The sequence below is a fragment of the Mycolicibacterium sp. XJ879 genome (genome assembly GCF_053483935.1).
In genome coordinates, this window is sequence record NZ_JBEFTH010000001.1 from 453687 (window position 1) to 562563 (window position 108877).

A 108877-nucleotide genomic window follows, 5' to 3' on the forward strand; every position below is an offset into this window, starting at 1 on the left:
GAGGTCATACCTGCAGCCGCGTATAGCGCCCGGCGTTCAGGGGAAACCCGCTACCAGGATCCATCGAGGTGGCAAAAATGCACAACCGAACCGCTATCACCGCAGCAGCCGTCCTGATGATCTGCACCGGCTGCTCATCGGGCGCCAATGCGCTCGGCGAGCATCTGCTGCATCTGCGCGTCAACGGAAACGACGTAGGCGCTTACCCCGTTCACTGCTCCCAGGTGCAGTGGCTGTGGCGCCTCGAGACCATGGAGCAGTCGCCCGGCGTGGTCGCGCAGGTGAACACGGAAGACTCCATCGAGGCGCGTTCGGTGCAGATCAACAACTTAGGTGGATTCACAGGTACCTACTGGGAAGGCACCACCGGCGAGGCCGACGCCAGCCTGGTGGACGGCAAGTTCACGATCACCGGCACGGCGGTCGGGTTCTTTCACGACGATCCCGGCGAGCGCACCAGCGCGCCGTTCGAGATCAACACCGAATGCTGAACCGCCGGTAGGTCCTAACGTCCCTTGCCCAGGGCCTCGACGGCCGCGTCAGCCCACTGGCGCCACTGCTCGGCGTTCGCGCGCGCCTCGGCGGCGTCCTTGTCCCGGCCCGCTGCCGCCGCCTTCTCCGCTTGACGCTCGAATTGCTCTGCGCGGACACGGAACTGGTCGGCGCGCGCCTGCGCCTCGGGGTCCACACCGCGCGTCGGCGCATCGCGGACCTTCTTCTCCACCGCGCGCAGTCGACGTTCCAGTTCAGCCGCGCGCTCACGCGGCACCTTGCCGATCGCCTCCCACTTGTCGCCGATCACACGCAACGCGGCCCTGGCCGCGTCGAGGTCGGAGGTGTCGAGCTTCTCCGCCTCGGCCAAAAGCGCCTCCTTGGCTTGCGCGTTGGCGCGGAACTCCGCGTCCCGCTCGGCGCTGGCGGCGTTGCGCGCCGCGAAGAAGACGTCCTGGGCAGCCTTGAACCGCTGCCACAGCGCGTCGTCGACGTCCTTGGCCGCCCGGCCCGCGGCCTTCCACTCGGCGAGCAGCTCACGGAACGCGGCGCTCGTCGGACCCCAGTCGGTGGAGCCCGACAGCGCCTCGGCGCGTTCGCACAGCGCTTCCTTGGCTTGGCGCGCGCCGGCCCGTTCGCGGTCGAGTTCGGCGAAATGCGATCCGCGCCTGCGGTTGAACGTCTCGCGGGCCGCCGAGTAGCGCTTCCACAGCATGTCGTCGGTCTTGCGGTCCAGCCCGGTGATCGTGCGCCATTCGTCGAGGATTTCGCGCAACCTGTCGCCGGCGACCTTCCACTGCGTCGAGTTGGCGGCCAGTTCCTCGGCCTCGGCGGCCAGCGCCTCCTTGCGGGCGGTCTGCGCGGCGCGGTACTCCTCACGCCTGGCCTTCTCGGCCTGGGCGGCCTGGTCTGCGTGGTCGATGATCGCGGTCAACCGGGCGGCCAGCGCGTCCACGTCGCCGAGCACATGAGCGGTCGGCAGTGACTCGGCCAAGGTGGCCGCGGCGGCCTTGATCTTGCGGGCGTCGCCGCTGCCGGACTCCAGCCGCGTCTCCATCAACGCGACCTCGGTGTGCAGGTCATCGAAGCGACGACCGAAATGTTCGAAGGCCGCCTCGGGGTCGCCCGCCTGCCATGAGCCGATCACCCGTTCGCCTGACCCGGTGATCAGCCACACCGTGCCGTCGGGGTCGACGCGGCCGAACCGGTGCGGATCACTGGCCGGTGGTGCGATGACCGCTGGGGCGGGTCGGCCGGGACGCGGAACGGGACGCGGTGCGCCGGGGCGTGGGGTGGGTTTGGGCGGGAGAGCACCCTGTGTGGGTTTGGGCGGGAGAGCACCCTGTGTGGGTTTGGGCGGGAGAGCACCCTGTGCGGGCTTGGGCGAGGGGCTCGGGCCCCCGGGCTGGCTGGTCGTCATGTCCGTTTCCTCGTACCTCCGCGCGTAACCGCGCACCTGCCGCGCAACGCGGCGCCTGTTCGCTGTTCAACGCTATTCAAACAGGTTGCCGCGCCGCATGCGCACGGCTTCGGGATGCACGCTCTAGCCTCTTCTGGACACATACGACAAGGAGGCCGATGGGCGGCGTCAACGAGGCGACAGATCTCGCCGCCCTGCTGGCCATCGGCGCTGCCGTGTTCGTCGCGATCGGCGACGTCATCCACCAGCGGCAAGCACATCAGGTCACCGACGAACCGGTCGGCCACGCCGCGTTGTTCATGCGGTTGCTGCGTGATCGCCGGTGGTGGCTGGGCAGCCTCGTGGCCGCCGCCGGGTTCGGGTTGCAGGCCGCCGCGCTCGGCCTGGGGTCAGTGCTTCTGGTGCAGGCGCTGCTGGTCACGTCGTTGTTGTTCGCGCTGCCGCTCTCCGCGCGGCTGGCGCGCCGCCGGGTGACGCGGTGGGAGTGGACCTGGGCGGTGCTGCTCGCGGTCTCGGTGGCCGTCATCATCACGGTCGGCAATCCGACCGCAGGACAGGCCCGCGGATCGTCGGAGACGTGGATCGCGGTGCTGGCGGTGCTGGTTCCCGCGTTGGCGCTGTGCGTGATCGGGGCCAGGATCCTGACCGGAGCCGCCAGCGCGGTGCTGCTGGCGTTGGCCTCCGGTGCGCTGTGGGGACTGTTCGCGGTGCTGACCAAAGGGGTCGTCGCCCAGCTGGACTTCAGCAGTTGGGCCGGCGTCGCGGCGCTGCTGCGCAGCCCGGAGCTGTACGCGTTGGTGGCGGTGGCGATCGGGGGCACCGTATGGCAGCAGGCGTCGTTTCGCGCCGGGGCGCTGACCGCGTCGCTGCCGACGATGACCGTCGCCGAGCCGGTGGTGGCCTCGGTGCTCAGCGTGGTCGTGCTGGGGGAGGCGTTGCGCCCCGACGACGCCGGTTGGCTGGCGCTGGTGGTCGCCGTGGTCGTCATGGTGGCTGCGACGGGCGCGCTGGCCCGGGGCGAGGCGGCCAGCGCCGGTCAACCCGCAGCATCGCATTAGCGTGGTGGCGTGCTGAGCGCCATTGCCATCGTCCCGTCGGCACCGGTTCTGGTTCCCGAACTCGCCGCCGGCGCCGCCGCGGAGCTGGCGGACCTGCATCAGGCGGTGCGCACCGCGGCCGCCGCGCTGCCCGCACGCTGGATCGCGGTCGGGGTGGAGCGCGCTGACGCCGTCGTCGCACCGGATCGGCTCGGCACCTTCGCCGGCTACGGCGCGGACGTCCGCGTCGCGCTGGCCCCGGGCGTCGACGGCGAACCCACGTGGCTGCCGTTGTGCGCGTTGGTCACCGGCTGGCTGCGCGGTCAGGTCAACCCCGAAGCGCGCGCCGAGGTGCGGGTGTACGCCGACGCCCACGGCGCCGATACCGCGCTGGCCCGCGGCCGGGCGCTGCGCGCCGAGGTCGACGAGGCGGTCGAACCGGTCGGCGTGCTCGTCGTCGCCGACGGTGCGCACACGCTGACCCCGAGCGCGCCCGGCGGCTACGAGCCGGATTCGATCCCCGCTCAGCACGCGCTCGACGACGCGCTGGCCGCCGGTGACGTCGCGGCCCTGGCCCGGCTGGCCGCCGGTGACGTCGCGGCCCTGGCCCGGCTGCCCGCCGGGGCCGTCGGTCGGGTGGGCTATCAGGTACTGGCTGGGCTCACCGAACCCGGGCCCGCAACGGCCACCGAGCTGTACCGCGGAGCGCCCTACGGGGTCGGCTATTTCGTCGGCGTCTGGAAGCCATGACGCGTCCGATCGCGGTCATCGGACCGACGGGCACCGGCAAGTCGGAGCTGGCACTCGGTCTGGCCGAACGCGTCGGCGGTGAGATTGTGAACGCCGACGCCATGCAGCTGTACCGGGGGATGGACATCGGCACCGCTAAGTTGACGGTCCCCGAGCGCCGTGGCATACCGCACCACCAGCTCGACGTGCTCGAGGTGACCGACACCGCCAGCGTGGCGCGCTACCAGCAGGCCGCCGCCGCCGACGTGGAGGCCATCGCGACCCGCGGTGCGGTGCCGATCGTGGTCGGCGGGTCGATGATGTACGTGCAGTCGCTGCTGGACGAGTGGACGTTCCCGGCCACCGACCCGGCGGTACGGGCCAAATGGGAACAGCGGCTCGCCGAGGTCGGTGTGGCCGCGCTGCACGCCGAACTGGCGCGGGCGGACGCCGACGCCGCGTCGTCGATTTTGTCGACCGACGGCCGGCGCATCGTGCGGGCACTGGAGGTGGTCGAGCTGACCGGACAGCCATTCGCCGCGTCGTTCCCCGAGATCGGCGCGCCGCGCTGGGACACCGCCATCATCGGATTAGACTGGGACACAACCGTTCTCGATGTGCGCCTGCGGCAACGCACAGACAAGATGTTCGTCGATGGGTTGGTCGACGAGGTGCTGGTGCTGCTGGGCCGGGGCCTGCGCGAGGGCGTCACCGCGTCGCGCGCGCTGGGATACGCCCAGGTGATCGCCGACCTGGACAGCGGCGGCGACGGTGCCGGGGCCCGCGAGCCGACGTTCGTCGGCACCCGCCGCTACGTGCGCAGGCAGCGGTCGTGGTTTCGCCGCGACCACCGCATCACCTGGCTCGACGGCGCCGGCGCAGACAACGTCGAGTCGGCTCTGCGGGTGTGGCGCGACGTATCCTGAGCAGGTGAGGTTCGCCAAGGGGCACGGCACGCAGAACGACTTCGTGCTGCTGCCCGATCCCGATGCGGGGTTGGTGCTGACACCGGCCGCCGTGGAGGTGCTGTGCGACCGCCGCGGCGGGCTGGGCGCCGACGGCGTGCTGCGGGTGACCCGGGCGGGCGCCGCGCAGCGCGCAGGTGTGCTCGACCGCCTGCCCGAGGGCGTCGACGCCGACGACTGGTACATGGACTACCGCAACGCCGACGGCTCGATCGCGCAGATGTGCGGCAACGGCGTGCGGGTGTTCGCGCACTTCCTGCGCGCCAGCGGGTTGGAAACCCGCGACGAGTTCGTCGTCGGATCGCTGGCCGGCCCCCGCCCGGTGGTGTTGCACGACTGCGACGCCACCACTGCCAACGTCACCGTGGATATGGGCAAGGCCAACCACTTCGGTACGGGGGAGGCGATCGTGGGCGGGCGGCCGTTCGCCGGGCTGGCGATCGACGTGGGCAACCCGCATCTGGCGTGCGTGGATCCCGACCTGACCCTTGATGAGTTGGCCGCGCTGGACGTCGCGGCGCCGGTGTCCTTCGACCGGGTGCAGTTCCCCGACGGGGTCAACGTCGAGGTGCTGACCGCGCCGGCTGACGGTGCGGTGTCGATGCGGGTACACGAACGCGGTGTCGGCGAAACACGTTCGTGCGGAACCGGAACCGTCGCCGCGGCCGTCGCCGCCCTGGCGTTCGCCGGCGCCACCACGGGCACGCTGGACGTGCGCGTACCCGGCGGCGAGGTCACCGTCACCGTCACCGACGCCAGCAGCTACCTGCGTGGTCCGTCGGTGCTGGTGGCCCACGGCGAGGTATCGGAGGAATGGTGGCGCGCTGCCCAGCGTTAATTGAGGTGCATGAAAAGTGATCTCCGTGCGAACCTTGATTCGCCTATGACGTATCCCGAGTTTCCCATCGACGGCACACCCAGCACGGGTGAGCTCGCTCTCGAAGACCGTACCGCGCTACGCCGTGTCGCCGGCCTGTCCACGGAGCTGGCCGACGTCTCCGAGGTCGAGTACCGCCAGCTGCGGCTGGAGCGCGTCGTGCTGGTGGGTGTGTGGACCGAAGGCAGCGCGGCCGACGCCGAGGCCAGCCTGGCCGAACTGGCCGCGCTGGCCGAGACAGCGGGCTCGGAGGTGCTCGAAGGGCTGATCCAGCGCCGCGACAAGCCCGATCCCGCGACCTATATCGGCTCCGGCAAGGCCCAGGAACTGCGCGAGGTGGTGCTGGCCACCGGCGCCGACACCGTCATCGCCGATGGTGAGCTCAGCCCCGCGCAGCTCACCGCGCTGGAAAAGGCGGTCAGGGTCAAGGTGATCGACCGGACCGCGCTGATCCTTGACATCTTCGCCCAGCACGCCACCAGCCGGGAAGGCAAGGCACAGGTATCGCTGGCGCAGATGGAGTACATGCTGCCGCGGCTGCGTGGCTGGGGCGAATCGATGTCGCGGCAGGCTGGTGGCCGTGCGGGCGGTGCCGGCGGCGGCGTGGGTCTGCGCGGACCCGGCGAGACCAAGATCGAAACCGACCGCCGCCGCATCCGCGAGCGGATGGCCAAGCTGCGCCGCGACATCAAGGACATGAAGAAGGTCCGCGACACCCAGCGCAGCGGGCGTCGGCGCAGCGAGATTTCCTCGATCGCAATCGTGGGCTACACCAACGCGGGCAAGTCCAGCCTGCTCAACGCGCTGACCGGCGCCGGGGTGCTGGTGGAGAACGCGTTGTTCGCCACGCTCGAGCCCACAACGCGGCGAGGACAATTCGACGACGGCCGGCCGTTCGTGCTGACCGACACCGTCGGGTTCGTGCGACACCTGCCCACCCAGCTGGTGGAGGCGTTCCGCTCCACCCTGGAGGAGGTCGGCGACGCCGACCTGCTGGTGCACGTCGTCGACGGATCTGACGGCAACCCGTTGGCCCAAATCAACGCCGTACGGGAAGTGATCAACGAGGTGATCGCCGAGCGCAACCTCCAGGCGGTCCCAGAGTTGTTGGTGGTCAACAAAATCGACGTCGCCAGCGATCTCGCGCTGGCACAGCTGCGCCGGGCGCTTCCGGATGCGGTGTTCGTCTCCGCACACACCGGTGACGGGCTGGATCGGCTGCAGTCGCGGATGGCTGAGATGATCACCCCGACCGACACGGCGGTGGACGTGACAATTCCGTATGACCGAGGCGATCTCGTCAACAAGCTGCACGCCGACGGGCGAATCGACGCCACTGAGCACACCGCCGATGGCACGAGAATCAAGGCGCGCGTGCCGATCCCGTTGGCGGCCAGCCTGCGCGCATACGCGACGTTCTAGCGTTACCTCTGCTCGGTTTCCTGTCGTTTCTCAGCGGTTTCGGCCGCGGCGCGGGCACTTTCGGCTTCGGCTTCCTTCTGCGCGGCGTTGCGCTGCGCATCGGCCTTGTCCTGCTGGGCCTTGCCCTCGCGGTACAGGTCGTCGCGGCCCGCTACCGCGCCAGCGACCTCTTTGGCCTTGCCCTTGACGCCTTCCACGACGCCCTTGATCCCTTCCTCGGGACCGCTTTTGTTGTCGTCCGACATCGCTGTTTCCTCCCTGGCGGGTTGGTGTGCTCCGCAGATTCCCCGAACGACTCCGTCGCTAAACCAGTCGTGGCCGACGTCACGGCGCTGCCCCACGCGCGCAGGCCGCCGACCATCCGGTTGGCTGGGGTAAATTTGCGGATTCATCGAATTTCCGACCGGAGGTTTCCCATGGCCGGCGTCGTCCAATACGAGCGCACCCTTTTCGAGCCCGAGCACGACCTGTTCCGCGAGTCGTACCGGGCGTTTCTGGACCGCCACGTCGCGTCGCACCACGAACAGTGGGAACAGGACAAGATCGTCGACCGCAACGTCTGGCTGGAAGCAGGCAAGCAGGGCTTCCTCGGGATGGCCGTGCCCGAGGAGTACGGCGGGGGCGGCAACCCCGACTACCGCTACAACGCAGTGGTGGTCGAGGAGACCACCGCGGGCGGCTACAGCGGACTGGGTTTCGGCCTGCACAACGATGTGGTGGCCCCGTACCTGATCAAGCTGGCTAACGAGGAGCAGAAGCAGCGGTGGCTGCCGAAGTTCTGCTCCGGCGAAACCATTACCGCGATCGCGATGACTGAACCGGGCACCGGCAGCGACCTACAGGGAATCAAGACCCGCGCCGTCAAAGACGGTGACCACTACATCCTCAACGGGGCCAAGACGTTCATCACCAACGGCATCCACGCCGACCTGGTGATCGTCGTCGCCTGCACCGACCCGGACAAGGGAGCGATGGGATTTTCGCTGTTGGTGGTCGAACGCGGCATGGCCGGATTCGAACGCGGCCGCAAACTCGACAAGATCGGGCTGGATGCCCAGGACACCGCCGAACTGTCGTTCACCGACGTGCGAGTGCCGGCCGAAAACCTACTCGGCGAGGAGGGTCAGGGCTTCGTCTACCTGATGCAGAACCTGCCGCAGGAGCGCATCGGCATTGCGGTGATCGCCGCGGCGGCAATGGAGTCGACGCTGGAGCTCACCCTGCAATATGCCAAGGAGCGCAAGGCTTTCGGCCGTCCGATCGGCAGCCAGCAGAACAGTCGGTTCCTGCTTGCCGAGCTCGCCACCGAAGCCACGGCGGTACGGATCATGGTCGATGAGTTCATCCGCCTGCACCTCGACGGGAAGCTAACCGCCGAGCAGGCCGCGATGGCGAAATGGTATTCGACGGAGAAGCAGGTGTATTTGATCGACCGGTGCCTGCAATTGCACGGCGGCTACGGTTATATGCGGGAATATCCGGTTGCCCGCGCCTATCTGGACGCTCGCGTACAGACCATTTACGGCGGCACGACCGAGATCATGAAGGAGATCGTCGGCCGTTCATTGGGTGTCTGACTGCGAAGAATCCAGCTGTGGCCTGGCCGAATAGCTCGGGCAGCATTTTCCGAAGACGTGAAATTCGACCGTTGTCGGCGGGCACGACTTGCCAGGTGTTCGAAACTTTCCCGCACCGGCCAGGTATTTTCTCTCCAAGGTCGGCGTGTTCCTCTCGTTGTTGACGCCATTTGACGGCACAGTTGACGGCGCGGTACCGAATCAGGAATCAGGCGCCGACCGCGGGAGGATCTGATGAGCGGGCATGGGACCCGGCGTAGGTGGCGGATCGGCCAGTTGGCCGTCGGCCTGTTGTCGGTGGCGGCGTTGGTCTTGACGGCGCCGGCCGCGTCGGCCCAGCCGGAGGTCGAAGCCAACACTGCGATCACGGCCGCCTGGGAGGCCAGCGGCGGCGACGGCGGCGTGCTCGGGCCCAGGCAGGGCGAGGTCTATGCCGTCGGCGAGGGCTTCGCCCAGGATTTCGCCGGCGGCAAGATGTTCTTCACCCCGGCCACCGGCGCGCACTTCATGACGGGCGCGATCCTGGATAAGTACGAATCGTTGGGCGGGGCCGCCGACGGCGACCTGGGATTCCCCAAAATTGACGAAAGCCCCGGACGCGCCCCCAACAGCCGCAACTCCACGTTCAGCGCCAGCGACAACCCGGTGATCTTCTGGACACCCGACACCGGCGCGCATGTCGTCCGCGGACCGATCAACGCGGCGTGGGACGAACTCGGCGGATCGTCGGGACCGCTGGGCGTGCCCACCGAGGATGAGCGCTACCAGGGCGACATCGTCAGCCAGAAATTCTCCGGCGGCGAGATCACCTACAACACCAAGACCAAAACCTTCACCACCGTGCCACCGGAGCTGGCCGCCCAATTGGAGGACTTGCAGATCCCGGAGGACCCGGTAGCCGCGATCAACGCCGCACGACGGGCTGCGGGCGGGCCGATGGGGCCGCTCGGCGCCGCCGAAGGCCCGCCGTATCCCATCGGCGCCGACGGCCTCGCCCAGAACTTCGCAGGCGGCAAGATCTTCTACTCACCGGACACCGGTGCGAACGTCCTGACCGGTCAGGTACTCGACAAGTACGAAAGCGTCGGAGGGCCCGAGGGCGATCTCGGATTCCCGGTCACCGGCGAGGTCGACGGCGGCATCACCAACAGCCGGATGAGCACGTTCGGCGCCGAGGACAAGCCGGTCATCTTCTGGACCCCCGACTACGGTGCGGTCATCGTGCGCGGCCCGATCAACGCGGCATGGGCCGAATTGGGCGGCGGCGAGGGCCCGCTCGGGGCTCCCACTGCCGATCAGTCCGAGGACGGCGACGTCATCACGCAGCGGTTCAGCGAGGGCGCCATCTCGTGGGACCGGTCGACGAACTCGTTTACCACCGAGCCGGCCAACCTGGCGCCGCAACTGGCCGGGATGGAGGTACCGGGCCAGACCGCGCCCGCCGCACCCCCGTCGGCGCAAGGCGTAAACGGTAACGACGGCAACGGTTTTCAGTGGAGCTGGTGGTGGCTGCTGGCCATCGTGCCCGCGCTGATACTGATCGGGTTGGTGGCCTTTGCGACGCTGCGCAACCGCCGCGGCGGCGATGACGACGAGTTCGCACTGGGCCGCGATGGGCTGGACGACGGCGGGTACGACCAGGAGCGGTTCGGCGCAGACGACGGCGCCGCACCTCTGTACAGCGCAGGCGACGACGACGTGGCATCCCTGTACAGCGCCGGGGACGACGACGTACCCGCCTACAGCGCAGCGGACGCCCCGGAACCCGGGGTGTTCGGCGACGACTACGACGCGGCGTTGTTCGGCGACCGCTACGCGCGTGAGGGCTTGGACTCGCTGTCATCGCCGACCGACGACGCTGCCACCCCAGAGCCGGTGTCGTCGAGCCCGTGGGAAGCGCCACCGCCCGTCGACGCAGAACCAGAACCCGAAGCCGCGGACGAACCGCCGGCGGCGGAGTTCGACGAGGAAGACCCCGACAACGTCGACACTGCGCCGACGCGGGTGCCCACGGAGGCCGAACGTAGCGCGCTGACCGACACGGGTCGGCACGCCCGCATCGAGCCCGAGGAGCCCGAGCCCGCACAGCCGGCGTTCCGCCTGCCCCTCGACGACTCCAACGACGCGCCGGAGGGTTATCCGATCAAGGCCGACACGCAGTCGGGCCGGTACTGGCTACCCGACACCGTGGGCTATGAGGATACGCGGGCCGAAATCTGGTTCACCAGCGAAGAATTCGCGCGCGCGAACGGCTTCGTCCGCGCCGACTAGGTGCCGACTAGACCTTACGGATCACGGTCACGACCTTGCCGAGCACGGCCGCCTCGTTGCCGGGGATCGGGTCGAACGCGGGATTGTGCGGCATCAGCCACACCTGGCCGCTGGTGCGTTTGAATGTCTTGACCGTTGCTTCACCGTCGATCATCGCCGCGACGATGTCACCGTTTTCGGCGACGTTCTGCTGACGGACGACCACCCAGTCCCCGTCGCAGATCGCGGCGTCCACCATCGATTCACCGACGACCTTGAGCAGGAACAACGACCCCTCGCCGACCAGCTCACGCGGCAGTGGGAACACATCCTCGACGGCCTCCTCGGCCAGGATCGGCCCACCCGCAGCGATGCGGCCGAGCACCGGCACGAAGGTCGGTTCAGGTAGCGCGTCGGAGCCTGCCACCTCGGTGACTGCCGGCATCACGTGGTCGTCGACCCCCCGGACGTCCACGGCCCTGGGCCGGTTGGGGTCGCGGCGCAGATAGCCCTTGCGCTCCAGCGTGCGCAGCTGATGAGCCACCGACGATGTCGACGTCAGGCCGACCGCATCACCGATTTCCCGGATGCTCGGCGGATATCCGCGGGTGCTGACCGAGGCGCGGATGACCTCGAGGATGGTGCGCTGACGCTCGGTCAGACCCGTGTCGGGCCGTCGGCGCGCACCGGTGTTGTCGGTATCGCCGGGGGAATCGCTGCTGGAATCCATGGCGCCGAATGTAACGCGCCGCCGACGATTAATCAAACATGTGTTCGACGCGTGTCGCGAGCAACCCGAGCGGCATTCGCGCGCCCGGATTTGTCAGACCGCCTCGCTATCGTTTGCAACAGTTCGATCACACGTTCTATTAATCGAACATGTGATCGACTATCTTCGAACACAGGAGCGAACGACGCGAGTGGGAGGCAGGCAGATGACGATCATCGAAACCCGGAAGAATTCGGCGGCACCCGCGGCCAGGCCGGGTGTCCGGCCGTCCGGCGCACGACGGAGGCGGCCGACCCGGCGGCCGGGCGGGGCGCCGATCAGGTATCGGGGGAGCGGTGTGGTGGTGTCGCGGGCACCGCATCGGCGCCGCCCGATCACCCCGGCCACCACGGTGGTTCTCGCGCTGATTGCAGCGGCGATCACGGTGTGGCTCGGACTGGTCGCGCAGTTCGGCGGGGTGGTCGGTAGCCCTGCCGCGGTGCCGGATCGGCTCGCGGTGGTGCAGGTGCACACCGGGGAAACGCTGAACCAGGTGGCTGCGCGGGTGGCGCCCGACGCGCCGGTCGGCGCGGTGGTGGAACGGATCCGTGAGCTCAACGAACTCGACTCCGCGGTGCTGGACGCGGGCCAGACGCTCATCACGCCGGTCGGCTGACGACATCGTGGGCGCTGAAAAGAGGTGCCGCACACCGGTGTTCGTCGACATTTCGGCCAGGTATGCCCGATTCGCCCCGGCGCTGGGCCATCGGGGTGCGGCGCAGGTACGCTCAGAGTCGTCCCAGGTAGTCGTGTGTTGGCGTGGCGAAGGAGCGGTGATGCACTGTCCGTTCTGTCGCCATCCCGATTCGCGGGTGGTCGATTCCCGCGAGACCGACGAAGGTCAGGCTATCCGCCGACGCCGCTCGTGTCCGGAGTGCGGCAAGCGGTTCACCACGGTGGAGACGGCGGTGCTCGCGGTGGTCAAGCGCAGCGGGGTCACCGAGCCGTTCAGCCGCGAAAAGGTCGTCGACGGTGTCCGGCGGGCCTGTCAGGGCCGCCAGGTTGACGATGACGCGTTGAACTTGCTCGCCCAGCAGGTCGAGGACACCGTGCGGGCGGCCGGCCCCGAGGTGCCCAGCCACGAGGTCGGGCTCGCCATTCTGGGCCCGCTGCGCGAGCTCGATGAGGTCGCCTATCTGAGGTTCGCCTCCGTGTACCGGGGTTTCAGCTCAGCGGAAGACTTCGAACGCGAGATCGAAGCGCTGCGGGCCCATCGTGAGGCTCCCCAGCCGTCCGCCGGCTGAGGCCGGATGCCGACGCTCAGTCGATGTGGCGGGCGCCGTCGCTGACCACGCGTCCCGAGATGCGCACCCAACCTTCGGCGCTCCACTGGGTGTAGATCTCGGAACCCTTGCCCTGCACGATGGTCAGGTCCCGGCTGAGGTAGTCGGTCATGCGTGCCGCCGCCGAGCCGGTGGCCTCGTCTTCGGGCACGCCTAGGTCGGTCGCGAACATCCGCGACCGCACCACCCCCTTGTCGCGGTCGAGCCACGTCCACAGGTAGTGGCTCACGTCGTCGGGATAGTCGGCGGGGTCGGCGTCCAGCAACTCCTCGGTCGAGGTGACGTCGTGGATCGCGAACTCCGGCGCCCACTCCGAACGTGCGCTGACCGCGGTCAGCTCGTCGGCGTAGCCCACCTGGACGATGCCGGCCGGCACCCGCAGCGTGTGGATCGGCGTGCCCTGTTCGCGCAACCACCACGCGGCGCCGACGGTCGGATGCCCGGCGAAGGGCATCTCGGTGCTCGGCGTGTAGATGCGGGCGTGCGCGGTGTTGGTTCCTGGCTGCGGACGTTCGACGAACACGGTTTCGCTGTAACCCAATTGGGTGGCGATCCGCTGCCGATCGTCAGGGTCCACGGTGCCGGCGTCGACGACGCCGAGCGGATTTCCGTGCTTGCCGCCGGGGTCGGTGAAAACCCGCAACACGGTCACGTCGATGGCCATGCGCCGATGCTACTTTGTGCCCGGCTGGCGTCGACCGGCCCCGAGGGTGAGGGGCTCTGGGCGCCTCGCACCGCTAGCGGGTGTCGTCGCCGTCCTGGAAGGGATCCGTGGACTTGTCATCGGACTGTTGAGCGAGGAACCGTTCGAACTCGGCGCCGAGCTCGTCGCCGCTGGGCAGCTCCTCATCACGCGCCAGCAGCGACCGGTTCTCCTGGGCCGCGACGAACGCGTCGTACTGGCGCTCCAGCGCGGTCACCACCTGGGCGACCTCGCTGCTGTCTTCGACCTGTTCGTTCACCTTCATCAGCACTTCGGCGCCCGCCTCGACCAGAGCGTCCAGCGGAAGCTGCAGTGACCCGCTCTTGGCGACCTCGGCCAGCAACGCTTCTGCGGCCGCGGGGTAGGCGGTCTGCGCCAGGTAGTGCGGGACGTGCACGGTAAACCCGACCACTTCGTGGCCGTGCTGGGCCATCCGGAACTCCAACAGGTTGGACACGCTGGCGGGCACCTGTACCTCGCCGACCCATGGTTGGTGGTCGGCGATCAGCTCTTTGTCGTTGGAATGCGCTGTGAGCGTGATCGGGCGCGTGTGGGGGACTGCCATCGGGATGGTGCCCAGCCCGATCACCCGGCGCACCCCGAGCCGTTCGGCCAGCAGCCGCACTGCGGTGATGAACCGCTCCCACCGCAGATCGGGCTCCATCCCGGCGAGGAGCAGGAACGGCGTCCCGACGCTGTCGCGCAGCGCGTAGAGGTTGAGTTCGGGGTCTTCGTAGTTGGTGAAGTGGTCGGTCTTGAAGGTCATCAGCGGACGCCGGGAGCGGTAGTCCAGCAGCTCGTCGATGGCGAACGACGCCACCAACTCGGTGTCGAGGGTGTCGCGCAGGTGCTGCGCGGCCAGCCGGATGGCGTGGCCGGCGTCGGAGAAGCCCTCGAGCGCGTGGATCATCACCGGTCCGCGGCCGTCTGCAGAGGACAGTTTGGGCGCCGGGAACTCGAGTTCGTACATGCCGGTCTGCTCCGGCTGGTACTGCTGTTCAGGACTGCCTGGACTATCGGTCATTTGTTTTCGTCTCCTCACCGCGGTGCCAAGACATTAGCGCTTCTATCGTTCCAACTGATTTCTGAGTCGTTGCGTTCCCGCTGGGCGAGCAAACATTCCTCAGGCGCGGAAGTGGTTCAACGCCCACAGTTTGTTCATCACGTCCAGCGCCGCGACCTTGTAGGCCTCGGAGAATGTCGGGTAGTTGAACACCGCGTCGACCAGGTACTCCACCGTGCCGCCGCAGCCCATTACGGCCTGGCCGATGTGCACCATCTCGGTGGCGCTGGTGCCGAAGATGTGCACGCCGAGCAGCTTGAGGTCGTCGGTGGACACCAGCAATTTGAGCATGCCGTAGGAGTCGCCGGCGATCTGCCCGCGGGCCAGTTCGCGGTAGCGTGCCACCCCGACTTCGTAGGGAACGGCGTTGCGGGTCAGTTCGACCTCGGTGGCGCCGACATAGGACACCTCCGGAATGCAGTAGATGCCGATCGGCTGCAGGTCGGTCATTCCCTTGGCGGGTTCGCCGAACGCGTGACAGGCCGCGAGCCTGCCCTGATCCATCGACGTGGCGGCCAGCGCGGGGAACCCGATCACGTCGCCGACGGCGTAGATGTGGTCGATCTTGGTCTGGTAGTTGCTGTCGACGGCGATGCGGCCGCGGTCATCGGTCTGCATCCCGGCGTTGCCCAGGTCGAGCTTGTCGGTCTGGCCCTGTCTGCCGGCCGAATACATCACGGTCTCGGCGGGAATCTGCTTGCCGCTGGCCAGTGTGGTGACCGTGCCCGCGGACCCGACGTCCACGGCGGTCACCTCCTCACCGAACCGGAACGTCACCGCGATGTCGCGCAGGTGAAACCGCAGTGCTTCCACGATCTCGGGGTCGCAGAAGTCCAGCATGCTGTCGCGCTTCTCGACGACGGTGACCTTGGTGCCGAGCGCGGCGAACATCGATGCGTACTCCAACCCGATTACCCCGGCACCGACGACCACCATCGTGGACGGCAGCGACTTGAGGTCGAGGATGCCGTCGGAGTCGAGCACCCGTTCCTCGTCGAACTCGACGCCGGCGGGGCGGGCCGGTTTGGTGCCCGTGGCGATCACGATGTAATCGCCGCTGACCGTGGTGCGCTCGCCGCGGGTCGGCTCCTCGACCAGCACGGTGTGGGCGTCGATGAACCGGCCGTGGCCCTGGATCAGGTCGATGCGGTTGCGCATCAACTGCGCGCGGACGACGTCTTGCTCCTTGCCGATCACATGGGTGGTGCGTGCCAGCAGGTCGGCCGGGGTGATCTTCTCCTTGACGCGGTAACTGCTTCCGTACAACTCGCGCTGGCTCAGGCCGGTGAGGTACACCACGGCCTCGCGCAGTGTCTTGGACGGGATGGTCCCGGTGTTGACGCAGACGCCACCGAGCATGCGGCCGCGTTCGACGACCGCGACCGTCTTGCCCAGCTTCGCCGCGGCGATCGCGGCCTTCTGCCCGCCCGGACCGGAACCGATGACCACGAGGTCGTACTCGAGCATGGAACCCATGCAAAAGGTGTACGCCAGTCGCACCCGTCATGCAGCGCGACTCGCATGACTGCATGCCGTCGTCTGCATGGGGCGCTGACGCGCGCCTGACCGCCACCCGGCCTGGGCGATGAGACGATGACCGCGATGGTGAACACGAGGTCGTGGTGGGCGTGTGGATGTGCGCTGGTCATGGCGTCGACGATGCTGTCGGGCTGCGCCCGGGTGGTCGCCGGGTCCGCCCGCGTCGCGGACTCCGCGCCGGTTCCGATCGCCCAGCTATTGATCGAACCGGCGCGCTTTCCGCCGCAGTATCCGGCCGCGGTGCTCGACGGCACCGCGGTGTATCGGGCGTTGCACGACATCGACGGCGTCGCAGCCGGGTCAGTGGTGACGCCGGCCGACTGCGCGCCGCCACCGGTCGCAGCCCACCAGAGCGTGGCCGCCGAAGGCATCGACAGCACGACGGCCAGCAGCCTGATCGTCACGGTGACCCGGCCCGCCCCGGCGCTGCGCAAGAGAAGTGAGCAATTGCGCCGGTGCGCGTCGTTCACCGCCGCGCACCACGGTGTCCCGTCCGATGTGACCGTGACGATGCTGCCCAAACCGCCGGTCGACGCCGACGACAGCCTGGCCGTCGACCAGACCGTCACCCCGCAAACGGGGCCCGCGCGCCGGACCTTGACCTTCGCCGCGCAGATCGGTGATACCCGGGTCAGCGCGACCTGGCTGCATCAAGGTGACGCCGAGGTGCCCGACACCACCTCGCTGCACACGCTGTTCAACGACGCGGTGTTGAAGGTGCGACGAAGCACCTAGGTCCGTCGGGTGCCTTTCATCCCCAACGGCGAATTCATCCACAGCCACCCCACCGCAGCGTTCCGAACCGGCTGAAACCGTCGGCTCCCTCGCGACGGTGGACACATGACCACATCGCAATCACCCGATTTCTATCTGAACCGTCCCGGCGTGCTGATCGCCGCCTTACCTGCCGTGCTCGGCTTCGTGCCGGAAAAATCTCTCGTGCTGGTCACCGTCGAACGCGGCGCGATGGGATGTGTGATGAGAGTCGACCTCTCAGATGACTTGCCCGACTGCCTCGACCACATCGCCGAGGTGGCGGCCGGGGCCAGGCCGGACTCCGCGATCGCCGTGATGGTCGACGAGGAAGGGGCCAACTGTCGGCTCTGCAACGACGACTACCGGCACCTCGCGGACGCGCTGACGATGTCGCTGGCCGAGCAGGGGATCGAACTGCTCGCCGCGCACGTCGTCGATCGGGTCGCCGCCGGCGGGCGTTGGCACTGCGCCGACGGTTGCGGCAGTGCCGGCACCGTCGAGGATCCGTCGGCGTCACCGCTGGCCGCGGCCGCCGTGCTGGACGGGCGCAGGCTCTACGCGCGGCGGGCCGAACTGCAGCAGGTCATCGCGGTCAGCGATCCGGGGCGCACCTCGGCGCTGGCCGCCGCGATCCGCGACGGCGGCAAACGCACCGATGCCCAGGCGCGACGCGATATCGAGGCCGTGATCGAGGCGGCCGCGCACGTGGCCGGCGGCGACGAACTGTCCGATGACACGTTGGCCCGGCTCGCCGATGCGCTGACCGACCCCACCGTGCGCGACACGCTGTATGCGTTGGCGGTCGGGGAGAACGCCGGGCAGGCCGAGTCGTTGTGGGCCGACTTGTGTCGGCGACTGCCCGAGCCGTGGCGGGTCGAGGCGCTGGTACTGCTGGCCTACTCGGCGTACGTGCGTGGCGACGGGCCGCTGGCCGGGGTGTCGCTGGAGGCCGCGCTGCGCTGCGACGGCACCCACCGGATGGCGGGCATGCTGGACACGGCGCTGCAGTCGGGGTTGCGGCCGGAACGGATCCGGGAGCTGGCGGCCACGGGGTTCCGGCTGGCCGACCGGTTGGGGGTGCAGTTGCCGCCCAGGCGCCTGTTCGGGCAGCGGGCGGGGTAGCTCTAGACCTTCTCGACCTTCACGGCGTGCGCCATCGGGTAGGGCAGCTCGACCTGCTCGTGGCCGGGGATGACGATCATGACCCCGCCGTTGTCGTTGATCTGCACGGTCACCCTCGCGTTGGGCACCACACCGGCGTCTTTGAGCCGGCCGATGAGCTCGGCGTCGCCCTGGACGTGCTCGGTGAGTTGCCGCACGACGACGGCGACGGGCATTCCGGCCGGAAGCTCGGTGAGCCGGACCAGGTTCATCTGGTCGGCGCCCAACGCCGAACCGGCCAGCCCGAGTTCGGACAGGCCGGGGATGGGGTTACCGAACGGGGAGGTGGTCGGGTTGTCGAGGACCTGCACCAGTCGGCGCTCGACGTCCTCGCTCATCACGTGCTCCCACCGGCACGCCTCCGCGTGCACTTCCTCCCACGGAAGGCCGATCACATCGACGAGCAACCGTTCGGCGAGCCGGTGCTTACGCATCACGGCCACGGCCAGCTGGCGACCCTTCGGGGTCAGCTCAAGATGCCGGTCGCCGGCGACATGCAGCAATCCGTCGCGCTCCATCCGCGAAACCGTCTGGCTCACGGTCGGACCGCTTTGATCGAGACGCTCAGCGATGCGCGCACGCAGTGGCACCACGCCCTCTTCCTCGAGGTCGTAGATGGTCCGCAGGTACATCTCAGTGGTATCGACAAGATCGTTCATGGCACCCTCCGTCACGGCGAGTCTACCGGCTTAGCTGGAGAAACTGGGGTCTAACGTGCCGCGATGGAGGCGTACTGCCCCCGACGCAAGACAAGCCCGCCGGTTTCTCGGCGGGCTTGTCTGTTGGTTGTTAACTGGCGTAGGAGCGCAACCGGTCGGCGCGTTCGCCGTTGCGCAGCTTGGCCATGACCTCACGTTCGATCTGGCGAACCCGCTCGCGCGATAGGCCGAACAGCTTGCCGATCTGGTCCAGCGTGCGCGGCTGACCGTCATCGAGGCCGAAGCGCAGCCGGATCACCTGCTGCTCGCGCTCGTCGAGGGTGGCCAGCACGTGCCGGATGTCGGTGTGCAGCAACTCGGAGATCACCGCGTTCTCGGCCGACATGGCCTCGGCGTCCTCGATGAAGTCGCCCAGCGGGGCTTCCTCGTCGCTGCCGACGGGCATGTCCAGGCTCACCGGGTCGCGGCTGTGCTCGAGCAGATCGGTGATCTTCTCCACCGGGATGCCCGACTCTTCGGCCAGTTCCTCGTCGGAGGCTTCGCGGCCCAACCGCTGATGCATCTCACGCTTGATACGGGCCAGCTTGTTGACCTGCTCCACGAGGTGAACCGGCAGCCGGATGGTGCGGCTCTGATCGGCCATGCCGCGGGTGATCGCCTGACGAATCCACCACGTGGCATACGTGGAGAACTTGAATCCCTTGGCGTAGTCGAACTTTTCCATCGCACGAATCAGACCGAGGTTGCCCTCCTGGATCAGGTCGAGCAACGGCATCCCGCGGCCGGTGTAGCGCTTCGCAAGCGACACCACGAGCCGGAGGTTGGCCTCCAGTAGATGCCGACGCGCCGCCTCACCGTCGCGGACGATGGTGGCAAGATCACGTTTGCGGTTCTCGCCCAATCGCTTTCGTGTCTCGAGAAGATGCTTGGCGTAGAGGCCTGCCTCAATGCGCTTCGCGAGCTCGACCTCATCGGCGGCATTGAGCAAGGCCGTTTTGCCGATGCCGTTGAGGTATACGCGCACGAGGTCCGCGGCCGGGCTCTGGGCGTCCAGGTCGTGGTCAACGCGGCTTGAGGTGGCATTTGCCATGACGGCCTCCTGATCGGGTCGAACTGTCATGAGCTACAACGCCCACGTGATCGAAAGAGTTCCCAGCGATCGGCCGGTTCACACACGTTGATCAGGGGTTTTTCGACGACGACCTGAGAATGTGCTGAGAATCAGCCCAGAACGTTCTCAGCTGGGAACATCACCTTTGGGCTCGTCCTCGTCCACTTGCCCCGCTGCGTTCGGCGCTACCGGTTCGCCGCTTTCGATGGCGGTTTGTTCGGCCGACTCGAACGCCTCGCGGTGGCGTTCGCCGTTGTACCGGCGGGGCTCATCGGCGCGGCGCGGGGGACGGTCGTTGGCGATCAACACCGCCATCCACGGCAGGGGAATGGAGACCACGATGATCGCCAACGAGATCAACCCGTTGTGCCAGATGCCGTACGCGATGGCCGCGAACACCAACGCCGGAATGCGAACCGACATGAGCGTGAGGTACTTACGTACCCGTTGGCGGTGCTGTTCCTCGTAGGCGGGCGCGGCGCGAGTGATCAAGACGGGCCGGCCGTCGTCGTCGAAACTCAGCTCGTGGCCGTGTTTCATACCTCCACTGTTCCACACTCGTCGTCTGCTGTACGGGTCGGATCCGGGGAATGCAGAATGGACATATGCGAACCCAGACCATCGAGCGCACCGACACCGACGAACGCGTCGACGACGGTACCGACGACGACGCCCCGAAGTTCTTCCACTACGTCAAGAAGGACAAGATCGCCGAGAGCGCGGTCATGGGTACACACGTCGTCGCGCTGTGCGGTGAGGTGTTCCCCGTGACGAAATCGGCCAAGCCCGGCTCCCCGGTGTGCCCGGAGTGCAAGCGCATCTACGAGAAGCTCAAGACGTAGGCGGGTCGGCGTTCGCCGCTGCCGGCTCCGGTGCCGCGCCGACGGCGGCGTCGACGCTGGCTGGGCTGCCCGCCGCCTGACCCGATCCGTTCAGCGACTCGGCCTTACCCGCCAGCCACCACCGGAAGCGTTTGGCATGGGTGGCCGGTGCCGGCCACTCCTCCTCGACGGCGGCGTTGAGTTCCGCACCGATCATGATCGCGAAACCGAGGAAGAACGCGAACAACAGGAACGCGATCGGCGTCGCCAGCGCACCGTACGTGTAGCCGGTCGCGGTGATCCAGGTCAGGTAGAACCGCAGGCCGAACGTGGCCAGCAGGAACACCACGGTCGCGAGCACCGATCCCAGCAGCAGCCGGTGCGACGGCAGCGGTTTGGGCAGCGACACTCGGTAGAGAAGGTTCACCCCGATGATCAGGCCGAGCACCAGCACGGGGTAGTAGCCGAACCGCAGCACATGGTCCCAGCTGTCGGGGATGAACTCGGCGATCTTGCGCGGGCCCAACGCGATGAACGGGGCCGTGATGATGGCCAGGACCAACATCACCACGTACAGGCCCAGCGCGAAGAACCGCTGGCGCACCGGATGGCGCAGCGGCGTCTGATCGTGGGCCTCGGTGATCGAGTCGACGAAGGCCGAGATGGCCGACGACCCGGCCCACAGCGAGATCACGAAACCGAGTGACACCACCTCGCCGCGCGCGCCCTGAACGATGTCGCGCACCGTCGGCTCGATGATCTCGACGACCACGTTCGACGAGAAGAACCTGCCCGCCGTGTCGATGATCTGGCTCTCGATCGTCGGCAGCGTCTCCGGGCCGAACAGCGGCGCCACGTAGGCCAGGCTGCCGAGCATTCCCAGCAGCAGCGGCGGCAGGGACAGCGCGGACCAGAATGCCGCCTGCGCGGACTCCGAGAAGATCGAGTCGTCCCAGCTTTTGGACAAGGTGCGCCGCACCATATGCCAGACGTGGTGGCGCGACGGTCTCGTAGCGGCGGGCTGGTCCTCGTTCATGACCAGTCCAGCATTCCTGACGACAGCTGCAGCCCCCCAGCACGGCGCGAGCCGTGTCGTGGAGTCAGACCTCCACCGGGCTCACTTCGAGCTTGGCGGCCAACTCGACCAGCTTCGTCTCGTGCTTGTTGGCGTGGTGCTGGCAGAACAGCAGTTCGCCGCCCGATGGAAGCTTGGCACGTACCCGCGCGGCGGCCCCACACCGATCGCAGCGGTCAGCCCGGGTCAACTCGGGACTGGTGAGCGTTGCGTTCATGGCGACCTCCGTATTGCTTCGCGTGCTTCCACTGTCTCAGACGTTTTGGCTTGAAGGCTTGTTCCCTGATCCTTACCGGTGTGTCGCGTCTCACCGTTACACAGCTTGGCCGAGACGGCAGGCTGACCATATGTCATCGCAGCCCGTTGCGTTGGTCCACCTCTGCGGCGCCGACGAGTGGCGCGCGGCCCAGGAAGTCGGTGAGCACCGGCCGGCCTCGCTGACGACGTCGGGGTTCGTCCACCTGTCGACACCCGAGCAGGTGCATCTGCCCGCCAACCGGCTCTACGGCGGCCGCGCCGATCTGGTGCTGCTGCGCATCGACCCCGCACGACTGTCCTCTCCGGTTCGCTGGGAACCCGGTGTGCCCGCTGATCCAATGGGGATGGAGTTCCCACATCTGTATGGACCATTGCCGATTTCGGCTGTGATCAGCGTCACGCCGTACCTGCCGGACGCCCACGGACGGTTTGCGCCGCCGCCGTCCTAACCTGTCCACGACAGGGCGCGGGTCCTACGTACACTTACAAATCGTGGGCATCTTGTTAGGTCTCGCACCGTGGATCGTCTACTGGGTCCTCGTCGGTAACGTGCCGTTCGTCGTCGCGGCGGTGGTCGCGCTGGCGGTGGCGGTCGCCGGTTTCGCGCTCGGCCAGGTGCGTGGTGGCCCGGGCCGTGTGCTTGAAATCGGCGGTTTGGCAACGTTTCTCGTGCTGCTCGTGTTGACGTTGGTGGTCAGCCAGACGTCCGTGGCGCAGTGGATGTTGCCGTTGAGCATTCTCGGGGTGCTGATCACCGCCCTTGTCGGCGTGCTCATCGGCAGACCGTTCGTGCGGGAGTTCGCCGAAGTAGGACAGCCCGACGCCATCGCCAGGAGCGATCTGTTCGCGCGGACCACCACGACGCTGACGTGGATCTGGGTCGGGGTGTTCGCCGGTATGGCGGTGTCGTCGGCCATCCCGCCGATCCTCGACGGTGAGGCCACCATCCGCGACACGGAGACACCGCTGGCCTACATCTGCTACTGGGTCGTTCCGGCTGTCCTGCTGGCCGGCGCGGCCTTCGCGACCCGGGTGCTGCCGGACCGGATCACCTCGGGCGCCGACGACATCGTCCGCAAGACCACGTTCGTCGCGTTCGCCGAAGCCGAAATCGACCAGTTGATCTACCTGGCCACCGAACACGCCAACCGCGAGGCCGGGCCGGGCAAAGAGGCCTACGACATCAAGATCGGCAGCAAGGGAACGCCGCTGACCGGCGACGAGACGCGGGAGTCGTGGCCTTCGACGTACAAGGTGCGTGACAAGAAGCGCTGAACAGGTCGGTCAGCGTCAGGCCGCCTCGGCCAGACCCCGCCTGATCCGGGCCAGGGCCTCGGCGTTGTCGGGGTGCACGAAGATGAAGTTGTTCACGTAGTCGGAAGAGCGGCCGCCGTCGACGGTTTTGGCGTTCTCGGCCCGCTGCAGGGTCGCCGCGTCGAACTCGTCGCCGTCGTGCAGCGCCCCGCGGTGCAGAAAGTAGCCGCGGTAGCCCAGATCGGCGAAGAATGCGAACGCCCGCGCGATGCCGCCGGTGTTGTGGCGCTCTTCGCACTCGACGATGCAGACCGGCTTCGCCGTGGCCAAGGTCTGCGCGGCGCCGCGCAGCACCTTCAGTTCGTGTCCTTCGACGTCGATCTTGATGACGCCGAGCCGGTCGAGCCCGAGGCGGTCGACGGTGGTGGTGGGCACCGGCACCGCCCGAAGGCTGAATCCAGGGTTGGCGTCGGCCTGCAGCGACGAGCGGGTCGTCACCTCCCGGCCGCGCCGCACCGGCACATGCAGGGTGGTCTCGCCCACCTCGTCGGACAGCGCGGTGGCGAGCACCTCGTTGGGGTCCTTGACGATGCGGCGTAGCGCGTTCACCAGACCGGGGTGGGCTTCCACGGCGAGCACCCTGCGGTAGTGGCCGAGCGCGAAATACGAGTAGACGCCGTCGTTGGCGCCGACGTCGAGGAAATCGCGCTGCAAATCGGCGAGCATCGGCACCAGTTTGAGTTCGGGTTCACCGTGGGCGAGTTCACGTTTGACGCGCTGACGGGCGCGAAGGGCGGTGACCAGACTCATCGGTCACACGCTAACACCGACGCCGAAACCGGTACCGGCAGCACGAAATAACGGACCGACGCGACCATTCGAGGCCACGGATCTAGTCCAGGTAGTCGCGCAGCACCTGCGAACGGCTCGGGTGGCGCAATTTGCTCATCGTCTTGGACTCGATCTGACGGATCCGCTCACGGGTCACGCCGTAGACCTGACCGATCTCGTCGAGCGTGCGGGGCTGGCCGTCGGTGAGGCCGAACCGCAACCGCACGACGCCCGCCTCGCGTTCGGACAACGTCTCCAGAACCGACTGCAGCTGATCCTGCAGCAGCGTGAAGCTGACCGCGTCGACGGCCACTACGGCCTCGGAGTCCTCGATGAAATCGCCCAGCTGCGAATCGCCTTCGTCGCCGATGGTCTGGTCCAGCGAGATCGGCTCCCGCGCGTACTGCTGGATCTCCAGCACCTTCTCCGGCGTGATGTCCATCTCTTTGGCCAGCTCTTCGGGCGTGGGCTCGCGGCCCAGGTCCTGCAGCAGCTCACGCTGGATGCGGCCGAGCTTGTTGATCACCTCGACCATGTGCACCGGGATACGGATGGTGCGGGCCTGATCGGCCATGGCGCGGGTGATCGCCTGACGGATCCACCACGTGGCGTAGGTGGAGAACTTGTAGCCCTTGGTGTAGTCGAACTTTTCGACGGCACGGATCAGGCCCAAGTTTCCTTCCTGGATCAGGTCGAGGAACGCCATACCGCGGCCCGTGTAGCGCTTGGCCAGCGACACCACCAGACGTAAGTTGGCTTCCAGCAGATGGTTTTTCGCGCGATCACCGTCGCGGCAGATCCACATCATGTCGCGGCGCTGCGCGGTGGTGAGCTTTTCGCCCTTCTCGGCGTACTCGGCCATCAGCTGTGTGGCGTACAAACCGGCCTCGATGCGCTTGGCGAGCTCAACCTCTTCTTCCGCGTTGAGCAGCGCGACCTTACCGATCTGCTTGAGGTACGCACGCACCGAGTCCGCCGAGGCGGTCAGCTCGGCGTCCTTGCGGGCCTGCCGCAGCGCCTCGGATTCCTCTTCGTCCCAGACGAAGTCACCGGAGGCCTTGTCCTTCTCGGAGGGCTCGGCGATCTCCTCGTCTTCGTCGTCGCCAGTGGCCACTACTTCGACGGCGGCGCTAGCCGGTCCGGCCTCTTCGGGTTCTTCGGCGTCGTCCTCGATGTCTTCGAGTTCGAGGTCGGCGGTGTCGACGTCGTCGGCGAGGTCCTCGCCGGGCTCGACGTCAAGGTCTTCGGTGGTCTCGACGTCGGTGGCGTCGTCGACTTTGGCCTCCGTCGCGGTGGCCTTCTTCGCGCGGCCACGAGGGGCCGCCCCGTCGGTCTTGGCCTTGGTGGCCGGCGACGCCGGCTTGGCCTTGGCGGCAGCGGCCTTGGCCGGAGCGGCTTTGGCCGGTTTGCTGGTCGCGCGGCTCTTGGACTTGGCGGCCTTCTTGGCCGGCGGCGCCCCGGTGGCAGACTTTGCGGCCCCGGTACTCGCAGACTTCGCCGCTGGAGCCTTCTTGGCGGGGGTCTTGGTAGCGGTGCGCTTAACCGGCTCGTCGGTTGCCGGGCTTGCCTTTGTCGCTGCCACGTACGCCCTTTCGTCTTTCATCTCTTCGTTGGCCGGTATCCACGCGAAGTGCGGGGAATGCATGCACCATCGAAGAGCGTTGGCTGTCGAATATTGGCGGTTGATCTCGCCGCTATCCGGGATGCGGCCGCCGTCGACCATTGTAACGACAGTGTGGGAGACGGCTGTCCTGAGCGGCAAATTCAAACCCGCCGGGCGCGCCTACTTGGCGGTAGCTGTGACGTCGACCTCAGCGGCCATCGCGGCACCGACGATTCCCGCGGTGTTGCGCAGCGAAGCCGCTACCACAGGGGTGCGGTTCTCGAGCAACGGGAGCCACTTGTCGGCCTTGCGGCTGATTCCGCCGCCGGCGATGAACAAGTCGGGCCAGATCGCGTTTTCGATCGCTACCAGCACTTTCGTCACCTCGCGGGTCCAGCGCTCGTAGCTCCAGCCCTTCTTTTCCTTCACCGAGGACGCGGCGCGATGCTCGGCTTCCTTGCCGCCGACCTCGAGGTGGCCGAACTCGGTGTTGGGCAGCAGCGCGCCGTTGTGGATCACCGCCGAACCGATCCCGGTGCCGAACGTCAGCAGCACGATCACCCCGGTGTTGTCGCGACCGGCGCCGAATTTTTCCTCGGCGAGTCCCGCGGCGTCGGCGTCGTTGAGGACGGTCACGCGCTGCCCGTCGAGATGGGCGCTGATGGCGTCGCGCACGTTGGTGCCGATCCAACCCTTGTCGACGTTGGCGGCCGTGTGGGCGACGCCGTCGACCACCACACCGGGGTAGGTGACCCCGAGCGACTCGGTCCAGGCGAACTCGCGAACCACCGCGGCGATGGTCTCGGCCACCGCGTCGGGAGTCGCGGGCTGCGGGGTGGCGAGCTTGAACCGTTCGCCGATCAGCGCGCCGGTGTCGAGGTCCACGATGCCGCCCTTGACGCCGCTTCCGCCGACGTCGACGCCGAAGCCGCGACGTTGCTTACCTCCGTTGGTCGACGGGTCGGCGGGAGAATCGGTCGCGGTCATTCGCGCTCCTCTACGAGGGCAGGCAGGTCATGCGCCCCACACCTTAGTAGTTCAGCGGGGTTCGGACGGGGCATCGACGCCCATTGTGCTGCGATAGGGATGTGAGCGAAATCAACTCCGATCCCGTGCAGTTGCGCAAGGTTGCCGAACAGCTCGCCGATGAGGCCGCGGCGTTCGTGACACGACGTCGCGGCGAGGTGTTCGGCGATACCGCCGCCGACCCGAACTCCGGGTCGGCCGTGCGGGCCAAGAGCACCCCGACCGATCCCGTCACCGTCGTGGATACCGAGACCGAACGGCTACTACGGGACCGGCTGGCGGCGCTACGTCCCGGCGAACCGGTACTCGGCGAGGAGGAGGGCGGATCGCCCGCCGTGGCCGACGGACAGCTCACCTGGGTGCTCGATCCCATCGATGGCACGGTGAACTTCGTCTACGGGATCGGCGCGTATGCGGTGTCGGTCGCGGTGCAGCGCGACGGCGCATCGGTGGCCGGTGCGGTCGCCGACGTGCCCACCGGTGCGCTGTACTCGGCCGCCGTCGGGCACGGCGCGCTGCTGCACCGGGCCGGACAGACGACCCCGCTGCGGTGCAGCACCGCCACTGAGCTGTCAATGTCGTTGGTAGGCACCGGATTTGGCTATGACGTCGAGCACCGCCGACGGCAGGCCGAGCTGCTGACCAAGGTCGTGCCCGCCGTGCGCGATATCCGGCGCATCGGCTCGTGCGCGCTCGATCTGTGCATGGTGGCCGCCGGACAACTCGACGGCTACTACGAAGAGGGCGTTGCGCTGTGGGACTGGGCCGCGGGTGCGCTGATTGCGGCCGAGGCCGGCGCGACAGTGCGGCTGCCGCCCGATGACCTTCCGACCGGCACGCCGGGAATGGTTCTGGCCGCCGCGCCCGGTATCGCCGACGCGCTCACCGCCGCGGTGGGCCTGGCCTAGCAGGCCGCGGTGTGGATCTCAGACAGCAGCCCCGGGTCGGGCGGCTGGGTGGCGTCTGGGCGCAGGCTGGCCAACATCGCCTCGATATCGTCGCCGCTGCTGAGCTCGGTGAACTCGGTGCCGAGCGCAAGATCGACGGTGTCGTCGGGGCGTTCGTCCTCGAACAGCTCCGTGCAGGGCGCGACCAGCCAGACGGCGGCCGCCGCGGCCCGCCCGGACGGACCGAACCGGATCTGGCCGTGGCACTCGAGCCTGGCGCTGACGTAGATCGCGTCGTTCTCGGCGGTCGGGTCGTTGAATCCCCGGTCACGCAGGGCGCTGGCCACCTCGGCGGCCTGACCACCCTGGCCGCTGGCGTTGAGGACGCGGATCTTGGTCTCGGCGAGCTTGGCGGGCATCACCTCGGTCATCTCCGCGCGCGACACCTGTTCGCCGAGCGGCGGCGGTGGCGGCGCGGCGGGATCCGTCGGCGCCGGCGGCGGGTTGCACACCGTAGCCTCGTGCACATCGGCCGGCCGGTTCAGGGCGATGACCCAGACCAACAGCGTCACGATCGCCAGTGCGACGAACATCACGGTTGCCGGTACGTAATGGCGCCGACGGAACGGGCGACCGTGTCTGTCGAACGCGGTTCCCTCGGTGATTTGCGCGACCACGGTTGCACTCTAGAGGCAGTGGTCTAGAGTCCCTCGGGCGGCGCCTACCCAGGTGTGACGTAAATCACAGTAGAACCTGTGCCAATACGGGCACGAATCATTTGGTGGATGCGTTCGACGCTGGTACAAAGCTCTGCTGCAACGTTTATCGGAGGGGACGAGGATGGCTACCGATTACGACGCCCCACGGCGAACTGAGACTGATGACGTCTCAGAAGACTCGCTGGAAGAACTGAAGGCGCGGCGCAACGAGGCCCAGGCTGCCGTCGTTGACGTCGACGAATCGGAGTCCGCGGAGTCTTTTGAGCTGCCAGGCGCCGACCTCTCCGGCGAGGAGCTGTCGGTGCGCGTCATTCCGAAGCAGGCTGACGAGTTCACCTGCTCCAGCTGCTTCCTGGTACACCACCGCAGCCGACTGGCCAGCGAAAAGAACGGTGTGATGCTCTGCAGCGACTGCGCGGCCTGACGGGTGCGGTTTGGGGGTCTGCTATTGCTGCGGGCCGCGCAACGCGGTCAGCACACGATCCGGGTGACGGCAACTGACCAGCCAGTACGGGGTGGGATCGTCGGGATCGTCGAGAACCAACAAAATCATGGGGCCCACCCATGCCCGGTGCATGACGTAAGCCGCCGGGTCGAGTTGGCGGCCCAACGCCGCGGACTTGGCGCTGCGCGGCACCTCCGCGGAGCGCGACACCACGCTCATCGGCAGGTGCGCCGCGCCCACCCACAGCTCGGTGTCGTCGGCGTCGCTGACCACCCGCACCTCGGTCCTGCCGAGCCACAGCAGTGTGATGGCGGCGACCGGCAGCAACACTGCATACGGCGCCCAGCCCGGCAGGCCGGGCGCCCCCTGGTTCACCTGGAATGCGAGCAGCGCGCCGAAGCCGAGGCCCGGCGGCCACCACCACCAGGGCACCCACAACCGTTCCCGGTAGCGCACGGTTTGGGACGTGGCACGCGTGTCTGACACGCGGCCAAGGGTAATCTCTGACGTCGTGTCCACCACTTTGGCGGTCGTGCGTCTGGACCCAGATCTGCCCATGCCCCACCGTGCGCATGAGGGCGACGCGGGCGTCGACCTCTACAGCGCGGTCGATGTCGAACTGGCCCCCGGCCAGCGGGCACTCGTTCCGACCGGCATCGCGGTCGCCATCCCACACGGGATGGTCGGGCTGATCCACCCCCGTTCGGGTTTGGCTGCCCGCGTTGGGCTTTCGATTGTGAATAGCCCGGGTACCATTGACGCCGGCTACCGTGGTGAGATCAAGGTGGCGCTGATCAACCTCGACCCCCAGGCGCCGATTCTCGTGCACCGCGGCGACCGGATCGCACAGTTGCTCGTGCAGCGCGTCGAACTGCCCGAGCTGGTGGAGGTGACGTCATTCGACGAGGCGGGCCTGGCTGACACATCCCGTGGCGACGGCGGCCACGGTTCCTCCGGCGGACATGCGAGTTTGTGATGGCATTCGGTAAACAAGACAACGACAACACCCCCGACGAGGTCGGCGCAGTCGACGATGAGCTCGAAGGTCCCTTCGACATCGACGATTTCGACGACCCGTCGGTGGCCGCGGTGGGCCGACTGGACCTGGGCTCGGTGCTGATCCCGCTGCCCGAGGGCGGGCAGGTGCAGGTGGAGGTGTCCCAGCAGGGCGTGCCCAGCGCGGTCTGGGTCGTCACGCCCAACGGCCGGTTCACCATCGCCGCCTACGCCGCGCCGAAGTCGACTGGGCTGTGGCGCGAGATCGCCACCGAACTGGCCGAGTCGCTGCGCAAGGACGTTCCGTCGGTGAGCATCCAGGACGGCCCGTGGGGCCGCGAGATCGTCGGGGTGGCCGCCGGCGACGCCAATCAGGCCGGTGTGGTGCGGTTCATCGGCGTCGACGGCTACCGCTGGATGATCCGCTGCGTCGTCAACGGCACCCAGCAGACCATCGACGCGCTGGCCGAAGAAGCACGAAATGCGTTGGCCGACACCGTGGTTCGCCGCGGCGACACTCCGATGCCGGTGCGCACCCCGCTAACCGTGGAGCTGCCCGAGCCGATGGCCGAACAACTGCGCGTCGCCGCCGAGCAGGCCGCCGCCCAGCAGGCACAGCAGGGCGGTCAGCAGCCGCCGCTGACCGAACCGGCCGCGCGGCGCAGCGTGCAGGGCTCGGCCATGCAGCAGCTGCGCACGATCACCGGCGGTTAGGGATTTCGGCGCGCTGATCACCCCTCAGCGGGCTTTAGCGCGCCGAAATCGCAGGCCCCAAGCGCTGCCACACACGCGGCGCCGACCACCGCTGGGTCGGCCCCCATCTCGTCGAGCGTGAAAGTGCGCAGCCCGGCCCGCGGCGCGGCTTGCGCCCACTGCCGTGCGACGTCGACGGGATGTACGGGGTCGTCGACTGCGGCGGCCACACCCATCGGGGCCGCGAGTCGGGTCAACTCGTCGCAGGTCGGTGCGACGTAGCCCGCGGCCTCCTCCATCGCGTCGGGCAGCGAGGGCCACTGCGCGGCCCATGAGCGGGCCAACTCGTCGGCCAGCCAGCGCGGGCTCGACGCCCGCATCGTCGCGGTGGCCGCGTCGAGCCCGTCATCGCGCAGCAACTGCGCGGAGTGGCGCGCAGCCATCGCGGCCGGCGCCGTTTCCGGGGATCCCGACCACGCCGGCAGCGCCGCGAGCACCGCCACGGTCTGCCCCGGATGCTCCAACGCCCACGCGGTGGCCACCGCCGCGCCGATCGACACCCCGCCGACCGCGATCGCGCCGTCGCGGCCGGCGTCGCGCAGCGCCTCGCGATAGCCCGCGACGAGCCGGTCGGGTTCCGGCGCCGGGGTGACCATCACCGCGCCCGCGTCCCACAGCGCGGCCGAGAATGCCCGATGAACGTAGTTGTCGTCGGACCCGGTGCCGGGCAGCAGCACCACGGTCACCCCACGCAGATTGACGGCCATTCGACGATCGTGCCAAGCCGCGAAATCGCCCGGCGTGGCGACTCCACCCCGCGTGGCATATCGGAACCAACAGGTCTACGGTGGCGTTGATTGGGTAGATCTATGGAAGATCTGCGAAAGGTCAGGAGAGGCCATGGCTACGGCCGAAGGGTATCTGCGCCGGCTCACGCGGCGGTTGACGGAGGACCCGGAGCAACTCGATGTCGAAGAGTTCAGCGACGAAGCCGCGAGTACCGGCGCACAGAAGGCGATCGACTGCGAACGCGGTCAGGAAGTGACGATGATCGGCACACTGCGCAGCGTGGAGTGCAACGGTAAGAGCAGCACCGGTGTCAAGGCCGAACTGTTCGACGGCACCGACTCCGTGATGCTGGTCTGGCTGGGCCAGCGCCGCATCCCCGGTATCGAGTCGGGCCGCACCCTCAAGGTGCACGGCCGAGTCGGCAAGCTCGACAACGGCTCCAAGGCCATCTACAACCCGCATTACGAGATTCAGAAGTGAGCGAGCCCGGAACCGTACCGGGTGAACCGAGCAACAAGATCAACGCCGTCCTCGCCCAGGTAGGCGGCATCAGCGGACTGATCTACTCATCGCTGCCGGTGCTGGTGTTCGTTCCGGCGTCATCGCTGTTCGGGCTGGTGCCCGCGGTCATATCGGCGCTGGCGGTGGCCGCGCTCATCCTGGTGTGGCGGCTGGCGCGCCGCGAGACCGCGCAGCCTGCGGTCTCCGGCTTCTTCGGTGTCGGCATCTGCGCGTTGATCGCCTATGCGATGGGGGAGTCGAAGGGCTACTTCCTGCTGGGCATCTGGACGTCGCTGCTGTGGGCGTCGGTGTTCGCGCTGTCGGTGCTGGTGCGCCGGCCCGTCGTCGGCTTTGTATGGGCATGGGTCAGCGGGCACGACCGCGGCTGGCGCGACGTGCGCAAGGCGGTGCGGGTGTTCGACGCGGCCACGCTGGTTTGGGTGCTGGTCTTCGCCTCGCGGTTCGTCGTGCAGCACCATCTGTACGACGCGGACCAGACCGGTTGGCTGGGCGCGGCGCGCATCGCGATGGGCTGGCCGCTGACCGCGGTCGCCGCGCTGGTCACCTATCTGGCGATCCGTTCGGCCCAGCGCGCCATCCGTGCCCACGAGGCTGAGCAGGCAGGCACTGCGGGCACCAACGTCGACGCCGCGCACACCGAGCGTGACGGCGTGGCCCAATCGGATGCCCACTGAAGCCACTGGTCGCCAGCCCGCCACCTTCTCTGGCGAGCAGTCGCGTAAACCCCTGAGCCCCCCAATTTGGGGTTGGCGTCTGCTCGCGCGTACCGGTGCCCGAGATCAGCGCGGCTGGCGGTTCAGCAGCAACGCCTTGAGGTCGTCCTCGGCTTCGGCGACGGCCACGAACAACAACTCGTCGCCGCCCTCCAGCGGTTCGTCGGACTCGGGCACGATCACCCGCGGACCGCGCAGAATCGTCACCAGCGCGCAGTCGCGGGGCAGTTCGAGGCGCTTGACCGGCCGTCCGCCCCACGGGGTGTCGTCGGGCAGCGTGATCTCGACCAGGTTGGCCTGGCCTTTGCGGAACTCCATGAGCCGCACCAGATCACCGACCGCGACGGCCTCCTCGACCAGGGAGGCCAGCATCCGCGGCGTCGATACCGCGACGTCGACGCCCCAGCTCTCGTCGAACAGCCATTCGTTGCGGGGGTCGTTGACCCGGGCCACCACCCGGGGCACCGCGAACTCGGTCTTGGCCAGCAGGCTCACCACGACGTTGACCTTGTCGTCGCCGGTGGCCGCGATCACCACGTCGAACCCCTCGAGCTTGATCGCCTCCAGCAGGGTGAGCTCGCAGGCGTCGCCGAGCCGCCACTGGGCGGCGGGGACCGCGTCGACGTCGATGTGGTCGGGGTTGCGTTCGAGCAGGGTCACGTCGTGGGTGTCGACGAGTTCGCGGGCAATGGAGCGGCCGACGGCGCCGGCACCGGCGATGGCGACTTTCATAGCGTCTCTCTAGCCCTCGATGTCCTCGCTGGGCGGCAACGCCGCGATCGCCAGCGCTTCGGCGATATGTCCGGCGATGGCGGCCATGAACACCTGATCGCCGGCCTGGATGACGGTCTTCGTGTCGGGCAGCACGCCCTCACCGAACCGGATCAGAAACGCGACCCGCCCGCCCGTGGCGGTCTCCAGATCCGTCATCGGCCGTCCGACCCATTCCTCGTGCAAGGCCAGCTCGGTCACGCCGACGTTGCCGGTGGGGTCGCGCCATTTCGCGGTCTCGGTTTCGCGGGTGAGCACGTTGAGCAGCCGGTCGGTGGTCCACGGCACGGTCGCGACGGTCGGGATGCCCAGTCGCTCATACACCGCGGCGCGTTTGGCGTCGTAGATGCGGGCGACCACCCGCTCGACGCGAAACGTCTCGCGCGCCACCCGTGCCGAGATGATGTTGGAGTTGTCGCCGGAGGACACCGCGGCGAACGCGCCGGCCTCCTCGATGCCCGCCCGCAGCAGCACGTCGCGGTCGAATCCCATACCGAGCACCCGCTCCCCGGGGAACTCCGGGGACAGCCGGTGAAACGCGGTGCTGTCGCGGTCGATAACGGCCACATCGTGACCGATTCTGGCCAGGCTGTCTGACAGCGACGCCCCCACCCGGCCGCAGCCCATCACCACTACCCGCACTCCACGGTCCTTCCTGTTCGAACCCGCGCAGTCGGAACGCTACCGCTTTCCCGCGGTTATCGGCCGTCAGGCTTACCCTTGGCACTCGTGTCCAAGCTTTCGACCGTCGCACGACGGTTGGTTCTCGGCAGACCGTTCCGCAGCGACAAGATCTCGCGCACGCTGCTACCGAAGCGGATCGCGCTCCCGGTGTTCGCCTCCGATGCGTTGTCGTCGGTGGCCTATGCACCGGAGGAGATCTTCCTGGTTCTGTCGGTCGCGGGCCTCGCCGCGTACTCGATGACGCCCTGGATCGGGCTGGCCGTGGCCGCGGTCATGTTGATCGTCATCGCCAGCTACCGGCAGAACGTGCACGCCTACCCGTCGGGCGGCGGCGACTACGAGGTGGTCTCCACCAACCTGGGGCCGACCGCGGGGCTCACCGTGGCCAGTGCGCTGCTGGTCGACTACGTGCTGACCGTGGCGGTGTCGATGTCGTCGGCGATGTCGAACATCGGCTCCGCGGTGCCGTTCGTCAACCAGCACAAGGTGTCGTTCGTGGTGGTGGCGATCCTGTTTCTGGCGGCGATGAACCTGCGGGGTGTGCGCGAGTCGGGCACCGCGTTCGCGATCCCGACGTACCTGTTCCTCATCGGTATGTTCGTCATGCTCGGCTGGGGCTTCATCCAGCTCTACCTGCTCGGTCAGCCGTTGCAGGCGGAGTCGGCCGATTTCGAGATGGCGCCCGAGCACGGCGATGTCCTCGGGTTCGCGCTGGTTTTCTTGGTCGCGCGGGCGTTTTCGTCCGGCAGCGCGGCGCTGACCGGCGTCGAGGCGATCAGCAACGGGGTGCCGGCGTTTCAGAAACCGAAGTCGCGCAACGCGGCCACGACGCTGGCGCTGTTGGGTGCGCTGGCGGTCACGCTGTTCATGGGCACCATCATGTTGGCCAACGAGACGGGTGTGCAAATCGCCGAGCGCCCGCATGAGCAGCTGGTCGGGGCGCCGCCGGACTACCAACAGAAGACGTTGCTCGCCCAGCTGGCCGACGCGGTGTTCCACGATTTTTCTCTCGGGTTGCTGTTGATCACGACGGTCACGGCGCTGATCCTGGCGCTGGCGGCCAACACCGCCTTCAACGGGTTCCCCCTACTCGGGGACATCTTGGCCCAAGACCGTTACCTACCGCGCCAACTGCACACCCGCGGTGACCGGTTGGCGTTCTCCAACGGCATTCTGTTTCTGGCCTTGGCGGCCATCGCGTTCGTCGTCGCGTTCGGTGCGCAGGTGAGCTCGCTGATCCAGCTCTACATCGTCGGGGTTTTCGTCGCGTTCACGTTCAGCCAGACGGGCATGGTGCGGCACTGGACGCGGCTGCTGCGCACCGAGACCGACACCGCCGCACGCCGCAAGATGATGCGGTCCAGAGCGATCAACGCGGTCGGATTGGTATGCACGGGAACGGTCTTGGTCATCGTGGTGGTCAGTAAGTTCGTCGCGGGCGCCTGGATCGCGATCCTGGCGATGGCGGCCCTGTTCGGCATCATGCGGCTCATCCGGCGCCACTACGACACCGTCGCGCGCGAACTCGAGGAACAGGCGGGCGAAATCGGTGACCTGGTGCTGCCCAGCCGCAACCATGCGGTCGTGCTGGTGTCCAAACTGCATCTGCCGACCATGCGCGCGCTGGCCTATGCCAGGGCCACCCGTCCGGACGTGCTGGAGGCGATCACCGTCGGCGTCGACGACGCCGAGACGCGTGCGCTGCGGCACAAGTGGGAGAACAGCGACATCAGCGTGCCCCTCAAGGTGATCGCGTCCCCGTACCGGGAGGTCACCCGCCCGGTGATCGACTACGTCAAGCGGGTGTCCAAGGAGTCGCCGCGCACCGTGGTGACGGTGTTCATCCCGGAGTACGTCGTCGGTCACTGGTGGGAGCAGATCCTGCACAACCAAAGCGCACTGCGGCTGAAGGGAAGGCTGTTGTTCGAGCCGAACGTGATGGTGACATCGGTTCCGTGGCAGTTGAATTCCTCGGAGCGGCTCAAGACCATGCAGCCGCAGTCCGCACCGGGCGACGTGCGCAGGGGTTTCCTGGAGTGACCGAACCGCTCGACGCGACCCCGGCCGATCTCACGCTCACCACCGGGCCCGCGGCCAACGGGGGCAGCTGTGTGGCCCGCCATGACGGGCGCGTGGTGTTCGTCCGGCACGCGCTGCCCGGGGAGACGGTGCGGGTCCGCTTGAGGGAGGGTGCACCCGACCACGGAAAGTACTGGCACGCCGACACCGTCGAGGTGATCGAACCGTCGACCGACCGGGTCGCGTCCATCTGTCCGATCGCTGGCGTCGACGGCGCAGGATGTTGCGATATGGCGTTCGCCGCGCCGGAGGCGCTGCGACGGCTGAAGGGCTTCGTCGTCGCCAACCAACTGGCCCGGCTCGGCGGCTACCGCTGGCTCGACGAGGAACAGGCCACCGCCGAACCGGTGGGTGAGGGGAGTGCCACCGGATGGCGGACCAGGGTTCGGTTGCACACCTCGGCCGACGGTCACCTCGGCTTTCACCGCTATCACAGCTCGGAAGTGGTCACCGAACTCGGTTGTGCGCAACTGCCCGCAGGCATGCTGGACGGGCTCGACGAGCATTCCTGGCCGGTGGGCGCCCAGGTGCACGTCGCACTCGACGACGACGGCGTGCGCCACGTCGTGCAATCGGGGCCGCGCACTGGGCGCAGGGCCGCCACGCAGGTGATCGAGGGCAACTACGAAGCGCTGCAGCGGGTCGGGCGATGGACCTGGAAGGTGCCGGTCACGGGGTTCTGGCAGGCCCACCGGGATGCGGCGCAGACCTACAGCCAGCTGGTGGCCGGCTATGCGCAGCTGCAGCGGGGCATGACCGCGTGGGACTTGTACGGGGGCGCAGGAATTCTCGCCGCGGTGCTCGCCGAGGCCGTCGGCGAGACCGGCCGGGTCGTCACCGTCGACACGTCACGCACTTCGTCGCGCGCGGCACGTGCGACGCTGGCCGACATGGGCTCGGTGTCGGTGGTCACAGATTCCGTGCGCCGCGCATTGAAGGCCCAACGGCGGCGCGCAGACGTCGCAGTGCTCGACCCGCCGCGGTCGGGCGCCGGCCGCGAGGTGATCGAGCTGTTGGCCGATGCCGGGGTGCCTCGGGTGATCCACATCGGATGTGAGGCTGCGGCATTCGGGCGTGACGTCGGGCTGTATCTGGGTCACGGGTACACCGTCGAACAGGTGCGGGTCTTCGACTCGTTTCCGCTGACACACCACGTCGAGAGCGTCGCGGTGTTGACCCGCTGAGCAGCGACGAAACCACGTATTAGCAGGCTGGCTTTTATTTTTTTCTCGGGTATGGTCGGACCAAGTGATGGTTGCCACTGTGAAAAGGAGCAACGATGGCTAAACAATCTGCGAAAAAGCCCGGGAAGTCAATTAAAGAGCGTCGGGCAGAGAAACGAGCCAAGGTCGAAGCGACTGAGGAATTCCTTCCGAAGCGTAAGCGCTCGGGTTAGTTGTGACTGATCGGACCTGCAGAAATTATCGGCTCTGAGGCACGGTTTCAGAGCCGATATTTACTGTGCGGACATCGTTTTCTCGGTGCACAACTAAAAATCGCAGCGCGAACTCAAAGAAATTCTTGCCACGCCGGTTGCGTTGGAACTAATTGCGACACCGCAACGTGCAAACTCTTTGCTTTTAGAAAGTCGATAGTCAACGAGAAGGGACGTAGAACAAGTGGACGCCGTGATGAGGCGCACGGAACTGCCGGGGGAAGCGGCGACATCGGTCGATCGCACCGAGTTGGATGCACTGGAGGATGCGCTGGCCAAGGCAGGCGGCGCATCGACCGGTGAACGCAGCGCCGCGCACCGCAAGGGCTACACCGCGGCACTTCGATTCGCGCGCCTCTGTGTCCTCGATCAAATGGCAGTCGTTGCAATGGATTTCACGAACACTTCGCGCAACGAGGAGCGCTGGTCGCAACGTCTGCGCACCAGGACGTTGGCCGCGCTCCGCACGATCTCACAGCGTCTCTCTGAGGCGCTACGCGCGGAGTCTCACGACGATGTGGCAGCGGGCTACCGGGATGGAATCCGCGTAGCGCTGGAACTCACCAGAGAACAGGAGCGCGCTGTGCAACGAGAAGCTCAGTTGCGCAACGCTCAAGGGATAGCCGTCTAGTTACGGCGCAGGGGTGCTCGAGTCAGCACTCATGAGTCGAATGGAGTCTCAGTTGGCAGTCCGGGAGATCGGCTCGTCGCCGATTGTTTTCGGTCAGGCGACAGAGCTATACGAGTCCATGGCCGCGGAGTTCCGCCGCCATGGTGTCAGCGACGGCGAAAGCGCTGAGTCGATCATCGTCATCGTCGATGACGAGCTGATCGATTCGATTGTCGCAGATGGTCATTTCAGCCGCGCGAGACGCCAGGAGAGGGCCAGCGAGAACCAGATCTGCGACTTTGTCACCGACACCGCCATCTCCATCGGAGCCCAGCGGCTGCTGGTGGTCTGCGATGTGCGGTACACCCGCGACGGGAAGCGGGTCCGGGTGGTCGACTGGGTGCGGGACCTGGCGCTCCGGATCAGCTACGAGTGCTCGATGAACGGGGTTCAGGACTTCACCACATCGATGGCGCTCGTGCGTTCCGACGCCGAGGCCGATCGCACGTCACGCGCAGTCGTGGACTGGTACAAGGGGATTCGTCCCGCCGGCGGTTGGTTCTGAACCCCGCCGGTCGGCGTTGAGCCCGAAGTGAGTTTCGGTCCGCGCCATGTCGGGTACCTGGGGGCGTGCAGACGTTCCTGCCCTACTCGGGATTCGACGCGTCGGCGCGCGTGCTCGACCGACGCCGTCTCGGTAAGCAGCGGGTCGAGACCATCCAGATCCTGCGGGGCCTGACGGTGCCGGGCTACGGCTGGCGCCACCATCCGGCCGTTGCCATGTGGGCGGGATACGAGGAGGCCCTGGTGCGTTACGGGCTCGACATCTGCGCGGTGTGGTGCGAGACCGGTGCCTCCGACACATGTGCGTCGACCCTTGCCGCCGATCTGAAGCAGGGCACCGGCCTGACCGAGGTGCGGACCCAACAGGAGTTGGCCAGCGCCGCCGAATTGCCACCCTGGTTGGGCGATACGGAGTTTCATCGCAGCCACCAGTCCTCGCTGGTGCGTAAGGACCCGGACCACTACCGGGTGCACTTCGGCGACGTGCCCGACGATTTGCCGTACGTGTGGCCCAAGTCAGACCGGGAGCGCCGGATCCGCTGACCTGTTGCCGCCCGCGGCCGTGAGCGGGGACAGTGGGGCAAGCGGAGTGTTGGGTTTTCGCGACTTCCGCGCACGGTCCGCTAGCGCGAGTAGAGGAGCAGCTATGACGGCGAAGGTCGATTTCAGCGATGTGCCCTGGAAGTCGGTGGAGTGGACGAACCTATGCACGTTGTACCTGCGGGCATTCGAAAGCCGCTCCCCGCGACCGATTCTGGGGGATACCGCGGCTGCACAGGCGGTCGACCGAATCGATTACGATTGGACCCGAATACATCGTTACGTGCGGCCGGGGCTCAACCAGTACCTGGTTGCCCTGCGCGCCAAACGGCTCGATGACTGGAGCGCTGACTTTCTCGTTCGCCATCCGGATACGGTCGTGCTGCACCTCGGGTGCGGGATGGACACTCGGGCATTTCGGCTTCAACCGCCGGCAACCGTGCAGTGGTTCGACGTGGACCAGCCGCAGGTCATCGCATTGCGACGCAAGCTCTACGACGACGGCGACGGGTATCGAATGATCGGCTCATCGGTGACCGATGAGGGTTGGCTGGACCAGATACCGGCGGACCGACCGGTGCTGATGGTTGCCGAAGGCCTGCTCATGTTTCTGGCCGAAGTCGACGTGCGTGCGCTGCTGTGCCGTATCGCGGGGCGGTTCGACCGCGGCGGCGAGATGGTCTTCGACACGTTGTCACCGCTGGGCCCGCGGGTGTCGAAGCTTCTGCAGGCAGGCATCGTCAAATGGGGCATCCGGAACCCGCGCGAAATTCAGCGGTGGAATCGGCGGCTGCGCTTTGTCGAGCGGGCGTCCACGATCGCCGGATACGAGAAGATTCCGACAACTGGAGCGCGGCTGTCGTACAGGGTGCTGTCCGCGACACCGGTCCGCAATTACACCGTGGTGAACCGGTTCGCGTTCGAAGCCAAGCCGCTCACCGCGCCGTAAATCGTTGCTGCCACTGATCGAGCATGGCGGGAATCTCCTCCAGCAGGAACGTGTAGAAATCTCGCATCTGTGTGAGGCGTCGGCGGGCCGGGCTGCCGTCCTCGGTAGCGGCAATTCCGGCCTCCGCGGCCGCGAGAACCCCCGACAGCACCTCGTTCTGTTTGGTGTATTGCACAGCCCAGGCGTCGTCGCGCAGACGATAGTGATCGCGCCGACTGCCGGGCGCGGGCACGCGTTCCACGACGCCCACGCCGGTAAGCATTTTCAATGCCCCGGAGATACCGCCCGAACTCGCCTGCAGTTGCTCGGCGAGCTCGCCCATCGTCATCGTGGGTTGCTCGGTGAACACCAGCGCCGCAAGAACCCGCGCGGTCATGCGCTGCATCCCATGAGTGGACAGGACAAGGGCCAGCTCCTCGGCAATGGCGCGAGGGTCGGGCGGCTCAGCCACCATGCCTCCCAAAACAGCTTCAGTATTTTCTGAAGATTCAGTATAGTGCAATCGGCGCTCCGGGAAGTCTGGTCGGAACCTGGTTCCTGCTACCCCGGAAGGCATCGCATGCGATCCGTTCTGTCATCGAAACAGGGCAGTCCTACGGCGACTGAGGTGATCAGCGTGCGCGGGCTGACCTTCACGTATCCGAAGTCCGACATTTCGGCGGTCCGCGGAATGGAGTTCACCGTCGACCGGGGGGAGATCTTCGGGTTCCTCGGTCCGAGCGGTGCGGGCAAGTCCACGACGCAGAAGCTGCTCATCGGACTGCTCAGCGGTCACGGTGGCGAGGTGTCCGTGTGGGGGAGGGAGCCCGCAGCCTGGGGGCGCGACTATTACGAGCGCATCGGAGTGTCGTTCGAGTTGCCGAATCACTATCAGAAGCTCAGCGGGCTGGAGAACCTGCGGTTCTTCGCGTCCCTGTACGGCGTCGACACGCTCGACCCGATGCAACTTCTCGATGCGGTCGGGTTGGCCGACGACGCTGACGTTCGAGTCGGCAACTACTCAAAGGGCATGCAGATGCGGCTGACGTTCGCCCGCGCGCTGCTCAACGATCCCGAGTTGCTGTTCCTCGACGAGCCCACATCCGGCCTCGACCCCGTCAACGGGCGAAAAGTCAAAGACATCGTGCTCGACCTGAAGGCACGTGGTCGCACCATCTTTCTCACCACGCATGACATGCGCGTGGCCGACGAGCTCTGTGACCGGGTCGCGTTCGTGGTGGACGGTCGCATCGTTGCCATGGACACCCCGACCGAGCTCAAGATCGCCCGCAGCCAGCGTTGCGTGCGCGTCGAGTACCGGGGACAAGACGGGACGCTCGAGACCGCAGAGTTCGGGATGGACGGCCTGGCCGAGGATTCCGCGTTTCACGCCGTCTTACGAAACCATCATGTGGAGACCATCCACAGCCGGGAGGCGACACTCGACGACGTGTTCGTCGAAGCCACCGGAAGGCGGCTGACGTGACCCGGCTGGCGAGCGTGTTCCGTCTGGAGCTCACGCTGCAAGTCCGGCAGAAGTTCTTGCACGCGGGGGTGTTCAGCGGCCTCATCTGGCTGGCGGTCTTGCTGCCGTTGCCGCACCGGCTGCGACCGGTATTCGAGCCCTACATTCTGCTGGGCGACATCGCCATCGTCGGATTCTTCTTCATCGGCGGTTCGGTGTTCTTCGAGAAACAGGAGCGGACGGTGGGCGCCATCATCTCCACGCCGCTGCGATTCTGGGAATATCTGACTTCGAAAGTAGCGTTGCTAACCGGTCTTTCGCTGTCGGTGGCGGTGGTGGTGGTTTCGGTGGCACACGGTCTTGACTATCGGCCGATTCCCATGATCGTGGGCGTGATCCTGGGCACCGTTCTGATGCTGCTGGTCGGCTTCATCACCTGCCTACCGTTCTCCTCAGTCGGCGACTGGGTGATATTCGGCACGGTCCCGCTGGCCGTGATGATCGGTCTACCGGTGCTGAGCCTCTCTGGCGTGTGGGCGAATCCGGTGCTGTACGCGATCCCCACCCTCGGTCCGCTGCTACTGCTCGGCGACGCATTCGGACAGCTGACCGTTACGCCGTGGCAGGCGGTGTACGCGGTGGGGTACCCACTGGTGTCCGTGGCGGCGATGTGTGCGGCAGCGAAGTTCTTCTTCGGCAAGTACGTCGTGGCCAGGTCGGGAACATGACCAGCCGGTCCGTGTCGAGACGGGCGGTAGCAGCGTTCGCACGCAACGACATCCGCGGCACCTACCGCGATCCACTGCTGGTGATGGTGGTTGTCGCGCCGGTGATCTGGACCGTCAGCGTCGCCGTCCTCACCCCGATGTTCACCGGGTTGCTCACTGACCGCTACGACTTCGACCTCGTCCCGTACTACCCCTTGGTGCTGACCGCATTTCTGTTGCTGACCAGTGTGATCGTGGCCGGAGGTCTGGCCGCGCTACTGGTGCTCGACGAGGTCGACGCCGGCACCTTGGCCGCGCTTCGGGTGACTCCGGTGCCGTTGTCGATATTCTTCGGCTACCGTGCGGGCACCGTGCTGTTGGTGGCAACGCTCTACGTCGTGTTGACGCTGTCGTTCAGCGGATTGCTCGAACCCGGACTCGTGCCCGCCCTGGTGCCGATCGGACTGCTGGCGGGGCTGTCCGCGATCGTCACGACGCTGTTGATCCTTGCGTTGGCGGGCAACAAGATCCAGGGCATCGCAATGATCCGCGCACTCGGCATGCTAATCGCCGGCCTGCCATGCCTGCCCTGGTTCATCGACTCGGCGTGGGCACTGGCGTTCGGCGTCTTGCCGCCGTTCTGGGCGGCCAAGGCCTTCTGGTCAGCCAGCGAAGGGTCCCTCTGGTGGCCGTACCTTGTCTGCGGCCTCGCCTACAACGCTGCAATCGCCTGGCTGCTCTTCAAGCGCTTTGTCGCCAAGAACACGTGACGACTCTGGCGTCGAAACGCTGAAGCAAAGCGGTCAGGATGTCAGGTCCCGGCGCCGATATCCCGCCATCCCAACCGCAGCGAGGGCAACGGCGATGGTCACCAGCACCCCCAGCGCCGGCCAACCGGGCGCCACCAAAGGCACCGGGCGCACGTGTGCGAAGGGGGACGCCTCTTGTAGCCATCCCGGCGCGTGCATGCTTTCGGAGACGACGTCGAGCAGGAACCCACCGACCACTGGAACAGCGCCGATGGCGGTGACCGCAGATGGTGACCATCCGGTCGCGAGCACTGCCGCGCCCAGCGCCAGAGCAGCGATCGGCGCGGCGTTCAGCGCCCCGGCAAGCGCGTCGGAAAAGGCAAGGGGCGCACCCGTCGCCGCGGCCCCGACCATGATGCCGGCCGCCGCGGCGACGTGGAGAACAAGAACGCCGAATACCACTACCGCGACTTCTGCGCTCAATAGGCCCACGCGAGAAACGGGCGAGGCGAACAACAGCGTGGAGCGCCGTGCCTGCTCGTCGGCCACGAACGCCGAGATTCTGGTGGCGGCGTACATCCCAGTCGCGATGGCGCACAGCGCGAACAGCGCGGCGGCGAACCCCTCTGCAGAGCTAAGGCCGGCAAAGCCGGCGGCGGCGGCCAGTTCGGCGAATCGCGGGTTCTGTTCGAAGAATTCGAGAATGGACGCGATCGTGGCGCCGATCACCACGAAGTACGTCATGATCGCGGCGACCCAGCCCAGCGTTGACCGCAGGGTACGCCGCACTGCAAATCCCGCCACCGAGCCGAGCAGTCTCGTGCGCGGCGCACGGCTCAGCGACACTGACCACAGCCCGCGTCCCACGTCCCGCGATCGTGCGATGGCCATCGCTGTGGCCCCCAACACGATGGGGTAGCAGGCCAGCACCGCAAGCGGAGCGATTCTGTTGTCCGCGAACGGCGCTATTCGGGCGATGAGCCCGAAGGGACTGATCCAAGCCAGTCCGGACAATGCCGCGGACGCGTCGGTGGTCATTCGCACCAGGAGAGCGGCGCCGAGAAACCCCACTGCGGCGCCGACGGCCATCGGCTTGTTGGGCATCAGCTGGCCGGCCACGAATCCGGCCGCAGCGAAGGTCAGTGTCACCCCGAGAAATCCAGCGGCGTAGAGAGTTGCGCCCGATGGGGCGGTCCCGGCGGCCAGCATTGCGGCCCAAACGCCGACGCTGATCACCAGCGCGCCGCCGGCAAGTGTGAGAAAGGAGCTTCGCAGCGCGTCGGAGACACGAAGAGTGCCGGCCAGCAAAAGGTCCCAGTGTCCGGCATCCTCTTCGCCACGAGTGATGCGGACAGCGGCGAGCATGATCCACACGCCGGCCACCACCAGCAGCGGAGTGCCCGTTCGCCAGACAGTGAAGCCGCCCGCGTCGTCGAGTGCCATTGGTGTGCCGAAAAGCACTCGGATGGCCGGGTTTTCAGCCAGTGCACGGAGAGCTTCCGGGCCCAGCGCGTCCTGGAATGTCGACTTGTATTGTGCGGCAACAAGGAACGACATCCCGGCGCATACTGCGAACACGATCACAGTGCCGCGACGAACCTGCCGGATGGCGAGCCTGGTGGTCGCACTTCTCGGCGATGGCCGTGCGGGCGCGGCATGCCTGGCGGCGACCGTTCCCGTGGTCACCGCGACAGCTCGCCGTAGTAGTCGAGGAAGATCTCCTCGAGGTTCGGCTCGCGCATCGCGACGCTGGTGATCTCGACCGCAGCCAGGGCGCGCAGAGCAGAACTCGGCGAGCCGAACATATTGAACCTCAGCCGCTTGTCCCCGAGCCGCTCGACGTCGGTGACTCCCGGAACATCCGCCAGCTGTGGTTCGGCACGCTGATACGACACCTCTACGACGGTTCGGCGCAGTCGTCGAAGGTCGGCGATGGTGTCGATCTCGACGAGCCGGCCGAGGCGCAGGATGGCGACCCGATCACACACCGCCTCCACCTCGGCGAGCTGGTGAGAGCTCAGAAACACTGTCTGGTTCCGCTGTTTGGCCTCGCCGAGGCAGCGTCGAAACTCCCGTTCCATCAACGGATCCAGGCCGCTGGTCGGTTCGTCGAGGATCAGCAACGGGGCCCTGGTGGCGAACGCCGCGACTATCGCCACCTTCTGCCGATTACCGGTGGAATAGGCCTTGGCCGGCCGGTCGAGATCCAGCGCGAAGCGTTCGACCAGCTCGGCCCGGTACTCGAGGTCGACCGGCGGCCCCACGTTCGCCGCCAACTCCAGGATCTCCGCCCCGGTCAGGAACGGCCAGAGACTGACGTCGGCGGGCACATACGCGAGACATCCATGGGCGCGACGCACATCAGCGGCGTCGATGCCGAGCACGGTGACCCGTCCCGCGTCGGGGCGGATCAGGCCGAGCATCATGCGAATGGTCGTCGACTTTCCGGCCCCGTTCGGGCCGAGGAAGCCGAACACCTCACCCCGCTGCACGGTCAGGTCGAGGCCGTCCACCGCGACGATCCGGCCGAAACGTTTGGTCAGGCCCTCGAGCTGAACAGCTGGTTGAAGTTGCGTGCGTGCAGCCGCGGTCGGCAGATCGTGCATCCGGGTCCCTTTCGTGAGGTCAGCCAATCGACAGCCGACCAGGCTTCCCGGCGCACCTGGCGAGGAATCTACTCGTGAACGTGTCCCGGCGCCAGACAATGGTTCGGGCCGACGGCCTTCCGCGGTTCGGCGATGTCGGGTCGCAGGCGCTACGGGCTAGGGGAATCGATGGCGTCGACGGCGCTCTCCATCCGTTCGAGTGCAGCGCGGATCTCGGCCAACGCCTCGCGCAGTTCGGCGGCCGTCTCCGGGGACTCGCTGCCGGCACCCGGTGGGGTGACTGCATCGGGTGGTCGCTGCGGCGTGGGACCTTCGGCAGGGGGCGACGTGGCCGGCCGGTCCGGAGGCGGTGCCGCCGGCGCACTCGCCGCGTCACCTCCCGGTGCGGTGGCCGCACGTCCGGTTCCTGGCCCGAATACCTGATCGAGTGCCTCGGCGAGCGTCGGTGCATATCCGACGCGCACACCGCCGGCGCCCGGTTCCCGGAAGCTCACCAGTACCCGAGACAGTTGCGGAAACGTCGAGCTGTTGGGGTTGGTCGAAATCCGTTCGGTATACAGCGGTTCCACATATAACACACCGCCGTCGGCGATCGGTAAGGTGAGCAGGTTGCCGTAGTGGATGCGGTTGGAGCGTTCGAGCAGAGTACGTTCCGACGCCACCCGGGTGTCCGAAATCATGGAGTTCTGTATCTGCTGCGGTCCCTGGGTGAGGGTGTCGGTTGGCAACTGCAGCACCGTGATCTTGCCGTAGTTTTCCGGGTCGGAATCCGCCGAAATGTATGCGGACAAGAACTCGCGGTTGTAGCCGACCATCGCAGTGGCGAGTCGGAATGACGGTTGGGTCGTCTCCTCGTCGCCCACGAGAATGTAGAACGGCGGTTGGGTCGGGTTGGCGTCGTTGGTGGGATCGCTGGGAACTGACCAGAATGCATTGGTGGTGAAGAATTCTCGCGGTTCGTCTACGTGGTACTTCGCGAGCAGATCGCGTTGCACCTTGAACATGTCCTCGGGGTACCGGAAATGGGTACGCAGTGCATCTGGGATGTCGCGCTCGGGCGTGACAGTGTCCGGGAAAGCACGCATCCAGGTCTTGAGGACGGGGTCCTCGGTGTCGAACTCATATAGCGTCACGGTGCCGTCGTAGGCGTCGACGACGGCTTTGACCGAATTGCGCGCGTACGCAACTTGTTTGCCGGGACGGACGACCCCGGTGGCCGTGGTGACGGCTCCTTCCAGCGAACTACGCTGAGCGTAGGGATAGTCGTCGAGCGTGGTGTAGGCATCGACGATCCACACGATACGTCCGTCAACCACGGCCGGATAGGAATTCGAGTCGGTCGTCAGCCACGGCGCCACCCGTTGTACCCGTTGTTGCGGATCGCGATGGAAGATGACCTTCGACTCCGAACCGATGGCACGGGAGAACAAGATGTTGCGCTCGGCGAACTTCGCCGCGAATATCGTGCGATTCAGCCAGTTACCGATCGGCACCCCGCCGGCACCGGTGTAGGTGTAGGTCGAAGTGTCGGTGTCGTATTCGCGCGGCGCGGAATCGATGGCACCGCCGACGATCGCGTAGTCCGGCGCTGACCTAGCGATGACCTCACCGAAGTAGATCCGCGGTTGTTCGACGGGTATGACCTGATCGCCGGCGGCTTGCGTCGCGATGTCGCTGACCGCGTAAATCGGGTAACCGCTGTTACTTTCGGCCGCTTCAGCGGCGTCCCCGACCGCGGCGTTCACTCGATTCGCCGGGGCGGCGACGAACCCGTTGCCATGCGTATAGACGGTATGGCGGTTGATCCAGTCGGTCTGGTTCCCGGTCAGGCTGTCCGGCGAGAGCTCCCGAACTCCGACGATGTAGTCCTGGAGTTCACCGTCGATGCGGTAGCGGTCAATATCGAGTTCGTCGGCGAAACTGTAGAAGTTCTTGAGCTGCTGCTGCTGGGTGAAAGTCCGTGACAGTACGTTCGGGTCTAGTAGCCGCACGTTGGCGATGGTGGTGACGTCGGCGGGAATGTCACGTGGATTCTTGGTTCCCACGCCGGGGTACGGGCGGTATTCGAGCTGGTCGTCTTCGAGCTGAAAAGCCTGCCGAGTCGCTTCGATGTTGCGTTGGATGTACGGGCGCTCGACGTCGGCCGCGTTGGGGCGCACGGAGAACTGTTCCATCAACAGTGGCCAGCCTCCACCGACCAGCATCGACGACAGCACCAGCAGCGCGGCGGCCATCGCTGGTATCCGCATGTCGCGCAGGAAGATCGCGGCGAAGAAGGACGCGGCGCACAGCACCGCGATGGCCAACAGCACCAGCCTGGCGGGTAACACCGCATGAATGTCGGTATAACCGGCGCCTCGAAACGTCGGCTCCTTGCGCGAGGAGGTCAGTAAGTCATATCGGTCGAACCAGTAAGCGACGGCTTTGAGCAGGATGAGGATTCCCGCGGGCACTGCCAACTGGACGCGGGCTGCCGCGGTGAGCAAACCTTCGCCGGAGCCAAGCCGCACACCGCCGAACAGGTAGTGCGTCATCAGGTTCGCCGCCAGCGCTAGGCAGACGGCGACGAAAAGCCAGTTCAGCACCGAACGGTAAAACGGGAGGTCGAACACAAAAAACCCGATGTCATGGCCGAATTCGAGATCGGTGACGCCGAACGAACCACCGTGGAGAAACCGCTGAACGGTGGCCCAATTCGTCTGTGCGATCAAGCCTGATATCAGCCCGACGGCGCCGGCGACTCCGAACGCCACCCGCAGCCTCCGACTCATCACCAGGGTGCGATACGCCGCGATCGGGTCGTTCTCGCCTTTGACCGGCGCAAAGACCGGCCGCGACCGGTAGGCGACTGCCATAGCCAGAAGTACGCTGCCGCCCACCACGGCGGCGACCACAGCGAACGTCAGTAGGCGGGTCATCAACACGGTGATCCAGACCCCGCGATATCCCACCTCGCCGTACCACAGCCAGTCGACGTAGAGATCCACAAACCGTGGCCCTACCAGCAAGACGACGACCAGAGCAGCGATACCGATCACCACGAACCGTGAGCGTCTGCTCAGCTGTGGCGGTTTGCGGGGTGGGCGCTTGCCGGACGGGGAATCGCCGGTCGACATCGGCCCCATCGGTACTCCAAACCGAGTGCGTTGTCCGTATTCCAACGGACGGCTTGAACCATCGTGGCCGTATCCGACCGATGATTTCAAGGGCACCGCCCCGCGTCACCGTAATGTCCGGCCTGTGTTGGTCGGTCGGTGGGTGGTTGGCACCTACTGCTGGTGCTAACCGCCCTGCCGGTACGGCGGGGTGCCCGTCGGGCGGCGCATGGTCAGGCGGAGGCTGCTGCGCGCCCAACGCATCGCCGAGCGCTGGGGCGGATAGATCTCGGCGGCTAAGGCGGCTTTACTGCCGCGGTGCAGCATAACCGCTTCGGGGGAGAAGCCACCGTCACGAACTGGGGCGGGCGGCAAGGCCGCCGAGTCCGCGGTCTGCCAACGTGATCCCGCCTCGATGAGCGACTGATGCTTGTTCGGGTAGTAGTCGGCGCGTCCGGACAGGGCCAACCCGCTGGCTCCGGCCGCCGCGGCCAACAGATGCGGGTGAAACCGGGTACTGACCCACATCTGGTTCGCATTGGCAGGCAGGCCGTCGTTCCAGACCGTCGTGAACGGGACGAAGATGGCGCCCGGCAACAGGTGTGCCACCCGGTCGAACACGATGCGGTCCGCGCCGGGAATGCCCTCGATGACCGCGACGTCGTGGCCCGCCACGCCCCAGTTCTCGATGAGCCCGGTGATCGCACGAGCGAGCCCGGCCACGCCCTGGCCGTCTGCAAAATCGTCCATGAGATCGGATTGCAGGCAGAATACGATGGGCCGCCGCGCGGCCTCTGACACGGCGTCGTACACATCGTCCTCGCCGATTCCCAACCATGCGTCGTCGCCGGTGAATGTGTGCGAACCACTCGAACCCGCAAGCGAATCGGCTGACAGCGCGTCACGGACGTCGAACATCGCGAACCGGGACTGCAACTCGCGAAGCAGGTCCAGCCGCTCGCTTTCCCCGACCGGCACCAGCCCTTGACCGGTGGCCAGCGCCCGCCCTCCGGACCGATCGGCCGCCGCGGCGGCCGCGGCCAACAGCGCTACGTGATGCGGCCACACCGTGTTGATATAGCCGCCGCCGACAAGGTGCACGGTGTGGGCGCGGGCGAGTAGCTCGATACCCGAGACGATCCGCGGCATCCGGCCCGGATTCTTGATGACGTCCTGCGCTACGGCAGCGGCTTCGGAAGGAGCAAGGTGGGCGGTCTCGAAGCAGATCCGCCATATCGTGTCGACGAACGTCATCCGCGGATGACTGCCCTGTAAAAGGACGCCGGCTTGGCCGGGGGTGTGGCAGTCGACTACGACATCGGCGTGCGGGCGAACGACGGCAAGGTGGCGCAGCCACGCGCGTAGGATGAACTCATCGCCATAGTTCGGATTGCCGCCCGGCGCAACGAGATAGATCAGTTCTTGGCGATTGCGCGGGCGCGCTGGCGTCACACCTGGCTGAGATGTGGCTGCGCGCACCGGCGACCTCTTCAGTCGAAAACATCATGAATCGAGTGACCCATTTCGTAGCTGGGGCAGATCGATGCCGACCAGACTTCCCGGCGCGCCGCCACAGATGCTAGACGATTGAGTTCAAGCCCACTTGCACAATGAGTGCCCCGGCCAATGCAATAAGGTTGAGGCAGGTGTGCCGGGAAGTCTGGTCGGCGATCATTCGTTGACCCTCGCCAGAGATCGGATTCATCGTGACCGCCAACGCGCCACACCGGCCTCCGCGGCCGACGCTGCTCTCACGCGGGTCGTGGGCGGAAACCAAGCGCATTGCGTCGATCCTGCGCAAGGAGACGGTCGGCGGGGCGATCCTGTTGGTCGCGGCTGCGGTCGCTCTCGTCTGGGCCAACTCGCCGTGGTCGGAGAGCTACTTCGCGCTGCGGGATCTCAAGATCGGTGGCGAACCGTTCGGCCTGCACCTGGACCTCACCGTCGGCACCTGGGCCGCCGATGGATTGCTCGCGCTGTTCTTCTTCGTAGTCGGATTGGAGCTCAAACGCGAGTTCGTGGCCGGCGACCTGCGTGACCCCGCCCGGGCGGCGATGCCGATCGCGGCCGCCGTCGGCGGGATGGTGGCGCCGGCGTTGATCTTCGTCGCGGTGACCGCCCACGTGGGCGACGGCGCCACCCGGGGCTGGGCGATCCCGACCGCAACCGACATCGCCTTTGCCGTCGCAGTGCTGGCGGTCATCTCCACGCATCTGCCGGCGGCGCTCCGCACGTTCCTGTTGACCCTCGCGGTCGTCGACGACCTGCTCGCGGTGTCGGTGATCGCCGTGTTCTACACCGAGAGCATCAACTGGTTGGCGCTAGCGGCGGCTGCGGTACCGCTGGTGTTGTTCGCGGTGTGCGTGCAGCGCCGGATCCGGTCGTGGTGGCTGCTGGTGCCGCTCGCGCTGGCGACCTGGGTGTTGATGCACGAATCGGGCGTGCACGCCACGGTGGCCGGCGTACTGCTGGGCTTCACCGTGCCGGCGATGCGTTCGGCGGCGGGTGGAGGACCCCAGGCCGGGCCCGGTCTCGCCGAGCACTTCGAGCACCGCCTGCGCCCGCTGTCGGCAGGGTTCGCAATTCCGGTATTCGCATTCTTCGCCGCCGGGGTGTACATCGGGGGTGTCGAGGGATTCACCCGGGCGCTGACGGATCCCATCACGCTCGGCATCGTGCTGGGTCTGGTGGTCGGCAAGCCCGTCGGCATCTTCTTGACGACGCGGGTGCTGGCCTCGGTCACCCGAGCCAACCTCGACGAGGCCATCAGGTGGATCGACGTGGTCGGCATCGCCTTGCTGGCCGGCATCGGGTTCACCGTGTCGCTGCTGATCGGGGACCTCGCCTACGGCCTCGGGTCCGAACGTGACGAATTCGTCAAAATCGGCGTCCTGACCGGATCGGTGTGCGCGGCGGTGCTGGCAGCGGTTCTACTGCGGCTGCGCAACCGCCATTACCGGGCTGTGCACGAACAGGAGACCGCCGACGCCGACCACGACGGTGTGCCCGACATCTACCAGGCTCGACAGGACTGATCCCGGCCCCTCTGCGTACACTGACGGAATGCTTGAACAGATCCGCGGTCCCGCTGATCTGCAGCACCTTTCGCAAGCGCAACTAAGCGATCTAGCGCAGGAGATCCGCGATTTCCTGATCCACAAGGTGGCTGCAACCGGCGGGCATCTCGGCCCCAATCTCGGCGTGGTGGAGCTCACCCTGGCCCTGCATCGGGTGTTCGATTCGCCTCATGACCCCATCGTCTTTGACACCGGACATCAGTCCTATGTGCACAAGATGCTGACCGGTCGCAGCCGTGACTTCGAGACGCTGCGCAAGAAGGGCGGGTTGTCGGGCTATCCGTCCCGCGCGGAAAGCGAACACGACTGGGTCGAGTCCAGCCACGCCAGTGCGGCGCTGTCTTACGCCGACGGGTTGGCCAAGGCGTTCGAGATCTCCGGCTACCGCAATCGGCGCGTCGTCGCCGTCGTCGGGGACGGCGCGCTGACCGGCGGGATGTGCTGGGAGGCGCTGAACAACATCGCCGCGGCCCAGCGCCCGATCGTGATCGTCGTCAACGACAACGGCCGCAGCTACGCCCCGACCATCGGCGGCTTCGCTGAGCATCTAGCCCGGCTGCGCCTGCAGCCCGGCTACGAGCGGATGCTCGAGGAGGGCCGCAACGCGGTGCGCCGGGTGCCGGTCATCGGCGAGTTGTGCTATCAGGGCATGCACAGCATCAAGGCGGGGATCAAGGACGCGCTGTCGCCGCAGGAGATGTTCACCGACCTGGGGCTCAAGTACGTCGGTCCGATCGACGGCCATGACGAGAACGCGGTGGAACGGGCGCTGCGCAGCGCGCGGGGCTTCAACGCGCCGGTGGTCGTGCACGTCGTCACCCGCAAGGGCATGGGATATGCGCCCGCGGAGAACGACGAGGCCGACCAGATGCACGCCTGCGGTGTCATCGACCCCGAGACCGGGCTGGCCACGTCGGTGTCCGGACCCGGATGGACCTCGGTGTTTTCCGAAGCCCTGATCGGTTATGCCAGCCGGCACCGCGACATCGTGGCCATCACCGCCGCGATGCCGGGGCCCACGGGGCTGACCCCGTTCCGGCAACGCTTCCCGGACCGGTTCTTCGACGTCGGCATCGCCGAACAGCATGCGATGACCTCGGCCGCCGGTCTGGCGATGGGCGGTATGCACCCGGTGGTCGCGATCTATTCGACGTTCCTGAACCGCGCGTTCGACCAGGTCATGATGGACGTGGCGTTGCACAAGCTGCCGGTGACCATGGTGCTGGACCGCTCCGGGGTCACCGGGGCCGACGGCGCCAGCCACAACGGCATGTGGGATCTGTCCATGCTGGGCATCGTGCCGGGCATCCGGGTGGCCGCGCCGCGCGACGGCACCCGGCTGCGCGAAGAGCTGGGCGAGGCGCTGGACGTCAAGGACGGCCCCACCGCCATTCGCTTTCCCAAAGGTGATGTGGGCGAGGACATTCCGGCGCTCAAGCGGCGTGACGGCGTGGATATTCTCGCGGTGCCCGCCGACGGCCTGGCCGAGGATGTGCTGCTGGTGGCCGTCGGGCCGTTCGCGGCGATGGCGCTGAAGGTCGCCGAGCTGCTGCGTAGCCAGGGCATCGGGGTGACGGTGGTGGATCCGCGCTGGGTGCTGCCGGTGCCCGAGATCATCGCCGAGCTGGCCACCGCGCACAAGCTGGTGGTCACCGTCGAGGACAACGGCGTGCGGGGCGGAATCGGTTCGGCGGTATCGGCGGCGCTACGTCGCGCCGAGGTCGACGTGCCCTGCCGTGACGTCGGCTTGCCGCAGGAGTTCTTCGAACAGGCGTCGCGCGGCGAGGTGCTCGCCGACGTCGGGCTGACCGACCGCAACATCGCCAGGCAGATCACCGGATGGGTGGCCGCCCAGGGCAGCGCCGTAGCCGAGCACGAGGTCAGCGAGCAGAGCTAGGCCGTTAGCGGGCCGTATCGCGCGAGCGTGCGCGTCTGCACCCGACACCCGAGCATTTGGCCGATTTTGCGCACGCTCGGCGAGCTAGTACCCGCTTCCGACGTCGTCGGGCGCACGTCGTTGCAGGCGCGGCACGAAGACGGACAGCGCGACGAGGCTCACCCGAAAAAGCGCAGCTGGTGAGTGTCTCGACTGATAAAGCCGTACCCGCGCGCTGCGCGGATACGGCTTCAGTTCATGCCGTGACTACGTCAGATTGCTCGAACGCGGCTGGCCTGAGGGCCCTTGGCGCCCTGGGTGACCTCGAACTCCACCTGCTGGTTCTCCTCGAGGCTCCGGAAGCCACCACCGTCGATCTCGGAGTAGTGGACGAAGACGTCGGGGCCGTCAGTGCGTGCGATGAAGCCGAAACCCTTCTCGGCGTTGAACCACTTCACAGTTCCCTGTGTCATTTCTTCTCCTTGTCAGGATTCCAGACCGCGCTGTGCGGTCCGGTGGCCGATTGACCAGACGGCTACTTCTCGGCTTGACCTGCAAGAGAAAAGAGACGCCCGCGCCAACGTTCTGCGCGAGCGTGCATGAAACACGAACACTTAAAACTTCGACCTAGAGAATTCAACCACACAGTGGCGAGTCTTGTTCCCGCGCTATCTCCGACGGCCTCCAAGCCGGGATGTCGGCCAGCTCGTAACATCCAGCGCGCTACGGGGCGGCGGTAAGCGCCGCGGTCAACACCGGCACGACGAGGTGCCGCTGCCAGGGCCGGGCCTGCGCGTCGCGCAGGAACGCGTCGACGACGGCAGCGGTGTCGTCGGGGTTCTCGGGAGGTCGCCAGTCCCAGCACAGTCGGCGCACCACGTCGGGGGTGAGCAGGTTCTCGGCCGGCACCGACAACCGTTGCGACAGGTCGGTCAGTCCAGCGCGCACCGTTTCGAGCCGGGCCGCGGCCTCGGGCTTGCGCCGTGACCACCGCGACGCCGGCGGCGGACCGTTCGACGGCTCGTGCGCGTCCGGCGGCTCCTCGGTGGTGCGGGCGCGCGCCAGCGCGTCCAGCCAGACCTGTGCGCTTCGGCGTTGCCGTGAGCCACCGAAAATTGGTAACGCGGTGAGCTTTTCGACGGTGTCGGGGTCAGCGGTGGCGGCGTTGATGATCGCGGAGTCGGGCAGGATGCGGCCTGGTGCGATGTCGCGACGCTGGGCGATGCGGTCGCGGGTGATCCACATCTCGCGCACGGCGGCCAGCGCACGGGGATCGCGCACCTTGTGGATGCCCGACGTCCGACGCCAACGGTCGCGCCGTGTCGGGGACGCCTCGTACTTGCGTAGATGTTCGAATTCCTCAGCGGCCCAGTCGCTTTTGTGCTGCTCGTCGAGCAACTCTGCGATGGCGTAACGCAAGTCGAGCAACACCTCGACATCCAGTGCGGCGTAGTTGAGCCACTCGGGCGGCAGCGGCCGCTTCGACCAGTCCGCCGCACCGTGCCCCTTCATCAGCTGGACTTTCAGCAGGCGCTGCACCATCGCCGCGAGGTTTACCTTGTCGAAACCGGCCAACCGGCCCGCCAACTCGGTGTCGTACAGCGCTGGGGGTTTCATGCCGATCTCGGCCAGACATGGCAGGTCCTGATCGGCGGCGTGCAACACCCACTCGTCGGTGCCGAGCACCTCGGCCACCGGCGCCAGCGTGCTCACCGGGTCACCGCCGTGGTTGACCGGGTCGATAAGCACGGTGCCGGCCCCGGCGCGACGGATCTGCACCAGATAGGCGCGGTTGGAATACCGAAAGCCGGACGCACGCTCGGCATCGACCGCAAACGGCCCGGTGCCGGAGTCCAGAAGCTCAGCTGCCCTAGTGATTTCGCTGCGGCTGACGGCTAGCTGCGGGACACCGTCGCGCGGTTCCAGCAGCGGCGTGGCCTCTGGTTCCTGCTCCGGGTCTGCTTCTTGCGGCTCGGTCATCGTCACGCGCGGGTGCGTGAGTTCAGGTCGGTCACCCCCGCCGGAGGTAGGCCGGCGGCGTGCTCGAGCACTTCACAGAACGCCTCGACGTGTGGCCTCAGATCCAGGGTGGTCGCGGTCCACGACGCCCGCAGTTCGAGTTGATGCGCGCGCGGCGGCCCGGAGATGTCGCCGTAGCGCACCGACGTGGTCGCGGTGACCGTGCCGCCCAGCGCGGTGACGTGCTCCTCACGCGCCGCCAACGCGTCGAGAAGCCAGCTCCACGCCACCTCGGGCAGCAGCGGGTCGACGGCCTCGCTGGGGTCCAGATCGGCCTGGATGTAGGCGACCATCCGCATCGTGCCGTCCCAGGCGTCGGCGCCCTCGGGATCGTGCAGCAGGATCAGCCGGCCGAACGCATCGCCCTCGGAGCGCTCTGGAACGATTGCGGTCTCGGGATGGCGGACCTCCGCGCCCAGCGCATAGCTGAACGGCGCCAGCCGTTGCGGCGGGCGGATCGGGCCCAGCTCGATTTCCGAGCGGACGGTGGTGGCGTTCATCGCCGCCACCGCTTCGCGGAACTGGGCCGGTTCGGCGGTGGTCACTTTCTCGACGCTAGCCCATTCGGCCAGCTCTGTGCGCAGGCGCGCCGATCTTGACCAGCAGGGACGGCAGGGTGAGTGCACACGCGACGGTGCGACGGCCCGAACGCACTGGTCAGGCCGCCGCACCGGGTTACGTCGGAGGTCAGTTCGACGGCGGCATCAGCACGGTGTCGATCATGTACACCTGCGCATTTGCCGTGTCGACGCCGCCGCAGACCACGCCGGCGTCGTTGACCCGCAGATCGTTGCCGGAGCCGGTCACGGTCAACTCGGCACCCTGGACGGTGGCGTGGGTGCCGACCACCTGGTCAGGGGCCGCCTGACCGGGCACCACGTGGTAGGTGAGGATGCTCGTCAGCAGGTTGGCGTCGGTCTTGAGCGTTTCCACCGTCTCGGGCGGCAGCTTGGCGAACGCCGCGTCGGTGGGGGTGAAGACCGTGAACTCGGCGCTGTTGAGGGTGTCCACCAGGTTCACGTCGGGGTTGAGTTGGCCCGACACCGCCTGGGTGAGCGTCTTGAGCATCGGGTTGTTCGACGCCGCGACCGTCACCGGGTCCATCGCCATGCCGTCGACCGAACCGGGTCCGCTGGGCACCTGTTCCGCATAGGCGGTGCATTCGGGTCCGACGAGGTTGGCAGCCGGTGTGGCTTGATTGGTCGTGGCGACCGACGTCGCCTGTGGGGTGGCGGCCGGCGACATCGTCTCCGAGGCGGTGCTGCTGTTGTCCGAACACCCTGACAGGGCCAGAACCGCGGCCACCGACAAACCCGCGATGGCGCCGGTGCCGTAGTGAACAGTGCGCATGGCATATCTCCTTGTGTAGGACGGCCTGACGGTCGTCGCTGAACTCGATCACCAGGAATTCGGAGCTGGGTTGTCCTTGGATGGGATGGTCGCCAAAAGATTCAAATAGCGGTGAAGACGATCGAGTGCCAGCCGGTGGCGCCGTCGGGTGTCGGCCCGGGCGTGATTGACCCCGAGCCGGTCCTGGGCCTGCAGGTTTCCCTGTGCGTCGACGGCGCGGCACGTCAGCGTGTGCTGACCGGGCGGCAGCGCCCTGCTGAGCCGAAACATCCGCCACGGCGCCCCGGCCGCGCGATGAGCCCGATTTCGTTGCCCACCGCGAGGAACGGGGAGGCGTCCGGGATCGACAGTAGACCGGCCACCAGATGCCCGACCGACAGCGCAGTGGCGACCGCCAAGATCCCGCTGGCGGTGGCCGCAACCGAGTGTTTTGACATGAGCGGTTCGTCGCCTACCGCGGTCTGGATGGTGTCGAACCCACTCCGATCGCGGCGCGGCTCCGAATAACAGGTGTGGAAACTCGTGTGCTCGTGCCGCCGGTGGTTAGGCTGACGGCCGTGGTGGCTGACCTCGGCGAACTGTTGCGCCAGGTGGCGCGGCAGGACGCCGAGGCGTTCGCCGCCTTTTACGACCTGACGCGGGCCAGGGTGTTCGGCCTCGTCACCCGGGTATTGCGCGACACCGGTTACAGCGAGGAGACCATGCAGGAGATCTATCTGCAGGTCTGGCGCAGCGCCGACAGCTATGACCCCGCCGCAGGCTCTCCGCTGGCCTGGCTGATGACGCTGGCGCACCGTCGTGCCGTCGACCGGGTACGCTCTGAGCAGTCCGGGAGCCAGCGCGAATCACGTTACGGCGTCGCCACTTTCGAGGTGCCGTCGGATTCCGTCGCCGATTCCGTCATTTCGAGCGACGAACGCCGTCAGGTCGCCGACTGCCTGGGCTCGCTGACCGACGCGCAGCGCGAGTGCATCCAGCTCGCCTACTACGACGGGCTGACATACGCTCAAGTGTCCGAACAATTGTCGGCGAACCTCGCGACGATCAAATCGCGGATGCGTGACGCCATCCGCGGCCTTCGCAAGTGCCTGGGGATCGCATGACCGAACCAACCGACTCCGAACTCATCGCGCTGGCGACGCCCTACGCGCTGCACGCGCTGTCAGAGGCCGAAACCGCCGACGTGGAGGGGCGCCTCGCCGCCGCCCCCGCAGCGGTCGCCAACGCATTCGCCGACGAGGTCCGCACGGTCCGCGAGACTATGGCGGTGATGTCGGCGGGCACCGCCGTCGACCCGCCGGATCACCTGCGCGAGCGTGTCCTCGCCGATATCGCCGCCGATCCGGTGCGGCTGCAGTCCCGCAGGCGGCGTTGGCAGACCGCGGTGTTGGGTGCCGCGGCGGCGGTGGTGATCGGGTTCGGCGCGCTCGGCGTGGGTCTGGCGCTGCGCCCGGCCGCCGCCCCGTCGACCGTCGAGCAGGTGTTCGCCGCCCCCGACGTGCGCACCGTGTCGGGGCCGATTCCGACCGGCGGCACGGCGACCGTGGTGTTCTCCCGGGAGCGCAACGCGGGGGTGCTGGTGATGAACAACGTCGCACCACCGGAGCCCGACACCGTCTACCAGATGTGGCTGATCGACGACGAGGGTCCGCATCCGGCGGGCACCATGGCCAGCGTCGCGCCGTCGACCACGGCGCTGCTGCCTGACCTGGGCGCCTCCGAGGCGCTGGCCTTCACCGTGGAACCGCCCGGCGGTTCGGAGCAACCGACCACACCGGCGTTCGCCGAGTTACCGCTGACCTAGGGTCTGCGCCGTCGAGCGATTGGGGTCCGAGTGACGGCTCTGGCAGCATTGGGGGCGATGACTACCCGTCGTGAGCTGCCCGAGTCGCCGTATCTGGCCGCCGTGTCCGGCCGCAAACCGAACCGCGTGCCCGTGTGGTTCATGAGGCAGGCCGGGCGTTCGCTGCCCGAGTATCGGGCGTTGCGCGCGAAGAACACGATGATGCAGGCATGCTTTGACACCGAGCTGATCACCGAGATCACGCTGCAGCCGGTGCGCAGGCACGGCGTGGACGCCGCGATCCTGTTCTCCGATATCGTGGTGCCGCTGCGCGCGTCGGGTATCGCGCTGGACATCGTGCCCGATGTCGGCCCGGTGATCGACCATCCGATCCGCACCACCGCCGACGTCAACGCGATGAAACCGCTTGAACCGCAACAGGTCACCGCCGTCACCGACGCGGTGCGGCTGCTGGTCAAGGAGTTGGGCGAGGTGGCGCTGATCGGGTTCGCCGGCGCCCCGTTCACGCTGGCCTCCTACCTCATCGAAGGCGGTCCGAGCCGCCAGCATGAACACACCAAGGCGATGATGTTCGGCGAAACCGACACCTGGCACGCCCTGATGGAAACGTTGACCGACCTGACCATCGCGTTCCTGCAAGCCCAGGTCGGCGCCGGTGTGGACGCCATCCAGGTGTTCGACTCCTGGGCCGGCACCCTGTCGCTGGCCGACTACCGCAACTATGTGCTGCCGCACAGCACCCGGGTGTTCGCCACGCTGGCCGACGCCGGTGTGCCGATGACCCACTTCGGGGTCGGCACCGCCGAACTGCTGGGCGCCATGTCGGAGGCCGTATCCCACGGCGGTCCCGCCGTCGTCGGCGTCGACTGGCGCACCTCGCTGACCGACGCCGCCGCCCGGGTGAAGCCGGGCACGGCGCTTCAGGGAAACCTCGACCCCGTAGTCATGCTGACGGGCTGGCCGGTGGTCGAACGGGCTGTGCGCGCTGTCGTCGAGGACGGCCGCCGCGCGATCGACGCCGGCGTTGCCGGGCACGTGTTCAACCTGGGCCACGGTGTGCTGCCCGCCACCGACCCGGGGGTGATCACCGATGTGGTGGAGTTGGTACACACGCTGTGAGCCGTTCGTATTGCGTTGTCGGCGGTGGCATTTCGGGTCTGGTCGCCGCGTACCGGTTGCGGGTGGCGGCCGGGCCGGATGCGTCGATAACGCTGTTCGACCCCGCCGACCGGCTCGGCGGTGCCCTGCGCACCGAACGGGTCGGCGGGCAGCCGATGGACGTCGGCGCCGAAGCTTTCGTCACCCGGCGACCCGAGATGCCCGCGCTGCTGACCGAGCTGGGACTGGCCGGCCGCCAGGTCGGCACCACCGGCGTGCGGCCGCTGATCTACAGCCAGGCCCGCCTGCACCCCTTGCCGACCAACACCCTGCAGGGCGTGCCCACCGACCCGTCGACCATGCGGGGTCTGGTGGACGACGCCACCGTCGCGCGCATCGCCGACGAACGCGCCCGGCCGCTGCGGTGGCGGCCCGGGGCCGATCCTTCGGTCGCCGAACTGGTCGGCGACCGGTTCGGCGAGCAGGTGGTGGCCCGCTCCGTGGACCCGCTGCTGGCTGGGGTGTATGCGGGGTCGGCGGCCACCATCGGGGTGCGTTCGGCGCTTCCGGCGCTGGCTGCGCAGTTGGACCGGGGTGCGCGCAGCCTGACCGACGCCGCCCGGGACGCGCTGGCGGCGTCGACGGTTCCGCGTGACGCGCCGATCTTCGGTGCGGTGGATGGCGGCTATGCGGTGCTGGTCGACGAGCTCGTCCGCCGCGCAGCCGCGCACTGGCTGCAGGTCGGCGTCGAGGCGGTGCACCGGTCACCGCACGGCTGGGAAGTGGCCGACGACGAGGGCACCCGCCACCACGCCGACGCCGTCGTGCTGGCGGTCCCGGCGCCGCAGCTGGCGCGGCTGGTCGCCGAGGTCGCGCCGCGCACCGCGGCCGCCGCCCGGCGCATCGCGGTGGCGTCGACGGCCCTGGTGGCCCTGGCGCTGCCGGGCGGCACACCGCTGCCGCAGCACTCCGGTGTGCTGGTGGCCAGCGGGGAACGGTTGCGCGCCAAGGCGATCACGTTGACCACCCGCAAATGGGGCCCACGGGGAAACGTCGAGCTGGTGCGGTTCTCCTATGGCCGGTTCGGCGACGACCTGGCCCGCAACGTCGGCGACGAGGAGCTGCTGTCGTGGGCGGCGTTGGACCTGCACGCGGTGTTCGGCATCCACGCCGAGCCGGTGGATCATCATGTGCAGCGGTGGATCGACGCGATGCCGCAGTACGGGCCGGGCCACCCCGAGCTGATCGCCGACCTGCGCGCGGGCCTGCCGCCGGGGTTGGCGGTGGCGGGCGGCTATCTGGACGGTATCGGCGTGCCGGCCTGTGTGGCGTCGGCCACTAGGGCGGCGGCGTCCCTGGTGACCGCCCGCGTGGCACGATAGGGGCATGGCCAAGCTCGATTACGACGCGCTCAACTCCACCCTTCGCTACCTGATGTTTTCGGTGTTCTCGGTGCAACCGGGGGCGCTTGGAGAAGAGCGCGCGGGCGTGATCGACGAGTTCTCGACGTTCCTCAAACAGCAGGAGGAGCGCGGGGTGGTGGTGCGCGGCATCTACGACATCGCGGGCATGCGCGCCGACGCCGACTTCATGTTCTGGACGCACGCCGAAAACCTCGAGGCGCTGCAGGCCACCTACGCGGACTTCCGCCGCACCACCGCGTTGGGGCGGGCCAGCACGCCGGTGTGGAGCAACGTCGCGCTACACCGCCCGGCGGAGTTCAACAAAAGCCACATCCCGGCGTTTCTGGCCGGGGAGGAACCGGGCAACTACATCTGCGTGTATCCGTTCGTCCGGTCCTACGACTGGTACCTGCTGCCCGACGAGGAGCGCCGCCGGATGCTGTCCGAGCACGGGATGGCCGCCCGCGGATACAAGGATGTGCGGGCCAACACGGTGCCGGCGTTCGCGTTGGGCGACTACGAGTGGATCCTGGCGTTCGAGGCGCCGGAGTTGCACCGCATCGTCGATTTGATGCGCGATCTGCGCGCCACCGACGCACGGTTGCATGTCCGCGAGGAGACGCCGTTCTTCACCGGCCCGCGGGTGAGCCCGGAGCAGTTGGTCACCGCGCTGCCGTAAGTCCTGTCGCCGAGATCTACGCTGAAATCGCGACCTCACCGCAGTTTCGGCGTCATCATGTGTGGATGAGAACGAGGGCATGGGTGGGCGCGACGTTGTTGGTGGCCGCGTTCGCGACGGCGCCGACCGGGCTTGCGCAGGGCAACAACGGCGAACAATGCCCTGCGCGTGACGGGTACGGCATCGTCATCCACGCCGGCGACATCGACTGCGTCACGGCGGCCGATTTCGCGGTGCAGTATGACGTCAACGGCGACAAGTACCAGACGATCGGCCCGTTCACCTGCTACTCCGCGACCGCGGCCACGGCCCCGCTGCTGTTCCAGTGCGTCGCCGACACCGAAGACCGTGCCGAGTTCGCGGTCTACCCTGCGTAATCCCTGCGTCAGGCTTTGGGTACCAGCCGCAGCGAGATCGAGTTGATGCAGTAACGCTGGTCGGTGGGCGTCGGATAGCCCTCGCCCTCGAAGACGTGGCCGAGGTGGCTGTGGCAGTTGGCGCAGAGCACCTCGACGCGGCGCATACCGAGCGAGTCGTCGGGGCGCAGGATCACCGCATCGGAGTCGGCCGGATCGAAGAACGACGGCCAGCCGCAGTGCGATTCGAACTTCTCGGTGCTGCGGAATAGTTCAACGCCGCAGGCCCGGCACTGGTAGACGCCTTCGGTCTTGGTGTCGGTGTACTCGCCGGTGAACGGGCGCTCGGTGCCGGCCTGGCGGAGGACGTGGAATTCCTCGGGGCTGAGCTTCTGGCGCCACTCGTCGTCGGTGAGCTGCAGCTTGGGAGCTGGTGTGGTCATAGCTCCAGGCTAGCGACTCTGGGCGAATTTGTAGTGAGGGCTGTGGTCGGCGGCCTATGCGCAGAATTAGGCGCGCGCAGGTTCCGCCCGGACCTCTTTCATCCACAGCGGATCGATACCGTCGTCGAGCCGGTCCTCGGACTTGGCGTCCAGATAGCGGAAGTAGAGCACCGAGAACACCACGATCACCACCAGCGACCAGCCGTAGGTGATCTTCAGGTACTCCAGCGCGCGCCCGGTCGTCGGCCAGTGGCCCAACAGCCAGCGGTCCATCGTCATGAAGCCGTAAATGCCCAGCCACGCAGGCCAGTTGCGCAGCACCGAGTTCGGCAGCACCACCGTCATCAGGAACGGGAACAGCATCATCGAGTAGTAGCCCTGGCCCAGCGACAGCACCAGCCACGACGTAATGAGCAGCACGCCAGAGGATGTCAGCATCCAGAACAGCGGGTCGCGGGTGCGGTAGTAGCGGTACAGCAGCCACAGGCTCGCCGCGCCCAACACCACAAACGCGATGCGCAACACCATGATCAGCCACATTGGCAAGCCGTAGTACACGCCGTTGCCCAAGATCGAGCTGTTGAAGTAGTCGCGGGTCGACAGGATGTAGGGCAGCGTGCGGGTGACGAAGCTCATCGGGTCGCTGATCAACGGCCACGCCGCGATGTTCAACACCACCGGCACCGCGAACGCCGTCACCAAAGATCGCCACTGGCGGTTGAGCAGCGGCAGCAACAGCAGCGGCGCCAGTAGGGGTTTGACCACCAGCGTCAACCCGATCGCGACGCCGGCCCACCATTCGTGGCTTCGCACCCCGCTGAGCAGCCACCGGAAGAACAGCACCTCCAGCAGCAGCAGAACACCGTTGATGTTGCCGAAAACCAAGGTGTTGGTGACGCTTTCGGTGCAGAACATCGCCAGCAGCAGCGCGGGCGCGGCCACCGAGGCCAACGTGAACTTGAACAGCCGCAGCAGGAAGTAGGCGGCCAGCACGATCGCCAGCGTGTTGAAGAAGATGAACCAGTACCGCGACGCGTCAACCGGAAGATAGCCGAACGGCGCCATGATCAGCGTGCCGCCCGGCGGGTACAGGTAGTGCGGGTCGACGTGGTCGAACTGGGCGTTGTAGATGTCCTGGCCCATCTTGAAGGCCACCATGGCGCGGTACACGGGACCGAAGTCGTCGGTGATGTAGCCGTTGGTGGCCAGGACGTAGCTGCGGTGGATGACCGCCATGATCGCTATCGGCCACAGGATCGACCGCAACACCGTGGCCGTGCCCGGCGGGGAGGTGCGGGGTCGGAAGGCCGTCAGGACAAGATCGCGCACGTGCGCACCGTACACCGAGGCCGCCGATACGAGCCGTCAGGCCGGGCAGAACGTGTCGGTTTCGGGCAGCTGACCGGTGTCGAGGTAGCCGATCACCGGCGGAAGCGCGCACGGCGAGTAGATCGACGCGCCGTGTCCGATGCCCTGCCACATCACCCGCCGGTTGGGGGAGCCGGCGTTGATCACCGTGGCCGCGACGGCCGCGACGCCCTCGTTGCCGACGATCGGGTCGTTCTGGGTACCGAGCAGCAACACGGGCAGCTTGAGGTTCTGGGGCTCGTTCGGTGTCGCGCTGCTCGGCCAGGAAAGGCACTGCACCAGCGCAAGCGCGCCCACCCGGCCGAACTGCGGATACAGCTTGTCCCACTCGACGACCAGCTCACGCACGCGATCGGGGGTGGGCCGGCTCAGCGAATCGCTGCAGTCGTTGACGAACTGCCCGTCGGTGTCGCGCATAGATTCGGCCCGGGTGATCAGGCTCGACATCGGCCCGGAGTCCCCGGCGCGGGCCGCGGCCACCGCCGTGGCCAACGTGTTGCCGGCGGCCACCCGGTCGCCGCGCGGATACCCCAGCGCGGTCGAGATCGCGTTGGTCACCGCTGCCACCGACGCTCCGGCCGGGCCGCGTCCTTGCCGGGCGTCGCTGAGCAGCGCGTCGACGGCGCCCTTCGGGTTGGGGCCCAGCGGGCAGTTGGCCGCCGCGCACTGCGCCGCCCACGCGTCGAGCGCGGCCTGCTCACCCTTGACGCGCTGCTCCATCGCCGCTTCGGCGGCGATGCCGAGCGGCAGTGGTGAGTCGAGCACCAGCCGGCCGACCTTGTTGGGATGGCTTCCCGCATACGCCAGCGCCACCTGGGCGCCGTTGCCGATGCCGAGCAGCGCCAGCGTCGGCACATCCCAGGTGCTGCGCAACCGCTCGAGGTCCTCGGCGGCATGCGCATTGGAGTAGGCCGAGTCGCCGGGTGCAATGGTGTCGGTGCAGTTGGTGGTGGCCGTCTGGGTGATCTCGCGCAGGTTGGCGACCGGATCGTCGCCGGGCTCGAACTGGGCTTGATCGGCCATCTGTTGGCGGTCGTAGAGGTCGCGGCACTCCAGCGCGCCCGACATGCCCATACCGCGTCGGTCGACGGCCACGATCGGGTGGCTCTTGAGCAGATCGGTGCCCGCCCGCGACAACCACACCGGCAGTTGCTGCGACGTCGGCAGGTTCGAGCCGGTCGTCATCACCAGCGGGCCGGCGTCCTCGGGGGTGTCCGTGCCGGTGGCGCGCACGACCCCGACGCTCAGCGTGCCCGCTGCCCCGTTGATCGGATCCAGGTCGGCGTCATAGCTCGCGCAGTCCAGCGTGACTCCCGGGGCGGCCGGGACGCCGGCTTCGCTGAACACCCGCGACGTGCATTCGCGCCAGGCCAACTCGTTCTTCGGAGCCTCGATCGGCGGCGGACCCTGCGGCGCCTGGGTGGTCTCGGGCTGGCCCTGCGGGCCGGCGCCGGAATCGGTGGCAAAACGCGGGTTGGCGGCCAGCCCGGGGGCACAACCGGCGATGACCGCGGCGACGGTTGCCAGGCTCAGGGTCCCGACCAGCTGGTTACGCCGATGCATGCCGACCACAGTACTGACGCGTCGCCTCAATCTGCGCGCACGTAGCGCGTGTAGAGGTAGCCGCCGTCGTCGCAGAGCAGGTGCGCCGGGCGCATGCGGGTGTGCACCTCACCGGACCCGGTGGCGATCCGTGGGGCCAGCCCGCCGAGCAAGATCGGCGCCACGGTCAGGCACAGTTCGTCGAGCTGGTCGTTCTCGATGAACATGCCCAGCACCTGCGGCCCGCCTTCGCTGAGCACCCGGTACAGCCCGCGCTCGGCCAGGATCCTCAGCAGCATCGTGGCGTCGACGCGGTCGGCTCGGCTGCCCGAGGCGTCGATCACGTCGGCGACCCCGCTGAGCCTGTTGTGCGTGGTGCCGAACGCGTCGGTGCAGGTGAGGATCATCGGCCGGGTCTCGGTGTGGGTGAAGAATCGGGCGTCGGGGTCGAGATTTCCGGATTTGGTGACGACGGCTAGCGGGGGCACCTCGGCCTGGCCGCGGCGCTGCCGGGCGCTGCGGTGCGCGACGGGCACCTGTGCGCCGGAGTAGTTCTCGACGCGCACGGTGGCCGCGCCGACGACGATGACGTCGGCCGCGTAGCGCATCAGCCGGAACAGCGCCCGGTCGCCGGCCTCGGCCATCCCGCCGGCCTTGCCGTCTGCGGTGGCGCCGCCGTCGATGCTGGCGATCATGTTGGCGCGCACCCAGGGGCGCTGCAGGCCGTCGGGGTAGGCGTAGAACTCGGATACGCGGCTGTCGTCGACACTGTCGGTGGGTCCGAGGACGCTGAATTGCATCCCGGCGGCGGTATCGGACATGAACACGATCGAAGCACGCCGATAGGGTGCCTGCATGCACGGGTCCAGCGGTCTGCGACATCTGGTCGACCGGCACCCCGACGTCACCCCGGAGCGGCTGATCGCCCAACTCACCCCGCCGCCCACCTTCGCCGACGTCAGCTTCGACACCTACCTGCCCGACCCGGCCGAGCCGTCGCAGGCCCAGGCCGTGCAGTCGTGTCTGCGGTTCTGCGCGCAGGCCGTGCAGCGGCGGACCGGCAAGAAGAAGATGTTCGGCCGGCGTGAGGTGCTGCCGGGGGTCGGGCTCTATCTCGATGGCGGGTTCGGCGTCGGCAAGACGCACCTGCTGGCGTCGTCCTACTATCGCCTGCCCGGGCCGAAAGCGTTCGCCACCTTCGGCGAATTGACGCAATTGGCAGGGGTTTTCGGCTTCAGCGAATGTATCGACCTGCTGGCCGACTACGTGGTGGTGTGTATCGACGAATTCGAGCTGGACGACCCGGGCAACACCACGCTGATCTCCCGGTTGCTGTCGGCGCTCGTCGAACGCGGCGTCTCGGTAGCGGCCACCTCCAACACCCTGCCCGAGCAACTCGGTGCGGGCCGTTTCGCTGCCCAGGACTTTCTGCGGGAGATCAACACGCTTGCAACGATTTTCGACACCGTGCGCATCGACGGTCCTGACTACCGGCACCGCGGTCTGCCGCCCGCGCCCGAGCCGCTCACCGACGACGAGGTGGCACGGCAGGCGCAGCAGGTTGCCGGTGCGACGCTCGATGAGTTCGATGCGCTGTGCGCGCACCTGGCCACCATGCATCCGTCGCGCTACCTCGCGCTGATCGAGGATGTGCCCGCGGTGTTCATCACCGGCGTGCATCCAATCGACGACCAGAACGTCGCGCTGCGGCTGGTGTCGCTGACCGACCGGCTCTACGACGCCGGCGTTCCGGTGGTCGCCTCGGGCGCCAAGCTCGACACCATCTTCAGCGACGATATGCTCGCCGGCGGTTTCCGCAAGAAGTACCTGCGCGCGACGTCGCGGCTGCTGGCACTGTCCCGCGCCCTTTGACGCTTCGCCGCCGAACGTGGGTTACCCGCACGCTCTTTGCGCGCGAAGTGTGCAACAACCCCACACTCGGCGGCGTCAGATCGCGCGCACCATCACGTAGTCGTCCTCGATGTCGCTGCCGAGTTGAAACGTCTTGGTGCCCCTGATGTTGAACCCGTGTTTGGTGTAAAACCGTTGGGCGCGTCGGTTTTGTTGGTTGACGCCGAGCCACACGCAGGCGGCGCCGTGTTCGGCGGCGGTGCCCAACGCCGCCGACATCAACGCCGCCGACACGCCTGCGCCGTGGCTGTCGGCCAGCACATACATCTTCGACACCTCGACGGCGGGACGCAGCGTGACCGCGCGCTGCACATCGTCGTCATCGGGCACGCCCCGAATCAGCATGGCATAGCCCAGCATTCGGCCGTCCACCCGTGCCACGAGCAGGTCGCGGTCGGGGTCAGCGAGGTATTCGCGGAACCGACTCTGCGAGAGGTTCTCGGCGATGAACGCGGCGATATCCTGCGGTGACGCCGACGGGGGACAGGCCAGCGGAAACGTCCGGGCCGCCACGTCGGCGAGGTCGACAAGATCGGCTTCGGTAGCCGCCGCGACGTCAATACCCAATCGTCAGGACACGTTCCACTGCGCCAGGTGCTGACCGGTGACCCGATCGATGAGCACCACGTTGGAGATCAGATCGCGGTAGCAGTCCCACCACACGCCGCCGCTGACCGTCGATCCCGCGGGTCCGTTGTTCAGCGCGCGCTGCAGCGAATCCGGCGCGTCGGTGTTGCGCGGTTCGTAGGCGTCGCCCGTCGGTGTGACGCCGCGGAATTGGTAGGTGATGGCCTGGGCGTAGGGCGTGGGCACGGCGATGGGGTGGACGCTGATCTGGCCGCGCCAGACCTCGTGGCGCGGCGGCCGCGGGGGATAGCCGAAGCCGGGGGGAATAGGTGAGGGCGCGATGCTGTGCACGGTGATGTCGGCGACCAGGCCCTTGAAGTCCACCCGCAGCGTCTCGCCGAGCCGCCCGATGGGTGTCGTCGCGGCGGAGGCGGGGGCCGCCACGACGGCGGCGGCAGCCGACAGTGCTGCGATGAGGACCACGAACCAGCGACGCATGGCGCAAATGATTCCACAAACTGAAACGTGTTACAGCCGCTTCTCCGGTGCGGGTGGTGCGTCAGCCTTGGGTGAACGGTTCCAGCGCGGTGGCGAGGTCGGCCTCGAAGCGGTCGCGGTCGACGCCCAGACCGTGCAGGACGCCGTCGCCGTCTTCGGCTTCCAACAGCGCCAGCAGGATGTGTTCGGTGCCAATATAGTTGTGCCCCAACCGAAGCGCCTGTCGGAAGGTGAGTTCGAGCGCCTTCTTGGCTGCGCTGTTGAACGGTGTCAGCGCGGGCACGTCACCCTCGGTACACGGCGGAAGTTCGACAGCCTGGGTGACGGTGGCGGCGTTCACCCCCTGGCCGGCGAGCAGCTTGACCGCCAGCCCCTCGGGATCCTCGAACAATCCGAGCAACAGGTGGTCGGGAGTGATCTCGGTGTTGCCCGCTTCCTGCGCCTTGTTCTGCGCGACCACCATGACGTTGCGTGCCCGCGGGGTGAACCGGTTGAAGCCGTCGTTGGGATCGAGCGCGTCGGCCTTGGGGACGAAGCGCTTCTGGGCGGCCTGCTTGGTGACGCCCATGCACTTGCCGATCTCGGTCCAGGAGGCCCCTGACCTGCGTGCTTGGTCGACGAAGTGGCCGATCAGGTGGTCGGCGATGTCGCCGAGGGCTTCGGCGGCCAGCACCGCGTCGGTGAGTTGGTCGAGTGGTTCGCTGTGTACGTCCTTGATGACGTCGATGAGGTCGTCGAGGCGGACGGGGTTACGGATCTTGGCCGGCTGCGTCATGGCGTCAACTCTAGGTTGACGCCGCAGATTCGTCAACTAGGAGTTGACGGCTACGGGCCGCGAAAACGCGGAGTCGTTTTTGCTCGCGCCGTGGCGGGTACTCGACGCGCCGTTATGGGAAACAAGGTTAAAGGTCCGAGCACGCAGTCGGCGCTGCTACGACGCGCGATCACCTTCATTCACGAGAACGCCGACCATGACATCACACTCAACGATATTGCCGCCGCCGTCAACGTCACCCCGCGCTCGGTGCAGTACACCTTCCGACGCCACATGGACACCACACCGTTGGAATACCTACGCCGAGTGAGGCTTTGCCGTGCGCACCGCGAGTTGCGCAACGCCGACCCGTCGGTCGACACGGTGATGGCCATCGCCGGTCGGTGGGGATTCGCTCACGCGGGTCGGTTCAGCAGCCTCTACAAGCAGACGTTCGGGCAGCCGCCGAGTCGCACGCTGCGGGAAGCGTGAGCGCTATCTCGGGAAGAAGCCCGCGCGGGTGAAGAAGCCGGGCTGCCAGCCTTCGGGTCCCCGGCACAGCAGGGGACGCCCGTCGGGCGCCTGGGCGGCCGACTGCGGCTTCGGGCACGGTGAGCCGATTTCCTGGACGCCGTAGAGCTGGTAGGCCGCGACCCAGAATCCGGTGTAGACCGGAGGCCACTGGTTCTCGATCCAGCGGCATTGCAGGACCTCGCCGCCGGGACCGCGGCCGAACGTGAAGCGCTCCATATTGGTGCAGGGCCCGGCGAGGTGGGCGTCGTAGCTCATGCCCGGAACGTCGCTGGCGTAGCGGCCTGGGCTGTCGTGATACATCAGATCGTCGTCGGCGGTTGCGGCGGGAGCCGTGCTGACAGCCAGGCCGGCGACCGCCGCGGCGGCGAGGAATTCGCGAATCATCTCCACCCTTACGTTGTTCCGCCCGGTTGATCTAGACAGAGACTAGTAGGTCAGAGCGCGGTCGACGGGTGCTTTGTCGGTTGTCACGGCCGCGCTTGACGGACCGCCAGCGGGACGTCGATGCGCTCGTGCCGCCCATCGATCCGGAACCGGTAGGTGTGGTAGCCGCCGCCGGGAACGATGGGCAACACCAGCGAGGGCATGCACATGAACTTCATCGGCGCCTCGACGGTGAAGTCCGACCTGTGCGACTGCAGGCGTTGTTCGTTGGGCCCGTCGGCGTCGATGATCAGCGAAAAGCTTTCGCCGATATTGTCGGGCTCGACGTCGCAGAGCACCACGACGTCACACTGGAACGCGGTGGCGTTGGGCGCGACGGTGGTGCTGGCCCAGAAGCCCCCTTCGAGGTTGAGCATGCCGTCGACGACCTCGACGCGATTGGCGAAAAATGCCGCGGTCAGGCGCATGGACTCAACCTAGTGGATGATGCAGCCCGGTTGGCTGGCGTGTCAGCGTTCGCATGCGACGCCGTCGTTGTCGCCGTCGAGGCCGGAACGGTAGCCGGGCTGGCCGGCGAGGATGGGTGCCGCGCCGGCCGCGCGCGCGGCCGCGCAGTTGGGGTAGTAGGCCGAGTTCGACGACGGCGGCGGGGTGGCCGGTTCGTAGAAAGACTGCGGTGGCGCCGCCGCGGCGGGGGCGGTGTCAGCCGCTGAGGTGGCGCCGTTGCAGGGCGGGCCCCACAGTCCGCGGCGGGCGTCGCGGGCTTCGCGTTCGGCGGCGGCGATCGCGTCGTGGCGGCTGACAGGCCGGCCGCCGTAGACGTAGCTGCGCGCGGTGCCGGCGCGGGCGGCCTCGACGGCGTAGTCGAAGCCGTCGGCGCGAACGAGGTAGGCCAGGGTGCGGTTAACTGCAGTTGGATGATCCACGTGGTGCGGCTGTGCAGGCTCAACTTGTCGGCCGGTGCGTTTAGTCTCCACGCAGATTGAACTTCCGGACCAGGGGCTGTGATGGATGACGGGATCGAACCGAGACTTGTGGAGGTTCTCGATGTCCCGAGGCTTGGTGCGGTCGTTCGCGGCAATGCGGGCTCGTTGCCGTGGCGTTTGGTCGACGAGTCGGGTGCCGGCGTAAACCACGTCAATCTGTGGTTGGCCGACCTGTTCGCGTGCGACAACTCGCCTGCGACGCTGCGCGCCTATGCGTACGACCTACTGAGCTGGAGTCGTTTCCTCGGCGCACTGCAGGTTTCGTGGACTCAGGCAACGCGGGGCGAAGTCCGGGACTGGGTGAGGTGGTACCGGTGTCGCGCGAACCCGCAACGACGCCGCGGATCGAGTGCGGATACTCATCGGCCGACCCCAGGTTCTGTGAACGAGCGGACGGGCAAGGCCTACCTGGAGTCTTCCTACGCGCGGTCGTCGATGAATCGCAGACTGTCGTCGCTCAGTGGCTTCTACGAGTTCGCCCTGGAGTCGGATCTCGGGCCGCTCATCAACCCGGTACCGAAATCGCGCGACGATCTCACTCGACTCGACGTGCACCGCCAGCACTTCGATAACCCGCGCCCCCAAAAGCGCGCGCCTTATCGGCAGAAGCTAGTGGAACGTGCGCCGCGCGCGCTCAGCGACGACCTGTACGAGGAGGTATTTGCATCGCTGAGAACAAACCGCGACCGTGCCATTGTCGCTACGGCGATCTCCTCTGGTTTACGCGCCAGTGAACTGCTCAGCATGCGGCGGGGGATGCTCCATGCCGCCGACCAAACCGCCGATGTAATACCCAAGGGCGGGAATGGAAGTCGTGTCATGGTCCGTATCAGTCCCACTGCGTATCTCTGGATCGCCCGGTACCTTGCTGAGCGCCCCGTGGGTCCGCCTGAAGAGCCAGTCTGGCTGACATTGCGCGGCACACCGCGGCCGCTGAGCTATTGGGCAATGCGACAGATCCTTGAACGCAGCAACGCGCTGCTGGGCTCCAACGTCACGATGCATGACTTCCGGCACACCTTCTGCATGCGTCTCGCCCAGGACGAGAACATGACCATCGCGGAAATGCAGGAGCTGATGCGGCACGCGTCGATCGCCAGCACCACACGCTACCTGCGACTCACCGTAGCCGAACTCGTCGACAAACTTGATCAGCACTGGAATAGACCCCCGTCACCGCAGCCCACGCCGGCGAAAGGCTATGCGGCAGAAGATCTCCAAGTTCTTTTCGGTCGGGCATTCTGATGGCGCGGGTGCTCACGCGTGCCCAGTCGCTGGCGAGTTCGTCTGCGTTTGCCAACCATCCAGTCGAAGTACTGCCTTCGCTGTCCCCGACGCCCGAGGACCATCCGTGGTTCGGAAACACTGTCACCTGCGCCGAACGTGAACGCATCATCACTGCGGGACTTCCGCTCGTGATGGCACGGATGAGTGAGAAGTACCGCAGCGAGGCAGTAGCCCGCAGCGGTGCACGGCTCTGGCTGAGTCGCCTATTGGACTGGCTGGATGGCTTTGTCGGCGACAGTTATCAAGACCGTTGGATCGCCAGCGATTCCGATCGCCAGCCGAAGGCGTGGTGCCCAGCCTTATCAACCGGATCGCATACACGGCTTGGGGCAAGGCTGTCGATCAACGCACTCATAATGCTGGGGGTCATTCGTCCCGGCCATGACTGGTTGATCGAGAACAAGCAGGCGCGGTTCTACCGTGACTGGACGACCACGCACGAACCGAAGGCGTGGGATCGCTACTTCGCCGCCGCGGAGCACGAGGGCGCACCGGAAGTGAAGAAATGGCGAACCGCCACCCACCTGGTACGTATCAGCATCTGCAACGGGCTGCCAATCACCGAGCTGCACAGCCAGCATGTGTTGGCCTACCGAGACTTTCTCGTCTCGACCGGCAGGATGCCGGGGGATCTTCTCGCCATGTGGCACTACGGACGCCGCGGCGGACTGTTCGCCGGTGAAGCCGACGACCTGCGGCACTACCTCATCGCCAAACGTCTCAGTCCCACCGAACTGGTCGACCGCTTCAATGTGCGAGCTCCCAGCGTGCGAGGACTGTTGATCGCCTACCTCGCCGAGATCGCCGTCGGTCAGGACTACGCCAGCCTGGACGGAACCAGCCGAAACCTGGTGAAGCTGTTCTGGAAACCGATCGAAGACGCCAACCCCGGCATCGACACAATCAGTTTGACGAAGGCCCAGGCATCCGCCTGGAAAGAGTGGTTGCGCACCAAACCGGATGGGACTCCGCGCCGGCACGCCGAGAGCATTCTGGGAGCGGTCCGCAGCTTCTACCTCGACGTGGCTGCCTGGTCCCACGAGGATCCCTCGACGTGGGCCCATTGGGCTGTCTCATGCCCGGTCAGCATCCGCGACGTCCGAGGCCAGCAGAAGCGCCGGGCCCAGCGGGCACACCGCATGCATGCCCGCACCCGCACCCTCACCCCGCACGTCGATGCACTCGTCGCTGCAGCCCGGCGGGCGTACGTGCAAGCAGCAGAGCTGCAAGCGGTCGCGACGACAGCGCCGTTCGGTGAACCGTTCGCCGTGCACGGGAGCACCTACATCAAGCACACACCGGGCAAGCGGGCCGACCGAGTGCGCATCCATGTTCTGCAGGATGGATCGGAGAAGCGGGTTGACATCCACTACACCGTGACACGGGCCTTCATGACCTGGACGATCATCGAGGTGTTGCGCCACACCGGTATCCGGATCGAAGAGATGCTGGAGCTGACCCATCTGAGCATCAAGCAGTACCGCAAACCCGATGGCACCGTGATACCGCTCCTGCAGATCGCACCGAGCAAGACCGATCAGGAGCGGATATTTCCCTGCAGCCCGGAGTTGACCACCACCTTGGCGCGACTGGTCGAGTTCGTCAGCATCGATGGCCGCGTTCCGCTGTGCTGCCGAATCGACACACAGGAACGCCAGGTGTCGGCGCCGATGCCGCATCTGATCCAGATCCGAGAGGGTGGACGGTCGCGGGTAATCAACCAGTGCACGGTCCGAAAGTGGTTATCAGAGCTGGCCAACAGCATGGCCTTGAAGGACGCTGACGGTACTTCGCTGCATTTCACGCCACACGACTTTCGCCGGATCTTCATCACCGACATCGTCAACGCCGGGTTCCCGATCCATTTGGCCGCAAAGATGGTGGGCCACAACAATATCGAAGTCACGCGCGGCTACACCGCGGTGTATCAGAAAGATGTCTTCGAGGCATATGACCGGTTCATCGACAACCGTAGACAGGCACGGCCATCGGCCGAATACCGTGAGCCCACCCAAGCCGAATGGGACGAGTTCGTCGAACACTTCGGCCAGCGCCGGATCGCGCTCGGCAATTGCCACCGCCCCTATGGATCTGACTGTTCCCATGAACATGCCTGCATCCGGTGCGATTTCTGCGAGGTTGAACCGGCCCAGGCCGCAAGGCTCGATGAGATCCGTGACAACCTTCGCCTCCAGGTGGTCGAGGCCCAAAAGAACCGGTGGCTGGGCGACGTTAACCAATTACGCCTCACCATTGAGCACGCCGACCGCAAGGCGGCGAGGCTGGCAGCCCTCACCGAGGCGGCCCCGGTACTCCTTGCCGCGCACACGTCCTGACGCGAGCAGTAAGGGACCGTCCTTCTGACAGCTAGGTGCAGCAGTTGGGGTCGAGGACGACGCAGAGTGCCTGCAGGGCTTCGGGTTTGACGCGGTGAAAGACGTTCATGCCGCGCCGGTCGGAGATCACCAGCCCGGCTTTGCGGAGCTGGCCCAGGTGGTGGCTGACGGTGGATTCACTCAGGTCGAGCACCGCGGCCAGATCGCCGCTGGTCTCTTCGCCGGGGCGTGAGCTGAACAGCAGCGACATCATCTTGACCCGCACCGGGTCGGCGAGCGCCTTGAGCCGCATCGCGACCTGCAGGGCATCGGCGTCGCTGATCGGGCCCGCGGCGACCGGGGCGCAGCACACCGGGGCGGACATGTCGATCACGGGCAGCGCTTTGGGCATGACCCCATCCTGCCACCTGTCTTGACATATATCAAAAAGGTGGCATCCTGAGGTCGACGCGCCAGTTCGATATATGTCTCATCCCTAGTGGGAGGTCCATCATGTCCCGTATGCAACTCGCCCTCAACGTCGATGACCTCGACGAGGCGATCACGTTCTACACCAAACTGTTCGGCGTCGACCCCGCCAAGGTCAAGCCCGGCTATGCCAACTTCGCCGTCGCCGAGCCGCCGCTGAAGCTGGTGCTGCTGGAAAATCCCGGTAAGGGCGGCACCATCAACCACCTCGGCGTCGAGGTCCAATCCAGCGACAAGGTGCACGCCGAGATCGCCCGCCTGACCGGCGAGGGGCTGTTCACCGATGAGGAGATCGGCACCACGTGTTGCTTCGCCACCCAGGACAAGGTCTGGGTGACCGGGCCGGCCGGAGAGAAATGGGAGGTCTACACGGTGCTGGCCGACTCCGACACCTTCGGCACCAGCCCACAGCACCTCGACGATTCCGCCGACGGCGAGGGTGGGGTGTGTTGCGGCGGAGCCTCCAAGGAGGCTGACCCCGCCGCAGCGTCCTGTTGCTAGCCGATCGCACCTGCCGCGGCCGTGGTCACATGGCCGCGGCAGGCGCATGATCGGGGCATGGACCGCGATGCCATCGCTGCCGATCTGGAGCGCGCGCGTGTCACGTTCCACCAGCTACTGGCGGCCGCCGGCCCCGACGACTGGGATGCGCCGACGCGCGGAACCCGGTGGACCAACGAACAATTGCTGTTCCACATGGTGTTCGGCTACGTGGTCGTGCAGCGGCTGCTGCCCCTGGTGCGGGTGATGGGCCGACTACCTGACCGCGTCAGCGGGGCATACGCCCGGTTGCTCAACGCCGCGACCACGCCGTTTCATCAAATCAACTACTACGGATCATGCGCCGCCGCCATGGTCTACAACCGGCGCAGGATGGGCGCCAAACTCGACCGGGTCATCGACTCACTGCAACACCGGCTCGCCCGCGAGACCGACGACACCCTGCGGCGCGGCATGCATTTCCCGCCGGGATGGGATCCGTTCTTCTCCGACTACATGACGCTGGAAGACGTCTACCGCTACCCCGGGCGCCACTTCGACTTCCACGCCGCCCAACTCACCTTCACCTGACGTTTCATTTGCCAACAACTTCGATATCCGTCAATATTGATGTATGTCGAAGTCGCAGGAGTCGTTGACCGACGGGGACGCGTGCTGCCCACCCGGGGCGCTGCTGCGCGAACCCCTTACCGCCGCGGACGCGGCGGACATGGCGGTCAAACTCAAAGCGCTGGCCGATCCGGTACGCCTGCAGCTGTTCTCCGCGATCGCCAGCCACGCCGGTGGTGAGGCCTGCGTCTGCGACATCTCCGCCGACATCGAGGTGTCACAACCGACCATCAGCCACCACCTCAAAGTGCTGCGCGACGCCGGGCTACTGACCTCACAGCGCCGGGCCTCCTGGGTGTACTACGCCGTGGTGCCCGACGCGCTGGCCAGCCTCGCCGTCCTGTTCGGCATTGACGCAGCCGCCGGGGTGTCGGCATGACCGACACCACCACCCCGGCCCCAGCGGTCGTGGGCAAGCTCTCCACCCTGGATCGGTTCCTGCCGCTGTGGATCGGCGCGGCGATGGTCGCCGGGTTGCTGCTGGGCCGCTGGGTTCCCGGCTTGAACACCGCGCTGGAAAGCGTTCAGCTGGACGGGATTTCACTACCCATCGCTCTTGGCCTGCTCATCATGATGTACCCGGTGCTGGCCAAGGTCCGCTACGACCGCCTCGACACCGTCACCGGCGACCGCAAGCTGCTGCTGTCCTCACTGGTCCTGAACTGGGTGCTCGGCCCCGCGCTGATGTTCGCGCTCGCGTGGCTGCTGCTGCCCGACCTGCCCGAATACCGGACCGGCCTGATCATCGTCGGCCTGGCCCGCTGCATCGCCATGGTCATCATCTGGAACGACCTGGCCTGCGGCGACCGGGAAGCCGCCGCCGTCCTCGTGGCGCTCAACTCGATCTTCCAGGTCATCATGTTCGCCCTGCTGGGCTGGTTCTATCTGTCGGTGCTGCCCGGCTGGCTCGGCCTGGAACAGACCACCATCGACACCTCCCCGTGGCAGATCGCCAAGTCCGTGCTCATATTTCTGGGCATCCCGCTGCTGGCCGGCTACCTGTCGCGCCGGCTCGGCGAGAAAACCAAGGGCCGTGACTGGTACGAGGCCAAGTTCCTGCCCCGGATCGGGCCGTGGGCGCTCTACGGGCTGCTGTTCACTATCGTGATTCTCTTTGCGCTGCAAGGCGACCAGATCACCCACCAACCGTTCGACGTCGCCCGCATCGCCCTGCCGCTACTAGCGTACTTCGCGATCATGTGGGGCGGAGGCTACCTGCTCGGCACCATGCTCGATCTCGGTTATGAGCGCACCACCACCCTGGCGTTCACCGCCGCGGGCAACAACTTCGAACTCGCCATCGCCGTCGCGATCGCCACCTACGGCGCCACCTCCGGCCAAGCCCTGGCCGGCGTCGTCGGCCCGTTGATCGAAGTCCCGGTCCTGGTCGGGTTGGTCTACGTGTCCTTGGCGTTGCGCAACCGGTTCCACCACCACACCTCCCAACACCTTCCTGCCGACGGCTCGACGACGAGAACGGAACCCAATCCATGACTGACAGCCCCGTCACCCACGAGCTTCGCCACGATCTGTCCATCGACCAGCAACTCGCCCTGAAAACCGCGGCGACCCGGCTGGGCGGTGAGTTCGATGGCACCTTCGGTACCGAAACCATCGAACGGTTCTTGCATTCGTCCTACGACCAGTTCGCCGGCCGGGCCACCATTCCGAACTTCCTGCCGCTGTTGGCCGAACGGTTCGCCCGCCAACGCCTGCACGCCCTGGCGAGAGTGGAAGGAAAGATCAGCGACGGCAAACCGACCGTGTTGTTCCTGTGCACCCACAACGCCGGCCGCTCGCAGATGGCGCTGGGCTACTTCACCCACCTGGCCGGTGACCGGGCCGTCGCCTGGTCCGGTGGATCCGAACCCGGCAACGAGATCAACCCCGCCGCGATCGCTGCCATGCACGAAGTCGGTATCGACATCACTGGCGAATACCCCAAACCCTGGACCGACGAAATTGTGCAGGCGGCCGACGTCGTCATCACCATGGGCTGCGGGGACGCCTGCCCGATCTTCCCCGGGAAACGCTACGAGAACTGGGAACTGCCCGACCCCGCCGGCCAGGGCCTCGACGCCGTCCGCCCGATCCGCGACGACATCGAAGAACGCGTCCACCGTTTGTTGGCCGACCTGAACGTGCCCGTCACCCGGTAGCCGCGAAAACCTCAAGGGAACACACCGAATATGGCTGACACATCAGTGTTGTTCGTCTGCGTCAGTAACGCCGGAAAATCGGTCCTGGCCGCCGGGCTCATGCGCCAGATCGCCGGACCGACCATCCACGTCAGCTCGGCGGGCACCCGCGCCAAGACCGCCGTCAACGACCTCTCGGTACAAGCCTTGGCAGAAGTCGGCGTCGACATCAGCGACCATCAGCCCGCCCAACTCACCGCGCAGATGCTCGACGACGCCGACCTGGTCGTCATCGTCGGCAGCCAAGCCCACCTCGACGAGTACTGTCCCGGCGTCACCATCCAGCGGTGGGATACCGACGAACCCTCCTTGCGCGGCATCGACGGAATCGACCGCATGCGAATCATCCGCGACGACATCACCACGCGCGTCCAGGCCTTGGCCGCCAACCTTTCCACCGCGATCACACCACCCACCGGCCAGCCATCCCGATCCAACGCGCGTATTGAGCGAAGCTAGATGTATGCGTGTGGAACTTCTCACGAGCCCGGGATGTCCGAATGCAGCGGCGGCTCGGCGCTTGCTCGCCGAGTGTCTGTCTGAGGTTGATATCGCTGAAGATGTGGTGGTGGAAAGGGTCGGTGGATATCCATCGCCAACAGTGCTCGTTGATGGTATGGATGTCATGAAGCCGGGCACTGAGCTGGCAGCTGATGCGTGCCGATTGGACCTTCCGACCAGGGATCGCGTGCTGGCGGCGCTTCGGAGTGCGACGCCGTTGACGTGATCGATCCGGGGTCTTACCCCGATGTTGCGGCCCCGAGTTCAGCTGGCTGCCGTGGTCTTCTGGTTGCGGGTGTGGGCCAGCCGGTGGGAGTCGGTTCCGGTTTCGATGATGGTGCCCCCGAGGGGCTTGGTGCGTCCGGCGCGCACGCCGTTGGCGATGACGACGATTTCGGCGAGTTCGTGCACCGCGACGACCGCGGCCAGCCCGAGGACACCGGTGAGGGCGAGCGGAATGAGCACCGTAATCAATGCCAGTGAGAGGCCGACGTTTTGCAGCATGATCCGCCTCGCGCGCCGCGCGTGGGCCAGTGCTTGGGTGAGGTGGCGCAGGTCTTCACCCATCAGCGCGACGTCGGCGGTTTCGATGGCCACGTCGGTGCCCATCGCGCCCATGGCGATACCCAAATCGGCAGTGGCCAGGGCCGGGGCGTCGTTGACGCCGTCACCGACCATGGCCGTCGAGGAACGTTGGCGCATTTGACCAATTAGCGCGGCTTTGTCTTCGGGCCGCAGATCGGCATGCACGACCTCGATGCCCACCTGCTTGGCCAATGCGTGGGCGGTCGCTTGGTTGTCACCGGTGAGCATGGCCACCTGATACCCGCCGCGGCGCAGCTGGGCGACGACGTGGGCGGCTTCGGGCCGCAGCTCATCGCGCACCGCGACTGCCCCGATGATCTGGTCGTTGTCTTCGATGAGCACGGCGGTGGCGCCGGCGGCCTGCATGGCCGCGACCTGGCCGGCCAGCGGGCCGGGGTCAAGCCAGCCGGGGCGGCCCAGCCGCAATCGACGGCCATCCCGCGCGCCGGTCAACCCGGCACCGGTGACCGCCTGCACGTCATCAGCCGGTTGCACGGGGCCCTGCGCGGCGGCGAGAATCGCTGCCGCGAGGGGGTGTTCGCTGCGGGCCTCCAACGCCGCCGCCACATCCAGCACGTGCTCGCGGGTGGCGCCGTTGGTGGTGGCGACGTCGATGACGGTGGGTGCGTTGGCGGTCAGGGTGCCTGTCTTGTCCAGCGCGATCGTGCGGACCGCGCCCAGGGCTTCCAGCGCCGCCCCGCCCTTGACCAAGACACCGAGCTTGCTAGCCGCGCCGATCGCGGCGACCACCGTGACCGGCACCGAGATCGCCAGCGCGCAAGGAGAGGCCGCCACCAACACCACCAGGGCACGTTCGATCCACACCAGCGGATCGCCCAACACGCTGCCGATGGCGGCGATGAGGACCGCGGCGATCATGATCGCGGGGACCAGGGGTTTGGCGATGCGGTCGGCCAGGCGCTGGGCTTCGCCCTTGCGGGACTGCTCGGCCTCCACGATCGCCACGATGCGGGCCAACGAGTTGTCAGCAGCAGTGGACGTGACCTCAACCTCCAGCACGCTGGTGCCGTTGATCGACCCGGCGAACACCTCATCACCGGGCCCGGCCTCTACCGGCACGGATTCGCCGGTGATGGCCGAAACATCCAGCGCCGTGCGCCCCGACACGATCGTGCCGTCGGTGGCGACGCGTTCGCCGGGCTTGACCAGCATCCGGTCACCCACCGCCAACTCTGCTGGGGCGATGGTGGTTTCGGTACCGTCGCGGAGCACGGTGGCCTCATCGGGCACCAGCGACAACAACGCCCGCAGACCTCGGCGGGTGCGGGCGAGGGAGTATTCTTCGAGGCCCTCGCTGATGGAGAACAGGAACGCCAGCATGGCGGCCTCGCCGACCTCGCCGAGGATCACCGCGCCGACCGCGGCGATCGTCATCAGCGTGCCGACCCCGATCTTGCCCTGCGCCAGCCGGCGCAGCGTCGAAGGCACGAACGTGTAGGCACCGATCACCAAGGCGAGCGCATACAGGCCGATTTCGACCGCATGGGGGCCGCCGGACCAGCCGACCACATAGCCGGCCAAAAGCACCACGCCCGCCACCGCGGCGGCGCGCAGTTCGGTGATCTCCCAAAGCCGTTCGGGTTCCTGCTCGTCCTCGCCGGGGCGGTCGTCGCTGCCGCAGCCGCACGCCTCACTCATCGCGCAACCTTCTTCCGCTCAGTCGGGTGGCCGTAGTTGGGGCACAACGCCACCGCGTTGCCGGTGGCCTCCAAGACAGCTTCGGCGGCCCGCAACATGTCCAGTAGTTCCGGGCGGGCCAGCCGATACACCGAGGCGCGGCCCTGCGGCCGGAAATCCACCAGCCCGCAGTCGCGCAGGCACGCCAGATGCGCCGACACCGTCGACTGCGCCAACCCCAACTCGCCGGTCAGATCCACCACCCGCGCCTCACCGACCGCCAGCCGGCGCAGGATCGCCAACCGGGTGCCATCCGAGAGGCTGTGAAACAACGCCGTCGCCGCATCCACATTCCCGCACATCGCGGGATCGACCGAACCACTTTTCATCGCCACACGACGATGATAGCGTCCAACACTATTGATCGGTCAACCCCGCCAACATCGATACAACCCGATGGATGAGGACGCAGGGCGGGGACGGGCCGACCGGGAAGGAGCAGGCGATGGCACTGACTGCACTGGGCCTGTTCGCGATGTTGATGCTGGTGATCGGGGCCTGTCGGCGCCGGATCCAGCTGGCCCGCATCGGCGACAGCGGCAACCGGCGGGGTTGGCGGCCCGACGGCACCCTGGAATGGTGGGCGCTCGCGCTCGCCGACGTGGGCTATCTGCTGGTCGGCGTCGGCGCCCCAGCGGCGGCCCTGGCCGGGCTCGCCCCACTGCGTTTCGCCGACCATCTGCTGGTTCATGCGACTGGGATCGCGGTTGCGGTGGTGGGCATCGGGCTGACCTTGCAGGCCCAGCTGGGGTTGGGGGCCTCGTGGCGGATCGGGGTTGATGAGACCGAACGCACCGAGCTGGTCACCGGCGGCCCGTTCGCGATTGTGCGCAACCCGATCTTCACCACACTGCTGCTCACCCTGACCGGCCTGACGCTGATGGTGCCCAACCCGATAGCGATCGCCGGCCTGCTGATCGCGATCGCCGGCATCCAGCTGCAGGTGCGCGAAGTGGAAGAGCCCTACCTGCGCCGCGTCCACGGCCACACCTACCGCGACTACACCACCCGAGTGGGGCGCTTCCTACCGTGGCTCGGCCGCACCAGAGATGAGACCAATGATGCTGCCCGACACTACACCTGACTTCGACACGGTCGAGGCGACGGCGGCGTTTGTCGACCTGGCCGGCTACAGCATCCTCACCGAAATCTGCGGCGACCACGAAGCCGCCCAGCTCGCCGCGCGGCTTGCCGACCTGGCACAGGCTGCACTACAACCGGGCGTGAGGCTGGTGAAGACGATCGGGGACGCGGTCATGTTGACCGCCGACACACCCACCCAGATGCTGGCCACCCTCACCGACCTGGCAGAGCAGGTCGCCGGCGAGGACGGGTTCCTGGCGCTGCGCGCCGGAATCCATCACGGACCCGTCATCGCCCGCGGCGGCGACGTGTTCGGCCACACCGTCAACATCGCCGCCCGCATCACCGCACTCGCCGGGGCCGGCCACGCCGTGATCACCGACCCGATCGCGGCTGCCGCTACCCGACAAGGCCTGTCCACCCCAGCGATCGGTGCTCCGCCGCTGCGCAGCATCACCACCCCGATTCCGCTACACACGCTGGCCCTGACCGAGGCCCGCTACCCCCGCGACCCGGTCTGCGGCATGCGGATCAACCCGGAAACCGCCCGGGCGCGACGCCGCTACCAGGACCGGGATTGGTGGTTCTGCTCGACCGACTGCGCCCACCAATTCACCACCACCCCAAGCACTTACACATCGACACTCCCGGTCACCGCCAGTGAACGGCAGCCGACATGAGCCGCCCCTGGGGCCGCAACCGGCTCAAATTCGCCCTGGCCGGACCGCTGTTCGAAGCCGGCAACCGGTTCATCCCCGGCCGACCCCATGACCGGCTCGCCCAGCTCGTCGCCGACCAGAAACCGAAACGAGTGCTCGAACTGTGCGGCGGCACCGGCTACGCCGCCCGCCTGCTCGCCCGCAAATCCCCGAGCACACGAGTGGATTGCCTCGACATCTCCCCGGAAATGCTGGCCGTCGGCCGCCGCTACCTCACCCGCGCCGGGATCGGTACCGTGGCGCTGCATGAAGGTGACGCCGCCGCACTGCCGTTCGGCAATGACACCTTCGACGTGGTGATGAGCGTGTTCGGCTGGCACGAACTGCCCACCGACATCCGCCACCGCGCCATCGACGAAGCCATCCGCGTTCTACGTCTCGCCGGCCAGGTCATCGCCATCGACCTCGACCCACCACCCACCGCCCGCACCATCTTCGAGACCTACATGCGGCTCGCCGAACGACCCCACGCCCGCGACGTCCTGGGCACCGGCCTGGCCGACGCATTCACCGCACACGGACTGGCCGTCACCACCCATCTGCCCGCGCGCAGCTGGGCCGCCCCGTTCCAGATCGTCCACGCCCACAAAAGAGGTATCTGAATGGCGCGCACCAGCCGCATCCTGCTCACCGCGTTCGTCATCGCCGCCATGGCGATCGGGGCGCTGGTCTACCTGTCAGTGCGCGACCGCGACTCGACCACCACGGCACAGCCCGATACCGGCGAGGCCGGGCAGGTGGTGCGCGAGAACAGCCACCGACTCAACACGGTGCCCGACAGCACGGTGACGTTCGTGGAGTTTCTCGACTTCGAATGCGAGGGCTGCCGCGCGGTCTACCCAGAGATCGAAAAAGCGCGGGCCGAATACGGCGACCGGGTGAATTTCGTGATCCGCTACTTCCCGCTGCAAGCCCACGTCAACGCCGAGCGGGCCGCCCGCGCGGTGGAAGCCGCCGCCCAGCAAGGCCAACTGGAGGCGATGTATCGCAAAATGTATGACACCCAAGCCCAGTGGGGTGAAAAGCAAACCCCAGCCGATGACGTATTCCGCGGATTCGCAACAGAACTCGGCCTGGACATGGCCGAGTTCGACGCGGCCTACGCCAATCCCGCCACCCTCGAACGCATCCAACTCGACATGGCCGACGGCCGCGCCTTGGGCGTGCAGGGCACCCCGACCTTCTTCCTCAACGACACCCGCATCCAGCCACACAGCTATGAAGACCTAGCCCAGGCCTTCGATCAAGCGCTCGCCGAGAACTAGGCGCGGCCTGCCGCATCCATCGGCTTGACCGCCCCTCTCCACATCGACACTCATCTCAGTCCGGCCAGGAGGTTCACCCATGCCCGCCACCGCGCTCGTTCTCTACCTGGTCTTTGCCGTCTTAGGGTTCGGCTGGCGCAGCTGGACCCAGCACCGCCGCACCGGCTCGACCGGGTTTCGCGGCATCCACGGCCGGCCTGGCTCGCTGGAATGGTTCGCCGGCGCCGGATTCATCGCTGCCATCCTCGCCGGGGCGGCCGCACCGCTGCTGCAACTGCTCGGCATCCTCACCCCGATCGCGCTCCTGCAGGCGCCGTGGATTCAGGTGGGCGGGACGGTGCTGGCGGTGGCGGGTATCGCGGCCACCCTCTACGCCCAGCGCGACATGGGCGAGTCCTGGCGGATTGGCGTCGACCCCAGTGAGACCACCACATTGGTGCTCCGTGGTGTGTTCGGGCTGGTGCGCAACCCCATCTTCACCGCGATGCTGATCTTCGCCGCCGGCATCACCCTGATGACCCCCAACCCGCTCGCCCTGGTCGCGTTCGTCGTGCTGCTGGCCACCATCGAGCTGCAGGTCCGCGTCGTCGAAGAGCCCTATCTCAACGCTATCCACGGCCAGGCCTACCGGGACTACTGTGAGACGGTCGGCCGGTTTGTTCCCCACATCGGACGCACCCGAATCGTCTGACTGGCCGACTCGAATCGAGGTGAACCATGGCCACCGGTGATCGCACCGCCCGATGGAACCGATACTGGGACAAGAAATCCCGTACCTACGACCGCGAAATCGGATTCTTTGACCGCCACCTGTTCGGCGACTCCCGCCAATGGGTCTGCAGCCAAGCGGCCGGCACCACCCTGGAAGTCGCCGTCGGCACCGGCCTCAACCTCGAGTTCTACCCCGACACCGTCACGCTGACCGGGATCGACTGGAGCGAACAGATGCTCGACCTGGCTCGTCAACGTGCCGCCGACCTCGGCCACCCCGCCACGCTGCAACAAGCCGACGCCCACCACCTACCGTTCGACGACGCCACCTTCGACACCGTCGTCTGCACCTTCGGGCTCTGCGCCATCCCCGACCACACCAAAGCCCTCAACGAAATGACCCGCGTCCTGCGCCCCGGCGGACAACTCATCCTGGTCGATCACATCCGCAGCAGCGTCGCCCCCGCCCGAGCCGTGCAACGCTTCCTCGAACTGTTCACCGTTCCCCTCGGCGGCGAACACTTCCTGCGCCGCCCCCTCAACCACATCCGCAACGACCCCAACCTCGACATCGAACGCGTCGAACGCTTCAAACTCGGCCTCGTCGAACGCCTCACCGCCCGCAAACCCACGTAACCCGAGGCGAACTCACCGACCATCCAGCTAGAGCTGTCCCACATCAACAGCTCAGCCGCGCCCTCGAAGGCTCCAAAGACTCCGACTGATGACCGGCCCCGGTGAACGGATTGACTAGTGCAGATAAGTGCGGCCGTAGCGGTCGGTGCGGTCCTGGGTCGGGTCGGTCACCAGCGCGACGCGCTGGCCGAGCATGGTCGAGGTCGCGAACTCGGTGGCTTCGGGTCCCCAGCATTCGACGGGGGAGTTGGGCTTCTTCGTTTCGGGGGTGTCGATGCCGAGGATGCGCACGCGCAGCCGGCCGCGAACTTCGTCGCGGATGTCGATGGTGTCGCCGTCGACGACGCGGAGCACGACGGCGGTGGCGTCGACGGGTTGTGCGTGGATGGTCGGGGCGGGGATGGCGAGGGCTGCGGCCGCGGCGACGACGGCGGCGACGAGACGGTAGATCACGGTGCGCACAGGGCCCAAGCTAGTCAGGGTTTCGATATGGGTCGATGTCTAATCGCTTCCCAATTGGCCCTGCCGCGGTCGGCGAATGGCCTTGCCCGCCTTGGTCTGGAGGAACGATGAGCCTTATGACCACTCTTCGTCTTTCTCGTACGACCCGGTCGGAGTAGGCGAGTGAGATGGGATCGAACCGACGCGAATCATCCAGAGACCGATCTTTGCGCGTTGGTCAGCCGCCTGACGAAATTGAACACGGTGTGCGTGAAGCCGGGATGTGCTGTTTGCTGGTGACATAGCATTCTTATTGCTCACTTGGCTTGGTTTGTGACGCAGGAGTCCTGTACTAGGTGGTGCCTCGTCTAGGAGAGCGATGATGGCTCGGCTTAATCTGTTCGCGCACCCAGCCTTTGCTGTGCTACCGACGGTGGCGGTCCTGGTGGTGTCTTGTGGAGCCGCTCCGTCGTCGGAAGGCCCTCCTTCGAGCTGCTCGCCAGCGGCGTGCGCGGTTGTAGAAAGTCTGAGCCGCCTGCGTCCTGCGCCGCCCCCTCAACCTGTTTCCCCTCAGCAGCAGTTACCGGCGAGCGACTGGGGCGATAGGGATGACGACGGCGATGGCATCCGTAACTCCATCGATGGGCCGGACTATCGAGATGCAGACAATGACGGGTTGGAGGACCGCTTTGATCCTTGCAGAACCGACCGTGATTGCGATGGCGATGGGCACGGAGACAATTGGGATTCCGATCCAACCGATCCGTCGGAGAAGTAGGGCCTGGTAAGACGCCCAGTGCTCTCTCGACAGCGAATGTGACCGCACACCTTCGCCGCCGAACTATGCCGCGGTTTCAGTCCAGGTGGCGGTTCGGGGTTTCGGGTCGCCAGCACTCGACGAGGGGGAGTTGGCTTCTTGGTTTCGGCAGTTTCTGTGCTCATTGGGGCGGCTTAGGCAAACGGCGGCATGACGACGGATTCGGTGCGGTGGTCTTTGTCCGGGAAAAACCGTGGGAGGCAAAGAGGTGTCAGCGACGGACAACAGGTGTGTGACACAGATCGCATATGCTCGTTGAGCTCGGTTGATACTGCGTTGAGTCGCAACTTAGCTTTGCGAAGTGGTTTCATTTCACGGTCAACCGGCAACAAAAGTGTCGCAAGTTGAGTGATCCGGAAAAACTCTGGACCTCAGTGCCGACTGGAGCGACCTGGTCTGCAGCCCACCAGGCACCTTGCCGGATATTGACCCGCCTTATCGAGGAGTGAAGATGAAGAAGCCACTAGTTGTCGGAGCCACCACGTTGACCCTGCTGTTCGGCGGAGCCGGCGTCGCGACTGCATCGACGTTCGAAGCGCCCGCGGCGACGACCACCACGGTGGCGCAGCAGGTCGAGGACGATGACAGCGGCGACAACGGCCTGTGGGGCCTGCTGGGTCTGCTGGGTCTGGCCGGTCTGATCGGTCTCAAGCGGCGCAAGGATGCTGACTACCCCGCCACCCGTGGCGGCGGCACGGTCAACAACCCGCGCGCATAAGCGCTAACTGACGAAGAGTTCCCCGCCGGTCCGACGGGGAACTCTTTGTTCTTCAACGGTCAGTTCTCGCACGGACGGTGGCCAGGATCGGCTCTGCAGCGACGGTGGTGAACGGCGCGACTATCGGGAAATCCGGGTTCATGGAATGGATTTCGGTTCCACGGATGATTGTGGCGAGCGCGAGGGTGGCTTCAAGCATGGCGAAGTGATCGCCGACGCAGGAGCGTGGTCCCGCGCCGAAAGGCAGATGTTGCCAGCGGTCGCGGCCTTCGGAGTTTTGCGGATTGAAGCGGTCGGGGTCGAATTCCAGCGGGCGGCCGGCATCGACGCGGTAGCCGTCGACTTCGACGTCGTGCATCGCCATTCGCGCCGTTGCCGCTCCCGGCGGGCATAGCCGTAGTGCTTCGTGTAGCGCCTGAACGGTGTATCGAAGGGCGGGCACGTCGTCGGGCGTCAGCTCGCGTTCGCCGACCGCCACAGCCTCGGCGCGGACCTTGTCTTGCATGGCGGGGTGGTGTCCCAGCGCCCACATGGCGTAGGTCAGCGTGGTGGCCGTGGTGTCATGGCCGGCCAGCATGAAAGCGATGAGCTCGTCGCGGATCTCGTCGTCGGACAGCGCCCGTCCCGTATCGGGATCAGTGGCCGCGATCAGCGCATGCACCAGCGGTGCGTTCCGGGTCGGATCGGCACGACATGCCTGAAGGATGTCGTCGGCGAGTCGGTGCAGTGTCTCGCTGGCGGTGCGGGCCCGCCGGCGCGCGCGGGTGGGCAGCCAGCGCGGGGTGTTGATGGGCCGCATCGCCCGATCGGCAATGTATTTGAGAGCCACTCGCAGCGAATCGGCGATGGCTTCTGAGTGTGCGTCCGGGGGTGACCAGATCGGCTGCCGGGGCGGTGGATTGCGAATGGCCAGGTGAGCGCCGTTTGCCCTTTAGCCCACGTTTAGCCCACGAAGCGTGCTTTGATCTTGAAAACAGCACTTGAGCTGCGAACAAGCTGGTGCGCGATACTGGGATTGAACCAGTGACCTCTTCCGTGTCAGGGAAGCGCTCTCCCGCTGAGCTAATCGCGCCGGGGTCCTTCGTTGAGGTGGAGACGGGAATCGAACCCGTGTGCACGGCTTTGCAGGCCGTTGCCTCACCACTCGGCCACTCCACCGCTGGGCTTTGATGCCACCGCACCTTCGAGCGGATGACGGGATTCGAACCCGCGACCCTCACCTTGGCAAGGTGATGCGCTACCAACTGCGCTACATCCGCGCGCCACGAACGACACGTCGCCCGTCGCGAAGCACGACCTTAGTCGACGCAAGCGTACCTGCACAAATCCCGAGACGGCGTCGTCGCGTCGGCACTCGGGTCGCCCACCAGCCTAGCCGTTCTACGTCGCGCGAAGCCGAGAAACGGTGCCCCGTACCGCCATCCCCGCCCGTTGCGCCGTCGCCAGCGCGCCGCAGAAGCCACCCGCGTACCCCCAATCAAAACAGCGCCGGCGATTCGGGCCGGTACCCTCGAACATGCTAGTCTTCGACGTCGTTCGGCCCTCGGGGTCGGGCTTGCCGGTCTCGTAGCTCAGCGGGAGAGCGTCCGCCTCACACGCGGAAGGTCACTGGTTCGATCCCAGTCGGGACCACCCTCCATTTCCGGCCCGCTCCTAGCGCCGTCGCCTCCACACCACGATTCCCGCCAGCAGCGCGAGCGCCACTATCGCGGCGATCGGAACCGTGCGCGACGGGTTGTCGGTGGCGGTGTGCTTGAGCGTGTCCGCCCTTTCGGCGACCCGCTCCTTGGTGTCGGCAACCTTCTCTTTGGTGCGTTCCTTGACGTCGAGCTTCGATGACAGCGCTGCGACGGTCTGCCCGAGCTCGTCGCGGGTCTGCTCGATGTCGGCCTCGATGTCGGAGATGTCGGCCGAGGGGCCCGGCTCGGGGCGACCGGGATCAGGTGTGGTCATGAGCGGGCACCTTTCAGCTCTTCGATGTCGGCCTTCACCGTCTCGACGGTTCGCGGCGCCGCTGGCGTGACCTCGTCGGTCTGTTTGCGTCCGATCAGCGCGGCAATCCCCGCCGCGATGAACAACACCGCGCCGACGATCAACGCCGACGCCCAGACCGGCAGCACCAGCGCGAGCGCCGCGATGCCGGCCGTGATGAACGTCGCCACACCGAAGAACGCGAGCAGGCCAGCCACGCTGAACAGGCCAGCGCCGATCCCGGCGTGCTTGGCCGACTCCTGGAACTCTTTCTGCGCTAGCCGCATCTCGTCGCGGATCAGCCGCGACGTTTGTGTCGACAACTGGCCCATCAACTCGCCGATCGACGCGTCGGCGCTGGGCTTGGATTCCACAGCCATCACTTACCAACCCCTGACTCGGTTGCTCTGCCGTAACAGAAATGCCCCCGTGCGGCCGAACCAAACGTCGAGCGGTCCCAGGCGTACCAAAAGGCACAGTTTCGCCTCGCCGTCGATGACGATTGCGACTCGGGTTCGCATCGGTTGGGTAAACCAAAAGCGCTGCGGCCAAGCGAATTCCGTCGCATAAAGCAGTCTGGGAACCCGGCAGTCGGGCGGAAGGACACTCTGCCCTTCCATACGGGTCACCATTTGGAAACGGTGCGGTGCGGCGTGGCGCGTCGGCGTCGTTTCGGTGCTGATAATTTACGCGGTCGCATAACCGCGACTCCGGTACGGCATGCAGGTCTGCTGCATGAGTGAGTGCGGATATCTGAAGTAAATGAAGGGATCGACGTCGATGACGGTCTTTGATCGAGTCAACATCACAGCCGTTGTTGGGGCTGGGTTGTGCGGGGTAGCCATGGCGTTGAGCCCGACAGCGTCGGCTGGCGGCTACGAGTGTGTCGAGACGGCGGCTGGGGAGGCTCCGGCGCCGGCGGGCGCGTGTCTGCCGCTTACCGACATGGCTGGCGTTCCGATGGCGTTACCGGGACCGGTTCCGGTGGTTCCGCCCCCGGTCGTCCCGCCGCCACTAGTTCCGCCAGTGGTTCCGCCGCCGCTGGTGCCGCCGCTGGTTCCGCCGCCGGTGGTGCCGCCGTTGGTGCCGCCGCCAGTGGTTCCGCCGCCGGCTGCCGCTCCGATAGCGGTGGCGGGTGCGCCGCTCGCTCCGGTGGCGCCGATCACCGAGATGGGTGGCGCAGGCGGAAAGGGACAGGTCACTGGACCGGCCCCTGAGGGCGCTCCGGTGCCCGGCCAGCCGATCATGCCTGGCCCTGCGGGCTGATCACGCACAACTAACCCACTACCGGCTTTGGCCCGGCGGCGAGTATCGACTCACCGCCGGGCCAAATTCATTGCACAGCAAGTAATCAACGCTGTGCGCGCCAGCGCAACCGGCAGACCGGGGTGGGGTACAGGGCGCAAGCGCGAGACTCCGTCAGCCGGAAACGATCCGTGGTACCTCGACGGGAGCCTTCGGCTCCACCGGGCGAGGGATCTCAACGCTGTTCTGCTGCACGATAACCGGATCCCCCTCCTTGACGACGTCGAAGTACCACTCGGCGTCCTGGGGGCTCAAGCCGATGCAGCCGTGGCTGGTGTTCTCATATCCCATCGAGTTCACCGCCCACGGAGCGGAGTGCACGAATATGCCGCGGGTGGTCAGACGCACCGCGTGATCGACGGTGAGTAGATAGCCGTCCTCGGCGCTGACGGGAATGCCGACGCTGCTCGAATCCATAACCACATCACGCTTTTTGGAAAGCACGGGGAAGGTGCCGACCGGTGTCGGATATTCCTCCCTGCCCATGGACGCCGGGAAGACGCCGGGCTCGCCGAAGTGCGGGCGGTGGTGCGGTGCCGGCAGCATCGGCGGCGGTCCGGCCTCGGTACCGTCGATGGTCACGGTAAACGTGTGCTCTTCGATGTTGGCCACGGCGACGACGGCAGCGCCCGTAACGATCCGTGTCGGCGCGCCGCCCACCGAAAGCGACACCGTGCTGTGCGCTGGCCAGAACTCATCGGGCGTCCACTGCACAACCTGGCTGTCGAGCCATTCATACTTACCCGTCATCGCAGGTGAGGAGGTGATATTGAGGGTCCGTTCCGCGGCGCGCTTGTCGATGATCGGCGCGCTGAACGTCACCACCACAGGGTGTGCCACGCCGACGACCTGATCCGGAGACGGCAAGACGGACGTGATGACGCTTGTCAGCGAACGGTTCGCCGCGGCCAGGCTGGTATCAGCCGGGCCGGCGACCGCGCTGGTAGCGACTACGACGGCAGCAAGAACACACCGAACAACGCCACGCACGGAATTTGGCTCCCTTGAAATTTCTCGAGTGTCAATTCGATGCTATGGGTGCGTTCTCGATGGATGGGTAAGGGCGCGTGAGCGATTCGGTTAAGTCTCAGTCACGGTTCGGCCACGGCCCGTCAATCAGCGGTCAGCGGCTACTTCGACGGCTCCGGTGACTGCGCCTTTTCGACGAGTTCTTCGGCGACTTGCACCAGCGGCACGTTGGATTCCTGAGAAATCTTGCGTAACAAGTCGAAAGCCCGTACGGCATCAACACCGTAACGTTCCATGATCATGCCCTTGGCCTGACCGATGGTGTCGCGGCTGGCCAGCGCCCGCTTGAACTGTTCGTCGCGGCGCGCCGAATTCCACACCACCGAGGAATGGGTCGCAAAGATCAGGCCGAGCTTTTTGGCCTCTTCGCCGAACACATTTGGTAACTCGGCGTAGACGTTCAACGCCCCCATCGTTTCACCGGCAATGAACAGCTGAAACGCCATAATCGAACGAATCGGTGTCTCTGCCAACGCATCCCGACGGTAGAGCGGGAACCGGTCCTCGGTCTCGAGGTCGGCGACGTGGACGACCTTTTCCTCCCACGCCGCGCTCAGGCACGGGCCTTCCCGATGACGCTGCTGGATTCTGTCCAACAGCACCGGCCACAAATGGGTCGCCGCGGTGGTGTCGATGTGCTTGGCGTTGCGTGTGACGGTGATGCCGGCGTACTGGGCGCCGGGAATCTCGACGACGGCGTGCTCGGCCAACTCGGCGATCACGGTGGCCGAATCGGTGTCGGGCCGGCTGTAGAGGCTTTGCACGATCTCCGCGATGCGAAGATGCGCGTCCTGCGCGCCCTTGGATCCGTCAACCGTCTCCATTGGACCGTCCTCCGTCAGCTATCACAGGTTGTGCGCACCGGAGGTCAAAGAGCCTGCAGATACCGCTCTGTGACGATCCGCTGCACCAACGAGGTGACCGGTGATGCCAGCCGGCTCCACCAGGTGGCATGCCGGGAGAATGCCGTCACCTCCGCGAACACTTCGTCGGTGTCGGGATCGTAGCGGACCAGGAACAGCTCCTCACCGGATTCGGCGTGACCGGGCAGGGTGCCGTAGGCGAAGCCCCGCCGATCGGCTTCGTCGACCACGTAGACCACCCGGCATGGCGCGCCCACCGGTCCGAGATGGACGATCGCCTCCGCGCCCACCTGCGCGACCTCCGTCGTCGCCTCGACCCGGACACCGGCGCCGCGCAGCATGCCCCAGCGCATCCCCGCAGCTGCGGCCTCCTCGAAACGCGCACGGCCCGCGCCGATGACGGCGCTTTTCTGCACATGGTGGTAACCCGCCGGCAACGGTCCTGCGGTGGCGCCCACCTCGGCGTAGGTCAACGGCAGTGCCGCGAGCTTACTGAGTCTCACCAGACCAGACGCTACCGTCGAACACACTTCGTTCGCCGAGTGTGGAGTTGTGTCACGCCTGACGGCGCGAACCCGTGACACAACCCCACATTCGGCGCGGTGGGGTGGGGCACCGCAGCGTACGTTCGTCTACATGAGCACCAAGAGCATCGCGCAGGCATCGGGAACGTTCACCCTCGGCGGCGATCTGGTCGTCAACCGGCTCGGCTACGGCGCCATGCGGCTGACCGGGCCGGGCACCTGGGGCCCGCCCGCCGACCGCGACGAATGCCTCCGCGTGCTGCGGCGCGCGGTCGAGCTCGGCGTCAACTTCATCGACACCGCCAACTCCTACGGCCCCTACATCTCCGAGGAACTGATCCGCGAAGCGCTGCACCCCTACCAGGGGGTTGTCGTCGCGACCAAGGCCGGTCTGCTGCGCACCGGCCCCGACGTATGGCCGGTGCTGGGTTATCCGGCGTATTTGCGTCAGGAGTGCGAGATGAGCCTGCGCCGCCTCGGAGTCGACACCATCGACCTGTTTCAGCTGCACCGCATCGACGACAAGTTCCCGGCCGAAGACCAGCTCGGCGAGCTCGTCGCGTTGCAGCAGGAAGGCAAGATCCGCCACATCGGGCTGTCGGAGGTCACCGTCGAACAGCTCGAGGCCGCCCGCAAAGTCGCCGACATCGTGACGGTGCAGAACATGTACAACCTCACCACGCGCACCGCCGAACCGGTGCTGGAGGCCTGCGAAGCCCAAGGCGTCGGGTTCATCCCGTGGTTTCCGCTGGCCGCGGGGCCGTTGGCGGCCCCCGACGGCCCGCTGCAGCGCATCGCCGCCGACCACGACGCGTCGCCGTCGCAGCTGGCGCTGGCGTGGCTGCTCAAGCGCTCCCCGGTGATGCTGCCCATACCCGGCACCTCCAAGGTCGCCCATCTCGAGGAGAACGTCGCCGCGGCGGCGATCGAGCTGTCCGACGCCGAGTTCGAAACGCTGAGCAAAGCCGGTTCCGCCGGGTAACGCGCCAGGCAATACGGTAAGCGGGTGAGCATCGACGCACATCCCGGCGGTGGGTTCAATCCGCCGCAGCCGACCACCAAGGGCGGGCCGGACTACGGCCGGTTTGTCGAAGGGGTCCGCACCCTTCAGGACCACGCCCGCGCGGTCGACGCTCCCGACCAGGTGATCACCGAAGCCGCCGACCTGCTAGACAAGGTCTCCCAGCTGCTGGGCCCCTACGAGGTCGACGAGTGGACGTCACCGTCGGGCCGACGAATGGACCTACCCAACCGCGGCAGCGTGCTCGGCGTCCCGGGGGAGTACCACAAGACCGACGACGGCCGGATCGGCGGCTTCGTGCGCTTCCGCCGATTCCACCTCGGCCGCAACGGCGCCGTGCACGGCGGTTGCATTGCGCAGATGTTCGACTCCGTGCTCGGCTACACCGCATTCCGGTTGACCGAAGGCCACAAACAGCGCACCGCGTACCTGCACGTCAACTACCGCCAGATCGTGCCGATCGAGAAGGAGTTGACGGTCGACGCCGGCGTCGAACGCGTCGATGGACGAAAGATCTTCATCGAGGGCCGCGTGCTCGACGGCGACACCGTGCTCGCCGACGCCGAGGCGCTGTTCGTCAAGCTCAAACCCGGCCAACCGTGACCGAGCAGACCGACCGCGAGGCACCGCGCTGGCTGCGGTGGCGCGAACGGCTGCGCGGACGTCGCCGGGTCGAGTTCGCGTACCGCATCATCGTCGGGGCCATCGGCCTGATGGTGCTGACCGTCGGGATCATCGCCATCCCGTATCCCGGGCCGGGCTGGGCCATCGTGTTCGTCGGCCTGGGCATCCTGTCCACCGAGTTCGTGTGGGCCCGGAACCTCCTTCTCGTCGTGCGCAGACGCTACGACGAGGTGATGGCCTGGTTTCACCAGCAGCACTGGGCCGTGCAGGCGCTCGGCGGGCTGTTCACCGCGCTGATCGTGTGGGTGACGCTGTGGCTGCTGGGTGCGCTGTCGTGGGGCGCCGGGCTAGTCGGTATCGAGTGGACCTGGCTGAACAGCCCCATTGGCTTGGGATCCTGAGCGCTCGCCTAGATAGCATGGTCGCGTCTTGAGTTGTGTGGAGCACTTCCCCCGAGAGCTTGGAGAGTCACCGATGAGCGCCGCCGTCAACCACGCCCCCGCAGCCCCGATCCGGGTCGCTGCCGGGACCACCGCGGGGGCGGCGGTGCGGGAAGCCGGGCTACCCAGCCGCGGCGCCGTCGACGCGATCGTCGTCGTCCGCGACTCAGCGGGCCGGCTGCGTGACCTGTCGTGGACGCCGGACGCCGACGTCGAGGTGACGCCGGTGCCCGCCAACAGCGAGGACGGCCGTAGCGTGCTGCGCCACTCCACCGCACACGTGCTCGCCCAGGCCGTCCAGGATCTGTTCCCGGAGGCCAAGCTGGGCATCGGCCCGCCGATCGCCGACGGCTTCTACTACGACTTCGACGTCGAGCGCGCGTTCACCCCGGAGGATCTGGAGGCGCTCGAGAAGCGGATGCGCCAAATCGTCAAGGAAGGCCAGCTGTTCGCGCGCCGGGTCTATGAGTCCAAAGACCAAGCGCGCGAAGAACTTGCCAATGAGCCGTACAAACTCGAACTCGTCGACGACAAGTCCGGAGACCCCGACGTGATGGAAGTCGGCGGCGACGAGCTGACCGCCTACGACAACCTCAATCCCCGCACCAAGGAACGGGAGTGGGGCGATCTGTGCCGCGGCCCGCACATCCCGACGACTCGCTTCATCCCGGCGTTCAAACTCACCCGCAGCTCGGCCGCCTACTGGCGTGGCAACCAGGACAACCCGAGCCTGCAGCGGATCTACGGCACCGCCTGGGAGTCCCAGGAAGCCCTCGGCCGCCACCTCGAGCTGATCGAGGAAGCCCAGCGCCGCGACCACCGCAAGCTCGGTGCCGAACTCGACCTGTTCAGCTTTCCCGACGAAATCGGTTCGGGCTTAGCGGTTTTCCACCCCAAGGGCGGTATCATCCGCCGCGAACTCGAGGACTACTCGCGGCGCAAGCACAGCGAAGCGGGCTACCAGTTCGTCAACAGCCCCCACATCACCAAGGCCGAGCTGTTCAAGATCTCCGGGCACCTGGACTGGTACGCCGACGGCATGTTCCCGCCGATGCATCTGGACGCCGAGTACAACGAGGACGGCACGGTGCGCAAACCGGGCCAGGACTACTACCTCAAACCGATGAACTGTCCGATGCACTGCCTGATCTTCCGGTCGCGCGGGCGGTCCTACCGCGAACTTCCGTTGCGGCTCTTCGAGTTCGGCACCGTCTACCGCTATGAGCTCTCCGGGGTCGTGCACGGGCTGACCCGGGTGCGCGGCCTGACGATGGACGACGCGCACATCTACTGCAGCCGCGACCAGATGCGCGACGAGCTGACCTCGCTGCTGAGGTTCGTGCTGGATCTGCTCGCCGACTACGGCCTGACCGACTTCTACCTCGAGCTCTCCACCAAGGACCCCGACAAGTTCGTCGGCTCCGACGACCTCTGGGAGGAAGCCACCAACGTGCTCGCCGAGGTCGGCGCCGCATCGGGTCTGGAGCTCGTCCCCGACCCTGGCGGCGCCGCGTTCTACGGTCCCAAGATCTCGGTGCAGGTCAAGGACGCGTTGGGGCGCAGCTGGCAGATGTCGACCATCCAGCTGGACTTCAACTTCCCCGAGCGCTTCGAGTTGGAGTACACCGCCGCCGACGGCTCGCGTCAGCGTCCGGTGATGATCCACCGCGCACTGTTCGGATCGATCGAGCGGTTCTTCGGCATCCTCACCGAGCACTACGCCGGGGCCTTCCCGGCGTGGCTGGCGCCCGTGCAGGTGGTCGGCATCCCCGTCTCCGACGACCACATCGCCTACCTCAACGACGTTGCCGCGCAACTGAAACTGCGCGGCATCCGCGCCGAGGTCGACAGCAGCGACGACCGGATGGCCAAGAAAATCGTCAACCACACCAACCAGAAGGTGCCGTTCATGCTCGTGGCGGGGGACCGCGACGTGGACGCCGGGGCGGTCAGCTTCCGCTTCGGTGACCGCACCCAGGTCAACGGGGTGCCCCGCGATGACGCCGTGGAGGCCATCGTCAACTGGGTTACCAGCCGCGAGAATGCCGCTCCCACCGCCGATCTGCTCAAGGTGGGCGACCACTCGTGACCAGTGACGAAAACCTGCGCGACGGACCCGAGGACCGCACGATCGTCGACCAGGGCGCCGGTGAACCCGACCACCTGCAGCGGCTGTGGACACCGCACCGCATGAGCTACATCGCCGAAGCTCCGATGCGGCGCGAAAACACCAGGGAATCCAGGCCGTTCACCGAGATCCCGACGCTCTCGGACGAGGACGGCCTGATGGTGGCGCGTGGCCAGCAGGTGTACGTGGTGCTGAACCTGTACCCCTACAACCCGGGCCATCTCATGGTGGTGCCCTACCGTCGGGTCTCGGAGCTGGAGGACCTCACCGAGGCCGAGAGCGCCGAGCTGATGGCGTTCACCCAGAAGGCGATCCGGGTCATCAAGAGTGTGTCCAACCCGATGGGCTTCAACGTCGGGCTCAACCTCGGTCAGGTGTCGGGTGGTTCGCTGGCCGAGCACCTGCACATGCACGTGGTGCCGCGCTGGATCGGCGATGCCAACTTCATCACGATCATCGGCGGGGCCAAAGTGGTGCCGCAGTTGTTGCGCGAGACCCGGCAACTGCTGGCAACGGAGTGGGCAAGGCAGCAGTGAGCAACTTCTACCTGATGACCCGCGCGGCCTACGAGAAGCTCAGCAAGCCGATCGCCAAAGGCGTGCTGCGGGTGGGTTTCACGCCCGACACCATCACCATCCTGGGCACGGCGGGCTCCGTGCTGGGCGCGCTCACGCTGTTTCCCATCGGGCAGCTGTGGTGGGGCGCGGTGGCCGTGTTCTTCTTCGTGCTCGCCGACATGCTCGACGGGGCGATGGCGCGCGAACGCGGCGGCGGCACCCGCTTCGGTGCGGTGCTCGACGCCACCTGCGACCGCATCGGCGACGGCGCGATCTTCTGCGGGCTGCTGTGGTGGGCCGCCTTCGGGCTGCACAGCACATCGCTGGTGGTGGCCACCGCGATCTGCCTGGTGACCTCGCAGGTCATCTCCTACATCAAGGCCCGCGCCGAGGCCAGCGGGCTCTCCGCGGAGGGCGGTTTGATCGAGCGGCCGGAGCGGTTGATCATCGTGCTGGCCGGCGCGGGCCTATCCGGCCTTTTCGCGGTGCCGTGGCTGCTGCACGTGGCCATGTGGGTGCTTGCAATCACCAGCCTCATCACGCTCGGGCAGCGGGTGCACAGCGTGCGCACCTCGCCCGGCGCAATGGATCTGCTGACCAAACCCGACACCAAACAACACCACCCCCCAGGGGATCAGGGGGAGGAGAACGCGTGACGAGCACCCAGCCGGAACCGCGGACGGGCAACCCGTTGAGTGGACGGTTGTCGGACTGGGGCTACGCGGCCGGTTGGCGGCTGGTCCGCGCCATGCCGGAGTTCGCGGCGCGCAACGCTTTCAACGCAGGCGCACACTACGCCGCGCGGGGCGCCGGGCCACAACAGCTGCGCAAGAACCTGGCCCGGGTACTCGGCGTGACGCCCGACCGGGTGCCCGACGGGCTGATCCGGGCATCGGTGGCCTCCTACGCCCGGTACTGGCGTGAGGCGTTCCGGCTGCCAACCATGGACCACGAAGCTGTCGGACGTGAGCTCTTCGTGCATGACGTTGACCGGGTGTGGGCGGGGCTGGAGGCGGGCCGCGGTGTGGTGGTTGCCCTTCCGCACAGCGGTAACTGGGACATGGCCGGAGTGTGGCTGGTGCAGAACCACGGCTCGTTCACCACCGTCGCCGAACGCCTCAAGCCTGAATCGCTCTACAACCGGTTCGTCGCCTACCGGGAGAGCCTGGGTTTCGAGGTGCTGCCGTCCTCCGGCGGCCCGCGGCCACCGTACGAGATCCTGCGTGAACGCCTGCGCGACAACCACATCGTGTGCCTGATGGCCGAGCGCGACCTCAGCCGCAACGGCGTCACGGTCGATTTCTTCGGCGAGCCCACCCGCATGCCCGCCGGTCCGGCGAAGCTGGCGATCGAAACCGGTGCGACGCTGCTGCCCGCGCACTGCTGGTTCGAGGGTGACGGCTGGGGCATGGGGGTGTATCCGGCGGTGGACACCTCCTCCGGTGACGTCACCGCCATCACCCAGGCGCTGGCCGACCGGTTCGCCCGCAACATCGCCGCGCACCCGGCAGACTGGCACATGATGCAGCCGCAATGGCTGGCCGACCTGCCCGCCGAGCGGCGCGCCAAGCTGGGAGCGACCTGATGCGCATCGGGATGGTGTGTCCGTATTCGTTCGACGTGCCCGGGGGCGTGCAGTCCCATGTGCTGCAACTGGCCGAGGTGATGCGCGCCCGCGGCAACGACGTCAGCGTGCTGGCGCCGTTCTCACCGCATGTGACGCTGCCCGACTACGTGGTCTCGGGCGGCCGCGCGGTACCCATCCCGTACAACGGTTCGGTGGCGCGACTGCGATTCGGGCCGGCCACCCACCGGCTGGTCAAACGCTGGCTGGCCGACGGCAACTTCGACGTGCTGCACCTGCACGAACCCAACGCACCCAGCCTGTCCATGCTGGCGCTCAACATCGCCGAAGGCCCGATCGTCGCGACCTTTCATACATCGACGACAAAATCGTTGACGCTCAGTGTGTTTGAACCGATCCTGCGGCCCATGCACGAGAAGATCGTCGGCCGCATCGCGGTGTCGGATTTGGCGCGGCGCTGGCAGATGGAGGCGCTGGGCAGCGACGCGGTCGAGATCCCCAACGGCGTCGACGTCGGCGCGTTCGCCTCGGCGCCGCTCCTGGAGGGCTACCCGCGGCCGGGCAAGTCGGTGCTGTTCCTCGGCAGGTACGACGAACCGCGCAAGGGCATGGCCGTGCTGCTGCGGGCGCTACCGGCGCTGGTCGAGCGGTTCGAGGACATCGAGATCCTCGTGGTGGGCCGCGGCGACGCCGACGAACTGCGCCAAGACGCCGGCAAGCTAGCCGGTCACCTGCGGTTTCTCGGTCAGGTCGACGACGATGAAAAGGCGTCGGCGATGCGCAGCGCCGACGTGTACTGCGCACCCCACACCGGCGGCGAGAGCTTCGGCATCGTGCTCGTGGAGGCGATGGCGGCCGGGACCCCGGTGGTGGCCAGCGACCTGGATGCGTTTCGGCGGGTGCTGATGGACGGTGCGGTCGGCCGGTTGGTGCCGATCGACGACGACGCCGCGCTCGCCAAGGGCCTGATCGAGGTGCTGGAGAACGACAGCGTGCGCGAGCGCTACATCGAGGCGGGCGCGGACGCGGTGCGGCGCTACGACTGGTCGGTGGTGGCGCGCCAGATCATGCGGGTCTACGAGACGGTGGCGGGGGCCGGCATCAAGGTGCAGGTGGCTGGTACGCGGGCCGGGGTCCACGCGCAGCAGGGGAGAACGTAGTGACCGGGGGTTTTAATTGACCACCTGGATCGTGGTGATCGCGCTCGCGGTGCTGCTCACCGCGTTGCTGGCGATCGGCGGTTGGGCGATCCAGACGGCCAACCGGCTCGACCGCCTGCACGTGCGCTACGACCTGTCCTGGCAGTCCCTGGACAGTGCGCTGGCCCGGCGCGCCGTCGTCGCCAGGGCGGTGGCCGCCGACGCCTACGGCGGCGGACCGCAGGGCAAACGGCTGGCCGCGTTGGCCGACGCGGCCGAACGCGCCCCCCGGTGGTCGCGCGAGGCCGCCGAGAACGAACTGTCCGCGGCGCTGGCGATGGTCGATCCGGCGGCGCTGCCCGTCGCACTGGTCGCCGAACTCGCCGACGCCGAGGCGCGGGTGCTATTGGCGCGTCGCTTCCACAACGACGCCGTCCGCGACACCCTCGCGCTGCGGGAGCGCCCCGTCGTACGGGCGCTGCGGCTGGGCGGAACAGCCGCGCTGCCAACGTATTTCGAGATCGCCGAGCGGGCAGAAACCACCCCGGCGGTCAGCCGCCGGGTGTCGGCGCGGGTGGTGTTGTTGGACGAGACCGGGGCGGTGCTGCTGTTGAGCGGATCCGATCCGGCGATCACCGACGCCGCCGAGGGCCCAGCGCCGCGCTGGTGGTTCACGGTCGGCGGCGCCGTGCAACATGGGGAGACGCTTCAGGAGACCGCCGCGCGTGAAGTGGATGAGGAGACCGGCCTGCGGGTCGATGCCGAGCAGATGATCGGGCCGGTGTGGCGCCGCGATGCGGTGATCGACTTCAACGGGTCGGTGATCCGCAGCCAGGAGATGTTCTTCGTGCACCGCACCCGCCGTTTCGAACCGTCGCCGGACGGCCGCACGGGGCTGGAGCGGTCCTACATTCACGGTTACCGCTGGTGCGATGAGACAATGATCCAAGAGCTGGTCGCCAGCGGGGAAGCGGTGTACCCCGTGCAGCTCGGCGAGCTGCTGGTCGAAGCCAACGCGCTGGCCGACGCGCGGGACGGCATGCCGCGGCGACAGCTGCAATCGATCCGCTGATGCTGCGGAATAACCGGTTTTGCGGCCGCATTAGAGTGGATCAGTAGCGACTTGGAGGAGATAGCAGTGGAAACCGCGGCCAACGAGGGGTCCGTGTCGCAGACCGGAACCGCACGAGTCAAGCGCGGCATGGCCGAAATGCTCAAGGGCGGCGTGATCATGGACGTGGTCACCCCCGAGCAGGCGCGCATCGCCGAGGGGGCGGGCGCAGTGGCCGTGATGGCCCTGGAACGCGTGCCAGCCGACATCCGCACCCAGGGCGGGGTCGCCCGGATGAGTGATCCTGATCTCATCGAGGGCATCATCTCGGCGGTCACCATCCCGGTGATGGCCAAGGTCCGCATCGGCCATTTCGTCGAAGCGCAGATCCTGCAGAGCCTCGGTGTCGACTACGTCGACGAGTCCGAGGTGCTCACACCGGCCGACTACACTCACCACATCGACAAGTGGAAGTTCACCGTGCCGTTCGTGTGCGGTGCGACCAACCTCGGCGAGGCGCTGCGCCGCATCACCGAGGGGGCGGCGATGATCCGCTCCAAGGGCGAAGCCGGCACCGGCGACGTGTCCAACGCGACCACCCACATGCGTCAGATCGGCGGCGAGATCCGGCGTCTGACGTCGATGTCTGAAGACGAGTTGTACGTTGCGGCAAAGGAATTGCAGGCGCCCTACGATCTGGTGGTCGAGGTGGCCCGGGCCGGGAAGCTGCCGGTGACGCTGTTCACCGCGGGCGGTATCGCCTCCCCGGCCGATGCGGCGATGATGATGCAGCTGGGCGCCGAGGGTGTCTTCGTCGGCTCCGGCATCTTCAAATCCGGCGATCCGGCGGCGCGTGCCGCTGCGATCGTCAAGGCCACCACCTTCTACGACGACCCCGACGTGCTGGCGAAGGTCTCGCGAGGGCTGGGGGAGCCGATGGTCGGCCTCAACGTGGAGGGTGTTGCGGCCCCGCACCGGCTCGCTGATCGCGGCTGGTAGATACGTCTCGTGGCGATCGAACAAATACTTGATCTCGAGCAGCTTGAGGTCAACATCTACCGCGGCGGTGTGTTCAGTCCCGAATCCGGTTATTTTCAGCGCACTTTCGGCGGTCATGTAGCGGGCCAGTCGCTGGTGTCGGCGGTGCGCACAGTGGACCCATCGTTTCAGGTGCACTCGCTGCACGGATACTTCCTGCGTCCCGGTGACGCCCGCGCCCCGTCGGTGTACATCGTCGAACGGCTGCGCGACGGCGGATCGTTCGTCACCCGCCGCGTCAACGCCATCCAGCACGGCGAGACCATCTTCTCGATGTCGGCGTCCTTCCAGACCGACCAGAGCGGTATCGAGCACCAGGACACCGCGCCCACTGCGCCGCCGCCCGACGACCTGCCGAGCTTCATCTCCAAGGGCGGGGCGTTCGATGACGCGGGGTTTGCGCAGTTCGCGGAGTGGGATGTGCGGCTGGTACCGCGCGATCAACTCACGCTGCTGCCCGGCAAGGCGTCCCAGCAGCAGGTGTGGTTTCGGCACCGCGATCCGCTGCCCGACGACCACGTGCTGCACATCTGCGCGCTGGCCTACATGAGCGACCTCACGCTGCTGGGTTCGGCGCAGGTGAACTACCCCGAGGTGCGTAGGCACCTGCAGGTCGCGTCGCTGGACCACGCCATGTGGTTCATGCGGCCGTTCAGGGCCGACGAGTGGCTGCTTTACGACCAGTCCTCGCCGTCGGCCTCGGGTGGGCGCTCGTTGTGCCAGGGCAAGATCTTCAACCAGTACGGGGAGATGGTGGCGGCGGTGATGCAGGAGGGCCTGACCCGCTACCAGCGCGACTACCAGCGATGAGCGCGCCGCACGTCGGTGTGTTGGCGCTGCAGGGCGACACCCGGGAGCATCTCGCGGCGCTGCGTGAAGCCGGGGCTGAGGCGTCGACGGTTCGACGGTTGCGCGAGCTGCAAAGCGTGGATGCGCTGGTGATCCCGGGTGGGGAGTCCACCACGATGAGCCATTTGCTCGCCGAACTCGAGCTGCTCGAGCCGCTGCGCGCCCGGCTGGCCGAGGGGATGCCCGCCTACGGATCGTGTGCCGGCATGATCCTGTTGGCGTCGGAGATCCTGGACGCCGGAGCGGCCGGACGCGAGGCCACACCGTTGAAGGCGATCGATATGACCGTGCGGCGCAACGCTTTCGGTCGTCAGGTCGATTCGTTCGAGGGTGACATCGCGTTCGACGGGCTGGATGAGCCGGTGCACGCGGTGTTCATCCGGGCGCCGTGGGTGGAACGTGTCGGATCGGGCGTACAGGTGCTCGCCGAGGCGGCGGGCCACGTCGTCGCGGTGCGGCAGGGCCGGGTGTTCGCGACGGCGTTTCATCCCGAGATGACCGGCGACCGCCGCATCCACAAGCTGTTCGTCGACGCGCTCTGACTGGGATTTCGGCGCGCTCATGCCCGCTGACGGGTCGTCAGCGCGCCGAAATCACCTGTTAGCGCAGTGGTAGGCCGGTGACCGCGCGGCCGATCACCAGGCGCTGAATTTCGCTGGTGCCCTCGAAGATCGTGAAGATCTTCGCGTCGCGGTGCATCCGCTCGACCGGATACTCGCGGGTGTAGCCGTTGCCGCCGAGGATCTGGATCGCCTCGTCGGTGACATAGACCGCGGTTTCGCTGGCGACGAGTTTGGCCATCGACCCCTCGGCGCTGTCGAACGACTTGCCGTTGCGGGCCATCCACCCGGCGCGCCACACCAGAAGACGCGCGGCGTCGATACGGGCCTTCATATCGGCCAATTTAAAGGCGATGGCTTGAAATTCGGCGATCTTGCGGCCGAACTGCTCGCGTTGCAGGGCGTAGTCCAGCGCGTACTCGTAGGCGGCGCGCGCGACGCCGACGGCCATCGCTCCGACCGTGGGCCGGGTGCGTTCGAACGTGGCCAGCGCCGCCTGGCTCTTGGCGCTCTTGCCCTCGCGGATGTGCGCGATGCGCTCCTCGAACTTCTCGCGTCCGCCGACGATCAGGCGACCGGGGATGCGGACGTCCTCGAGCACCACCTCGGCGGTGTGCGACGCCCGGATGCCGTGCTTGAGGAACTTCTGGCCCTGCCGGAACCCTGGGGTGTCGGGAGGGATGATGAAGGTGGCCTGTCCGCGGGTGCCCAGTTCGGGGTACACCGAGGCCACAACGACGTGCACCTCGGCGATGCCGCCGTTGGTGGCCCAGGTCTTGGTGCCGTTGAGCACCCACTCGTCGGTGGCCTCGTCGTAGCGGGCACGGGTCAGGATGGCGCCGACGTCGGACCCGGCGCCGGGTTCCGACGAACAGAACGCGGCGACCTTGGGCTCGTTGACCGTGCCGAACATCTGCGGCACCCATTCACCGACCTGCTCGGGGGTGCCGTTGGCGGCCAGTGAGGCCGCCGCCAGGCCGGTGCCCAGGATGGCCAGCGCGATTCCGGCGTCGCCCCAGAACATCTCCTCGAACGCGGTCAGCATCCCCAGCCCGGACGGCTCGGCCGACTGCTCGGCGAAGAACTCCATGGAGTAGATGCCGACCTTGGCGGCCTCCTGGATGATCGGCCACGGCGTCTCTTCCCGCTCGTCCCATTCGGCGGCGGCGGGTCGGATCACGTCGGCGGCAAAGTCATGCACCCAGTCCCGGACGTGGATGAGATCGGGAGAAAGTTCCAACGAGAACGACATGGCCGGTATCTTACTGCGGAGTAAGTTCGATGTGAAATTGTGCCGTCAAACCAGCACGGGCAGCAGCAATCGCGATGAGGACCGAACCGTATTGAGGCTGCTGGTGCCGACGCTGGCATGCCGGAAGTTCATGATCGCCGGCGCCTGCGGGTCCTGGTCGTCACTGGTCAAGACGATGCGTATGCGGTGCCCGCGGCCGAAGCGACGTGCGTTGGGCACCAACGGGATTCGGTACTCGACATCCTGTCCGACGGGCACCGCGACGGCGTCGGTGCACGGCAGCACGGGCGCCCCGTCACGGCTTGCCGCGTCGTCGACCGTCCGTAGGCTCGCGCGCAGCCATCCGGCGGTCACGTCGGTGACTTCGCCGTCGGGCGCGACGTCCTGCAACGTGGCCAGCCATGCGGTGTCCGACGCTGTGGCAGTCGCGGTCAGGCGCAACTCGATGTCGCCGACGACGTCGAGCGCGGCCGGCAGGGGAGCAGTGGCCCACGTCAGCGCGGACGGCGGATCGATCGTGCTGGGCCTGGCGCGGTTGAGGCCGGCGCCCAGCGCCAGGTAGTCGCGTGCGCCGGGTTCGCCGTCATCCTCGGACAGTGCGCCGTCGGCGCGCAGGGCAAACGCACGATAGGTGACGGGCGGTGGCCACGACTCGGCGGTGTGCCAGCCGTCGGCGCCGGGCAGCACGTAGCGGACTGGCGGGCCGTCCATGATCCCGGTGTCGGCGCCCTTGAGCCAGTGGTCGTACCAGGCCAGCGCCTCGTGGTGCAGGCTCTCCCACGGCCAGGTAAGACCGAACTGGCCCAGCATGCCCATGCGCACATCAGCGTTGTCCGCCAACGCGTTCCACGCGGTGAACGTCGAAGGCAGATGCAGGGGAACATTCTCCCAGTCGCAGCCCAGATACACCGGGATGTCGACGTCCTTGAGTAGCGGCAGCAGATTGCGCTCCTGCCACCACTGGTCGCGGTGCGGATGTTTGACGACGACGTGGAGGAACAGGTCGTCCCACGGGTGCGGGCTGTGCGGCAGCTTGAGCAGCTGGCGCATCATCGTGACCGCCGACTCGCCGTTCATCGTGGCGAACCTGCGGTGCAGGCGGGGGTTGGCCAGGATCCGGCGCGCCAGCGCGATCACCGGGTTGCGCCGCCAGAACGCGTCGCTGCGGTCAGACGTGAGCCCCATCATCGACAGGAACGGGGTGATGAACGACGTGCTGGCCAACCCGTGGTGTGAGGCGCCCTCGTACAGATCGGCCGTCGCGGCGACCGGGAAGATCGCCTTGAGGTGCGGTGGCCGCTCGACCGCCGCCTCCAACTGCGTCATCGCGAAGTAGCTGATGCCGATCATGCCGACGTTGCCGTCACACCACGGCTGCGCGGCCGCCCACTCGACGAGGTCGAACATGTCGCGGCGTTCCTGCGGGTCGAAGAACCCGAACGTTCCACCGGACCCGCCCGTCCCGCGGACGTTGGCGATCACGTGGACATAGCCGCGCGGCACCCAGAAGTCCGTCGCACCCGCTTCGATGAACCCGGCCGGCGCCCCGAGGTTCTGCATCTGGCGGGGGTAGGGCGACGCCGCGACCAGCGCCGGATACCTGCCCTTCTCGGCGGGGCGGTGGACGTCGGCGAGCAGCGTGACGCCGTCGCGCATCAACACGGCGACGTTGGCGTCGCGCCGGATCCCGAACTGCGGCCGGCTCAAGTTGCGGTAGGTGCGGCCGGTGGTTTGCGGACCGTTGAGGACGCGTTCCGATGCGGGCATAGTTTCACGCTACGATGAAACTAGTCTCAACGCAACGTGAAATACGAGCTAGAATCGGTACATGTCGAAGAAGCCGGCGGCTCCGGGTCCGCGCGATGAACGCGGCGTGCTGGCGGCGCGGATCCTGGCCGCGGCGCGCGAAGCGTTCGCTGAGACCGGCTGGGCGGGCACGACGATCAGGTCGGTGGCGCGCGCGGCCGACGTCGATCCCGCGCTGGTCTACCACTACTTCAAATCCAAGGAGGGGTTGCTCGACGCGGCGACAAATCCGCCGCAGGGGTGGCTGGACGACGTCGCCAGAGCGTGGACCACGCCGGTGGACCAACTCGGCGCCGCGTTGCTGCGTCTGATGCTGGGCGCCTGGGCCGACGAGGAGGTCGGTCCGGTGCTGCGGTCGGTGCTGCAGACCGCAGCGCACGATCAGGGCACCCGCGAAAAGCTGCGGGGGATCGTCGAAAGCAGCCTGATCGGCGTAGCGCAGCTGGGCGTCGACGATCGCGACCGCAAGGTGCGCAGCGGCCTGATCTCGTCGCAGATCATGGGATTGGCGATGATGCGCTACATCTGGAAAATTGAGCCGATCGCGTCGATGAGCCCGGAGGAGATCGTCGTTGCGGTTGCGCCCAATCTGCAGCATTACATTTCCGGACCCATCCGCTCGCCGTCGGTTATCGCATCGATGCACGTAGACTCGTCGGCCGGACGTTGAGTACGACTTTTTAGAGAGCGAGTACCACCTGAATGAGCGGCCATTCCAAGTGGGCCACCACCAAGCACAAGAAGGCCATCGTCGACGCCCGCCGCGGCAAGATGTTCGCCAAGCTGATCAAGAACGTCGAGGTGGCCGCGCGCGTCGGTGGTGGCGACCCGGCCGGCAACCCCACGCTGTATGACGCCATTCAGAAGGCCAAGAAGAACTCGGTGCCCAACGACAACATCGAGCGCGCGCGTCGCCGCGGCGCCGGTGAGGAAGCCGGCGGCGCGGAGTACCAGAACATCACCTACGAGGGCTACGGCCCCAACGGCGTCGCTGTGTTGGTCGAGTGCCTGACCGACAACCGCAACCGCGCGGCCGGCGACGTGCGGGTGGCGATGACGCGCAACGGCGGCAACATGGCCGATCCCGGTTCGGTGGCCTATCTGTTCTCCCGCAAGGGCGTGGTGACGCTAGACAAGGACGGGCTCAGCGAAGACGACGTACTGACCGCGGTGCTCGAGGCCGGCGCCGAAGAGGTCAACGATCTCGGCGACAGCTTCCAGGTGATCTCCGAGCC

119 protein-coding genes, 4 tRNA genes and 2 pseudogenes (1 of these 125 running past the window's edge) are annotated in these 108877 nt (G+C 67.0%); 71 read left to right on the top strand and 54 right to left on the bottom strand.

The window, feature by feature from the left end:
• The first annotated feature begins 116 nt into the window (after positions 1–116).
• Positions 117–491 carry a lipoprotein LpqH gene (locus tag ABQF13_RS02290; protein WP_448391069.1) on the top strand — a complete coding sequence of 125 codons (375 nt, stop codon included), beginning with the start codon at positions 117–119 and terminating at the stop codon, positions 489–491.
• A 14-nt stretch (positions 492–505) separates the two neighbouring features.
• On the opposite strand, the gene ABQF13_RS02295 is transcribed toward ABQF13_RS02290, so the two are convergent.
• The gene (locus ABQF13_RS02295) at positions 506–1912 is read right to left on the bottom strand and encodes a DUF349 domain-containing protein (RefSeq protein WP_448391071.1); all 1407 of its coding nucleotides are present in this window, start codon (positions 1910–1912) and stop codon (positions 506–508) included.
• Between the two features lie 158 nt (positions 1913–2070).
• Between ABQF13_RS02295 and ABQF13_RS02300 the strand changes: the two genes are divergently transcribed.
• From ABQF13_RS02300 to hflX, 5 genes are read left to right on the top strand one after another with little or no spacing between them, the layout of a single operon-like run.
• Positions 2071–2970 (top strand): DMT family transporter, encoded by a 900-nt coding sequence (locus ABQF13_RS02300; RefSeq protein ID WP_448391072.1) that lies wholly within the window; start codon positions 2071–2073, stop codon positions 2968–2970.
• A gap of 9 nt (positions 2971–2979) precedes the next feature.
• Positions 2980–3699, top strand: coding sequence for a class III extradiol ring-cleavage dioxygenase family protein (locus tag ABQF13_RS02305; RefSeq protein WP_448391073.1), 720 nt, complete (start codon positions 2980–2982; stop codon positions 3697–3699).
• The gene (gene miaA / locus ABQF13_RS02310; RefSeq protein ID WP_448391074.1) at positions 3696–4604 is read left to right on the top strand and encodes a tRNA (adenosine(37)-N6)-dimethylallyltransferase MiaA; all 909 of its coding nucleotides are present in this window, start codon (positions 3696–3698) and stop codon (positions 4602–4604) included. The genes ABQF13_RS02305 and miaA overlap by 4 nt, the downstream gene beginning before the upstream one ends.
• Positions 4605–4608: 4 nt before the next feature.
• Entirely contained in the window at positions 4609–5481 is an 873-nt protein-coding gene (gene dapF / locus ABQF13_RS02315; RefSeq protein ID WP_448391075.1) for a diaminopimelate epimerase, read from the top strand.
• Between the two features lie 45 nt (positions 5482–5526).
• Positions 5527–6942, top strand: a complete 1416-nt coding sequence (gene hflX / locus ABQF13_RS02320) for a GTPase HflX (protein ID WP_448391077.1) — start codon at positions 5527–5529, stop codon at positions 6940–6942.
• A gap of 2 nt (positions 6943–6944) precedes the next feature.
• On the opposite strand, the gene mbp1 is transcribed toward hflX, so the two are convergent.
• Positions 6945–7187, bottom strand: a complete 243-nt coding sequence (gene mbp1, locus ABQF13_RS02325; protein WP_448391078.1) for a microaggregate-binding protein 1 — start codon at positions 7185–7187, stop codon at positions 6945–6947.
• A gap of 171 nt (positions 7188–7358) precedes the next feature.
• Between mbp1 and ABQF13_RS02330 the strand changes: the two genes are divergently transcribed.
• Both ABQF13_RS02330 and ABQF13_RS02335 read left to right on the top strand, forming a co-directional pair.
• Positions 7359–8519, top strand: coding sequence for an acyl-CoA dehydrogenase family protein (locus ABQF13_RS02330; RefSeq protein WP_448391079.1), 1161 nt, complete (start codon positions 7359–7361; stop codon positions 8517–8519).
• A 234-nt stretch (positions 8520–8753) separates the two neighbouring features.
• Positions 8754–10790: a sunset domain-containing protein gene (locus ABQF13_RS02335; RefSeq protein WP_448391081.1), complete on the top strand. Its 2037-nt coding sequence runs from the start codon at positions 8754–8756 to the stop codon at positions 10788–10790.
• A gap of 7 nt (positions 10791–10797) precedes the next feature.
• On the opposite strand, the gene lexA is transcribed toward ABQF13_RS02335, so the two are convergent.
• The gene (lexA, locus tag ABQF13_RS02340) at positions 10798–11499 is read right to left on the bottom strand and encodes a transcriptional repressor LexA (RefSeq protein WP_448391082.1); all 702 of its coding nucleotides are present in this window, start codon (positions 11497–11499) and stop codon (positions 10798–10800) included.
• 205 nt (positions 11500–11704) lie between these two features.
• On the opposite strand from lexA, the gene ABQF13_RS02345 reads away from it, so the two are divergent.
• Both ABQF13_RS02345 and nrdR read left to right on the top strand, forming a co-directional pair.
• Positions 11705–12154 carry a LysM peptidoglycan-binding domain-containing protein gene (locus ABQF13_RS02345; protein ID WP_448391083.1) on the top strand — a complete coding sequence of 150 codons (450 nt, stop codon included), beginning with the start codon at positions 11705–11707 and terminating at the stop codon, positions 12152–12154.
• A 160-nt stretch (positions 12155–12314) separates the two neighbouring features.
• The gene (nrdR, locus tag ABQF13_RS02350) at positions 12315–12782 is read left to right on the top strand and encodes a transcriptional regulator NrdR (RefSeq protein WP_448391084.1); all 468 of its coding nucleotides are present in this window, start codon (positions 12315–12317) and stop codon (positions 12780–12782) included.
• A 16-nt stretch (positions 12783–12798) separates the two neighbouring features.
• On the opposite strand, the gene ABQF13_RS02355 is transcribed toward nrdR, so the two are convergent.
• The 3 genes from ABQF13_RS02355 to sthA all read right to left on the bottom strand — a co-directional run bounded on the left by ABQF13_RS02355 (position 12799) and on the right by sthA (position 16054).
• The gene (locus tag ABQF13_RS02355; protein WP_448391085.1) at positions 12799–13485 is read right to left on the bottom strand and encodes a PhzF family protein; all 687 of its coding nucleotides are present in this window, start codon (positions 13483–13485) and stop codon (positions 12799–12801) included.
• 73 nt (positions 13486–13558) lie between these two features.
• Positions 13559–14548 (bottom strand): proteasome assembly chaperone family protein, encoded by a 990-nt coding sequence (locus ABQF13_RS02360; protein WP_448391086.1) that lies wholly within the window; start codon positions 14546–14548, stop codon positions 13559–13561.
• A 99-nt stretch (positions 14549–14647) separates the two neighbouring features.
• On the bottom strand, positions 14648–16054 hold the full coding sequence (gene sthA, locus ABQF13_RS02365; protein WP_448391380.1) for a Si-specific NAD(P)(+) transhydrogenase: 1407 nt from the start codon (positions 16052–16054) through the stop codon (positions 14648–14650).
• A gap of 135 nt (positions 16055–16189) precedes the next feature.
• Between sthA and ABQF13_RS02370 the strand changes: the two genes are divergently transcribed.
• Both ABQF13_RS02370 and ABQF13_RS02375 read left to right on the top strand, forming a co-directional pair.
• Positions 16190–16861 (top strand): hypothetical protein, encoded by a 672-nt coding sequence (locus ABQF13_RS02370; protein WP_448391087.1) that lies wholly within the window; start codon positions 16190–16192, stop codon positions 16859–16861.
• Between the two features lie 105 nt (positions 16862–16966).
• Positions 16967–18004 (top strand): DUF4192 domain-containing protein, encoded by a 1038-nt coding sequence (locus ABQF13_RS02375; protein ID WP_448391088.1) that lies wholly within the window; start codon positions 16967–16969, stop codon positions 18002–18004.
• A 2-nt stretch (positions 18005–18006) separates the two neighbouring features.
• On the opposite strand, the gene ABQF13_RS02380 is transcribed toward ABQF13_RS02375, so the two are convergent.
• The 3 genes from ABQF13_RS02380 to ABQF13_RS02390 form a co-directional block, all read right to left on the bottom strand.
• Positions 18007–18702, bottom strand: coding sequence for an iron-dependent transcriptional repressor DtxR (locus tag ABQF13_RS02380; RefSeq protein WP_448391089.1), 696 nt, complete (start codon positions 18700–18702; stop codon positions 18007–18009).
• A gap of 130 nt (positions 18703–18832) precedes the next feature.
• On the bottom strand, positions 18833–19792 hold the full coding sequence (locus tag ABQF13_RS02385) for a sigma-70 family RNA polymerase sigma factor (protein WP_448391090.1): 960 nt from the start codon (positions 19790–19792) through the stop codon (positions 18833–18835).
• Between the two features lie 147 nt (positions 19793–19939).
• On the bottom strand, positions 19940–20353 hold the full coding sequence (locus tag ABQF13_RS02390; protein ID WP_448391091.1) for a DUF3099 domain-containing protein: 414 nt from the start codon (positions 20351–20353) through the stop codon (positions 19940–19942).
• Positions 20354–20418: 65 nt separating this feature from the next.
• On the opposite strand from ABQF13_RS02390, the gene ABQF13_RS02395 reads away from it, so the two are divergent.
• On the top strand, positions 20419–20655 hold the full coding sequence (locus ABQF13_RS02395) for a DUF3039 domain-containing protein (protein WP_448391092.1): 237 nt from the start codon (positions 20419–20421) through the stop codon (positions 20653–20655).
• Here ABQF13_RS02395 and ABQF13_RS02400 read toward each other — a convergent pair.
• Positions 20645–21670 carry a YihY/virulence factor BrkB family protein gene (locus ABQF13_RS02400; protein ID WP_448391093.1) on the bottom strand — a complete coding sequence of 342 codons (1026 nt, stop codon included), beginning with the start codon at positions 21668–21670 and terminating at the stop codon, positions 20645–20647. The genes ABQF13_RS02395 and ABQF13_RS02400 overlap by 11 nt on opposite strands.
• A gap of 64 nt (positions 21671–21734) precedes the next feature.
• Entirely contained in the window at positions 21735–21926 is a 192-nt protein-coding gene (locus ABQF13_RS02405; protein WP_448391094.1) for a DUF7455 domain-containing protein, read from the bottom strand.
• Positions 21927–22056: 130 nt separating this feature from the next.
• Here ABQF13_RS02405 and ABQF13_RS02410 point away from each other — a divergent pair, with 130 nt between their 5' ends.
• The gene (locus tag ABQF13_RS02410; RefSeq protein WP_448391095.1) at positions 22057–22416 is read left to right on the top strand and encodes a DUF952 domain-containing protein; all 360 of its coding nucleotides are present in this window, start codon (positions 22057–22059) and stop codon (positions 22414–22416) included.
• Positions 22417–22459: 43 nt separating this feature from the next.
• The gene (locus tag ABQF13_RS02415; RefSeq protein ID WP_448391096.1) at positions 22460–23242 is read left to right on the top strand and encodes a hypothetical protein; all 783 of its coding nucleotides are present in this window, start codon (positions 22460–22462) and stop codon (positions 23240–23242) included.
• Between the two features lie 15 nt (positions 23243–23257).
• Here the strand turns inward: ABQF13_RS02415 and ABQF13_RS02420 are convergent, their stop codons facing one another.
• The 3 genes from ABQF13_RS02420 to ppgK form a co-directional block, all read right to left on the bottom strand.
• Positions 23258–24031, bottom strand: a complete 774-nt coding sequence (locus ABQF13_RS02420; RefSeq protein WP_448391097.1) for an FkbM family methyltransferase — start codon at positions 24029–24031, stop codon at positions 23258–23260.
• A gap of 82 nt (positions 24032–24113) precedes the next feature.
• Positions 24114–25634 carry an RNA polymerase sigma factor gene (locus ABQF13_RS02425; RefSeq protein WP_448391098.1) on the bottom strand — a complete coding sequence of 507 codons (1521 nt, stop codon included), beginning with the start codon at positions 25632–25634 and terminating at the stop codon, positions 24114–24116.
• A 201-nt stretch (positions 25635–25835) separates the two neighbouring features.
• Positions 25836–26642, bottom strand: coding sequence for a polyphosphate--glucose phosphotransferase (gene ppgK / locus ABQF13_RS02430; protein ID WP_448391099.1), 807 nt, complete (start codon positions 26640–26642; stop codon positions 25836–25838).
• A gap of 101 nt (positions 26643–26743) precedes the next feature.
• Here ppgK and ABQF13_RS02435 point away from each other — a divergent pair, with 101 nt between their 5' ends.
• Positions 26744–27589, top strand: coding sequence for an inositol monophosphatase family protein (locus ABQF13_RS02435; RefSeq protein WP_448391100.1), 846 nt, complete (start codon positions 26744–26746; stop codon positions 27587–27589).
• Here ABQF13_RS02435 and cei read toward each other — a convergent pair.
• A complete protein-coding gene (gene cei, locus ABQF13_RS02440) occupies positions 27586–28245 on the bottom strand; it encodes an envelope integrity protein Cei (protein ID WP_448391101.1) in 660 nt (219 codons plus the stop codon). The genes ABQF13_RS02435 and cei overlap by 4 nt on opposite strands.
• A gap of 163 nt (positions 28246–28408) precedes the next feature.
• Between cei and ABQF13_RS02445 the strand changes: the two genes are divergently transcribed.
• Complete coding sequence (locus ABQF13_RS02445; RefSeq protein WP_448391102.1) at positions 28409–28711, top strand: DUF4193 domain-containing protein; 303 nt, start codon at positions 28409–28411, stop codon at positions 28709–28711.
• Positions 28712–28732: 21 nt separating this feature from the next.
• Here the strand turns inward: ABQF13_RS02445 and ABQF13_RS02450 are convergent, their stop codons facing one another.
• Positions 28733–29218 carry a DUF3093 domain-containing protein gene (locus tag ABQF13_RS02450; protein WP_448391103.1) on the bottom strand — a complete coding sequence of 162 codons (486 nt, stop codon included), beginning with the start codon at positions 29216–29218 and terminating at the stop codon, positions 28733–28735.
• A 25-nt stretch (positions 29219–29243) separates the two neighbouring features.
• Between ABQF13_RS02450 and dut the strand changes: the two genes are divergently transcribed.
• Entirely contained in the window at positions 29244–29708 is a 465-nt protein-coding gene (gene dut / locus ABQF13_RS02455; protein WP_448391104.1) for a dUTP diphosphatase, read from the top strand.
• Positions 29708–30442 carry a DUF3710 domain-containing protein gene (locus ABQF13_RS02460; protein WP_448391105.1) on the top strand — a complete coding sequence of 245 codons (735 nt, stop codon included), beginning with the start codon at positions 29708–29710 and terminating at the stop codon, positions 30440–30442. The genes dut and ABQF13_RS02460 overlap by 1 nt, the downstream gene beginning before the upstream one ends.
• Positions 30443–30459: 17 nt before the next feature.
• On the opposite strand, the gene ABQF13_RS02465 is transcribed toward ABQF13_RS02460, so the two are convergent.
• Positions 30460–31188 carry an alpha/beta hydrolase family protein gene (locus tag ABQF13_RS02465; RefSeq protein ID WP_448391106.1) on the bottom strand — a complete coding sequence of 243 codons (729 nt, stop codon included), beginning with the start codon at positions 31186–31188 and terminating at the stop codon, positions 30460–30462.
• Positions 31189–31321: 133 nt separating this feature from the next.
• On the opposite strand from ABQF13_RS02465, the gene ABQF13_RS02470 reads away from it, so the two are divergent.
• Complete coding sequence (locus ABQF13_RS02470) at positions 31322–31690, top strand: OB-fold nucleic acid binding domain-containing protein (protein WP_448391107.1); 369 nt, start codon at positions 31322–31324, stop codon at positions 31688–31690.
• The gene (locus ABQF13_RS02475) at positions 31687–32406 is read left to right on the top strand and encodes a DUF3159 domain-containing protein (RefSeq protein ID WP_448391108.1); all 720 of its coding nucleotides are present in this window, start codon (positions 31687–31689) and stop codon (positions 32404–32406) included. The genes ABQF13_RS02470 and ABQF13_RS02475 overlap by 4 nt, the downstream gene beginning before the upstream one ends.
• A gap of 105 nt (positions 32407–32511) precedes the next feature.
• Here ABQF13_RS02475 and ABQF13_RS02480 read toward each other — a convergent pair whose 3' ends face one another.
• Together ABQF13_RS02480 and ABQF13_RS02485 are read right to left on the bottom strand one after the other, a co-directional pair.
• On the bottom strand, positions 32512–33177 hold the full coding sequence (locus ABQF13_RS02480; protein WP_448391109.1) for a potassium channel family protein: 666 nt from the start codon (positions 33175–33177) through the stop codon (positions 32512–32514).
• Between the two features lie 9 nt (positions 33178–33186).
• Positions 33187–33858 (bottom strand): potassium channel family protein, encoded by a 672-nt coding sequence (locus tag ABQF13_RS02485; RefSeq protein ID WP_448391110.1) that lies wholly within the window; start codon positions 33856–33858, stop codon positions 33187–33189.
• Between the two features lie 78 nt (positions 33859–33936).
• Here ABQF13_RS02485 and ABQF13_RS02490 point away from each other — a divergent pair, with 78 nt between their 5' ends.
• The 6 genes from ABQF13_RS02490 to ABQF13_RS02515 all read left to right on the top strand — a co-directional run bounded on the left by ABQF13_RS02490 (position 33937) and on the right by ABQF13_RS02515 (position 40077).
• A complete protein-coding gene (locus tag ABQF13_RS02490) occupies positions 33937–35940 on the top strand; it encodes an APC family permease (RefSeq protein ID WP_448391111.1) in 2004 nt (667 codons plus the stop codon).
• On the top strand, positions 35937–37163 hold the full coding sequence (locus tag ABQF13_RS02495) for a class I SAM-dependent RNA methyltransferase (protein ID WP_448391112.1): 1227 nt from the start codon (positions 35937–35939) through the stop codon (positions 37161–37163). Before ABQF13_RS02490 ends, ABQF13_RS02495 begins: the two co-directional genes overlap by 4 nt.
• Before the next feature lie 435 nt (positions 37164–37598).
• A complete protein-coding gene (locus tag ABQF13_RS02500) occupies positions 37599–38045 on the top strand; it encodes a hypothetical protein (protein ID WP_448391113.1) in 447 nt (148 codons plus the stop codon).
• Between the two features lie 52 nt (positions 38046–38097).
• On the top strand, positions 38098–38589 hold the full coding sequence (locus ABQF13_RS02505) for a hypothetical protein (RefSeq protein ID WP_448391114.1): 492 nt from the start codon (positions 38098–38100) through the stop codon (positions 38587–38589).
• 65 nt (positions 38590–38654) lie between these two features.
• Positions 38655–39131, top strand: a complete 477-nt coding sequence (locus tag ABQF13_RS02510) for an MSMEG_6728 family protein (protein ID WP_448391115.1) — start codon at positions 38655–38657, stop codon at positions 39129–39131.
• A 103-nt stretch (positions 39132–39234) separates the two neighbouring features.
• Positions 39235–40077, top strand: a complete 843-nt coding sequence (locus ABQF13_RS02515; RefSeq protein WP_448391117.1) for a class I SAM-dependent methyltransferase — start codon at positions 39235–39237, stop codon at positions 40075–40077.
• Here ABQF13_RS02515 and ABQF13_RS02520 read toward each other — a convergent pair.
• Positions 40064–40462: a GbsR/MarR family transcriptional regulator gene (locus tag ABQF13_RS02520; protein WP_448391381.1), complete on the bottom strand. Its 399-nt coding sequence runs from the start codon at positions 40460–40462 to the stop codon at positions 40064–40066. The genes ABQF13_RS02515 and ABQF13_RS02520 overlap by 14 nt on opposite strands.
• 174 nt (positions 40463–40636) lie before the next feature.
• On the opposite strand from ABQF13_RS02520, the gene ABQF13_RS02525 reads away from it, so the two are divergent.
• Genes ABQF13_RS02525 through ABQF13_RS02535 form a run of 3 tightly spaced genes read left to right on the top strand, consistent with a single transcriptional unit; the run spans position 40637 to position 42998 of the window.
• Positions 40637–41542: an ABC transporter ATP-binding protein gene (locus ABQF13_RS02525; RefSeq protein WP_448391118.1), complete on the top strand. Its 906-nt coding sequence runs from the start codon at positions 40637–40639 to the stop codon at positions 41540–41542.
• Positions 41539–42249: a fluoroquinolone export ABC transporter permease subunit gene (locus ABQF13_RS02530; RefSeq protein WP_448391119.1), complete on the top strand. Its 711-nt coding sequence runs from the start codon at positions 41539–41541 to the stop codon at positions 42247–42249. The genes ABQF13_RS02525 and ABQF13_RS02530 overlap by 4 nt, the downstream gene beginning before the upstream one ends.
• Positions 42246–42998 (top strand): Rv2686c family ABC transporter permease subunit, encoded by a 753-nt coding sequence (locus ABQF13_RS02535; RefSeq protein WP_448391120.1) that lies wholly within the window; start codon positions 42246–42248, stop codon positions 42996–42998. The genes ABQF13_RS02530 and ABQF13_RS02535 overlap by 4 nt, the downstream gene beginning before the upstream one ends.
• A gap of 33 nt (positions 42999–43031) precedes the next feature.
• Here ABQF13_RS02535 and ABQF13_RS02540 read toward each other — a convergent pair whose 3' ends face one another.
• From ABQF13_RS02540 to ABQF13_RS02555, 4 genes are all read right to left on the bottom strand, one after another.
• Positions 43032–44663 (bottom strand): efflux permease Rv1217c-related protein, encoded by a 1632-nt coding sequence (locus ABQF13_RS02540; RefSeq protein WP_448391122.1) that lies wholly within the window; start codon positions 44661–44663, stop codon positions 43032–43034.
• The gene (locus ABQF13_RS02545; RefSeq protein WP_448391123.1) at positions 44660–45583 is read right to left on the bottom strand and encodes an ABC transporter ATP-binding protein; all 924 of its coding nucleotides are present in this window, start codon (positions 45581–45583) and stop codon (positions 44660–44662) included. Before ABQF13_RS02545 ends, ABQF13_RS02540 begins: the two co-directional genes overlap by 4 nt.
• A 149-nt stretch (positions 45584–45732) precedes the next feature.
• Positions 45733–48699 carry a UPF0182 family protein gene (locus ABQF13_RS02550; protein ID WP_448391124.1) on the bottom strand — a complete coding sequence of 989 codons (2967 nt, stop codon included), beginning with the start codon at positions 48697–48699 and terminating at the stop codon, positions 45733–45735.
• A 165-nt stretch (positions 48700–48864) separates the two neighbouring features.
• Entirely contained in the window at positions 48865–50130 is a 1266-nt protein-coding gene (locus tag ABQF13_RS02555) for a polysaccharide pyruvyl transferase family protein (RefSeq protein WP_448391125.1), read from the bottom strand.
• A 242-nt stretch (positions 50131–50372) separates the two neighbouring features.
• Here ABQF13_RS02555 and nhaA point away from each other — a divergent pair, with 242 nt between their 5' ends.
• Together nhaA and dxs are read left to right on the top strand one after the other, a co-directional pair.
• Complete coding sequence (gene nhaA / locus ABQF13_RS02560) at positions 50373–51713, top strand: Na+/H+ antiporter NhaA (RefSeq protein WP_448391382.1); 1341 nt, start codon at positions 50373–50375, stop codon at positions 51711–51713.
• Positions 51714–51741: 28 nt separating this feature from the next.
• Positions 51742–53652, top strand: coding sequence for a 1-deoxy-D-xylulose-5-phosphate synthase (dxs, locus tag ABQF13_RS02565; RefSeq protein ID WP_448391126.1), 1911 nt, complete (start codon positions 51742–51744; stop codon positions 53650–53652).
• A gap of 251 nt (positions 53653–53903) precedes the next feature.
• On the opposite strand, the gene ABQF13_RS02570 is transcribed toward dxs, so the two are convergent.
• The 5 genes from ABQF13_RS02570 to ABQF13_RS02590 form a co-directional block, all read right to left on the bottom strand.
• The gene (locus ABQF13_RS02570) at positions 53904–54104 is read right to left on the bottom strand and encodes a cold-shock protein (protein WP_448391127.1); all 201 of its coding nucleotides are present in this window, start codon (positions 54102–54104) and stop codon (positions 53904–53906) included.
• 250 nt (positions 54105–54354) lie between these two features.
• Entirely contained in the window at positions 54355–55611 is a 1257-nt protein-coding gene (locus ABQF13_RS02575; RefSeq protein ID WP_448391383.1) for an HRDC domain-containing protein, read from the bottom strand.
• Between the two features lie 2 nt (positions 55612–55613).
• Positions 55614–56150 (bottom strand): DUF3000 domain-containing protein, encoded by a 537-nt coding sequence (locus tag ABQF13_RS02580; RefSeq protein WP_448391384.1) that lies wholly within the window; start codon positions 56148–56150, stop codon positions 55614–55616.
• A 187-nt stretch (positions 56151–56337) separates the two neighbouring features.
• Positions 56338–57000 (bottom strand): fasciclin domain-containing protein, encoded by a 663-nt coding sequence (locus ABQF13_RS02585; protein WP_448391128.1) that lies wholly within the window; start codon positions 56998–57000, stop codon positions 56338–56340.
• Positions 57001–57224: 224 nt separating this feature from the next.
• On the bottom strand, positions 57225–57437 hold the full coding sequence (locus ABQF13_RS02590) for a hypothetical protein (protein WP_448391129.1): 213 nt from the start codon (positions 57435–57437) through the stop codon (positions 57225–57227).
• Positions 57438–57524: 87 nt separating this feature from the next.
• On the opposite strand from ABQF13_RS02590, the gene ABQF13_RS02595 reads away from it, so the two are divergent.
• From ABQF13_RS02595 to ABQF13_RS02620, 6 genes are all read left to right on the top strand, one after another.
• Positions 57525–58103, top strand: coding sequence for a sigma-70 family RNA polymerase sigma factor (locus ABQF13_RS02595; RefSeq protein WP_448391385.1), 579 nt, complete (start codon positions 57525–57527; stop codon positions 58101–58103).
• Positions 58100–58804: an anti-sigma factor gene (locus ABQF13_RS02600; RefSeq protein ID WP_448391130.1), complete on the top strand. Its 705-nt coding sequence runs from the start codon at positions 58100–58102 to the stop codon at positions 58802–58804. Before ABQF13_RS02595 ends, ABQF13_RS02600 begins: the two co-directional genes overlap by 4 nt.
• A gap of 57 nt (positions 58805–58861) precedes the next feature.
• Positions 58862–59923, top strand: a complete 1062-nt coding sequence (gene hemE / locus ABQF13_RS02605) for a uroporphyrinogen decarboxylase (RefSeq protein WP_448391131.1) — start codon at positions 58862–58864, stop codon at positions 59921–59923.
• Positions 59920–61284 (top strand): protoporphyrinogen oxidase, encoded by a 1365-nt coding sequence (locus tag ABQF13_RS02610; RefSeq protein ID WP_448391132.1) that lies wholly within the window; start codon positions 59920–59922, stop codon positions 61282–61284. Before hemE ends, ABQF13_RS02610 begins: the two co-directional genes overlap by 4 nt.
• A gap of 4 nt (positions 61285–61288) precedes the next feature.
• Positions 61289–61984, top strand: coding sequence for a hydrogen peroxide-dependent heme synthase (hemQ, locus tag ABQF13_RS02615; protein ID WP_448391133.1), 696 nt, complete (start codon positions 61289–61291; stop codon positions 61982–61984).
• Positions 61985–62049: 65 nt separating this feature from the next.
• Positions 62050–62361, top strand: a complete 312-nt coding sequence (locus ABQF13_RS02620) for a hypothetical protein (protein WP_448391134.1) — start codon at positions 62050–62052, stop codon at positions 62359–62361.
• Between the two features lie 8 nt (positions 62362–62369).
• On the opposite strand, the gene msrB is transcribed toward ABQF13_RS02620, so the two are convergent.
• The 4 genes from msrB to ABQF13_RS02640 form a co-directional block, all read right to left on the bottom strand.
• Complete coding sequence (gene msrB, locus ABQF13_RS02625; RefSeq protein ID WP_448391135.1) at positions 62370–62783, bottom strand: peptide-methionine (R)-S-oxide reductase MsrB; 414 nt, start codon at positions 62781–62783, stop codon at positions 62370–62372.
• A gap of 66 nt (positions 62784–62849) precedes the next feature.
• Complete coding sequence (gene aftC / locus ABQF13_RS02630; RefSeq protein WP_448391136.1) at positions 62850–64112, bottom strand: arabinofuranan 3-O-arabinosyltransferase; 1263 nt, start codon at positions 64110–64112, stop codon at positions 62850–62852.
• Positions 64113–64148: 36 nt separating this feature from the next.
• Positions 64149–65714, bottom strand: coding sequence for an alpha/beta hydrolase (locus ABQF13_RS02635; protein ID WP_448391137.1), 1566 nt, complete (start codon positions 65712–65714; stop codon positions 64149–64151).
• A 26-nt stretch (positions 65715–65740) separates the two neighbouring features.
• The gene (locus ABQF13_RS02640; protein WP_448391138.1) at positions 65741–66514 is read right to left on the bottom strand and encodes a pyrimidine reductase family protein; all 774 of its coding nucleotides are present in this window, start codon (positions 66512–66514) and stop codon (positions 65741–65743) included.
• A gap of 34 nt (positions 66515–66548) precedes the next feature.
• Here ABQF13_RS02640 and zapE point away from each other — a divergent pair, with 34 nt between their 5' ends.
• A complete protein-coding gene (gene zapE / locus ABQF13_RS02645; protein WP_448391139.1) occupies positions 66549–67565 on the top strand; it encodes a cell division protein ZapE in 1017 nt (338 codons plus the stop codon).
• A 75-nt stretch (positions 67566–67640) separates the two neighbouring features.
• Here the strand turns inward: zapE and ABQF13_RS02650 are convergent, their stop codons facing one another.
• The 3 genes from ABQF13_RS02650 to ABQF13_RS02660 form a co-directional block, all read right to left on the bottom strand.
• On the bottom strand, positions 67641–68171 hold the full coding sequence (locus ABQF13_RS02650) for a GNAT family N-acetyltransferase (protein WP_448391140.1): 531 nt from the start codon (positions 68169–68171) through the stop codon (positions 67641–67643).
• Between the two features lie 3 nt (positions 68172–68174).
• Positions 68175–68669, bottom strand: a complete 495-nt coding sequence (locus tag ABQF13_RS02655) for a hypothetical protein (protein ID WP_448391141.1) — start codon at positions 68667–68669, stop codon at positions 68175–68177.
• A gap of 61 nt (positions 68670–68730) precedes the next feature.
• Positions 68731–69444: a Clp protease N-terminal domain-containing protein gene (locus ABQF13_RS02660; RefSeq protein WP_448391142.1), complete on the bottom strand. Its 714-nt coding sequence runs from the start codon at positions 69442–69444 to the stop codon at positions 68731–68733.
• A 114-nt stretch (positions 69445–69558) separates the two neighbouring features.
• Between ABQF13_RS02660 and ABQF13_RS02665 the strand changes: the two genes are divergently transcribed.
• A complete protein-coding gene (locus ABQF13_RS02665; protein WP_448391143.1) occupies positions 69559–69915 on the top strand; it encodes a helix-turn-helix transcriptional regulator in 357 nt (118 codons plus the stop codon).
• Between the two features lie 3 nt (positions 69916–69918).
• On the opposite strand, the gene ABQF13_RS02670 is transcribed toward ABQF13_RS02665, so the two are convergent.
• The 3 genes from ABQF13_RS02670 to ABQF13_RS02680 all read right to left on the bottom strand — a co-directional run bounded on the left by ABQF13_RS02670 (position 69919) and on the right by ABQF13_RS02680 (position 71267).
• Positions 69919–70341 carry a hypothetical protein gene (locus ABQF13_RS02670; protein WP_448391144.1) on the bottom strand — a complete coding sequence of 141 codons (423 nt, stop codon included), beginning with the start codon at positions 70339–70341 and terminating at the stop codon, positions 69919–69921.
• Between the two features lie 83 nt (positions 70342–70424).
• Entirely contained in the window at positions 70425–70808 is a 384-nt protein-coding gene (locus ABQF13_RS02675) for a hypothetical protein (RefSeq protein ID WP_448391145.1), read from the bottom strand.
• A gap of 42 nt (positions 70809–70850) precedes the next feature.
• The gene (locus tag ABQF13_RS02680; protein WP_448391147.1) at positions 70851–71267 is read right to left on the bottom strand and encodes an excalibur calcium-binding domain-containing protein; all 417 of its coding nucleotides are present in this window, start codon (positions 71265–71267) and stop codon (positions 70851–70853) included.
• A gap of 81 nt (positions 71268–71348) precedes the next feature.
• Between ABQF13_RS02680 and ABQF13_RS02685 the strand changes: the two genes are divergently transcribed.
• A complete protein-coding gene (locus ABQF13_RS02685; RefSeq protein ID WP_067771209.1) occupies positions 71349–72572 on the top strand; it encodes a tyrosine-type recombinase/integrase in 1224 nt (407 codons plus the stop codon).
• Positions 72572–74950, top strand: a complete 2379-nt coding sequence (locus ABQF13_RS02690) for a tyrosine-type recombinase/integrase (RefSeq protein WP_013470143.1) — start codon at positions 72572–72574, stop codon at positions 74948–74950. Before ABQF13_RS02685 ends, ABQF13_RS02690 begins: the two co-directional genes overlap by 1 nt.
• A 31-nt stretch (positions 74951–74981) precedes the next feature.
• On the opposite strand, the gene ABQF13_RS02695 is transcribed toward ABQF13_RS02690, so the two are convergent.
• The gene (locus tag ABQF13_RS02695; protein WP_003887760.1) at positions 74982–75341 is read right to left on the bottom strand and encodes an Rv2640c family ArsR-like transcriptional regulator; all 360 of its coding nucleotides are present in this window, start codon (positions 75339–75341) and stop codon (positions 74982–74984) included.
• Between the two features lie 101 nt (positions 75342–75442).
• On the opposite strand from ABQF13_RS02695, the gene ABQF13_RS02700 reads away from it, so the two are divergent.
• From ABQF13_RS02700 to ABQF13_RS02725, 6 genes and pseudogenes are all read left to right on the top strand, one after another.
• The gene (locus ABQF13_RS02700; protein ID WP_013470142.1) at positions 75443–75919 is read left to right on the top strand and encodes an ArsI/CadI family heavy metal resistance metalloenzyme; all 477 of its coding nucleotides are present in this window, start codon (positions 75443–75445) and stop codon (positions 75917–75919) included.
• 57 nt (positions 75920–75976) lie between these two features.
• Positions 75977–76489, top strand: coding sequence for a DinB family protein (locus tag ABQF13_RS02705; RefSeq protein ID WP_099962890.1), 513 nt, complete (start codon positions 75977–75979; stop codon positions 76487–76489).
• A gap of 43 nt (positions 76490–76532) precedes the next feature.
• A complete protein-coding gene (locus ABQF13_RS02710) occupies positions 76533–76907 on the top strand; it encodes an ArsR/SmtB family transcription factor (RefSeq protein ID WP_003887763.1) in 375 nt (124 codons plus the stop codon).
• Positions 76904–77977 (top strand): annotated as a pseudogene (gene arsB / locus ABQF13_RS02715) (ACR3 family arsenite efflux transporter); the annotation flags it as partial. The gene ABQF13_RS02710 and the pseudogene arsB, both read left to right, overlap by 4 nt.
• 41 nt (positions 77978–78018) lie before the next feature.
• Entirely contained in the window at positions 78019–78687 is a 669-nt protein-coding gene (locus ABQF13_RS02720; protein WP_013470140.1) for an arsenate reductase ArsC, read from the top strand.
• A 30-nt stretch (positions 78688–78717) separates the two neighbouring features.
• Positions 78718–79185 carry an arsenate-mycothiol transferase ArsC gene (locus tag ABQF13_RS02725; protein WP_099962889.1) on the top strand — a complete coding sequence of 156 codons (468 nt, stop codon included), beginning with the start codon at positions 78718–78720 and terminating at the stop codon, positions 79183–79185.
• A 306-nt stretch (positions 79186–79491) separates the two neighbouring features.
• Here ABQF13_RS02725 and ABQF13_RS02730 read toward each other — a convergent pair whose 3' ends face one another.
• Together ABQF13_RS02730 and ABQF13_RS02735 are read right to left on the bottom strand one after the other, a co-directional pair.
• Positions 79492–81471, bottom strand: a complete 1980-nt coding sequence (locus ABQF13_RS02730) for a heavy metal translocating P-type ATPase (RefSeq protein WP_084032479.1) — start codon at positions 81469–81471, stop codon at positions 79492–79494.
• Positions 81468–81839: an ArsR/SmtB family transcription factor gene (locus tag ABQF13_RS02735; protein ID WP_050982640.1), complete on the bottom strand. Its 372-nt coding sequence runs from the start codon at positions 81837–81839 to the stop codon at positions 81468–81470. The genes ABQF13_RS02730 and ABQF13_RS02735 overlap by 4 nt, the downstream gene beginning before the upstream one ends.
• 116 nt (positions 81840–81955) lie before the next feature.
• On the opposite strand from ABQF13_RS02735, the gene ABQF13_RS02740 reads away from it, so the two are divergent.
• From ABQF13_RS02740 to ABQF13_RS02765, 6 genes are all read left to right on the top strand, one after another.
• Entirely contained in the window at positions 81956–82594 is a 639-nt protein-coding gene (locus tag ABQF13_RS02740) for a methyltransferase family protein (RefSeq protein WP_006246589.1), read from the top strand.
• On the top strand, positions 82569–83273 hold the full coding sequence (locus ABQF13_RS02745; protein ID WP_006246590.1) for an adenylate/guanylate cyclase domain-containing protein: 705 nt from the start codon (positions 82569–82571) through the stop codon (positions 83271–83273). Before ABQF13_RS02740 ends, ABQF13_RS02745 begins: the two co-directional genes overlap by 26 nt.
• Entirely contained in the window at positions 83270–83914 is a 645-nt protein-coding gene (locus ABQF13_RS02750) for a class I SAM-dependent methyltransferase (protein WP_006246591.1), read from the top strand. The genes ABQF13_RS02745 and ABQF13_RS02750 overlap by 4 nt, the downstream gene beginning before the upstream one ends.
• Positions 83915–84577, top strand: coding sequence for a DsbA family protein (locus ABQF13_RS02755; protein ID WP_006246592.1), 663 nt, complete (start codon positions 83915–83917; stop codon positions 84575–84577).
• Positions 84578–84656: 79 nt separating this feature from the next.
• Complete coding sequence (locus ABQF13_RS02760) at positions 84657–85268, top strand: methyltransferase family protein (RefSeq protein ID WP_006246593.1); 612 nt, start codon at positions 84657–84659, stop codon at positions 85266–85268.
• Between the two features lie 26 nt (positions 85269–85294).
• Positions 85295–85924 (top strand): class I SAM-dependent methyltransferase, encoded by a 630-nt coding sequence (locus tag ABQF13_RS02765; RefSeq protein WP_067774115.1) that lies wholly within the window; start codon positions 85295–85297, stop codon positions 85922–85924.
• Between the two features lie 114 nt (positions 85925–86038).
• Here ABQF13_RS02765 and ABQF13_RS02770 read toward each other — a convergent pair whose 3' ends face one another.
• Positions 86039–86386, bottom strand: coding sequence for a thermonuclease family protein (locus tag ABQF13_RS02770; protein WP_448391149.1), 348 nt, complete (start codon positions 86384–86386; stop codon positions 86039–86041).
• A gap of 1247 nt (positions 86387–87633) precedes the next feature.
• Between ABQF13_RS02770 and ABQF13_RS02775 the strand changes: the two genes are divergently transcribed.
• Positions 87634–87900: a WGxxGxxG family protein gene (locus ABQF13_RS02775; protein ID WP_448391150.1), complete on the top strand. Its 267-nt coding sequence runs from the start codon at positions 87634–87636 to the stop codon at positions 87898–87900.
• Between the two features lie 52 nt (positions 87901–87952).
• Here ABQF13_RS02775 and ABQF13_RS02780 read toward each other — a convergent pair.
• The 4 genes and pseudogenes from ABQF13_RS02780 to ABQF13_RS02795 form a co-directional block, all read right to left on the bottom strand.
• Positions 87953–88765, bottom strand: a pseudogene (locus ABQF13_RS02780) (cytochrome P450); the annotation flags it as partial.
• A gap of 132 nt (positions 88766–88897) precedes the next feature.
• Positions 88898–88972: transfer RNA gene (locus tag ABQF13_RS02785), tRNA-Val, on the bottom strand.
• 15 nt (positions 88973–88987) lie between these two features.
• Positions 88988–89058: transfer RNA gene (locus ABQF13_RS02790), tRNA-Cys, on the bottom strand.
• 28 nt (positions 89059–89086) lie between these two features.
• Positions 89087–89159: transfer RNA gene (locus tag ABQF13_RS02795), tRNA-Gly, on the bottom strand.
• 301 nt (positions 89160–89460) lie between these two features.
• Between ABQF13_RS02795 and ABQF13_RS02800 the strand changes: the two genes are divergently transcribed.
• A tRNA-Val gene (locus ABQF13_RS02800) sits at positions 89461–89532 on the top strand.
• A gap of 21 nt (positions 89533–89553) precedes the next feature.
• Here the strand turns inward: ABQF13_RS02800 and ABQF13_RS02805 are convergent.
• Positions 89554–89853: a DUF3618 domain-containing protein gene (locus ABQF13_RS02805; protein WP_448391151.1), complete on the bottom strand. Its 300-nt coding sequence runs from the start codon at positions 89851–89853 to the stop codon at positions 89554–89556.
• Positions 89850–90251 (bottom strand): phage holin family protein, encoded by a 402-nt coding sequence (locus ABQF13_RS02810; protein WP_448391152.1) that lies wholly within the window; start codon positions 90249–90251, stop codon positions 89850–89852. The genes ABQF13_RS02805 and ABQF13_RS02810 overlap by 4 nt, the downstream gene beginning before the upstream one ends.
• A gap of 400 nt (positions 90252–90651) precedes the next feature.
• On the opposite strand from ABQF13_RS02810, the gene ABQF13_RS02815 reads away from it, so the two are divergent.
• A complete protein-coding gene (locus ABQF13_RS02815; protein ID WP_448391153.1) occupies positions 90652–91137 on the top strand; it encodes a hypothetical protein in 486 nt (161 codons plus the stop codon).
• A gap of 153 nt (positions 91138–91290) precedes the next feature.
• On the opposite strand, the gene ABQF13_RS02820 is transcribed toward ABQF13_RS02815, so the two are convergent.
• The 3 genes from ABQF13_RS02820 to ABQF13_RS02830 form a co-directional block, all read right to left on the bottom strand.
• On the bottom strand, positions 91291–92166 hold the full coding sequence (locus ABQF13_RS02820; protein ID WP_448391155.1) for a L,D-transpeptidase: 876 nt from the start codon (positions 92164–92166) through the stop codon (positions 91291–91293).
• Between the two features lie 140 nt (positions 92167–92306).
• The gene (locus tag ABQF13_RS02825; protein WP_448391156.1) at positions 92307–93029 is read right to left on the bottom strand and encodes a GAF and ANTAR domain-containing protein; all 723 of its coding nucleotides are present in this window, start codon (positions 93027–93029) and stop codon (positions 92307–92309) included.
• Between the two features lie 44 nt (positions 93030–93073).
• The gene (locus tag ABQF13_RS02830) at positions 93074–93571 is read right to left on the bottom strand and encodes a DUF1990 domain-containing protein (protein WP_448391158.1); all 498 of its coding nucleotides are present in this window, start codon (positions 93569–93571) and stop codon (positions 93074–93076) included.
• A gap of 133 nt (positions 93572–93704) precedes the next feature.
• Between ABQF13_RS02830 and ABQF13_RS02835 the strand changes: the two genes are divergently transcribed.
• The 12 genes from ABQF13_RS02835 to pdxT all read left to right on the top strand — a co-directional run bounded on the left by ABQF13_RS02835 (position 93705) and on the right by pdxT (position 104566).
• Positions 93705–94574: an aldo/keto reductase gene (locus tag ABQF13_RS02835; RefSeq protein ID WP_448391160.1), complete on the top strand. Its 870-nt coding sequence runs from the start codon at positions 93705–93707 to the stop codon at positions 94572–94574.
• Between the two features lie 30 nt (positions 94575–94604).
• Positions 94605–95216: a PaaI family thioesterase gene (locus ABQF13_RS02840; protein WP_448391386.1), complete on the top strand. Its 612-nt coding sequence runs from the start codon at positions 94605–94607 to the stop codon at positions 95214–95216.
• Positions 95213–95638 carry a TIGR02611 family protein gene (locus ABQF13_RS02845; RefSeq protein WP_448391161.1) on the top strand — a complete coding sequence of 142 codons (426 nt, stop codon included), beginning with the start codon at positions 95213–95215 and terminating at the stop codon, positions 95636–95638. The genes ABQF13_RS02840 and ABQF13_RS02845 overlap by 4 nt, the downstream gene beginning before the upstream one ends.
• Before the next feature lie 73 nt (positions 95639–95711).
• Complete coding sequence (gene thrS / locus ABQF13_RS02850) at positions 95712–97766, top strand: threonine--tRNA ligase (protein ID WP_448391162.1); 2055 nt, start codon at positions 95712–95714, stop codon at positions 97764–97766.
• Positions 97763–98341: an ATP adenylyltransferase gene (locus tag ABQF13_RS02855; RefSeq protein ID WP_448391163.1), complete on the top strand. Its 579-nt coding sequence runs from the start codon at positions 97763–97765 to the stop codon at positions 98339–98341. Before thrS ends, ABQF13_RS02855 begins: the two co-directional genes overlap by 4 nt.
• Entirely contained in the window at positions 98338–99018 is a 681-nt protein-coding gene (gene pgsA, locus ABQF13_RS02860) for a phosphatidylinositol phosphate synthase (protein ID WP_448391164.1), read from the top strand. Before ABQF13_RS02855 ends, pgsA begins: the two co-directional genes overlap by 4 nt.
• Entirely contained in the window at positions 99015–99947 is a 933-nt protein-coding gene (locus ABQF13_RS02865; RefSeq protein ID WP_448391165.1) for a phosphatidylinositol mannoside acyltransferase, read from the top strand. Before pgsA ends, ABQF13_RS02865 begins: the two co-directional genes overlap by 4 nt.
• Positions 99947–101107, top strand: a complete 1161-nt coding sequence (locus ABQF13_RS02870; RefSeq protein ID WP_448391166.1) for a glycosyltransferase family 4 protein — start codon at positions 99947–99949, stop codon at positions 101105–101107. The genes ABQF13_RS02865 and ABQF13_RS02870 overlap by 1 nt, the downstream gene beginning before the upstream one ends.
• Before the next feature lie 16 nt (positions 101108–101123).
• Positions 101124–102158: an NUDIX hydrolase gene (locus ABQF13_RS02875; RefSeq protein ID WP_448391167.1), complete on the top strand. Its 1035-nt coding sequence runs from the start codon at positions 101124–101126 to the stop codon at positions 102156–102158.
• A gap of 66 nt (positions 102159–102224) precedes the next feature.
• Positions 102225–103136: a pyridoxal 5'-phosphate synthase lyase subunit PdxS gene (gene pdxS / locus ABQF13_RS02880; protein WP_448391168.1), complete on the top strand. Its 912-nt coding sequence runs from the start codon at positions 102225–102227 to the stop codon at positions 103134–103136.
• A gap of 9 nt (positions 103137–103145) precedes the next feature.
• Positions 103146–103985 (top strand): acyl-CoA thioesterase II, encoded by an 840-nt coding sequence (gene tesB, locus ABQF13_RS02885; RefSeq protein WP_448391169.1) that lies wholly within the window; start codon positions 103146–103148, stop codon positions 103983–103985.
• Positions 103982–104566 (top strand): pyridoxal 5'-phosphate synthase glutaminase subunit PdxT, encoded by a 585-nt coding sequence (gene pdxT, locus ABQF13_RS02890; protein ID WP_448391171.1) that lies wholly within the window; start codon positions 103982–103984, stop codon positions 104564–104566. Before tesB ends, pdxT begins: the two co-directional genes overlap by 4 nt.
• Positions 104567–104624: 58 nt before the next feature.
• Here pdxT and ABQF13_RS02895 read toward each other — a convergent pair whose 3' ends face one another.
• Both ABQF13_RS02895 and ABQF13_RS02900 read right to left on the bottom strand, forming a co-directional pair.
• Positions 104625–105836, bottom strand: coding sequence for an acyl-CoA dehydrogenase family protein (locus ABQF13_RS02895; RefSeq protein ID WP_448391172.1), 1212 nt, complete (start codon positions 105834–105836; stop codon positions 104625–104627).
• A 45-nt stretch (positions 105837–105881) separates the two neighbouring features.
• The gene (locus tag ABQF13_RS02900; RefSeq protein WP_448391173.1) at positions 105882–107603 is read right to left on the bottom strand and encodes a CocE/NonD family hydrolase; all 1722 of its coding nucleotides are present in this window, start codon (positions 107601–107603) and stop codon (positions 105882–105884) included.
• A gap of 61 nt (positions 107604–107664) precedes the next feature.
• On the opposite strand from ABQF13_RS02900, the gene ABQF13_RS02905 reads away from it, so the two are divergent.
• Together ABQF13_RS02905 and ABQF13_RS02910 are read left to right on the top strand one after the other, a co-directional pair.
• Positions 107665–108312 carry a TetR/AcrR family transcriptional regulator gene (locus ABQF13_RS02905; RefSeq protein ID WP_448391174.1) on the top strand — a complete coding sequence of 216 codons (648 nt, stop codon included), beginning with the start codon at positions 107665–107667 and terminating at the stop codon, positions 108310–108312.
• Between the two features lie 32 nt (positions 108313–108344).
• Positions 108345–108877, top strand: partial view of a YebC/PmpR family DNA-binding transcriptional regulator gene (locus ABQF13_RS02910; RefSeq protein ID WP_448391176.1) — the 5' portion only. 226 nt of this gene lie beyond the right edge of the window; only the first 533 of its 759 coding nucleotides appear in the window; its start codon is at positions 108345–108347; its stop codon lies beyond the right edge, outside the window.

Excerpts from the sequence above, each read along its gene's own strand:
- ABQF13_RS02405 (WP_448391094.1), bottom strand. The coding sequence starts at position 21,926 with ATGAACGCAACGCTCACCAGTCCCGAGTTGACCCGGGCTGACCGCTGC.
- ABQF13_RS02635 (WP_448391137.1), bottom strand. The coding sequence starts at position 65,714 with ATGCATCGGCGTAACCAGCTGGTCGGGACCCTGAGCCTGGCAACCGTC.
- ABQF13_RS02420 (WP_448391097.1), bottom strand. The coding sequence starts at position 24,031 with ATGAGTCTGGTCACCGCCCTTCGCGCCCGTCAGCGCGTCAAACGTGAA.
- ABQF13_RS02330 (WP_448391079.1), top strand. The coding sequence starts at position 7,359 with ATGGCCGGCGTCGTCCAATACGAGCGCACCCTTTTCGAGCCCGAGCAC.
- ABQF13_RS02575 (WP_448391383.1), bottom strand. The coding sequence starts at position 55,611 with ATGACCGAGCCGCAAGAAGCAGACCCGGAGCAGGAACCAGAGGCCACG.
- ppgK (WP_448391099.1), bottom strand. The coding sequence starts at position 26,642 with ATGACCGCGACCGATTCTCCCGCCGACCCGTCGACCAACGGAGGTAAG.
- ABQF13_RS02525 (WP_448391118.1), top strand. The coding sequence starts at position 40,637 with ATGCGATCCGTTCTGTCATCGAAACAGGGCAGTCCTACGGCGACTGAG.
- ABQF13_RS02585 (WP_448391128.1), bottom strand. The coding sequence starts at position 57,000 with ATGCGCACTGTTCACTACGGCACCGGCGCCATCGCGGGTTTGTCGGTG.
- ABQF13_RS02515 (WP_448391117.1), top strand. The coding sequence starts at position 39,235 with ATGACGGCGAAGGTCGATTTCAGCGATGTGCCCTGGAAGTCGGTGGAG.
- ABQF13_RS02695 (WP_003887760.1), bottom strand. The coding sequence starts at position 75,341 with ATGCCCAAAGCGCTGCCCGTGATCGACATGTCCGCCCCGGTGTGCTGC.
- hemQ (WP_448391133.1), top strand. The coding sequence starts at position 61,289 with ATGGCCAAGCTCGATTACGACGCGCTCAACTCCACCCTTCGCTACCTG.
- ABQF13_RS02600 (WP_448391130.1), top strand. The coding sequence starts at position 58,100 with ATGACCGAACCAACCGACTCCGAACTCATCGCGCTGGCGACGCCCTAC.
- ABQF13_RS02385 (WP_448391090.1), bottom strand. The coding sequence starts at position 19,792 with ATGGCAAATGCCACCTCAAGCCGCGTTGACCACGACCTGGACGCCCAG.
- ABQF13_RS02755 (WP_006246592.1), top strand. The coding sequence starts at position 83,915 with ATGGCGCGCACCAGCCGCATCCTGCTCACCGCGTTCGTCATCGCCGCC.
- ABQF13_RS02675 (WP_448391145.1), bottom strand. The coding sequence starts at position 70,808 with ATGCGCCTGACCGCGGCATTTTTCGCCAATCGCGTCGAGGTCGTCGAC.
- ABQF13_RS02775 (WP_448391150.1), top strand. The coding sequence starts at position 87,634 with ATGAAGAAGCCACTAGTTGTCGGAGCCACCACGTTGACCCTGCTGTTC.
- ABQF13_RS02745 (WP_006246590.1), top strand. The coding sequence starts at position 82,569 with ATGATGCTGCCCGACACTACACCTGACTTCGACACGGTCGAGGCGACG.
- miaA (WP_448391074.1), top strand. The coding sequence starts at position 3,696 with ATGACGCGTCCGATCGCGGTCATCGGACCGACGGGCACCGGCAAGTCG.
- ABQF13_RS02400 (WP_448391093.1), bottom strand. The coding sequence starts at position 21,670 with ATGAACGAGGACCAGCCCGCCGCTACGAGACCGTCGCGCCACCACGTC.
- ABQF13_RS02895 (WP_448391172.1), bottom strand. The coding sequence starts at position 105,836 with ATGTCGTTCTCGTTGGAACTTTCTCCCGATCTCATCCACGTCCGGGAC.
- ABQF13_RS02465 (WP_448391106.1), bottom strand. The coding sequence starts at position 31,188 with ATGGCCGTCAATCTGCGTGGGGTGACCGTGGTGCTGCTGCCCGGCACC.
- ABQF13_RS02720 (WP_013470140.1), top strand. The coding sequence starts at position 78,019 with ATGACTGACAGCCCCGTCACCCACGAGCTTCGCCACGATCTGTCCATC.
- ABQF13_RS02390 (WP_448391091.1), bottom strand. The coding sequence starts at position 20,353 with ATGAAACACGGCCACGAGCTGAGTTTCGACGACGACGGCCGGCCCGTC.
- ABQF13_RS02545 (WP_448391123.1), bottom strand. The coding sequence starts at position 45,583 with ATGCACGATCTGCCGACCGCGGCTGCACGCACGCAACTTCAACCAGCT.
- ABQF13_RS02580 (WP_448391384.1), bottom strand. The coding sequence starts at position 56,150 with ATGAACGCCACCACCGTCCGCTCGGAAATCGAGCTGGGCCCGATCCGC.
- ABQF13_RS02900 (WP_448391173.1), bottom strand. The coding sequence starts at position 107,603 with ATGCCCGCATCGGAACGCGTCCTCAACGGTCCGCAAACCACCGGCCGC.
- ABQF13_RS02370 (WP_448391087.1), top strand. The coding sequence starts at position 16,190 with ATGGTGAACACGAGGTCGTGGTGGGCGTGTGGATGTGCGCTGGTCATG.
- mbp1 (WP_448391078.1), bottom strand. The coding sequence starts at position 7,187 with ATGTCGGACGACAACAAAAGCGGTCCCGAGGAAGGGATCAAGGGCGTC.
- ABQF13_RS02735 (WP_050982640.1), bottom strand. The coding sequence starts at position 81,839 with ATGAAAAGTGGTTCGGTCGATCCCGCGATGTGCGGGAATGTGGATGCG.
- ABQF13_RS02295 (WP_448391071.1), bottom strand. The coding sequence starts at position 1,912 with ATGACGACCAGCCAGCCCGGGGGCCCGAGCCCCTCGCCCAAGCCCGCA.
- ABQF13_RS02690 (WP_013470143.1), top strand. The coding sequence starts at position 72,572 with ATGGCGCGGGTGCTCACGCGTGCCCAGTCGCTGGCGAGTTCGTCTGCG.
- ABQF13_RS02535 (WP_448391120.1), top strand. The coding sequence starts at position 42,246 with ATGACCAGCCGGTCCGTGTCGAGACGGGCGGTAGCAGCGTTCGCACGC.
- ABQF13_RS02815 (WP_448391153.1), top strand. The coding sequence starts at position 90,652 with ATGACGGTCTTTGATCGAGTCAACATCACAGCCGTTGTTGGGGCTGGG.
- ABQF13_RS02590 (WP_448391129.1), bottom strand. The coding sequence starts at position 57,437 with ATGTCAAAACACTCGGTTGCGGCCACCGCCAGCGGGATCTTGGCGGTC.
- ABQF13_RS02740 (WP_006246589.1), top strand. The coding sequence starts at position 81,956 with ATGGCACTGACTGCACTGGGCCTGTTCGCGATGTTGATGCTGGTGATC.
- ABQF13_RS02380 (WP_448391089.1), bottom strand. The coding sequence starts at position 18,702 with ATGAACGATCTTGTCGATACCACTGAGATGTACCTGCGGACCATCTAC.
- pdxT (WP_448391171.1), top strand. The coding sequence starts at position 103,982 with ATGAGCGCGCCGCACGTCGGTGTGTTGGCGCTGCAGGGCGACACCCGG.
- msrB (WP_448391135.1), bottom strand. The coding sequence starts at position 62,783 with ATGACCACACCAGCTCCCAAGCTGCAGCTCACCGACGACGAGTGGCGC.
- zapE (WP_448391139.1), top strand. The coding sequence starts at position 66,549 with ATGCACGGGTCCAGCGGTCTGCGACATCTGGTCGACCGGCACCCCGAC.
- ABQF13_RS02460 (WP_448391105.1), top strand. The coding sequence starts at position 29,708 with ATGGCATTCGGTAAACAAGACAACGACAACACCCCCGACGAGGTCGGC.
- ABQF13_RS02345 (WP_448391083.1), top strand. The coding sequence starts at position 11,705 with ATGACGATCATCGAAACCCGGAAGAATTCGGCGGCACCCGCGGCCAGG.
- dxs (WP_448391126.1), top strand. The coding sequence starts at position 51,742 with ATGCTTGAACAGATCCGCGGTCCCGCTGATCTGCAGCACCTTTCGCAA.
- ABQF13_RS02750 (WP_006246591.1), top strand. The coding sequence starts at position 83,270 with ATGAGCCGCCCCTGGGGCCGCAACCGGCTCAAATTCGCCCTGGCCGGA.
- nrdR (WP_448391084.1), top strand. The coding sequence starts at position 12,315 with ATGCACTGTCCGTTCTGTCGCCATCCCGATTCGCGGGTGGTCGATTCC.
- hemE (WP_448391131.1), top strand. The coding sequence starts at position 58,862 with ATGACTACCCGTCGTGAGCTGCCCGAGTCGCCGTATCTGGCCGCCGTG.
- ABQF13_RS02685 (WP_067771209.1), top strand. The coding sequence starts at position 71,349 with ATGGATGACGGGATCGAACCGAGACTTGTGGAGGTTCTCGATGTCCCG.
- ABQF13_RS02395 (WP_448391092.1), top strand. The coding sequence starts at position 20,419 with ATGCGAACCCAGACCATCGAGCGCACCGACACCGACGAACGCGTCGAC.
- ABQF13_RS02550 (WP_448391124.1), bottom strand. The coding sequence starts at position 48,699 with ATGTCGACCGGCGATTCCCCGTCCGGCAAGCGCCCACCCCGCAAACCG.
- ABQF13_RS02700 (WP_013470142.1), top strand. The coding sequence starts at position 75,443 with ATGTCCCGTATGCAACTCGCCCTCAACGTCGATGACCTCGACGAGGCG.
- ABQF13_RS02805 (WP_448391151.1), bottom strand. The coding sequence starts at position 89,853 with ATGACCACACCTGATCCCGGTCGCCCCGAGCCGGGCCCCTCGGCCGAC.
- ABQF13_RS02710 (WP_003887763.1), top strand. The coding sequence starts at position 76,533 with ATGTCGAAGTCGCAGGAGTCGTTGACCGACGGGGACGCGTGCTGCCCA.
- ABQF13_RS02470 (WP_448391107.1), top strand. The coding sequence starts at position 31,322 with ATGGCTACGGCCGAAGGGTATCTGCGCCGGCTCACGCGGCGGTTGACG.
- lexA (WP_448391082.1), bottom strand. The coding sequence starts at position 11,499 with ATGGATTCCAGCAGCGATTCCCCCGGCGATACCGACAACACCGGTGCG.
- ABQF13_RS02725 (WP_099962889.1), top strand. The coding sequence starts at position 78,718 with ATGGCTGACACATCAGTGTTGTTCGTCTGCGTCAGTAACGCCGGAAAA.
- ABQF13_RS02655 (WP_448391141.1), bottom strand. The coding sequence starts at position 68,669 with ATGCGTCGCTGGTTCGTGGTCCTCATCGCAGCACTGTCGGCTGCCGCC.
- ABQF13_RS02835 (WP_448391160.1), top strand. The coding sequence starts at position 93,705 with ATGAGCACCAAGAGCATCGCGCAGGCATCGGGAACGTTCACCCTCGGC.
- ABQF13_RS02705 (WP_099962890.1), top strand. The coding sequence starts at position 75,977 with ATGGACCGCGATGCCATCGCTGCCGATCTGGAGCGCGCGCGTGTCACG.
- ABQF13_RS02640 (WP_448391138.1), bottom strand. The coding sequence starts at position 66,514 with ATGTCCGATACCGCCGCCGGGATGCAATTCAGCGTCCTCGGACCCACC.
- ABQF13_RS02660 (WP_448391142.1), bottom strand. The coding sequence starts at position 69,444 with ATGACGCAGCCGGCCAAGATCCGTAACCCCGTCCGCCTCGACGACCTC.
- ABQF13_RS02765 (WP_067774115.1), top strand. The coding sequence starts at position 85,295 with ATGGCCACCGGTGATCGCACCGCCCGATGGAACCGATACTGGGACAAG.
- thrS (WP_448391162.1), top strand. The coding sequence starts at position 95,712 with ATGAGCGCCGCCGTCAACCACGCCCCCGCAGCCCCGATCCGGGTCGCT.
- ABQF13_RS02810 (WP_448391152.1), bottom strand. The coding sequence starts at position 90,251 with ATGGCTGTGGAATCCAAGCCCAGCGCCGACGCGTCGATCGGCGAGTTG.
- ABQF13_RS02670 (WP_448391144.1), bottom strand. The coding sequence starts at position 70,341 with ATGATTCGCGAATTCCTCGCCGCCGCGGCGGTCGCCGGCCTGGCTGTC.
- ABQF13_RS02825 (WP_448391156.1), bottom strand. The coding sequence starts at position 93,029 with ATGGAGACGGTTGACGGATCCAAGGGCGCGCAGGACGCGCATCTTCGC.
- ABQF13_RS02730 (WP_084032479.1), bottom strand. The coding sequence starts at position 81,471 with ATGAGTGAGGCGTGCGGCTGCGGCAGCGACGACCGCCCCGGCGAGGAC.
- ABQF13_RS02520 (WP_448391381.1), bottom strand. The coding sequence starts at position 40,462 with ATGCAGCGCATGACCGCGCGGGTTCTTGCGGCGCTGGTGTTCACCGAG.
- ABQF13_RS02570 (WP_448391127.1), bottom strand. The coding sequence starts at position 54,104 with ATGACACAGGGAACTGTGAAGTGGTTCAACGCCGAGAAGGGTTTCGGC.
- ABQF13_RS02410 (WP_448391095.1), top strand. The coding sequence starts at position 22,057 with ATGTCATCGCAGCCCGTTGCGTTGGTCCACCTCTGCGGCGCCGACGAG.
- ABQF13_RS02665 (WP_448391143.1), top strand. The coding sequence starts at position 69,559 with ATGGGAAACAAGGTTAAAGGTCCGAGCACGCAGTCGGCGCTGCTACGA.
- hflX (WP_448391077.1), top strand. The coding sequence starts at position 5,527 with ATGACGTATCCCGAGTTTCCCATCGACGGCACACCCAGCACGGGTGAG.
- ABQF13_RS02355 (WP_448391085.1), bottom strand. The coding sequence starts at position 13,485 with ATGGCCATCGACGTGACCGTGTTGCGGGTTTTCACCGACCCCGGCGGC.
- ABQF13_RS02620 (WP_448391134.1), top strand. The coding sequence starts at position 62,050 with ATGAGAACGAGGGCATGGGTGGGCGCGACGTTGTTGGTGGCCGCGTTC.
- ABQF13_RS02480 (WP_448391109.1), bottom strand. The coding sequence starts at position 33,177 with ATGAAAGTCGCCATCGCCGGTGCCGGCGCCGTCGGCCGCTCCATTGCC.
- ABQF13_RS02335 (WP_448391081.1), top strand. The coding sequence starts at position 8,754 with ATGAGCGGGCATGGGACCCGGCGTAGGTGGCGGATCGGCCAGTTGGCC.
- ABQF13_RS02905 (WP_448391174.1), top strand. The coding sequence starts at position 107,665 with ATGTCGAAGAAGCCGGCGGCTCCGGGTCCGCGCGATGAACGCGGCGTG.
- ABQF13_RS02760 (WP_006246593.1), top strand. The coding sequence starts at position 84,657 with ATGCCCGCCACCGCGCTCGTTCTCTACCTGGTCTTTGCCGTCTTAGGG.
- ABQF13_RS02375 (WP_448391088.1), top strand. The coding sequence starts at position 16,967 with ATGACCACATCGCAATCACCCGATTTCTATCTGAACCGTCCCGGCGTG.
- sthA (WP_448391380.1), bottom strand. The coding sequence starts at position 16,054 with ATGCTCGAGTACGACCTCGTGGTCATCGGTTCCGGTCCGGGCGGGCAG.
- ABQF13_RS02445 (WP_448391102.1), top strand. The coding sequence starts at position 28,409 with ATGGCTACCGATTACGACGCCCCACGGCGAACTGAGACTGATGACGTC.
- ABQF13_RS02360 (WP_448391086.1), bottom strand. The coding sequence starts at position 14,548 with ATGACCGATAGTCCAGGCAGTCCTGAACAGCAGTACCAGCCGGAGCAG.
- ABQF13_RS02290 (WP_448391069.1), top strand. The coding sequence starts at position 117 with ATGATCTGCACCGGCTGCTCATCGGGCGCCAATGCGCTCGGCGAGCAT.
- ABQF13_RS02870 (WP_448391166.1), top strand. The coding sequence starts at position 99,947 with ATGCGCATCGGGATGGTGTGTCCGTATTCGTTCGACGTGCCCGGGGGC.
- ABQF13_RS02300 (WP_448391072.1), top strand. The coding sequence starts at position 2,071 with ATGGGCGGCGTCAACGAGGCGACAGATCTCGCCGCCCTGCTGGCCATC.